Origin of the sequence: Arachidicoccus sp. BS20, assembly GCF_001659705.1 — a bacterium.
In the GTDB taxonomy this organism is placed as follows: Bacteria; Bacteroidota; Bacteroidia; order Chitinophagales; family Chitinophagaceae; genus Arachidicoccus.
Genome location: NZ_CP015971.1, coordinates 980,414 through 1,095,756, shown reverse-complemented (window position 1 = coordinate 1,095,756; position 115,343 = coordinate 980,414). Strand labels below are relative to the sequence as shown.

97 protein-coding genes (2 of these 97 running past the window's edge) are annotated in these 115,343 nt (G+C 40.0%); 44 read left to right on the top strand and 53 right to left on the bottom strand.

Annotated features, from left to right (window positions below):
• The 3 genes from A9P82_RS04915 to A9P82_RS04905 form a co-directional block, all read right to left on the bottom strand.
• Window positions 1-445: the 5' portion of a S10 family peptidase gene (locus A9P82_RS04915; protein WP_066204799.1), read on the bottom strand. The gene continues 1,067 nt to the left of window position 1, outside the view; only the first 445 of its 1,512 coding nucleotides appear in the window; its start codon is at window positions 443-445; its stop codon lies beyond the left edge, outside the window.
• Between the two features lie 93 nt (window positions 446-538).
• Window positions 539-2,371: an aspartate--tRNA ligase gene (gene aspS, locus A9P82_RS04910; RefSeq protein ID WP_066204798.1), complete on the bottom strand. Its 1,833-nt coding sequence runs from the start codon at window positions 2,369-2,371 to the stop codon at window positions 539-541.
• A gap of 88 nt (window positions 2,372-2,459) precedes the next feature.
• A complete protein-coding gene (locus tag A9P82_RS04905; protein WP_066204794.1) occupies window positions 2,460-3,332 on the bottom strand; it encodes a helix-turn-helix domain-containing protein in 873 nt (290 codons plus the stop codon).
• A gap of 787 nt (window positions 3,333-4,119) precedes the next feature.
• On the opposite strand from A9P82_RS04905, the gene A9P82_RS04895 reads away from it, so the two are divergent.
• From A9P82_RS04895 to A9P82_RS04885, 3 genes are read left to right on the top strand one after another with little or no spacing between them, the layout of a single operon-like run.
• The gene (locus A9P82_RS04895; protein WP_066204790.1) at window positions 4,120-4,965 is read left to right on the top strand and encodes a COG1470 family protein; all 846 of its coding nucleotides are present in this window, start codon (window positions 4,120-4,122) and stop codon (window positions 4,963-4,965) included.
• Window positions 4,966-4,970: 5 nt separating this feature from the next.
• A complete protein-coding gene (locus tag A9P82_RS04890; protein ID WP_066204787.1) occupies window positions 4,971-5,990 on the top strand; it encodes an ABC transporter ATP-binding protein in 1,020 nt (339 codons plus the stop codon).
• Window positions 5,935-6,960 (top strand): ABC transporter permease, encoded by a 1,026-nt coding sequence (locus A9P82_RS04885; protein WP_082915237.1) that lies wholly within the window; start codon window positions 5,935-5,937, stop codon window positions 6,958-6,960. The genes A9P82_RS04890 and A9P82_RS04885 overlap by 56 nt, the downstream gene beginning before the upstream one ends.
• Window positions 6,961-6,968: 8 nt before the next feature.
• Here A9P82_RS04885 and A9P82_RS04880 read toward each other — a convergent pair whose 3' ends face one another.
• From A9P82_RS04880 to A9P82_RS04835, 10 genes are all read right to left on the bottom strand, one after another.
• On the bottom strand, window positions 6,969-7,739 hold the full coding sequence (locus tag A9P82_RS04880) for a TlpA family protein disulfide reductase (protein ID WP_197492244.1): 771 nt from the start codon (window positions 7,737-7,739) through the stop codon (window positions 6,969-6,971).
• A 70-nt stretch (window positions 7,740-7,809) separates the two neighbouring features.
• On the bottom strand, window positions 7,810-8,460 hold the full coding sequence (gene hisIE, locus A9P82_RS04875) for a bifunctional phosphoribosyl-AMP cyclohydrolase/phosphoribosyl-ATP diphosphatase HisIE (RefSeq protein WP_255364054.1): 651 nt from the start codon (window positions 8,458-8,460) through the stop codon (window positions 7,810-7,812).
• A complete protein-coding gene (gene hisF, locus A9P82_RS04870) occupies window positions 8,457-9,215 on the bottom strand; it encodes an imidazole glycerol phosphate synthase subunit HisF (protein WP_066204783.1) in 759 nt (252 codons plus the stop codon). Before hisF ends, hisIE begins: the two co-directional genes overlap by 4 nt.
• Window positions 9,216-9,396: 181 nt before the next feature.
• The gene (gene sucD, locus A9P82_RS04865; protein ID WP_066204781.1) at window positions 9,397-10,269 is read right to left on the bottom strand and encodes a succinate--CoA ligase subunit alpha; all 873 of its coding nucleotides are present in this window, start codon (window positions 10,267-10,269) and stop codon (window positions 9,397-9,399) included.
• A gap of 114 nt (window positions 10,270-10,383) precedes the next feature.
• Entirely contained in the window at window positions 10,384-11,685 is a 1,302-nt protein-coding gene (locus A9P82_RS04860) for a serine hydrolase (RefSeq protein WP_066204778.1), read from the bottom strand.
• A gap of 33 nt (window positions 11,686-11,718) precedes the next feature.
• Window positions 11,719-12,018, bottom strand: coding sequence for a type II toxin-antitoxin system RelE/ParE family toxin (locus tag A9P82_RS04855; protein ID WP_066204776.1), 300 nt, complete (start codon window positions 12,016-12,018; stop codon window positions 11,719-11,721).
• On the bottom strand, window positions 12,011-12,259 hold the full coding sequence (locus A9P82_RS04850; RefSeq protein ID WP_066204770.1) for a type II toxin-antitoxin system ParD family antitoxin: 249 nt from the start codon (window positions 12,257-12,259) through the stop codon (window positions 12,011-12,013). The genes A9P82_RS04855 and A9P82_RS04850 overlap by 8 nt, the downstream gene beginning before the upstream one ends.
• 155 nt (window positions 12,260-12,414) lie before the next feature.
• Window positions 12,415-13,785, bottom strand: coding sequence for a LutB/LldF family L-lactate oxidation iron-sulfur protein (locus A9P82_RS04845; protein ID WP_066204769.1), 1,371 nt, complete (start codon window positions 13,783-13,785; stop codon window positions 12,415-12,417).
• A 224-nt stretch (window positions 13,786-14,009) separates the two neighbouring features.
• Window positions 14,010-15,248 carry an ornithine--oxo-acid transaminase gene (gene rocD, locus A9P82_RS04840; RefSeq protein WP_066204767.1) on the bottom strand — a complete coding sequence of 413 codons (1,239 nt, stop codon included), beginning with the start codon at window positions 15,246-15,248 and terminating at the stop codon, window positions 14,010-14,012.
• 207 nt (window positions 15,249-15,455) lie between these two features.
• Window positions 15,456-16,091 (bottom strand): nitroreductase family protein, encoded by a 636-nt coding sequence (locus A9P82_RS04835; RefSeq protein WP_066204765.1) that lies wholly within the window; start codon window positions 16,089-16,091, stop codon window positions 15,456-15,458.
• Between the two features lie 118 nt (window positions 16,092-16,209).
• On the opposite strand from A9P82_RS04835, the gene A9P82_RS04830 reads away from it, so the two are divergent.
• Window positions 16,210-16,596 (top strand): winged helix-turn-helix transcriptional regulator, encoded by a 387-nt coding sequence (locus A9P82_RS04830; RefSeq protein WP_066204763.1) that lies wholly within the window; start codon window positions 16,210-16,212, stop codon window positions 16,594-16,596.
• Here the strand turns inward: A9P82_RS04830 and A9P82_RS04825 are convergent.
• Together A9P82_RS04825 and glmS are read right to left on the bottom strand one after the other, a co-directional pair.
• Window positions 16,593-18,803: a DUF4954 family protein gene (locus A9P82_RS04825; RefSeq protein WP_066204760.1), complete on the bottom strand. Its 2,211-nt coding sequence runs from the start codon at window positions 18,801-18,803 to the stop codon at window positions 16,593-16,595. The two genes, A9P82_RS04830 and A9P82_RS04825, sit on opposite strands and share 4 nt — an antisense overlap.
• A 185-nt stretch (window positions 18,804-18,988) precedes the next feature.
• Window positions 18,989-20,824, bottom strand: a complete 1,836-nt coding sequence (gene glmS, locus A9P82_RS04820; protein ID WP_066204758.1) for a glutamine--fructose-6-phosphate transaminase (isomerizing) — start codon at window positions 20,822-20,824, stop codon at window positions 18,989-18,991.
• A 240-nt stretch (window positions 20,825-21,064) separates the two neighbouring features.
• Here glmS and A9P82_RS04815 point away from each other — a divergent pair, with 240 nt between their 5' ends.
• Window positions 21,065-21,484 (top strand): META domain-containing protein, encoded by a 420-nt coding sequence (locus tag A9P82_RS04815; RefSeq protein ID WP_082915236.1) that lies wholly within the window; start codon window positions 21,065-21,067, stop codon window positions 21,482-21,484.
• A 19-nt stretch (window positions 21,485-21,503) separates the two neighbouring features.
• On the opposite strand, the gene A9P82_RS04810 is transcribed toward A9P82_RS04815, so the two are convergent.
• A complete protein-coding gene (locus A9P82_RS04810; RefSeq protein WP_066209611.1) occupies window positions 21,504-22,022 on the bottom strand; it encodes a gluconokinase in 519 nt (172 codons plus the stop codon).
• Window positions 22,023-22,110: 88 nt separating this feature from the next.
• Here A9P82_RS04810 and argH point away from each other — a divergent pair, with 88 nt between their 5' ends.
• The 13 genes from argH to A9P82_RS04750 all read left to right on the top strand — a co-directional run bounded on the left by argH (window position 22,111) and on the right by A9P82_RS04750 (window position 39,507).
• Complete coding sequence (gene argH / locus A9P82_RS04805; protein WP_066204755.1) at window positions 22,111-23,445, top strand: argininosuccinate lyase; 1,335 nt, start codon at window positions 22,111-22,113, stop codon at window positions 23,443-23,445.
• 199 nt (window positions 23,446-23,644) lie between these two features.
• On the top strand, window positions 23,645-24,253 hold the full coding sequence (locus A9P82_RS04800) for an RNA polymerase sigma-70 factor (RefSeq protein WP_066204752.1): 609 nt from the start codon (window positions 23,645-23,647) through the stop codon (window positions 24,251-24,253).
• Window positions 24,254-24,353: 100 nt separating this feature from the next.
• Window positions 24,354-25,511 (top strand): FecR family protein, encoded by a 1,158-nt coding sequence (locus A9P82_RS04795; protein ID WP_066204749.1) that lies wholly within the window; start codon window positions 24,354-24,356, stop codon window positions 25,509-25,511.
• A gap of 177 nt (window positions 25,512-25,688) precedes the next feature.
• Window positions 25,689-29,096: a SusC/RagA family TonB-linked outer membrane protein gene (locus A9P82_RS04790; RefSeq protein ID WP_082915235.1), complete on the top strand. Its 3,408-nt coding sequence runs from the start codon at window positions 25,689-25,691 to the stop codon at window positions 29,094-29,096.
• Window positions 29,097-29,195: 99 nt separating this feature from the next.
• Window positions 29,196-30,608, top strand: coding sequence for a RagB/SusD family nutrient uptake outer membrane protein (locus A9P82_RS04785; RefSeq protein WP_066204746.1), 1,413 nt, complete (start codon window positions 29,196-29,198; stop codon window positions 30,606-30,608).
• Window positions 30,609-30,625: 17 nt separating this feature from the next.
• Window positions 30,626-31,402 carry a DUF4843 domain-containing protein gene (locus tag A9P82_RS04780; RefSeq protein ID WP_066204743.1) on the top strand — a complete coding sequence of 259 codons (777 nt, stop codon included), beginning with the start codon at window positions 30,626-30,628 and terminating at the stop codon, window positions 31,400-31,402.
• A 32-nt stretch (window positions 31,403-31,434) separates the two neighbouring features.
• Complete coding sequence (locus tag A9P82_RS04775; RefSeq protein WP_082915234.1) at window positions 31,435-33,045, top strand: PKD-like family lipoprotein; 1,611 nt, start codon at window positions 31,435-31,437, stop codon at window positions 33,043-33,045.
• A gap of 11 nt (window positions 33,046-33,056) precedes the next feature.
• Window positions 33,057-34,817, top strand: a complete 1,761-nt coding sequence (locus A9P82_RS04770; protein WP_066204737.1) for a carboxy terminal-processing peptidase — start codon at window positions 33,057-33,059, stop codon at window positions 34,815-34,817.
• A 51-nt stretch (window positions 34,818-34,868) separates the two neighbouring features.
• Window positions 34,869-35,936: a TlpA disulfide reductase family protein gene (locus tag A9P82_RS04765; protein WP_066204734.1), complete on the top strand. Its 1,068-nt coding sequence runs from the start codon at window positions 34,869-34,871 to the stop codon at window positions 35,934-35,936.
• Window positions 35,937-35,956: 20 nt separating this feature from the next.
• Window positions 35,957-37,030, top strand: a complete 1,074-nt coding sequence (locus A9P82_RS04760) for a peroxiredoxin family protein (RefSeq protein WP_066204731.1) — start codon at window positions 35,957-35,959, stop codon at window positions 37,028-37,030.
• 100 nt (window positions 37,031-37,130) lie between these two features.
• Window positions 37,131-37,574 (top strand): DUF4372 domain-containing protein, encoded by a 444-nt coding sequence (locus A9P82_RS15245; protein ID WP_082915142.1) that lies wholly within the window; start codon window positions 37,131-37,133, stop codon window positions 37,572-37,574.
• A complete protein-coding gene (locus tag A9P82_RS04755) occupies window positions 37,547-38,338 on the top strand; it encodes an IS4 family transposase (RefSeq protein ID WP_082915143.1) in 792 nt (263 codons plus the stop codon). Before A9P82_RS15245 ends, A9P82_RS04755 begins: the two co-directional genes overlap by 28 nt.
• Window positions 38,339-38,469: 131 nt before the next feature.
• Complete coding sequence (locus A9P82_RS04750) at window positions 38,470-39,507, top strand: TlpA disulfide reductase family protein (protein ID WP_066204728.1); 1,038 nt, start codon at window positions 38,470-38,472, stop codon at window positions 39,505-39,507.
• Between the two features lie 137 nt (window positions 39,508-39,644).
• On the opposite strand, the gene ilvA is transcribed toward A9P82_RS04750, so the two are convergent.
• The 3 genes from ilvA to A9P82_RS04735 form a co-directional block, all read right to left on the bottom strand.
• Window positions 39,645-40,877: a threonine ammonia-lyase gene (ilvA, locus tag A9P82_RS04745; RefSeq protein ID WP_066209607.1), complete on the bottom strand. Its 1,233-nt coding sequence runs from the start codon at window positions 40,875-40,877 to the stop codon at window positions 39,645-39,647.
• Window positions 40,878-40,934: 57 nt separating this feature from the next.
• A complete protein-coding gene (locus A9P82_RS04740; protein ID WP_066204725.1) occupies window positions 40,935-42,020 on the bottom strand; it encodes a PA0069 family radical SAM protein in 1,086 nt (361 codons plus the stop codon).
• Window positions 42,021-42,081: 61 nt separating this feature from the next.
• Window positions 42,082-42,738, bottom strand: a complete 657-nt coding sequence (locus A9P82_RS04735; RefSeq protein ID WP_066204720.1) for a 2'-5' RNA ligase family protein — start codon at window positions 42,736-42,738, stop codon at window positions 42,082-42,084.
• A gap of 300 nt (window positions 42,739-43,038) precedes the next feature.
• Here A9P82_RS04735 and A9P82_RS04730 point away from each other — a divergent pair, with 300 nt between their 5' ends.
• On the top strand, window positions 43,039-43,287 hold the full coding sequence (locus A9P82_RS04730) for a helix-turn-helix domain-containing protein (protein WP_066204715.1): 249 nt from the start codon (window positions 43,039-43,041) through the stop codon (window positions 43,285-43,287).
• An 80-nt stretch (window positions 43,288-43,367) separates the two neighbouring features.
• Here A9P82_RS04730 and A9P82_RS04725 read toward each other — a convergent pair whose 3' ends face one another.
• The 16 genes from A9P82_RS04725 to A9P82_RS04650 all read right to left on the bottom strand — a co-directional run bounded on the left by A9P82_RS04725 (window position 43,368) and on the right by A9P82_RS04650 (window position 59,746).
• On the bottom strand, window positions 43,368-43,556 hold the full coding sequence (locus tag A9P82_RS04725; RefSeq protein ID WP_066204712.1) for a hypothetical protein: 189 nt from the start codon (window positions 43,554-43,556) through the stop codon (window positions 43,368-43,370).
• Between the two features lie 29 nt (window positions 43,557-43,585).
• Window positions 43,586-44,632, bottom strand: a complete 1,047-nt coding sequence (ilvC, locus tag A9P82_RS04720) for a ketol-acid reductoisomerase (RefSeq protein ID WP_066209605.1) — start codon at window positions 44,630-44,632, stop codon at window positions 43,586-43,588.
• 78 nt (window positions 44,633-44,710) lie between these two features.
• Window positions 44,711-45,181: a DinB family protein gene (locus A9P82_RS04715; protein ID WP_066204710.1), complete on the bottom strand. Its 471-nt coding sequence runs from the start codon at window positions 45,179-45,181 to the stop codon at window positions 44,711-44,713.
• A gap of 26 nt (window positions 45,182-45,207) precedes the next feature.
• Entirely contained in the window at window positions 45,208-45,801 is a 594-nt protein-coding gene (gene ilvN, locus A9P82_RS04710) for an acetolactate synthase small subunit (RefSeq protein ID WP_066204706.1), read from the bottom strand.
• A 106-nt stretch (window positions 45,802-45,907) separates the two neighbouring features.
• Window positions 45,908-47,650 carry a biosynthetic-type acetolactate synthase large subunit gene (ilvB, locus tag A9P82_RS04705; RefSeq protein ID WP_066204704.1) on the bottom strand — a complete coding sequence of 581 codons (1,743 nt, stop codon included), beginning with the start codon at window positions 47,648-47,650 and terminating at the stop codon, window positions 45,908-45,910.
• 26 nt (window positions 47,651-47,676) lie between these two features.
• Window positions 47,677-48,465, bottom strand: coding sequence for a hypothetical protein (locus A9P82_RS04700; protein ID WP_066204701.1), 789 nt, complete (start codon window positions 48,463-48,465; stop codon window positions 47,677-47,679).
• A gap of 109 nt (window positions 48,466-48,574) precedes the next feature.
• Window positions 48,575-49,156, bottom strand: coding sequence for an ORF6N domain-containing protein (locus A9P82_RS04695; protein ID WP_066204698.1), 582 nt, complete (start codon window positions 49,154-49,156; stop codon window positions 48,575-48,577).
• Between the two features lie 24 nt (window positions 49,157-49,180).
• A complete protein-coding gene (ilvD, locus tag A9P82_RS04690) occupies window positions 49,181-50,866 on the bottom strand; it encodes a dihydroxy-acid dehydratase (RefSeq protein WP_066204695.1) in 1,686 nt (561 codons plus the stop codon).
• A gap of 405 nt (window positions 50,867-51,271) precedes the next feature.
• Window positions 51,272-52,387 carry a 3-isopropylmalate dehydrogenase gene (leuB, locus tag A9P82_RS04685; RefSeq protein WP_066204692.1) on the bottom strand — a complete coding sequence of 372 codons (1,116 nt, stop codon included), beginning with the start codon at window positions 52,385-52,387 and terminating at the stop codon, window positions 51,272-51,274.
• 1 nt (window position 52,388) lies between these two features.
• Window positions 52,389-53,864 carry an ATP-binding cassette domain-containing protein gene (locus A9P82_RS04680; RefSeq protein WP_066204689.1) on the bottom strand — a complete coding sequence of 492 codons (1,476 nt, stop codon included), beginning with the start codon at window positions 53,862-53,864 and terminating at the stop codon, window positions 52,389-52,391.
• 17 nt (window positions 53,865-53,881) lie between these two features.
• On the bottom strand, window positions 53,882-55,087 hold the full coding sequence (locus A9P82_RS04675; RefSeq protein ID WP_066204686.1) for a hypothetical protein: 1,206 nt from the start codon (window positions 55,085-55,087) through the stop codon (window positions 53,882-53,884).
• Between the two features lie 30 nt (window positions 55,088-55,117).
• Window positions 55,118-55,765, bottom strand: coding sequence for a 3-isopropylmalate dehydratase small subunit (gene leuD, locus A9P82_RS04670; protein WP_082915232.1), 648 nt, complete (start codon window positions 55,763-55,765; stop codon window positions 55,118-55,120).
• Between the two features lie 27 nt (window positions 55,766-55,792).
• Window positions 55,793-56,086 carry a YciI family protein gene (locus A9P82_RS04665; protein WP_066204683.1) on the bottom strand — a complete coding sequence of 98 codons (294 nt, stop codon included), beginning with the start codon at window positions 56,084-56,086 and terminating at the stop codon, window positions 55,793-55,795.
• Between the two features lie 153 nt (window positions 56,087-56,239).
• The gene (locus tag A9P82_RS04660; protein WP_066204680.1) at window positions 56,240-56,959 is read right to left on the bottom strand and encodes a class I SAM-dependent methyltransferase; all 720 of its coding nucleotides are present in this window, start codon (window positions 56,957-56,959) and stop codon (window positions 56,240-56,242) included.
• A gap of 30 nt (window positions 56,960-56,989) precedes the next feature.
• On the bottom strand, window positions 56,990-58,393 hold the full coding sequence (gene leuC / locus A9P82_RS04655; RefSeq protein WP_066204677.1) for a 3-isopropylmalate dehydratase large subunit: 1,404 nt from the start codon (window positions 58,391-58,393) through the stop codon (window positions 56,990-56,992).
• A gap of 195 nt (window positions 58,394-58,588) precedes the next feature.
• Window positions 58,589-59,746, bottom strand: a complete 1,158-nt coding sequence (locus A9P82_RS04650; RefSeq protein ID WP_082915392.1) for a 2-isopropylmalate synthase — start codon at window positions 59,744-59,746, stop codon at window positions 58,589-58,591.
• Window positions 59,747-59,920: 174 nt separating this feature from the next.
• Here A9P82_RS04650 and A9P82_RS04645 point away from each other — a divergent pair, with 174 nt between their 5' ends.
• Window positions 59,921-61,462: a hypothetical protein gene (locus A9P82_RS04645; protein WP_066204671.1), complete on the top strand. Its 1,542-nt coding sequence runs from the start codon at window positions 59,921-59,923 to the stop codon at window positions 61,460-61,462.
• A 3-nt stretch (window positions 61,463-61,465) separates the two neighbouring features.
• Here A9P82_RS04645 and A9P82_RS15240 read toward each other — a convergent pair whose 3' ends face one another.
• Genes A9P82_RS15240 through A9P82_RS04635 form a run of 3 tightly spaced genes read right to left on the bottom strand, consistent with a single transcriptional unit; the run spans window position 61,466 to window position 66,030 of the window.
• Entirely contained in the window at window positions 61,466-61,900 is a 435-nt protein-coding gene (locus A9P82_RS15240) for a S41 family peptidase (RefSeq protein WP_197492243.1), read from the bottom strand.
• A complete protein-coding gene (locus A9P82_RS15595) occupies window positions 61,897-63,744 on the bottom strand; it encodes a hypothetical protein (protein ID WP_197492242.1) in 1,848 nt (615 codons plus the stop codon). The genes A9P82_RS15240 and A9P82_RS15595 overlap by 4 nt, the downstream gene beginning before the upstream one ends.
• Window positions 63,745-63,783: 39 nt before the next feature.
• Complete coding sequence (locus A9P82_RS04635) at window positions 63,784-66,030, bottom strand: S41 family peptidase (protein WP_066209601.1); 2,247 nt, start codon at window positions 66,028-66,030, stop codon at window positions 63,784-63,786.
• Window positions 66,031-66,174: 144 nt separating this feature from the next.
• Here A9P82_RS04635 and A9P82_RS04630 point away from each other — a divergent pair, with 144 nt between their 5' ends.
• On the top strand, window positions 66,175-67,656 hold the full coding sequence (locus tag A9P82_RS04630; protein ID WP_066204668.1) for a putative Ig domain-containing protein: 1,482 nt from the start codon (window positions 66,175-66,177) through the stop codon (window positions 67,654-67,656).
• A 153-nt stretch (window positions 67,657-67,809) separates the two neighbouring features.
• Here A9P82_RS04630 and A9P82_RS04625 read toward each other — a convergent pair whose 3' ends face one another.
• Both A9P82_RS04625 and A9P82_RS04620 read right to left on the bottom strand, forming a co-directional pair.
• A complete protein-coding gene (locus A9P82_RS04625; RefSeq protein ID WP_066204665.1) occupies window positions 67,810-67,989 on the bottom strand; it encodes a hypothetical protein in 180 nt (59 codons plus the stop codon).
• Between the two features lie 80 nt (window positions 67,990-68,069).
• Window positions 68,070-68,612 carry an inorganic diphosphatase gene (locus A9P82_RS04620; protein WP_066204662.1) on the bottom strand — a complete coding sequence of 181 codons (543 nt, stop codon included), beginning with the start codon at window positions 68,610-68,612 and terminating at the stop codon, window positions 68,070-68,072.
• A 159-nt stretch (window positions 68,613-68,771) separates the two neighbouring features.
• On the opposite strand from A9P82_RS04620, the gene rlmD reads away from it, so the two are divergent.
• The 4 genes from rlmD (at window position 68,772) to pdxH (ending at window position 72,768) form a co-directional block, all read left to right on the top strand.
• A complete protein-coding gene (rlmD, locus tag A9P82_RS04615) occupies window positions 68,772-70,256 on the top strand; it encodes a 23S rRNA (uracil(1939)-C(5))-methyltransferase RlmD (RefSeq protein ID WP_066204660.1) in 1,485 nt (494 codons plus the stop codon).
• Window positions 70,257-70,328: 72 nt separating this feature from the next.
• Window positions 70,329-71,057 (top strand): rhomboid family intramembrane serine protease, encoded by a 729-nt coding sequence (locus A9P82_RS04610; RefSeq protein WP_066204654.1) that lies wholly within the window; start codon window positions 70,329-70,331, stop codon window positions 71,055-71,057.
• Window positions 71,058-71,180: 123 nt separating this feature from the next.
• The gene (locus A9P82_RS04605) at window positions 71,181-72,104 is read left to right on the top strand and encodes a rhomboid family intramembrane serine protease (protein ID WP_197492241.1); all 924 of its coding nucleotides are present in this window, start codon (window positions 71,181-71,183) and stop codon (window positions 72,102-72,104) included.
• 31 nt (window positions 72,105-72,135) lie between these two features.
• Window positions 72,136-72,768, top strand: coding sequence for a pyridoxamine 5'-phosphate oxidase (gene pdxH, locus A9P82_RS04600; protein WP_066204648.1), 633 nt, complete (start codon window positions 72,136-72,138; stop codon window positions 72,766-72,768).
• A gap of 3 nt (window positions 72,769-72,771) precedes the next feature.
• Here the strand turns inward: pdxH and rpe are convergent, their stop codons facing one another.
• Window positions 72,772-73,422 (bottom strand): ribulose-phosphate 3-epimerase, encoded by a 651-nt coding sequence (gene rpe, locus A9P82_RS04595; RefSeq protein ID WP_066204642.1) that lies wholly within the window; start codon window positions 73,420-73,422, stop codon window positions 72,772-72,774.
• A 4-nt stretch (window positions 73,423-73,426) separates the two neighbouring features.
• Window positions 73,427-74,203, bottom strand: a complete 777-nt coding sequence (locus A9P82_RS04590; RefSeq protein ID WP_066204641.1) for a tetratricopeptide repeat protein — start codon at window positions 74,201-74,203, stop codon at window positions 73,427-73,429.
• A 72-nt stretch (window positions 74,204-74,275) separates the two neighbouring features.
• On the opposite strand from A9P82_RS04590, the gene A9P82_RS04585 reads away from it, so the two are divergent.
• On the top strand, window positions 74,276-74,857 hold the full coding sequence (locus A9P82_RS04585; protein ID WP_066204638.1) for a MarC family protein: 582 nt from the start codon (window positions 74,276-74,278) through the stop codon (window positions 74,855-74,857).
• Window positions 74,858-74,928: 71 nt separating this feature from the next.
• Here A9P82_RS04585 and porU2 read toward each other — a convergent pair whose 3' ends face one another.
• The 6 genes from porU2 to A9P82_RS04555 form a co-directional block, all read right to left on the bottom strand.
• Window positions 74,929-79,938: a putative type IX secretion system sortase PorU2 gene (gene porU2 / locus A9P82_RS04580; RefSeq protein WP_197492240.1), complete on the bottom strand. Its 5,010-nt coding sequence runs from the start codon at window positions 79,936-79,938 to the stop codon at window positions 74,929-74,931.
• A 157-nt stretch (window positions 79,939-80,095) separates the two neighbouring features.
• Entirely contained in the window at window positions 80,096-82,309 is a 2,214-nt protein-coding gene (locus A9P82_RS04575; RefSeq protein ID WP_066204630.1) for a GH92 family glycosyl hydrolase, read from the bottom strand.
• Window positions 82,310-82,390: 81 nt separating this feature from the next.
• Entirely contained in the window at window positions 82,391-83,368 is a 978-nt protein-coding gene (locus A9P82_RS04570; protein WP_066204627.1) for an ROK family protein, read from the bottom strand.
• A 43-nt stretch (window positions 83,369-83,411) separates the two neighbouring features.
• Window positions 83,412-84,833, bottom strand: a complete 1,422-nt coding sequence (locus tag A9P82_RS04565) for an MFS transporter (protein WP_066204624.1) — start codon at window positions 84,831-84,833, stop codon at window positions 83,412-83,414.
• Window positions 84,834-84,910: 77 nt separating this feature from the next.
• On the bottom strand, window positions 84,911-86,287 hold the full coding sequence (radA, locus tag A9P82_RS04560; protein WP_066204616.1) for a DNA repair protein RadA: 1,377 nt from the start codon (window positions 86,285-86,287) through the stop codon (window positions 84,911-84,913).
• Between the two features lie 67 nt (window positions 86,288-86,354).
• Entirely contained in the window at window positions 86,355-87,800 is a 1,446-nt protein-coding gene (locus tag A9P82_RS04555; protein WP_066204609.1) for a sodium:solute symporter, read from the bottom strand.
• Between the two features lie 144 nt (window positions 87,801-87,944).
• Between A9P82_RS04555 and A9P82_RS04550 the strand changes: the two genes are divergently transcribed.
• The 5 genes from A9P82_RS04550 to A9P82_RS04530 all read left to right on the top strand — a co-directional run bounded on the left by A9P82_RS04550 (window position 87,945) and on the right by A9P82_RS04530 (window position 92,537).
• The gene (locus tag A9P82_RS04550; RefSeq protein WP_066204606.1) at window positions 87,945-88,394 is read left to right on the top strand and encodes a GNAT family N-acetyltransferase; all 450 of its coding nucleotides are present in this window, start codon (window positions 87,945-87,947) and stop codon (window positions 88,392-88,394) included.
• Window positions 88,387-89,259 (top strand): hypothetical protein, encoded by an 873-nt coding sequence (locus A9P82_RS04545; protein WP_066204603.1) that lies wholly within the window; start codon window positions 88,387-88,389, stop codon window positions 89,257-89,259. The genes A9P82_RS04550 and A9P82_RS04545 overlap by 8 nt, the downstream gene beginning before the upstream one ends.
• Window positions 89,260-89,265: 6 nt before the next feature.
• Window positions 89,266-90,501, top strand: a complete 1,236-nt coding sequence (locus tag A9P82_RS04540; RefSeq protein WP_066204600.1) for a 4-hydroxy-3-methylbut-2-enyl diphosphate reductase — start codon at window positions 89,266-89,268, stop codon at window positions 90,499-90,501.
• A gap of 172 nt (window positions 90,502-90,673) precedes the next feature.
• A complete protein-coding gene (locus A9P82_RS04535) occupies window positions 90,674-91,690 on the top strand; it encodes a sensor histidine kinase (protein WP_066204597.1) in 1,017 nt (338 codons plus the stop codon).
• 85 nt (window positions 91,691-91,775) lie between these two features.
• Window positions 91,776-92,537, top strand: a complete 762-nt coding sequence (locus A9P82_RS04530; protein ID WP_066204594.1) for a LytR/AlgR family response regulator transcription factor — start codon at window positions 91,776-91,778, stop codon at window positions 92,535-92,537.
• A gap of 10 nt (window positions 92,538-92,547) precedes the next feature.
• Here the strand turns inward: A9P82_RS04530 and A9P82_RS04525 are convergent, their stop codons facing one another.
• From A9P82_RS04525 to A9P82_RS04510, 3 genes are all read right to left on the bottom strand, one after another.
• Window positions 92,548-93,597: a fatty acid desaturase family protein gene (locus A9P82_RS04525; RefSeq protein WP_066204591.1), complete on the bottom strand. Its 1,050-nt coding sequence runs from the start codon at window positions 93,595-93,597 to the stop codon at window positions 92,548-92,550.
• A gap of 650 nt (window positions 93,598-94,247) precedes the next feature.
• Window positions 94,248-95,393 (bottom strand): alpha/beta hydrolase-fold protein, encoded by a 1,146-nt coding sequence (locus A9P82_RS04515; protein WP_066204586.1) that lies wholly within the window; start codon window positions 95,391-95,393, stop codon window positions 94,248-94,250.
• A gap of 10 nt (window positions 95,394-95,403) precedes the next feature.
• Complete coding sequence (locus tag A9P82_RS04510; RefSeq protein ID WP_066209599.1) at window positions 95,404-95,964, bottom strand: UbiX family flavin prenyltransferase; 561 nt, start codon at window positions 95,962-95,964, stop codon at window positions 95,404-95,406.
• 320 nt (window positions 95,965-96,284) lie between these two features.
• Between A9P82_RS04510 and A9P82_RS04505 the strand changes: the two genes are divergently transcribed.
• The 9 genes from A9P82_RS04505 (at window position 96,285) to A9P82_RS04465 (ending at window position 108,520) form a co-directional block, all read left to right on the top strand.
• Window positions 96,285-96,683: a hypothetical protein gene (locus A9P82_RS04505; protein ID WP_066204583.1), complete on the top strand. Its 399-nt coding sequence runs from the start codon at window positions 96,285-96,287 to the stop codon at window positions 96,681-96,683.
• A 137-nt stretch (window positions 96,684-96,820) separates the two neighbouring features.
• Complete coding sequence (locus A9P82_RS04500) at window positions 96,821-98,092, top strand: TolC family protein (protein WP_066204580.1); 1,272 nt, start codon at window positions 96,821-96,823, stop codon at window positions 98,090-98,092.
• A gap of 229 nt (window positions 98,093-98,321) precedes the next feature.
• Window positions 98,322-99,425 (top strand): efflux RND transporter periplasmic adaptor subunit, encoded by a 1,104-nt coding sequence (locus A9P82_RS04495; RefSeq protein ID WP_066204578.1) that lies wholly within the window; start codon window positions 98,322-98,324, stop codon window positions 99,423-99,425.
• Window positions 99,426-99,509: 84 nt separating this feature from the next.
• On the top strand, window positions 99,510-102,680 hold the full coding sequence (locus tag A9P82_RS04490) for an efflux RND transporter permease subunit (protein WP_066204577.1): 3,171 nt from the start codon (window positions 99,510-99,512) through the stop codon (window positions 102,678-102,680).
• A 208-nt stretch (window positions 102,681-102,888) separates the two neighbouring features.
• Window positions 102,889-104,322, top strand: a complete 1,434-nt coding sequence (locus tag A9P82_RS04485) for an Nramp family divalent metal transporter (protein WP_066204576.1) — start codon at window positions 102,889-102,891, stop codon at window positions 104,320-104,322.
• A 102-nt stretch (window positions 104,323-104,424) separates the two neighbouring features.
• A complete protein-coding gene (locus A9P82_RS04480; protein ID WP_066204574.1) occupies window positions 104,425-105,690 on the top strand; it encodes a dihydroorotase in 1,266 nt (421 codons plus the stop codon).
• Between the two features lie 11 nt (window positions 105,691-105,701).
• On the top strand, window positions 105,702-106,217 hold the full coding sequence (locus A9P82_RS04475; protein WP_066204571.1) for a DUF4199 domain-containing protein: 516 nt from the start codon (window positions 105,702-105,704) through the stop codon (window positions 106,215-106,217).
• Window positions 106,218-106,234: 17 nt separating this feature from the next.
• Window positions 106,235-107,197, top strand: coding sequence for a glycosyltransferase family 2 protein (locus A9P82_RS04470; RefSeq protein ID WP_231891207.1), 963 nt, complete (start codon window positions 106,235-106,237; stop codon window positions 107,195-107,197).
• 114 nt (window positions 107,198-107,311) lie between these two features.
• Window positions 107,312-108,520, top strand: coding sequence for a pyridoxal phosphate-dependent aminotransferase (locus A9P82_RS04465; RefSeq protein WP_231891206.1), 1,209 nt, complete (start codon window positions 107,312-107,314; stop codon window positions 108,518-108,520).
• Window positions 108,521-108,855: 335 nt separating this feature from the next.
• On the opposite strand, the gene ruvB is transcribed toward A9P82_RS04465, so the two are convergent.
• Both ruvB and A9P82_RS04455 read right to left on the bottom strand, forming a co-directional pair.
• Window positions 108,856-109,878, bottom strand: a complete 1,023-nt coding sequence (ruvB, locus tag A9P82_RS04460) for a Holliday junction branch migration DNA helicase RuvB (protein WP_066204568.1) — start codon at window positions 109,876-109,878, stop codon at window positions 108,856-108,858.
• A gap of 86 nt (window positions 109,879-109,964) precedes the next feature.
• Complete coding sequence (locus tag A9P82_RS04455) at window positions 109,965-110,957, bottom strand: glycosyltransferase family 4 protein (RefSeq protein WP_066204565.1); 993 nt, start codon at window positions 110,955-110,957, stop codon at window positions 109,965-109,967.
• A gap of 155 nt (window positions 110,958-111,112) precedes the next feature.
• Here A9P82_RS04455 and A9P82_RS04450 point away from each other — a divergent pair, with 155 nt between their 5' ends.
• The 4 genes from A9P82_RS04450 to A9P82_RS04435 all read left to right on the top strand — a co-directional run.
• Window positions 111,113-111,523 (top strand): hypothetical protein, encoded by a 411-nt coding sequence (locus A9P82_RS04450; protein WP_066204562.1) that lies wholly within the window; start codon window positions 111,113-111,115, stop codon window positions 111,521-111,523.
• A gap of 150 nt (window positions 111,524-111,673) precedes the next feature.
• Complete coding sequence (locus A9P82_RS04445) at window positions 111,674-112,699, top strand: aldo/keto reductase (RefSeq protein WP_066204559.1); 1,026 nt, start codon at window positions 111,674-111,676, stop codon at window positions 112,697-112,699.
• Window positions 112,700-112,753: 54 nt separating this feature from the next.
• Complete coding sequence (locus A9P82_RS04440) at window positions 112,754-113,836, top strand: mannose-1-phosphate guanylyltransferase (RefSeq protein ID WP_231891228.1); 1,083 nt, start codon at window positions 112,754-112,756, stop codon at window positions 113,834-113,836.
• Between the two features lie 122 nt (window positions 113,837-113,958).
• On the top strand, window positions 113,959-115,343 hold the 5' portion of the coding sequence (locus A9P82_RS04435; RefSeq protein WP_066204555.1) for a phosphoenolpyruvate carboxylase. 1,186 nt of this gene lie beyond the right edge of the window; 1,385 of the gene's 2,571 nt are visible here — the first part of the coding sequence; its start codon is at window positions 113,959-113,961; the stop codon falls past the right edge of the window.

The following is a 115,343-nucleotide window of genomic DNA, read 5'->3' as shown; positions in this document are numbered from 1 at the left end:
CGATGCGCGAATAACCAGTGTTTACCGGGTCAACATACACGATGTCTGTTGCATCTAAAATGCTGTATGGATTTTCTTTTAGTCCGTAAGGCTGCACGGCATGACCTGCATCGTCCAGATTCACGCGAACCGGTCCGGTGTAACCAAGTTCCATCCACAGCGATGCAGAACCCGGACCGCCATTAAATGAAATGGTAATTGGTCTTGTGCTTTTATCGCTGACTCCCGCACGTTCATAATAAGTGTAACCGACTGTTGCAGCGACTTTGCCGTCTTTATTCCAAACGGGTTGCATTCCTTTATGGACATAATAGGTAAAATGCTGCCCGTTAATCGTGGCTTCGTGTTGTGTGGTAACAACCGTATCCGTAGGAATTTTGCTTTGTGCATTTACACCAAAAAAGCAGGAGACCAATAAAGTAGTTAGTAGAGAAATTTTTCGCATAATAAAGAAATTAAAAAAGTATCTGGCAAGATAAAAAATAATTTTATTGCCGGATACTTTATAAAAAGAAATTACACGAACGGTAAATTTGAGTTACTTTGACATATCTGAAAGTTGAATATTCAGTTCTTTCAACTGCTTGTCATCAATTACATTCGGCGCATCAATCATCACATCTCTGCCCGAATTATTTTTCGGGAAAGCAATAAAGTCTCTGATACTTTCGCTGCCGCCAAGCAATGCGCACAAACGGTCGAAACCGAATGCCAGTCCGCCGTGCGGCGGTGCGCCGTATTCAAATGCGCCAAGCAGGAAGCCGAATTTTTCTTTCGCTTCTTCATCGCTCATGCCGAGTGCGGCAAACATTTTTTGCTGCAATTCTTTTTGGAAAATTCTGATAGAACCACCGCCGATTTCATTTCCGTTTAATACCATATCATACGCATTCGCTTTGATATTTGCATAAGGATGTTCGAGATATTTTTCAGGATTTTCAATCTTAGGATTGTTGTTAATCATCGTTTCAATATCGCTCGGTTTCGGCGAGGTAAACGGATGATGACGCGCCACCCAACGGTTCTCTTCTTCTGCATATTCAAACAATGGGAAATCCAATACCCACAAAAGTTTGAATTCATCTTTCTTTCTTAAACCTAATCTTTCGCCCATTTCCAAACGCAATTCGCTGATGGCTTTTCTTGTGCGTTCTTCCTTGCCTGCGAGAATTAAAATCAAATCGTTTGGTTGTGCATTAGCAACTTCTGCAATCTGTTTTAATTTTTCTTCGCTGAAGAATTTATCCACGCTGCTTTTCAGTGTGCCGTCTGCATTGTATTTGATATTGACCAAACCAAGCATTCCAATTTGCGGACGTTTTACCCATTCGGTTAATTCATCAATTTGCTTGCGCGAATATTCCGCAGCGTTCGGAACGGCAATAGCCACAACGGTTTCAGCTTCGTTGAACACTTTAAAATCAACGCCGTTAAATATTTCCGTATGATTTTTCTTGGATGGAAAAGTATGTTGCGGGAATTTCAGATTCGCAATCTTCATCCCGAAACGAATGTCGGGCTTGTCGTTTCCGTAATTCCACATCGCTTCTTCCCAAGTGATGCGTTGGATAGTTTCGCTGTAATCGATTTGCTTTACATCTTTAAACACACGCCTTACCAAACCTTCAAACATTTGCAAAATATCTTCCTGTTCTACAAAAGACATTTCGCAATCTATCTGCGTAAACTCAGGTTGCCTGTCTGCGCGCAAATCCTCGTCACGAAAGCATTTCACGATTTGATAATAACGGTCGTAACCGCTTACCATTAACAGCTGCTTGAACGTTTGCGGCGATTGCGGCAATGCATAAAATTGACCTGCATTCATACGTGATGGTACTACAAAATCACGTGCGCCTTCGGGTGTTGATTTAATTAAGAAAGGTGTTTCAATATCCATGAAATTATTTTCGTGTAAATAATTTCTTACGGAACGATTGACTGCATAACGCAATTCAATATTCTTCTTCACGGTGTTTCTGCGCAGGTCGAGATAGCGATATTTCATACGCAAATCATCGCCGCCGTCGGTATCATCCTGAATCGTAAATGGTGGAACAACCGATTTATTTAAGATAGAAAATGAATCAACCAATATTTCAATTTCACCCGTCGGGATGTTTTTATTTTTGTTGCTGCGCTCGCTCACTTTGCCTCTTACTTGCAACACAAACTCACGCCCCAACGGCATTTCGTCTAATTGTTTATTTAATTCTTCTCCAAACAATAATTGCGTAATGCCATAGCGGTCGCGCAAATCCACAAACGTAATCGAACCGAATTTGCGAACGGTTTGCACCCAGCCCGCAAGCGTTACTTCTTTGTTTACATCATTAATATTTAATTCTCCACAAGTATGTGAACGATACATATTTTATGTGATTTTTTGGAGTGCGAAGATAAAAAGTCTGAACGAAGATTCGGAAAGATTTTAGATACAGGATTCTATTGATAAAAAATTATTTTCTGTGTTCCGTTGGTGCTATGCCTGCATATTGTTTAAAGAAGCGGCTGAAATGAAACTGGTTCTCAAAATTTAACCGGTTGGCTATTTGTTTTATGGACAGAGATTCATTATTCAACAAAACTTTTGCTTCCAGCACTACCATTTCCGTTATGAAGTTACGCGCGGTTTTGCCCGTTTTTTTCTTCAATAATTGTGTGAGATACTTCTCGCTGATGTTGAGGTTTTGCGCGTAAAAATATACATCTCTGTGTTTCAGATAATTTTCGGAAAGTAATTGAAGAAACCTGTAAATAATAGTGTTGGCAATACTAGTGCCCTGTTGTGGATTGTCAAAATATTGTTTTACTTTCAGCAGAAAGGCTTTGAACAGCGAATGCATTACTGCTGTATCGCTGCTTCCGGGGTTATTGCGATGCAATAATTCATACAGACATCCGGTAATTTTTTCCAACAACAGATAATCGTTTTTCTCAATATTGCAGTACAACTGCGTACTGCTTTTGAAAAATTGCGCTACACTTAAGTATTTGTCCAAAATCCCCGTTTTTGTGAGAAAATCCTGCGTAAAAAGCAATCCGAAGAAATGTGTATTTTTATCTTCCCATGTAAGTTGCCGAATGACTGATGGCGGTATAATTAATAAATCCCCTTCTTTAAGGCAGTATTCCGATAAATTAACTCTCACACATAGTTCGCCGCTGATAACTGTAGTTATAGAAAAATGACGGGCGCGGTAAACTTTATCCTTGACAAACTCCGAACAGTTTATTCTTGAATCGTGGACAACAAAATCCTCAATGCCGTATTCGAGACCGGCATTGCTGGCAATGGTCTGGATTTCAATTTGTGGCAATAACTCTGACATAAATTCAATAAATAACTTTTACGTATAATAAAATATCTAAATTCAGTTACCGGTAATAAAGAACAAAACGAAAATGTATGTACATAGAAAGAGAGTCCCGCCTGCCCAATATTTGTTAAGTCAAAAACCCTATTTGTTTTAAATCTTACTTTTAGATATAATTAAGGTTGTTTGTGCTATACTCACAATCGATTGCATAACAGAACTTTGCATTATCTGAGTTTAATGAAATGATTAAAGGATTGAATGCAAATATTATGCCTGTCCATGCCATAGAAATGATACGCCAATTTCCGCTTATATTACAAAATATGCGGGAATGGGTGCACTACGAAAGTATTGAAATTCTTATGGAGCAATTTAAAGAGATTCGTAGCCGAATAGAAAACGAACCCGATGAAACGTTTTTTATATCCTTTTATTCAAATGAAAAATATGAATCTCTCGCAAATTTGAATTAATGATAAAAATATGCCGAAAAAATTATGCATAATATTATATTAATCAATACATTATATGATATGGTGTCAGTAAAATTGCATTTGTATGTATAAAATAAAATACAGCATTTTACATTTTTCTATTACCGACTACTTTTTTGAAAAGAACTGCCTCGATTGTTCCGCATCATTGTGGAGAAATTTAATTTTATCTTTTCATTAATTTTTTCTTCTATTTTCCTTAAACCTTACTTGTATAATTTAGCTCCGTTTTTGGGAAAGCATTCCAACTTCATAATCGATTTTTTAGGCAATCTTTTTTTATTAATATAAATTTTATTAATCTTATGATGGCTTACAAAACGCAATTCAACCGAACGAAGCGCAAAGTTTATGCTGTTCTTTTTTTCTTTTTCTTGGCGGGCGCTGTTGTAGCGCAAAAAAAATCTGCAAGCAGTAAATCTTCTTTTACGGCGCAGCTCATCAATATCGAAAATGCCGCGAATGCCACATTTTCATATAATACTACGTTGCACAATGGCAGCCGCGAGTCGCGCATTTATGACCTGAATGCACAAATACCCGATGGTTGGTCTGTCGCTTTCAGGGTAGAGGGCAGCCAGGTTTCGTCATTTAATATTGATTCAAACCGGACACAATCAGTTACAGTACAAATTACTCCATCGCCTGTTGCAAAGCCCGGAAAATACGAAATACCGGTTACTGCGGTTTCGGGTAATGATACGCTAAAACTTCAGTTGGAAGCGGTAGTTAAAGGTTCGTATGCTTTGCAGTTATCTACGCCCACAGGGCTTTTGAGCGATGAAGTAACAGAAGGCGACGAGAAAAAAATTCAATTGGTTGTTACCAATTCCGGAACTATTGCTTTGAACGATATTTCATTGTCGGCGCAATCGCCGGCGCAATGGAGCACGACATTTGAACCAACTAAAATTGCACATTTAGAACCGGGAAAAACGGAAAATATAGTTGCTACACTAAAGGTTCCGGACAAAACAATTGCCGGCGATTATGTAACCACATTTTCTGCACAGAATTCTAACAAAAGCGCTACTGCATCTTTCCGCGTAACAGTAAAAACTTCTTTATTATCCGGCTGGATTGGCATTCTCATTATTTTACTCGCCATAGGCGCTATTTATTATTTGATTCGCAAATACGGAAGAAGATAAGACTTATGGAAAATCCGATTATACAACTCGATGGATTGACTAAGTTTTACGGTTCCCTGAAAGCAGTAGATGATTTAAGTCTTTCCATTAATAAAGGCGAAATCTTTGGGCTTTTGGGTCCGAACGGTGCGGGAAAATCCACTACAATTTTGATGATGCTCGGGCTTACCGAACCATCGTCGGGCGAAGCGCATATATGCGGTTACAAGGCAACGCAAAATCCTTTATCCGTAAAACAAAAAGTAGGCTATATGCCCGACAGCGTGGGCTTTTATGACAATCTTAGCGCTCTGGAAAATCTTGTTTATATCGGCAGGTTGAACGGTATTGCTGAAAACGACGTGCAACGCCGCGCAAAAGAAATGCTGCATCAAGTAGGTCTTGCTGATGATATGCACAAAAAAACGGGCGCGTTTTCACGAGGCATGAAACAGCGGCTCGGACTTGCAGACGTGCTTATCAAGCAGCCCGAAGTAATTATTCTGGACGAACCGACTTTGGGCATCGACCCGAGTGGCGTTAAAGAGTTTCTTACACTGATAAAACAGATGAGCCGTCAACAAGGTTTGACGGTATTGCTTTCTTCACATCATCTTCATCAGGTGCAGCAAGTGTGCGACCGCGTAGGAATTTTTGTAAACGGAAAGCTGCTGGCAGAAGGCAATATTGATACGCTCGGACGAAATTTATTTACAAGCGAACCTTATGTTGTAAATATTTCGGTAAAGAATGATTTGACAGATGCTTCGCAGTTAAACGACACACTTACAAAGCTGCCCGAAGTGAAAAAAACATTGGTTACGGAAAACAACGCCATCGACATTTTTTGCGGCGAAGACATAACGCCGCAACTTGTGCGGACGCTGGTACAACAAGGGTTTGACATTACAGGCGTGCAGAAAAGAGTATATGGATTGGACGAAATTTATCAACGTTATTTTGAAAATAATCTAAAAGAACATTTACAAAATGAAAAGCGCGATAACTTATTCAAAAGGACTTTCGGTAAGCGAAACAAAAAGTAGTCAAAGTTCTTCCACGCAGCAAAAAACACCATTTGGGGTAATGTTGCAGAAAGAGGTATCCGGCATTGTGCATAGCTGGAAGTTTGTGGTACTGATAATATTGATGGCGCTTACATTTTTCGGTTCTATGTATGTTTCGCTTAGCAATATCAGCAAGGCATTCAAAAATCTTTCTGACCCGAACCACCAGTTTTTGTATTTGAAATTATTAACTACTACCGACGGCACATTGCCGCCGTTTCATGTGTTTATCAGCTTTATTGGTCCGTTGCTCGGCATCAGTCTTGGATTTGATGCTGTTAATACGGAGCTTGGCAGCGGCACGCTTATCAGGTTGCTGGCGCAGCCGATTTACCGCGATAATGTATTGCTTTCAAAATTTGTAAGCGCATTGATTGTTATCAGCACTTTGTTTATTTCTTTATCATTATTGATGATTGGCGGCGGACTTTTAATTACAGGCGTGCGGATAGAACCCGAAGAGTTTTTGCGCATACTTTGCTTCGTTATTATCAGCGTAGTGTATGTAGGTTTTTGGATAAGCTTGTCTATTTTGTTTTCAATCAAATTCAGGCAGGCTGCGGCTTCGGCGCTTACGGCAATCGGCATCTGGATGTTTTTTACTATCTTTTTTCCATTGATTGTAAACCTTGTTGTGAAGGCATTTTTGCCCGATCCTTCATTTCTTTCTCAAGGAGAAATGTTGTCTTACAATCATCTTATTCTCGACATTATGAGAGTGTCTCCGAGTCAGACTTATTCCGATGCCGTTACAACTTTACTGATGCCGTCGGTGCGCAGTCTCGGGCCGCTTACGATGGAACAAATGGCGGGTGCAATACCTTCGCCTTTGTCGTTAAAGGAAAGTCTGATGGTTGTTTGGCCCCAGGTAACGGGATTGATTGCGGCGACTTTGCTGTGTTTTGCGCTGTCTTATTATTTGTTTATGAGGAAGGAAATAAAGAGTTGATTTGGAAGCTATTTTGATAACACTTTTTCCAACCCCGCAGCAGAAATGTTTTTGGCAATAATTTTTCCTTCGGGATTAATCAATACATTTTTCGGAATGGAATGAATGGCGTAATTCCGCACTACATCTGCGTTCCAGGCTTTTCCGTTGAATAAATTATGCCAATCGGTTTTGTCGTGCTGAACGGCTTGCAGCCAACGATTCTTATCCGTATCAACCGAAACAGCAAGCACTTCAAAATTATTATTTTTAAACTGATGATAAACGGAAAGTAAACCGGGAATTTCCGCACGGCAAGGAATGCACCAACTCGCCCAAAACAAAACCAGCACATTTTTTCCTTTAAAATTTTCTGACGAAACTATGTTTCCATTAATATCCGTCATGGAAAAAGGAATAAACATTTTGCCGACCTCGTCATTTCTTCTTCCTTTAATTTCCTGAAAAAAATAATCGGCATATTTGTTATGCAAGCCTTGTCCCGACAGGGTTTCAGCGAAATGTTGCAGCGTATCTAAATTTACATCAATATTGCGAAAGCAAGTAATGATTAAGGCTTTTGCACCCAAAACATCTGTCGCGTGTTGCTGAACAAAACTTTTTAAATGCGTACGAAAAACAGATAATTGTTGCTGGTAACTGCTTAATGTATTTCTTCTTTCACTCGGTGTTTGCGGCGCTTTCATCATGTATGAATAATACTGAACGCTGTCTTCATACGTTTTAAAATTGGAGTTATACCAATCGGTATTTTCCTGATTACTTAATTCACTTTCCATGTTGTCGTTGTTTTGTGCGAACAACAACGTTGGAAAAATAACCAAAAGAAAAAGAAAAAATATTTTATAATTATCGTTCTTCATGGCGCTTCTTCAATACATTGATAACATCGTTTAACGAATAACCTTTTGCATTCAACAAAATCAGGTAGTGAAACAATAAATCGGCGCTTTCATTTAAAAATAATTCTTCGCTATTGTCTTTTGCCTCAATCACAACTTCAACGGCTTCTTCGCCAACTTTCTGTGCGATTTTATTAATGCCTTTCGCGAAAAGGCTTGCCACGTAAGAGTTTGAGCCGCCTGCTTCTTTTCTTTGTTGGATAATGTTTTCCAATTCATTCAGAAAATCGTTGTTCATATTTTTTTTATTTTCTTCATTAAAACAAGTGTCTGCGCCGGTGTGGCAAACGGGTCCGACAGGTTCGGCTTTAATCAATAATGTATCGTTGTCGCAATCAGCTTTTATATCTTTCAACAGCAAAAAATTACCGCTTTCTTCGCCTTTCGTCCACAAGCGGTTTTTGCTGCGGCTGAAGAATGTTACTTTCTCCAGCGACTGCGTTTTTGCAACAGCTTCTTCGTTCATAAAGCCAAGCATCAATACTTTGTTGGTGGTTGCATCTTGTACAATTGCGGGAACAAGCCCGTTGGAATATTTTGAATAATTTATGTTCATTTCTTGTCTGTTATCGGTTATTTGTTTTCTGTTATCTGTCAAATTCTCACAGGAATTTGTTTATCTTTCAACGCTGTTTTCAATTCTTTTATTTCCACTTCCTTAAAATGAAAAATGCTTGCAGCCAGCGCTGCATCAGCGTTTGCAGTTTCAAACACTTCTACAAAATGCTGCATATTTCCTGCGCCGCCACTTGCAATCACAGGCACGGGCAAAGATTCCGAAAGCAATTTTGTAATGTCCAATGCAAAGCCTTGCTTTGTGCCGTCGTTGTTCATGGACGTTAATAAAATTTCGCCCGCGCCCAAATCAACAGCTTGCTTTGCCCAATCAAAACATTTGGTTTCTGTTTTCACGCGACCACCGTTTAAGTAAACATACCATTCGCCGTCATCTTCCTTTTTGGTATCAATCGCCAACACTACAAATTGACTTCCGAACTCTTTTGCCAAATCATTAATCAACTGTGGATTTTTATACGCCGATGTGTTGATGGAAGTTTTATCCGCGCCATTTTTCAACAATACCGATGCGTCTTCTACCGAACTGATGCCGCCGCCAACCGTGAACGGAATATTGATATGATGCGAAATTTTATTGACCAATTCGCTCAACGTTTTTCTTTTTTCAATCGTTGCCGTAATGTCGAGAAACACCAATTCGTCCGCGCCTTGCTTTGCATACAACGCGCCGAGTTCCACAGGGTCGCCTGCATCGCGCAGGCTTTCAAAGTTCACGCCTTTCACGGTGCGACCGTCTTTAATATCCAAACAAGGAATAATTCTTTTTGTGAGCATCGGCTCAAAATTAATTATGAATGATGAATTATGAGTAATGAATTTAATTGAAGAATAAAACCATTAAGGAATTAAGAAAATTAAGCCTTAATGTATCTCAACTTCTTAATGGTTTAAATGTATCAAAACAAAAAGCGCACACCCGAAACAGATATGCGCTAAATAATGAATTGATGTATGTTTATTTCTTCAACGCTTCTGCCAAAGTCTTTCCGATATCCGCAGGGCTTGCCACAACTGTAACGCCGTTCTCTGCAAGAATCTTCATCTTTGCTGCGGCTGTATCGTCTGCACCGCCGATGATAGCGCCTGCGTGTCCCATTCTGCGACCTGCCGGCGCAGTTTGCCCCGCGATAAAACCAACGACAGGTTTCTTGTTATTATCTTTTATCCAGTGCGCCGCATCGGCTTCCATGCTTCCGCCGATTTCGCCAATCATAATAATTGCTTCGGTTTCATCATCATTCATCAGCAATTCAACGGCTTCTTTTGTAGTCGTTCCGATAATCGGGTCGCCGCCGATACCGATTGCCGTTGAAATTCCCAAACCTGCTTTTACCACTTGGTCGGCAGCTTCATAAGTAAGTGTTCCTGATTTGGAAACGATGCCTACTTTTCCGGGTTTGAAAATAAAGCCCGGCATAATGCCGACTTTCGCTTCGCCTGCTGTGATTACGCCCGGACAATTTGGTCCTATCAATCTTACATTTTTGCCTTGCAAATAATTTTTCACTTTGACCATATCCTGCACAGGGATACCTTCGGTAATGCACACGATTAATTCAATGCCTGCTTCCGCAGATTCCATTACAGCATCTGCCGCAAATGCCGGCGGAACAAAGATGATGCTCACATTGGCATCCGTTTCTTTTACAGCATCGGCAACGGTGTTGAACACTGGTCTGTCGAGATGCGTAGTACCACCTTTGTTTGGCGTAACGCCGCCTACAACATTGGTTCCGTATTCAATCATTTGCGTTGCATGGAAAGTGCCTTCCGTGCCTGTAAAACCCTGAACAATTACTTTGGAATTTTTATTTACTAAAACTGACATGATTATTGAATTAAAATTTAGGTTGCGCAAATATAACGCACAACGTTTAAACTATCGTGCGTTAATTGTAGTTAGTTGGAAAGATTAATGTTTTGTTTAAAGATATGGGTTCATTTAATTATCCGCATCTTTAATCGCCTTTCGTGTATCATTCGGATTGCGTTGGTCGTAACGAATAATGAACCTGCTCAAATCCGGTTTGTGTTTTCTCTTACGTTGCAATTCATATTGATAAATCGATTGTCCGAGTGTGTATAAAAACGGATAACCAACGGAATCATAATCATACTTATTATCATTCAAAACGCCGTCGCTATTGACATACAGCGTGCAGCTCAACATAAATTCCACACGGTTTTCAAAGTCCGCGACATAAGAGATATCCGTGAGAAAACCGTAAGCCCAGCCCGGCTTGTTGAACACGCGGATATACGGCGGAATTTTATGCGAAGCATTTTTAAAATAATTTTTTACATAGCTGTCGTAATAAACCGAAGTATCGTATTTAGGGTAATTGGTTTCCGACGGATATTGCGACATATATTGATATAGGAAAGGGTAATCTTCGTCCGACAAGTCAAATCTTTTATTGGGCGGAACAGACGAAGGAAATAAAACACTTTGTTCTATTTGCTGCAAATCTTCCAGAGAAATTTTATTGGCTGTGGTAAAATCCATCGGCGTATTTATAAGACTGTCATTGTTGTTCCAATGCGCCTTTCCCATTTTAATAATCTGATGATAATCGAATGAATCGGTATTGTATGCAGGCGGTTGTTGGTATAATAATTCCCCGTTATTGTCTAAAAATCTTATTTCATTAGTGTGGCGGTTTTCATCGTCGTTCATTGCGGTAAATCTTCTTGAAATATTTACGTCGGTGTAACCGCGTTTGTGCAATTCGCGGTTGATATATTGTTGTTCTAAAAATTCATATAAACGATTATACGCATCATTGTCGCTTATCAAAAATACTTTGCGAATGTATTGTGCAACGGACGGAAAGCCTGTTGCCGAAGTGCTGTCGCTCGTTGCGGAAGTTTGCTTAGAATAAGAACTGTCCGTTAGCATGGTTGTAAATTTATTGACGCCTGAAACGTTGATTTGATGCAGCTTTTGTAACGCTAAAAACGACAAAGGCATCTTTACCGTAGATGCCGGATTGAAGTATAAATTGCTATCAACATTAAAATAATAATTGGTAAAAGAAGGTTTGTTGTGTTTGTCGCGATTGATTTGTGTATAAATAATTTGCAGCCTGTATTTTTCGGGATGATGATAAACTTCCCTGAAAATGCTATCGGGAATTTTGTTTAAAATCTTTTCAAGGAAGAGCGAATTTTTTGCTTGTGCATTTGCGTGTGAATGCCAACACAAGAAAATAATAACTGAACAAAGAAGATAGATTTTTCGCATACGTAAAGCTAAGGAATTTACGGTGTCAGTTTTTTATTCATTAAGTCTGTTTTTTAAGTCCATTCGTTCGTGCAAAATTCGGATTATTTCAATTTCCTGTTCGTTGATAACTTGATAGAAAATTATGTGCTTACCTATTCTCAGTCCCAGTAAGTTGTTGGTTATTCCTTCATATATTTTCCCAAGTTCCGGATTTTTTCCAATTTGCTTACAGGCAAACTCTAAAGTCGCATAATATTTGTCCGCCTGCTTTTCCGACCATTCTTCAAAAGAATAAATCCAAATATCATTCAAGTCATCAATGGCTTCTTGTCGTAAAATAACTTTAGCCATTTTTTGCTTTCTCTTCTTTTAGTTTTTTCAAATTTGCTTTGAAGTCAAAATTTTCAACTCGTGGGCTGTTTAACCCTTTTTGGATTGCGGCTTTCAATGCAATTATTTTACTTTCTTCGTCTTCTAAAAGTCGAAGTCCTGCACGAACAACTTCACTAACGTTTTTATAGCGTCCTGCGGAGACTTGACCGCTTACAAACTGGTCAAAATAGTTGCCGAGTGAGATTGATGTATTTTTCATTTTTCTAAACTTTCTCCAAAGTTACCAAAATTTGGTAAATGGATAAATGGTTCATGCTTTTTTTATAGATTAAAAATCCGTTGATAGGGCTTCGACGTTACAAACGTCGAAGAGCGAGGTTTTTCGCATGAGTAAAGCTAAGGAATTTTATATTTTTATTTCCTTTCCCGCCACATTTCATTAAACGTCTTTGGGCTGAAATCGAGATTACCTCTGTATTTCGTCCAGTCTTTAAAAATACTGTTTACAAATGAATTTTTTAGTTTTCCATTGCCCATGTTCATCATTTTGCGGTGCAGACTTGCAAATTTCCACCCTTTCCAAGCCATGCGTTCAGCCATCGAAGCATCGCCTTCTTCTACTGATTCGTACCGGTTTTCCAGCAACAATTCATGCAAATTAATTCTTACCGGACAAACTTCCGTGCAGTTGCCGCACAGTGAGGAAGCATAGCTCAAATGCTTGTATTCTTTGATTCCGCGAAGATGCGGCGTGATAACAGAACCGATGGGTCCGCTGTAAGTTGTTTCGTAAGAATGTCCACCGATGTTTTTATAAACCGGACAAGCATTGAGGCACGCGCCGCAGCGAATGCAATACATTGCCTCGCGCATCTTTACGTTTTTCAACATATTGGTACGACCGTTGTCGAGCAGTATTACATACATTTCTTCAGGTCCGTCGGTTTCGCCTTTTTGTTTCGGACCTGTAATAATGGTGTTGTACGAAGTAATGGTTTGCCCCGTTCCAAAGGTTGCGAGCAAAGGCAAAAACAAGGATAAATCCTGCAAGCTCGGAATTACTTTTTCGATACCTACAATTGCGATATGCGTTTTTGGGAAAGCCGTTGAAAGCCGCGCGTTGCCTTCGTTTTCAGTTAATGAAATACCGCCGATGTCAGAGATAATAAAGTTCGCACCCGTAATGCCAATCTCTGCCGAAGTGAATTTCTCTCTTAATTTTTTTCGTGTGAAAAGCGTTACTTGTTCGGGCGCAAGGTTCGGTTCTGCACCCAATTTTTCGGTGTACAAATCTGCAATTTCTGCCGCGCTTTTGTGCATCGCAGGTGTTACAATATGATACGGTGGTTCGCCCGCAATCTGCTGAATATATTCTCCTAAATCGGTTTCCACGCTTTCAATGCCTTGTGCTTCGAGAAAATGATTCAGATGGATTTCTTCCGTAACCATACTCTTGCTTTTGACGATGGTTTTAGCGTTCTTCTCAATACAAATTTCTTTCACGGCAGCCAACGCTTCTTCGGCATTTTCCGCCCAAATAACTTTTGCTCCGCGTGCAGTAATTTGCTTTTCAAAATTCAATAAATTTTTATCCAGGTTTTCTATCGCGTTCCACTTTGCATTCTTTGCAAGCTGTCGTGCCACGGGCAATTCAGAGAATTGAGCTTTTCCTGCGGGAACTGCGGAATTATATTTTGCTATGTTGAAATTAATCGTATTTCTGTGCTGCAAATCGGAAGCTTTCGCTTCGCTGTTTGCCATAAATAAAGATGATTCTTTTGTCATAATATGAACTTTTGAATAGATGTTCAAATGTAGTGAACTAAGCGGAAAGAATGGGAAGAATTGTTTGGGGTTTATGGAAAAAGAGAACACGCTTACGTGTCATTCCGAATTTATTTCGGAATCTTTTTTAGATGCTGAAACAAGTTCAGCATGACGTGTCGGCGTGTTCAGGCTTCTTCGTTGTGTAACTTTGTGTCGTTGTGCCTTTGTGGTTCAAAAAAAAATCAGGCAACAAACTCATTTAAACTCTTATCAATAATTGCAATACATTCTCTCAACTGTTCTTCATTCATTACCAATGGCGGTGCGAAACGAATTTTATCGCCATGCGTAGGTTTCGCCAAAAGCCCGTTATCTCTAAGTTTCAGGCAAATATTCCAGGCTGCATTTTCATCAGGATGATTGATGACAACAGCATTTAATAATCCTTTTCCGCGCACTTCTTTGACTAACGGATTATTTAGTTTGCCAATTTCTTCACGAAAAATATTGCCTAATTTTTCTGCATTGTCCGCCAGATTTTCTTCTGTCAAAACTTGCAAAGATGCAATGGCAACTGCGCACGCCAAAGGATTTCCGCCGTACGTTGAACCATGTTCGCCGGGCAAAATCGTGAGCATAATTTCGTTATTCGCCAACACGGTGCTCACGGGCAAAACGCCGCCGCTTAAGGCTTTGCCAAGAATGAGAATATCGGGATGCACATTTTCATGGTCGCAGGCGAGCATTTTTCCGGTACGGGCAAGTCCTGTTTGAATTTCATCTGCGATAAATAAAACATTGTATTTTTCACACAATGTTTTTGCTTTGGATAAATATCCTTCGTCGGGAACGACAACGCCCGCTTCGCCTTGAATTGGTTCGACTAAAAACGCGGCAATATTTTTTTCTTGTTGAAAAAATTCTTCCAATGTTTCTAAATCGTTGTATGGAATAACGATGAAGCCCGGAGTATAAGGACCAAATTCTTTTTTAGAATCGGCATCGGAACTGAACGAAACAATTGAGATAGTTCTTCCATGAAAGTTATTTCCGCAAACGACAATCTGCGCGTCGTTTGTCGGAATTTGTTTGACTTTATACGCCCATTTTCTTGCAAGTTTTAAAGCCGTTTCAACGGCTTCTGCGCCGGAGTTCATCGGCAAAACTTTATCATAACCGAAAAGTTTAGTGATGTATTTTTCAAACTCGCCCAACTGATTGTTATAAAAAGCGCGTGAGGTAAGCGTGAGCTTTTGTGCTTGTTCTGTCAAAGCCTGCATAATGCGCGGATGCCTGTGTCCCTGATTGAGTGCGGAATAACCGCTTAGAAAATCGAAATATTGTTTGCCGTTGACGTCCCAGACATAAACGCCTTCGCTGCGTTCCAAAACCACAGGCAAAGGATGATAATTGTGCGCGCCGTGCTGTTCTTCCAACGAAATATAATAACCCGATTTATCGGATACCAAAATATCTGACATAAAAATGTTTTTAAAAAATGAAGAATGAAAAATAAAAATCGAAGAGAGAAAATAATAGCTTACCCAACGGGATGATTGAGATAATCAAGATGAAGATGTAGGAATGATTTTTTCATTGTGGTTGCAAGATAAGAAAGTTTATGTGAAAACAAAAAAGCTGTTTAAACTATCAAGTTTAAACAGCTTTTTTGTTTTAGTTGTAAAAAATTAAGGTAGTTTAATTACTAACTCACTTGTCGGAACACGAACTTTTTTCAGGTTTACCAACCAATCATTATCCGTGTCGCGATAACCGATTGCAAGAATGGTTACACTTTTTAAACCGTATTTACTTAGTTCCAACAGTTCGTCCAGCTCATCATTTTTAAAGCCTTCCATCGGTGTTGTATCAACTTTCAATTCAGCCGCAGCAACGATTGCAGCACCAAATGCAATGTATGCCTGCCGTGCCGCGTGCTGAAAATTTACTTCTGCCGAACGCGGCACATAACCTGCAATCAACCTGTTTTTGTAATCTTCTACTGTACTTAACGGAAGTTCTCGTTCTGCGGCAATACGTGCAAATCGTTCATTAATTCTTTCCTCAGTATAATTGTCCCATGCAGCGAAAATCAGGAGATGCGAAGCATCAACTATTTGACTTTGATTATTCGCAATCGGTTGGATTTTCTTTTTCAGTTCCGCATCTGTAATCTCGATAATTGAAAAAGGCTGTAATCCCGAGGACGTGGGAGCGAGACGCGCCGCTTCAATGATTTCGTCCACAAGAGGTTGCTCAACAGCAGTTCCATTCATCTTTTTTGTTGCATATCGCCACTGCAAAGCGTCTAAAGTTGCTGACATATTTTTAAATTTTAGTAATGAGAAATTAAATTTCGCTTGCGAATATCGGATAATTACTTTACTTTTGAAATCGGTTTCCCAAAATATATCAATTTCCTAACGTAAAGCGATATGAACAATGAAAAATGAATCTTCCAAGACAAGTAAGCACGGAGAGTGTAAATCGAAGTTGCGTGCGATTTATGATACAATGGATGTTTTGAGCGGTAAATGGAAAATTTCAATTATCGGGTATTTAATTATTGAGAAGAAATGCAGGTTCACAGAACTTCAAAAACAAATTGAAGGTATAGGTGCAAAGATGCTTTCCAAAGAATTAAAAGATTTGGAAATAAATGAACTTATTACGCGCACGGTGTATGATACAAGACCGATAACCGTTGAATATGAATTAACGCCTTACGGAAAAACATTGCAACAAATTATTGAAGAATTAGATAAATGGGGCAAAAAGCACAGGGAACGAATTATTAGAAAAAAAACTGTGACCGTTGTAACTACTTAGTTTTTGAAAAGAGATTTTGATGCTTGAATTTGCGTTGAAAAATTCTTGAAATTCTCTTCTTGCTGACGAATAAAACTGTTGTCGGAAAACTTCCCAAGCACGCTGTCCATCTCGGTTTGAGAGGAATACATCATTTTTCTGAAAGCGTTGGTGTAATCTTTTTTGCGCGAAATTTTAATGTTTTCCAATACTTGTTTGTTGAGCAATAAAAGCTCGTCAAAAAGTTCAAACAATATTTTTTTATTAATGGAATTTAGATGGATTTGCTTAATTTCTTCGAGCGATGCCAAAGCGTGTTTCAGCTTTTCATTTGTATATTTTTCGCCTTCCGCTTGATAATGTTGATGTAAATCGTTCCATGAATTGATTTTCTTTTCGTAAATATTTTTCCGGATGGATGAAACATTTTCTTCGGGAATCAATTGTCCGCCCACGTTCAGCCAATTGTTTCTTTGCGCATCTTTCGGCAGCAATTCTTTTAATTGTTTTACGGAAGAAATTTTATTTGTCAAAATGAAATTTACCAACTGTTCCAATCCATACAACACAATCATTTGCTTAAAAATACGGTACGATTTTTTTACTTTGATGATTTTTGTTTCGCGTTTGGAATTTTCAAATCCTTCGGCTGTAATGTTGATATCTTCTATATTTGAGGCTTCATCGTTTAAAATTTCTCTGCCGATTTTTTGGTGTTCCTCATTGCTCAAATAATTTTTATTCAATGAAAAATAAAATGCTTTGCCTGTATAAATTTCCAGCAAGCGCAATGCTTCAAACATTTCATTCACAGTGTCGGGCGCAAGAAAATCATATTCAATATGCTGAATTTTTTCTTTGCGTTTGTCGCGGTCAAAATATTTCCACGTATTGCGCGTGAGCGCGTACATATTGTACATAAACCAATACGCGGGCATTACCACCAAATTATTTTTTTGTACATCAAGACTTATTAATGAAAACGGAATCGGTATGTTCAGTTCATAATTATAATCGCCTTTGGCGAGCATGGTATAAGATGCAAACTTTGAATTGTGTTTTAAGCTCGTACACAAGGCAGGCCAAAACCCGCGTCCTGCAAGGATTTCGCCGTCCGCGCCGCGCGAATTATGATTGGAACCAATGGTGGCGCCAGCGGGAATATTGCTTTGCCCGAACACTGTTGCCGCACACAAAAACGAGTTGTTGTGATGTTGCTCATGCGCGGGAAATATCAATGAATTTAAAACTTCGCAGCAAGAAATAGTCGAATTATTTCCAAGATAAGAATTGATTAAACGCGCGCCGTACTTGAGTTGCACATGCGATGCGGTTACAAAACGCACGGCTTTAACGCCGTAAAAAATCCGGTTGCCAAAACCAATGCTTCCGTTGACCAACTCACAACCCTCGCCGATTTGCGTATGACCCTCTTCGCCTGAATTTATCGTGAGGTTTTTAAGCTTATTCGCGCCTTTGATATACGCATCCGAACCAATCCAAACGTCTTTGATAATGTCCGTGTTTTTAATCACGGTTCTGTCGCCTACTTTTCCGTAAAACCCGCGCGCCGTCTTAAATTCAGCTTCCGTGAACTCGATAAATCTGTCCAACAATTTTTTGTCGTCACGGTACTTGCTCCACAGCCAGGCATCGCCCGCGAGCATTCCGTTGAAAGGTAAAATTTTTCTGCCGCCGTTTTCATTCGACAGTTCCAGCCAGATGCGGATATTTTCGTTCTCGCCGTCTTTCACAATGCCGTTGCCGAACTTCGATTTTTCGGTCGTTTGCATCTCGTTGATGTTCGTCAAAATCACTTCTTCGCCAATGATGTAATGCGACAAATAATGCACATTATTGATAACGCTGTTATCGCCGATGTCGCAACTGATAATCGTAGAATCGTACAAGCCCACCGCCACTTTCAAATCGCTGAAGACAAGCATATAAGGCTCTAATTTCCCGATGCGCACCAAGCCGTAAAACTTGCAGTTTTTTACGAGTTCGGGATTGAATAAATCCGATACCCAAATATTGTTCCAGTTGTCGCTCGTGTTGCGGTTGCGCACCAGCGCTTCAATCTCAAACGCAGTCAGGTTGCGGTATTCAGCGCCGTTTCTGTTTTGAAGATTGCGCAAATAATATTCGTCTTTGCCTTTGGGCAAATATTCTTTTTTGATAAAATTATATCCGAGAGAATTGACGGGAAGTTTGATAATGTTGTTCATATTATGACTTGGAAAAAGAAATTTATTTTAAAAATTATTTATTGAGATTTCTCCTATCGTCGAAATGACGAACACATTTGTTTTAATCAAAATTTTTAGCGTCGTCATTTCGAACGCAGCGAAGCGAAGTGAGAAATCTCAGTTTATTATTTTATATATTCTTTCATTACCATCAACCTATCACATTATTCCACTGTAACCGATTTCGCCAGGTTGCGCGGCATATCTACGTTACAGCCGCGTGCAATACCAATGTGATACGACAATAATTGCAAAGGAACCACATTCAAAACCGGTGCAATTATTTCGTCCGCTTCGGGAATTTTGATGACGGCATCTGCAAGCGTTGGCGTAATATTATCGTCTTCATTCATCACGGCAATTACTTTGCCTTTTCGCGCTTTTATCTCTTGCATATTGCTCACAATTTTTTCGTGATACACATCTTTTGTCGCAATAAAAATTACAGGCAAATGTTCATCCACCAACGCTATTGGTCCATGTTTCATCTCCGCCGCAGGATAACCTTCCGCATGGATGTACGAAATTTCTTTCAGCTTCAAAGCGCCTTCCAACGCAATCGGGAAATTGTAACCGCGACCGAGGAAAAGCGCGTCATCAGAGGTTTTTAGCGATGCTGCGATATTTTTTATTATTTCATTTTGTTGTAAAATCTTTTCCACTTTTTCGGGAACTTCGGCAAGTTCATTACACAAATGCAAAAACCTTTCTTCGCTGATTGTGTTTTTATAATGTGCAATTTTAAAAGCAATCATCATCAACGCGGCAAGTTGTCCCGTGAATGCTTTTGTACTTGCCACGCCGATTTCCGGACCCGAATGTGTGTAAACGCCCGTGTGCGAAATGCGCGCAATGGACGAGCCGACGACATTCACAACGCCTAAAATAATGGCGCCTTGTTCTTTCGCTTTTTCAATCGCGACAATCGTGTCCGCCGTTTCGCCGCTTTGCGAAATCGCAATAATCATATCGCCTTTGTTGATGATGGGATTTCGATAACGAAACTCCGAAGCGTACTCGACTTCAACCGGAATGCGGCAGGTTTCTTCGATAATGTATTCCGCCGTCAAACCCGCGTGCCAGCTCGTTCCGCACGCAATGATGATGATGCGCGGCGCATGGCAAATTGCATCTAAATATTTGTCGATACCGCTCAAATTGATGTTCCCTTTTTCTGCATTCAGTCTGCCGCGCAGGCAATCGAAGATGGTTTTCGGTTGTTCAAAAATTTCTTTCAGCATGAAATGTTCAAAGCCGCTTTTTTCAATCGCATCCAATTCCATGTCGAGCTTTGTGATGAAAGGCGTTTGCTTTTCATTACCCAGATTTTTTAACGTCAACTCATCGGGGCGGACAATCGCAATTTCATAATCATTGACATAAACAACTTCTTTTGTGTATTCCACAATCGGCGAAGCATCCGATGCCAAAAAATGCTCATTTTTCCCAATGCCGATGACGAGCGGACTTCCTTTGCGCGCAGCAATAATGGTATCGGGATTTTTATTTTCGATTAATAAAATACAATACGCGCCCACAACACGCTTCAATGCAATACGCAACGCTTCTTCCAGATTGCTGCCGTTGTTTTTATAAATATCTTCTATAAAATTCAGCAGCACTTCCGTATCGGTATCGCTTTTAAAAGCATAATTTTTTTTCAACAAATCTTCTTTCAGCGAAGCATAGTTTTCGATAATGCCGTTGTGAATCATCGCCAGTTCGCCGCTTTGCGACAAATGCGGATGCGCGTTTCGGTCGTTCGGCTCGCCGTGCGTAGCCCAGCGCGTATGACCGATGGCGGTTGTTCCTTCCACATTTTTCCCGATAATAAAATCTTCGAGTTCAGCAACTTTCCCCTGCTTTTTGTACAAGTTAATTTTACCGTTGAGCAAAGCAATTCCGGCGCTGTCATATCCTCTGTATTCCAGTCGTTTCAAGCCTTTCAGTACAATCGGATAAGCCTTACGATAACCGACATAACCTACAATTCCACACATAAAAAATATTTTATGGTTCAAATGTAGAAAATTACACAAACGTTTGCGTAAAATGGAAGAATAAAAAAATTAAAGAAATATAGTAAAGATTCAAATTAAAATATAATTTTATATCAAAATATTATGCTATGAAATGAGCCATAAGAACTTTGCCTACCCAAAGTGATGATTATTTGGCGAAACGAAGTTCGGCGAAGCCAATTCCATCTGACCATTAAAAAACAATAAAAAAATAAACAGATGAAAAATTTACTTATTCTTTTCTTTTTCGCAGCAAGCCTAATGGTCGCATGCCAAACAGTAAAGCAAAGCGCTTTCCTGCAGAAAAGTTCCTGGGTGTTGGAACTGGATTCACATGAAGTTTACGGCTGCAACATATCGAGACCTTTAAGTATTGATTTTGACAGCGGTAAAATTAGTGGTTTTTCGGGATGCAACAGGTTTACGGGAACTTACGTTTTGGCGGATAATAAATCGGTAAAATTGGGTCCGTTGGCAACAACGCGAATGATGTGCCTGGATAGCAACTGTAATAAAACAGAGCAAGAATTTTTGAACAAATTATCTAAAGTTAGTAATTATAAAGTTGATGAAAAACAGCTGCAATTATTTTCAAATGATACGTTGTTGCTGAGTTTCAGACGGAATAATAAAGAGTAAGAAATGTCTGTGTTTTATTTTAGTGGAAGCCTTTTTGCTGTAGTATATTTATGATGTTTATTATTTCGTTTTGCAGATTTGTATCGATATTAATGGTAATCACATCTGTTTCTTGCGGTGTAGGCTCTTCGAGGGTATCAAATTGGCTTTTCAATAAATCAACGGGCATAAAATGATTTTTTCTTTTAGACAGCAAATCGTGAATCTGTTGGTACGAACCTTTCAGATAAATGAATAAAATATTTTCAATATTTGCCCGCAAAACCGCTCTGTATTTAGCTTTTAGGGCAGAGCAGGAAACAATACAATCTTTTCCTTCATTGATTGTTTGTTGGACAGCCGAATGAATTTTTTCAAGCCAGCCCTGCCGGTCTTCGTCGGTCAAAGGAATATCCCGGCTCATTTTTTCAATGTTTGCTTTTGGATGCAAATCGTCTCCTTCGATAAACTTCGCATTCATTTTTTCCGAAATTAGTTTTGCAACCGTTGATTTTCCGCTGCCCGAAACACCCATTACGATAATACATTTTCCTGCCATCCCAAAAATATTTATGCGTTCAAAGATATTGTGCAAACGCAATAAAAACGTTTCTTTGCGGAGCAATAAGAATTTAATAAGATATTCAATGAAGCTCTGGCAAAAAAATACAACGTCATTAAAAGAAGTAGAAAATTTTACGGTGGGTAAAGACAGAGAGCTTGATGTATTGCTCGCGCCGTTTGATGTGCTTGGCAATATGGCGCACGCTGAAATGCTTGCTACCATTGATTTGCTGACGAATGATGAAAAAGATGCATTGCTTAAAGAATTGAAAAATATTTACGCAACCACACAAGACGGAACATTTAAAATTGAAGACGGCATAGAAGATGTTCATTCGCAGGTAGAATTTTTATTGACTAAAAAACTTGGCGATACCGGAAAAAAAATCCATTCTGCACGCAGCAGAAACGACCAGGTTTTGGTGGACATAAAATTGTATTTGCGCAGCGAAATCGAAAAAACGGTTAATGCCGTAAAGCCCTTGTTTGATTTACTGATTGAGAAAAGTGAGCAATACAAAGAGGTATTATTGCCGGGTTATACCCATTTGCAAATTGCGATGCCGTCGTCATTCGGATTATGGTTGGGCGCGTATGCCGAGAGTTTGGTAGATGATTTAACCGTGTTGCAATCGGCTTATCAGGTAGTGAATAAAAATCCGTTGGGTTCGGCGGCGGGTTACGGTTCTTCGTTTCCGATTAACAGAACACTTACGACTAAACTTTTAGGCTTTGCCGATTTGAATTACAATGTTGTTTATGCACAAATGGGACGCGGCAAGGCAGAAAGAATTACGGCGCAGGCTTTGGCAAATATTGCGGAAACTATCGGAAGATTGTCGATGGATGCAACGCTTTACCTTTCACAAAATTTTGCATTCATTTCTTTCCCACCTCAATTGACAACGGGCAGCAGTATTATGCCGCACAAGAAAAATCCTGATGTATTTGAAATTGTTCGCGGCTATTGCAATCGGCTGAAAGCCTTGCCTAATGAGGTTTTGATGATGACGACCAATTTGCCTTCGGGCTATCATCGTGAGTTGCAATTGTTGAAAGAACATTTGTTCCCTGCGTTTACAACTTTACGCGATTGTATTGAAATGGTTGGCTTGATGTTGTCGAATATGGAAGTGAAAAAAGATATTGTCGAAGACGAAAAATACAAATATATCTTCAGCGTGGAAGAAGTGAATAAACTGGTTTTGCAAGGTGTTCCGTTCCGTGATGCGTATAAGCAAACAGGCTTGTCAATTGAAGAAGGCAAGTTTGATTACTCGACCAAAGTGAATCACACGCACGAAGGAAGCATCGGCAATTTGTGCAACGATAAAATTCAGGCAAATATGCAAAAGGCTATTGACAGTTTTGATTTTGAAACGTATCGTAAAGCCATAGCAGAATTGCTCAACAGCTAATTTGTTTAATGTAATTAATGCACATTGTTTAACTGTCGCGATTTATATTATACTGATAAATATGTTTACCCGATTGCCTGCAAATGGAGATGTACGATACGTTTGGGAACGGAGTAGAATATATATGTAAAATTATTTTTTTGTATTCTGCTCAAAATTCTGTTTATCTTCACGTTTTCCAAAATATATATTTTTTGTTATGCATTCTTCCGCTTCGGATATTGAAAAAGCGCTATTCGCCGGCATTGCGCAGGGCGATGAAAATGCTTTCAGAAAGATATTTGATATGTATAAGAGAAAGTTGTACGCTTTCGTGTTTCAAATGACAAGTTCGGCTACAGTCTCTGAAGAAATAGTCCAGGATATATTTTTAAAAATATGGATGAACCGGTTGAATATGAATGCCATTGAAAATCCCGCTAACTACATTTTTATACTTACCCGTAACAAAACGATGGACTATCTGCGCAAAGTAGCATCGGACAAAAAACGACTGGAGCAATTGTGGCTCAGGTCTTCTACACAGGATTATCATATCGCGGATGCCGACCATCAACTGAATGTAGAATCGGTGCAACAGCTTATTGATGAAGCTATCAGCCGTTTACCGGAACAAAAGCAAATTATTTTTCGTTTAAGCCGTAACGAAGGCTGGACAAACGAGGAAATTGCCGACTATCTCCACCTGTCTAAAAGCCGGGTTGCCAATGCCATGGTCGAAGTATTAAAACATTTGCGCAGCTATTTGGGAAAGTATTCCGGCGACCTTGCGCTTTTATTTGCCTATGCCATTTTTCTGCACAAATAAAAAAAGTTAAGGAAAATTTCATATTCGGCGGTATTGCTAACATTTTTTTACGTCTTTATAGACAGGGAAGATAATTCCTTGTTAAAAAAGAACCATAGAAATGTCGGATAAGCAATACCGGATACAATATTTATTGGAAGCATATGCCAATCGTACACATACCCATGAAGAATTGGATGAGCTGTTCAGCTATATACGTGAAGCGAAAAATGATGAGTCCTTATATGCTTTTATGAAAGAATATTATTACCGGATGCAGCTTGTTTCCGGTTTGCAAGAGCCTGATTGGGAGCGAATGTTTTCCGGGATTGTCAGCCAATCGGCTTTAGAAAACACTTTGCACCGAAAGAAAATACGTTTTTATTTCCCCATCAGATATGCGGCGGCGGTTATCGTTTTGATTGCATTAAGCATTGGCATTTATTTATATAATGAAAAGCAAGTTAAACCTAAAGCGGTAATTGCTGCGAGCTCTGTCATAGACGTTGCGCCGGGTACAAATAAAGCGGTGCTTACGCTGGCAGACGGTTCGTTGGTACAGTTGGATAGTGCCGGGCAGAAGCAGTTGAAGCAAGGAAGTGCTTCCATACAACAATTCGGCGGAAAATTGTTGTACGAAGCTGATAATGAAAGTAATAGTACGGCATATAATACGCTGAGTACGCCGCGTGGTGGTCAGTATCATCTCGTTTTATCGGATGGAACGCAGGTCTGGCTTAATGCTGCGTCATCCATAAAATATCCTGTTGTATTTACAGATAAGAAGAGGGAAGTGTCCATTACCGGCGAAGCCTATTTTGAAGTGAAGCACGATGCTGAACACCCTTTTATCGTAAGAACGGGCAACCAGATTACCGAAGATATAGGAACCGCTTTTGATATTGACAGCTATGCTGATGAAGCGGGTATAAAAACAACCTTAGTGGAAGGTGCGGTTCAGGTAAATGACCGATTGCTGCATCCGGGTCAGCAAGCGCTCGTAACAGGCGGTAGCATAAAAATATCTGAAGCAAATACAGAGGAAGCAACTGCGTGGAAAAACGGATTGTTTTATTTTGAGAATAATGACTTCGCGAGCGTGATGAAAACGCTTAGCCGGTGGTACGATATAGATGTGGTTTATAAAGATAATATCCCTAAGCGGCGCTTCGAAGGGAAAGTGCCGAGAAGTTACAATCTTGGAGATTTACTGGAAGTCTTAAAGGCATCCGACATACACTTTTCGCTTGAGGGGAAAAAGCTTATTGTAGAACCTTAAATTTCATTTTTTAACAAACAAAAATATTTATGCCTATGCAATAGATTAAAAACTATTTAGCATTAGCCACAAAAAATCCGGAAGTGTTGGAAGCGCTCCCGGAAAAGTTTGCCGGCTAATTCAATGAATCCTGTTTGAAAAGAAAACAATATACATTAACCAAAGCCGTACAAAAATATGTATCATAATGCATATATCAAAGCCGGTTATCCGGTTTTGGTGCAAAATCAACATTCTATCGACTGCATTCGCAGTAAATATTTGTCTTACTCTTTTATCCGGAAAGTTATGCGATTAACTGCATTCTTATTATTGATTGGGGCATTGCACGTAAGTGCCCGCTCGTTTGCACAAAGGATAAATCTCAATGAGAAAAACGTGCCGCTTCGAACTGTATTTAAGCAACTGGAACAACAAAGCGGATATTATTTTCTCTATGATCCTACCGTTGTCAACGATATTGAGAAAATTGATATTCGGGCAAATAACCTGCCTTTGAGACAGGCATTGAACCAGTGTCTCGAAGGAACAGGATTGAAGTATGAAATAATAAAACAGAGTATTATTATTTCAAAAAGCGGAGAAAAAGAAATAAGTAATCCGTCAAACTTTTATACTGCACCGCAGCCGCAATACGTTCAGGGAACCATTGTTGACGAATCGGGCAAGCCGTTGCCGGGGGCAACCGTTAACATCAAAGGAACTAAAGTAACGTTCATGTCCAACGATAAAGGCATGTTTTCTATTGAAGTTCCATATAATCTTACATTTCCGCTTACCCTTGTTATCAACTACGTTGGAATGAAAACGCAGGAAATAGAAGTAAAGCAACCAAACGATAAGTTAAAAGTAGTAATGGAAGTAAGGGAACAAAACTTGCAGGATATGGTAATCACAGGTATGTTTACACGTGATAAAACAAGTTTCACAGGAGCAACTGCCACTTATAGCGGCGACCAGCTTAAAGCTGTCGGCAACAGAAATGTTTTGGAAAGCCTTAAAACACTTGATCCTTCCTTTATACAAATTGTGAACAACAGTAGAGGTTCTGACCCAAACACATTGCCTTCGTTTGAAATACGCGGAAGAACAAGCATCAGCACAACTGATTTGAATGACCAGTTTAATTCAGATTCCAATCAGCCGTTGTTTATTTTAGACGGATTTGAAAGCTCATTGCAGGCAATCTATGATTTGGATATGAACAGGGTTGCGTCCATTACAATATTAAGAGATGCGGCATCAACTGCTTTGTATGGTGCAAAAGCGTCCAATGGTGTTGTAGTTGTAGAAACGAAAAGACCTGTTCCCGGCGAATTGCGAGTAAGTTATTCAGGAGATTTTGATGTGGATATGCCGGATTTGCGTAGCTACAATCTGATGAATGCTTCCGAAAAGTTGCAGTTTGAAAAGCTTTCGGGATTATATACATCGCAACCTCAAAACCAATGGCAGTCTGACCTGCAATACAACAGCAGAGCTGCGGCAGTTGCGAGTGGCGTAAATACTTATTGGTTAAGTGAGCCGGTACAAACGGGCTTTACCAACAGGCATTCAATTAATCTGTCGGGTGGTAATAGTGATTTGATGTTTAATGCCGGAGGGTCTTATGGCAATAACAATGGTGTAATGAAAGGTTCCGGCAGACAAAATTGGTCGGGCAACTTTAATGTTACTTACCGAAAAGGCAAGCTTAATATCACAAATATGCTGAACCTTTCCGGCAACACTGCTACTGCTTCTCCTTACGGAGATTTTGCCGATTTTGCTGAGGCAAATCCTTATTATAAAAAACGCAGTGCAGACGGTTCCATCCCCGAATATCTGGATTCTTTACAAACAACTATGTATAATCCTTTATGGAATGCTTCGTTGAATAGCCTTAACCAGCAAAAGATTTTTTCGTATAACGACAATTTGCAGGCAATCATTACGCTGTCGCACGAGTTACGTTTGCAAGGTGGTTTCCAGGCAAGCAAAGGAACCGGAACGGGAATTATATTTACCCCGCCGGAAAATACACAATTTATAGGTGTAGATATACACCAAAAAGGCAGCTATAATTATACTCACTCGGAAAATAAATCATACAGCGGAAACATAATGCTCACATGGGCAAAAGTGATTGGTAAAAACCAGCTAACGACAAATGTTCGTGCAGATGTTCAGTCAAGTGATAATACCGGGGTTGGATTTTTAGCCGTTGGATTTCCGGACGGAACCGATGGCAATCCGGCTTTTGCTTATCAGTTTGCACCTGCGACCAGACCCGTTACTTCTATCGGAAAGTCTCATAGTGTAGGATTTTTGGGAAGTATCAACTACACGTATGACCAGCGTTTTCTGTTAGATGCCACTTACCGTTTGGATGGTTCAAGCGTTTTTGGTTCTAACAAACAATTTAAGCCATTTGCTTCCGGAGGTTTAGGATGGGTCATTAGCAGAGAGCCTTTTATGAAGCGTATGAAATGGATAGACTTGTTGAAGATAAGGGGCAATATAGGCGTAACCGGTAATGAAAATCTTGGACAGTTTACGTCCATATCCACTTATGCTTTTCAGGGAGCACAAAACAATTTCGGGCAAGGATTGGATTTGACTTCTTTGGGCAATCCTAATCTTGATTGGCAGAAAACGGTGCAGCAGAGTTATGGTATTGATTTCGGGTTTTTGCATGGCAGAATAAGCGGTAACGTCGAATACTATTTCAAACATACCGATCCCTTGGCAATCGGAGCAAATGGGACATTGCCTTCATCTACAGGATTAGGAGCTAATTACGTAATAAATGTTGGAAATCTTAATGTCAGAGGCTGGGATTTTAATTTGCATGTATCGCCAATATATAATCTGAGGCAAAGAGTTATATGGACACTCGGCGTTACGGGAAGTGCAAACAAGAGTGTTTATGGTGGTTTGGGACAAACACTTGCCGTGTTGAACCAGCAGGCACAGGAAAACAATGTTTTGGCTCGTTATAACGACGGCTATAGTCCGGATGATATGTGGGCTGTGGTATCGCGCGGTATAGACCCTGCAACCGGAAATGAAATATTCCAGAAAAAAGACGGGACACTCACTTTTACTTATGACCCGGACGATATTGTAAATGTCGGAAACGACCGTCCCAAAATCGAAGGTGTAGTGAGTTCTACGTTTACTTATAAAGACTTTACGCTTGGTATGAATGTGCGTTACAGCCTTGGCGGTTATGTGCAAAATACCGCGTTGTACAACAAAGTAGAAAATATTTCATTGCAGGATGTGTACTACAATCAGGATAAACGCGCACTATATGACCGTTGGCAGAAGCCGGGAGATATATCCCAGTTTAAGGCTATCAGCAATACTTCGTACACACCTATGTCGTCCCGCTTTATTGAGAAGAATAATTACTTCGACGGAGAATCTTTCAGTCTGAGTTATCGTTTGCAGAGAGGTTGGGTAAGAAAGATGCACATGCAATCGCTTGGCTTTACCGCGTATCTCAATGATATATTCTATCTCGAAAGCGTGAAAACAGAGCGCGGTATCGATTATCCTTATGCAAGAACGGTTTCTTTCAGCGTAAGCGCTTCTTTCTAAAGAATCATTTTAGTGAAAGAAGCATTGAATCTTGTATAATAAAAATGATGAATTATCTGGATAATTCCATCTGACAAATAAAAAATAAAAGATAAACAGATGAAACAAAAATATAATCATATTTTCCTGCTGGCTGCATTTGTCATTTTGCTTGCAGGATGTAAAAAATTTCTTACGGTAAAACCGGAAGGGCAATATACCGAAGACCAGGTTTTTACAAGTGAAACCATAGCCCGGCAAGCGTTAAACGGTTTGTATAATGATATGGCGGACAATACGCTTTATGGTGCCAATATGACCAATACAACACTTGAGTTAATGGCACAGCGCTGGAATGTGTCTGGTACGTCAGACAACAGTTATAGCCTGTTTCAGACGTATGCCTATACACAGACCAATGTTCAGGATGTTTTTGATGCAATATGGCAAAAAGCTTATTTAACTATTCTGGCTGCCAATAAGTTCATTGCTAAGATTGATACCACAGTTCATGTAGGTGTACTTACTCAGCCTAAGGCGGATGAAATGAAAGGAGAGGCTATCGCCATACGGGCTTTCCTGCATTTGGATATGTTGCGTTTGTTTGGTCCTGTATATGCCACTTCTGCTGACGAACCTGCGATTCCGTATTATCGCTATGCTGACGGAAATGCGCAACCCATTATAACTGCCCGTGAGGCATTGGATAGCATTTTGGACGATTTCAAGCAAGCGGAAACCTTGCTGCAAAACGACCCGATTGTAACGAGTGGCGTTACGTTTACACAAGACTTTTATAGCGGCTTTCGCAACGAACGTATGAACTATTTTGCCGTAAAAGGATTAATGGCAAGAGCGTACTTGTGGGGCGGAGATTCAACAGCTGCTCACGATTCGGCGGTTGCAGTTTTATCGCAAGGGGAACAATGGTTTCCATGGTCTGCACCTGCAAACATTTCCAATGCCGTAACGCCGGACAGAATATTTTCTCCCGAGGTTATTTTCGGTGTATATAATCAAGATATGTATAATAATTATACTGCTTTTTACAGCCCCGACTTAAAGGCTGCAGATATGCTGGCTCCTTTAACGGCAAGGCTTACATCTATTTTTGAAAGCAATACCAATGATTACCGTTATACTTACCAGTTTTTGAATAATTTTTATTTTCAGAAGTATAAAGATATCGCAAGTACCACAGCGCCATGGCGTTTTATTCAGCCGTTGCTGAGGAAATCAGAGTTGTACTACATTATTGCAGAAACAGACCCTGACCCGGATGTTTCGTTTGCGGCGCTGAATGCGGTAAGATTTCAAAGAGGCTTGCAGCCGGTAGCCACAACTGCCGTATTAAAAACGGAAATACAAAAGGAATACCAGAAAGAGTTTTGGGGCGAAGGGCAATTATTCTTCTATTACAAAAGAGTCAATGCAACATCTATCCCTTCAGCTACTTCTCCGTACCTGAATGTATCGATGAATGCAACAAAATATGTAGTTCCGTTGCCACTTTCAGAAACAACTCCACGTTAATCTTAAAAACAAGAAGTATGAACAAATTAAAATATATCGGGCTGTTTATATGCACATTGTGTTTGCTGGCTTCCTGTAAAAAGGATACGCTGTTGACATACGATGCAAAAGACAATATTTATTTCAACTGGGGCGGTACTCCCCAACAAGTCAGATACGATAGTGTGAGCGTATCATTTGGCTTTAGCCCCGAATCGGTAAAGGATACCACCATCATGATTCCTATGGCAGTTACCGGTTCTGCTGCAAATACCGACCGGGAATTTAATATTTCGGTGGACCCGGCATCTACCGAAATTGCGGCTACTCATTATGTATTGCCTACAAGTTTTGTGATGCACGCGGGTAAAGTGCTGGACAGTTTTCCTGTTAAATTATTACGCGCAGCAGATTTGGAAGATACTGTACAGACACTAATTTTAAATCTCAGCCCCAATGATAATTTCAATACAGATATTAAAATATTCCCCGGCAATGGTATTAGCGATACGGTAAATGCGTTGCAATTAAGATTGTTTGTTGCCGATGGATTAACAGCCGGTCCTTATTGGAATAACTGTGCTTATTATTTCGGAACATTCAGTGTAAAGAAAGTTCGTTTGCTGAATACAGTTACGGGTATGCCATTGGATTTTCCGTCACACGGTATTATTTATGATTTAGGCAGCAGCGCAGAAGCCACATTGTACGCTATTACCATGAACCGTTATTTGCAAGACCAGGCGGCGGCAGGTCATCCGGTATATGAAGACGACGGTGTTACGCTTATGACGATGGGAGCGATAATTCAATAAGTAAGTATTGATTCATTATTAAATCTTTCTAAATGAGAAATATAATTTTTTGCATAGCGGCATCTTTGATGATGCTCGGTTTAGCGTCTTGTTCCAAAGACATTGGTAATTACAGTTATCACGATGTAAATGTAGTTTCCTTTCAGGGGTTTGATACGATAAACGGCTATTCCACATATTTTGGCGATACGCTGAAAATCACTCCGACATTGGTTTCATCAAAGGATGATAATAAAGAAGATGATTATACCTATGAATGGTCTTTTCGTATCGGTACGGGACAGTCGGGTGCCGGTCAGGCGCCGGACCCGTTGAGGGATTCTGTGATTTCCACCAGTAAAAATTTAGATGTAAAAATTGGTCTTGTTCCGGGCACATATTCGTTGCAATACAGGGTTACAGATAAAGCGACAGGATTAGTCTATCCCATAAGAACCAATGTACTGGTAACAACGGAAGTATATGAGGGATATTTAATTATGAATGATGTGAATGGTGCTGCAAGACTGGATATGCTTTCCTACAACAGCACGCTTAATAAGTTTACGCAATATACCGATGTATTGCAGCACATGGGTTCTACTGTGCCAATGTCCGGCAAACCATATCAGATACTTTGTATGAACTATACGCGGTCCAATATAGTCGCGCAGAACTATGGCATATTTCTGTTGACGTCAGAAAACACAAACCGTGTTAATCAGGAAACATTTGCTTGGAACCCTACTTATAATATCCGCTATCTAATGTTGGGAGATGTACCGGAGAATTTTACAGCGCAGAGTATTAACGGGCAATACAATAATACAAATTCCTCTCCTACCATTTATATGTATGGTAATGATAATAATTGGTACAGCATGGCTACAAATGCAGGCTATGTGTTTAAATATACGCCGGTAAATGTATATACTACCGGAGGTACGCCATTCAAAGTATCGCCTTATGTGGCTACAGATGGTAATGCTGCCATATTCTATGATGCGGAAAACAGGAAGTTTGTTACAACCACCAATCCGGCTGTAACGTCTGTAATTGATGTCAATCCTTTGCTGCATTATCCTACGGGCTATGATTTAAAATGGATGAACATGAATTATTATCCTGAAGGCGGGCAAGTGAAAAAGGTCTATTCAATATTGAAAGACCCTACATCGTCTAAATTATATCTCTTACGATTTAAAATGGGTGCGGCTCTTACCGATACGGCATTGTACTACTTCCAGCCTTTTATGCCGGATATGTATAATTCGTCGGATAAAGTTGATATTGCCAATGCAACCAACTTTACAGTGAGTCCCGATTATGAATACCTGTTTTACAACGTAGGCAGTAAAGTATATGAATATGACCTCGGATTGTCAAAGAATTTTTTAATGAAAGATTATGGAAATGCTCAAATCAGCTATATGTCTTTCCTGCATATTTATGATAGGTATGGTCTTGCACAAATGACGAAAAACCAGAATTATTTCGATTGGTCTTCTGAATTAACTATTGCTACATACAATCCCGGCGGAGCGGCGGGCAGCAATGGAACATTGGAACAATATAAAATTCAACCCGTAAACGGCGCTTTGCAACTTGCTGCGCAATGGACAGGATTCGGGAAAATTGTAAGCGTTGGTTACCGCTCGCGTTAATAAATATATCAATGAAAATGTTTAGAAATAGTGCGCGGACAGGAAGTATTGTGATTAGTCTTCTTCTCATTACACAATTAAATGTTATTTCTGCTTCTTCAATAAGAGGAAGCAGAAATAACACCGGTAAAATACTTCAGCTTATTAGCGGGCTGATAGAAAAGAACCATTACAATCCAAAAGCAATTGATGATAGTTTTTCACATGTGCTATGGAAAAATTACATCAATGCACTCGACCCGCTGAAAGGCATTTTTCTTCAGCAGGACATCGATTCTTTGAAGCGATTTGAGTACACATTGGATGATGAAATTCATGGAACGCAACCATTCACATTTGTTTCGGCAGTGCATCATTTGTATGCCAGGCGATTGGGTGAAACGTTTGCGATAGACAAGCAATTATTGTCCAAGCCCTTCCATTTTGATATTGATGAAACGGTAAATACAAATGGAAGCAGCAGTGATAGTTTTGCGACAAGCGAAACTGCGTTAAAAGATGTTCGCCGTAAGATGTTGAAATATCTCGCGATTCAATATTTCGTGGCGTTGCAAGAGCATAACAATCAGTATGCCGATTCAGTATTGGAAAGAGTTGCAAGGCAGCGTTCGCTTGAATGGAGAACCCGGCAACAAAACCAACTGACCAAAGAAGCGGATAATACCGATATGTTTAAGTTATTCGTCAATACGATGTTGCATATCCTCGACCCGCACAGCGAATACATTGTCCCATCAAGTGACACAATACAGGCAGCGAATGATAACGAAGCATTTGTGAAAAAGGCTGTTGTGCAAAACGATGGTAAACAAATCGGTTACATTGGTTTTTCATCATTTTATTTGGATAGTACAGCAGGCGGCGCACATTGTTCCGAAGACGTTGCCAAAGTGCTGAAACAATTGGATAGTATAAAAGTGGACGGCGTTGTGTTTGACCTGCGAAACAATCATGGCGGCTCTTTGCAGGAAGTGCTGTGTATTGTTGGTTTATTGGTGGATAACAGTACGGTAGTTCAAATTAAGATGCGCAACAAAAAGCCGGTTGCCTTGAAAAGCCCTGTAACAAAGGCTTTGTATAAAGGACCTGTCGTGGTGCTGGTTAATGAAAAAACTGCATCGGCGGCGGAAATATTTACGGCTGCCATGAAGGACTATCACAGAGGCGTGATTATCGGCAGCCGGACTTATGGAAAAGGTACTGTGCAGCGCCCGTTTTCTTTAGGCGAAGGCAATGGTTTTGTGAAGCTGACTTTCGAGCAATTTTTCCGGATAAACGGAAGTTCTTCGCAGATTAAAGGCATTGTGCCCGATATTATTTTACCCGACGTTTATACCTATCAAAAAGTGCGTGAAAAAGACAACGCAAATGTTTTGCAATGGGATAGTGTAGCTGCCGCAAACTATAAGAAACTGAAAGAGGATTTTGATATAGATGCCTTGCAAAAGTCAGAGACAGAAAGGCTTTCAAAAGATTCTTCATTTGTAGTAGTGGATAATAACAACAAACCGTTGGCACGTTTGCAACACAAAAAATTAAGCCTGAATATAGATGCTTATAAAGCTGCAATGGCAGAACAGCAAAAGATGATTGTGCAGGACAAAAGCGCACTTGCGCTGCCAGTTTCACAACGCTTGAAAATAGAACCTGTTGATAGTAATTTTTCCGAAACAGAGAAAACAAAATGGCTTAGGGAAACAAGTTCGGACATTTACATTAATCAGGCAGTAAATGTAATAGATGATATGCTGAAATTAAAGCATCATAGATGATGCACCTCGTTTGCCTGCTATGTAAATTTTAATCTTTAAAAAAATAAAAGAATGAAAAGAATATTAGGATTAACGGTTGCGCTGATACCTTTCTTATCAGGAGCGCAGGAAAGCTATACGGTTCATACAAAACTGGGAATGCCGGTAAGCGGACAAGTCTATCTCAATTGGTATAATATAAAATCCGGTAAGCATTTGGATTCTGCCACGGTTTCCAATGGAGAATATGTATTCAAGGGGAAAATTGATGAGCCGGAAATAGGACAGATTCTGTTCAGCACACCCAATGGCTCAAGTAACGGCGCAATATTTTATCTCGAATCCGGCAATATCCAAATTGATTATCCGCAAGGTGCAGAATATCCTGCATTGTCGGGAACACCTTTGAATAATGATTTGCAGCAATACAACGAAATGCTGTATGCTTTTCTGGACAGCGTGAATGCTACGCGCGACGGGGAAAGAAAATACAGTTGGTGGGATAAAGAAATTATGCCGGGCAAGATTAAGGTTATTCAAAAATTTATCGCGAAGCATCCGGCTTCGTTGGTAAGCCTTGAGCAGCTTGACCAGTATGCTATCGGTAATAAAACGCCCGATATTTTGGATTCGCTGTATAACAATTTATCGGATGAATTAAAGAGTTCTCCAAAAGGCATAGAACTGGCTTCGAGAATCAAAGGAATGCGTTCAACGAATATAGGCGATAGCGCACCTGTATTTACGTTGCCTGATACAAACGGGCATAATGTTTCCCTCGCTGACTTTAAAGGTAAATATGTATTGGTGGATTTTTGGGCTACATGGTGCGGTCCTTGCATGGCGGAAATGCCCAATGTAAAAAGTGCCTATAACGAATATAAAAATAAAGGCTTTGAAATTATAGGCGTTTCCCTTGACCGTCCGGATTCCAAGGCAAAATGGAAAGAAGTGATTCAACGCGACCATCTTGATTGGAAGCAAGTCAGCGACCTGAACTGGTGGAACAGTAAAGCTGCATTGTCCTATAACGTTAATTCGGTGCCGGCAAATTTTCTGATTGACCCGAACGGAAAAATCATTGCTAAAAATTTAAGAGGAGAAGCGTTGCAGGATAAGCTTAAAGAGATATTTAAATAAAAAACATAAAATATATACAGATGAAAAAATTATTAACGATATTATGTGCAGGACTTCTGCCTGCATTGTCTTTCGCGCAGCAGAACAAATTTACGCTCAATGGAAAAATATTATCAGATTCAGCTATTAACGGTTATATCTATATTTCCTATCATAATAAAGGAAATTTAGTAACCAATATTACGGACAGTGCTAAGATAACAAACAATACGTATCACTACGAAGGAGCGTTTATAGACGGGGCGGCTTTAATAGTCATTAACTGGTATAAGCGCGATATGAAAAAGCCTGCGGGCTATAATCCAAGAACTTCTATTTTCGATATTGGTGTGTATATTGCGGCAGGAGAAAAAGTTTCGGTTCAGCACAAAGCCGACTTTACCGATGTAACTATCAAAGGCGCAACTGTACAGGCTCAATACGATTCCCTCAAACATCAATTATCATTAAAACAACATCCGCCGGATGTAGTGATGAATGATTTTATTCGCAGGCATCCTGCATCTTGGCTAAGTTATATGGTATTAGACCAAGAGGTTCGTTCGCATATGATTAGTCCCGATACGAGCAATGTACTTTATCAATCTTTAGATACCTCACTAAAAAATTACGATGCCGTTCAGCAATTAAGGAAAAATATAGATTACTATGTGGGAGTAAACAGCAAAAAAAATCAGCAGGCAGAAAACTTTACTTTAAACGATGTAAATAACAAACCTGTAAGCCTTGCCGATTATAAAGGCAAATATGTATTGCTTGATTTTTGGGCGAGCTGGTGCGGACCTTGTCGTGCAGAAAATCCTACGATAAAAGGCTTGTATGCTAAATATCGTGATAAAGGCTTTAATGTATTAGGCGTTTCGTTGGACGTTGCAACCGCAAAACAGGCATGGCTGGATGCTATCAAAAAAGACGGTGTTACATGGACGCAGGTTTCTGATTTGAAAGGCTTTGAAAGCCCTGTAGCTAAAAACTACGGAGTTACTGCAATTCCTGCAAATTTCCTGATTGACCCCTCCGGGAAAATTATTGCCACTAATCTTCGTGGTTACGACTTAGAAAAGAAAATCAATGAACTGTTTGGTAATAAATAATTAAAATAATCACTATTGTCCGACTAAAATAGATAAAAAAGCGGTTCCGAAGAACCGCCCGATTAGTTAAGTTTGAGTTACCAAGCTTAAACAATAACTAATGAGTGAAATTATAAAATTTACCGGACAGCCGATATTATCGCAGATATTAAATTTAATAAGCAGTTCTTTGATAAACAAAGCAGTCAGAAAACACCAGTCCAACCGGTACTACAAGAAATTACCGGTACGTATACATTTGATAAGCCTGCTGTATGGTGTATTCAGCTATTGCAACGGTTTGCGGGAGCTGTGCGAGGGGATGTTAGCCTGTGAAGGCAAGTTGGTTCACCTGGGTTTTGATAAAGCGCCTGCGCGCAGCACGCTGTCGGATGCCAACAGCAAAAGAAGTTTTCTGGTGTTCGAAACGATTTATACCGAATTGTTACAGCAATACCACAGTTTTATCTCGGACAGCCGGTTAAGGGGCTTGAGCATCCGTAATCTGAAAATAATTGACAGCAGCACTATTCAGTTGTGTTCAGCGAATTGCTTCGTGGCGTAGGGCGCAACACTAAAGACGGGAGCCGCAAGAAAGGCGGCATCAAAGTACACACAATGATGGATGCCTTTAGCGGAGTGGCTGAGTTTGTGCGTATGACCGCCGCCCGGGAGCATGACCGTAAGTTTCTGTACGAGTTGGATTTACCTGCCAACAGTTGGCTGGTGTTCGATAAAGCCTACAATGTGTATCGTCAGTTTTTGAAATGGACGGAACAGAAAATATGGTTTGTTACCAGGATGAAGGACAATGCTGTTTTTCACGTAACCAAAGTATTGGTGGACAGAACAAAGAAAAAAAATGCAAAAGGCGTGTTGAAAGAACAATACATCACCATCGGGGTAAAAACCGGCAATGGACAGGAACAACGGCTCAAGCTAAGGCGCATCACGTTCCAGACCCAGGATGGCAAGGCATATGTGTTCATTACCAACAATTTTACTTTACCGGCTTCGCAGATAGCCACGATATACAAAAACAGGTGGATGATAGAATTGTTGTTCAAGCAAATCAAGCAGAACTTTCCGTTGCGTTACTTTTGGGGCAATAGTGTGAATGCTATTAAAATGCAGGTATATTGCGTACTAATAGCACAACTGCTGATGGTGGTCATTAGGAAGAAAGCTGCAACCAGGAAATCTTTTGCCAACATGATCACCGTTATAAGATTGCACCTGATGAGCTATGTATCGTTGTTAGAGTTTATCAAAGACACGTATAAGGCATGGAGAAAAACACACAACGCTTCTTTTGCTTTTACACCATAGAAAAAAAATCGGGGGTACTCCCCCAATTTTGAAACAATAACTTTTTATGCTGTAGTCCTTTACTATAGAGAGTTACAGCAGATTTATACCCGATTTTAGTCGGACAATAATGTAAAAAAATAATAATCGAAATGAAAAAACTGATGACGGCTTTATTATTTGCCTCGCCTTTGATAACAATGGCGCAGAGCGGTAAATTTGTTATAGACGGAAAAATTATTTCCGATACACTGACCACGGGCAAAGTGTATTTAAATTATGAAGATAACAATCAAAATCTGCGAGATAGTTCCTCTGTAATAAACAATACATATCATTTTGAGGGAACGATGAAAGACGGCGGCATACAAGTAAATCTGTATTTGAAAGATTCCTTAATGAGCAGGGCTTTTAAAGGATTTGCACAGTTTGATGTACAGCCCGGTCATGTATATGTAACACATAAAAGTAATTTTGTCCGGACCAATATAACAGGCTCTTTACTTCAGCAGCAGGCAGATTCGCTTGACGTTCAGAGGAAAGATGCTCGTGTAAATCACACCGGTACAGATAAAGATGTGGATGTACATTTTATAAAAAATCATCCTGATTCATGGTTGAGTTACACTATTTTATCAACACATTTGATACGCAACAATGACCTTAGCTTAGATGAAGCAGATGCTTTGTACGCTGTACTTAGCCCGCGGCTTAAAAATTACGATACGGTTAAATCGCTTAAAGCTTTAATCGACGGAAAAAGAATGGCTGTTGTTGGCAAGCCCGCAATAGATTTTACGGAGAAAGATATTAACGGTAAAAGTATTTCTCTGTCGTCTTACCGCGGCAAATATGTGCTGGTGGATTTTTGGGCAAGTTGGTGTCATCCTTGCCGCGCGGAAAATCCGAATGTAACGGCGGCTTATCATAAGTTTAAAGACAAAGGTTTAAACATTCTGAGTGTTTCACTCGACGGCGACAGAAAGCGCTGGCTGGAAGCCGTAAAACACGACAAGCTCGAGTGGACACAAGTTTCCAACCTCGAGGCTTTTGAAGATGAGGTAGCTGTGAAATATGGCATTCATGCGATTCCTGCCAACTTTTTAATCAGCCCTGATGGAATTATTGTTGCGAAAGATTTGAGAGGAGAGGAGCTGGACAAGGAGTTGACCAAAATCTTTTCAAAGTAAATACAATGTAATTACCATAAACGCTTCGCTGCCGTTTATAATCTCGAAGCGAAGCGTATTACTACTGAAATGTTTTTTACGATATAATTCTCATGTACTTTGTACACCGAGCCGCTTTTTTTAAAGTGGCTTTTTTGTTACACCAAATACCCAAACAAAATATCGTCTTTGTTCAGTTCCGTAAAATCGATGTTATATTTTTTCATTCTTTCCATTAACGGCGTGTAATCCTCTTTTGCGGAAAGCTCAATACCAACCAACGCGGGACCATGTTCTTTGTTGGTTTTATGAATATATTCAAAACGCGAAATATCATCATTGGGTCCTAAAACCAGATTCAGAAATTCGCGCAATGCGCCGGGGCGTTGTGCAAAGCGTATAAGAAAATAATGTTTCAAGCCTTCGTATTGCAGCGAAAGCTCTTTTATCTCGGGCATTCTGTCGATGTCGTTGTTGCTGCCGCTCACGATACATACTACATTTTTCCCTTTAATCTCATCTTTATAGTCGTCCAGAACCGCGATGGACAGTGCGCCTGCGGGTTCTACTACAATCGCGTCTTGGTTATACAATTGTAAAATGGTAGAGCAAACTTTTCCTTCCGCGACCAAATGCGCTTCGCTTAAAACGTCTTTACAAATGCTAAAGGTTAAATCGCCGATGCGCTTTACAGCCGCGCCGTCCACAAAGCGATTAATGTCGCCCAACGTTACGGGTGCGCCTGCTTTTAAGGCTTCTGTCAATGATGGTGCGCCTTCCGGCTCAATACCGATGGTTTTAGTTTCGGGAGAATGTTCTTTAAAATACAAACCGACTCCCGAAGCCAAGCCCCCGCCGCCGACAGGTACAAACAAATAATCGATATTTTTTTGTTCTTCCAGAATTTCGAGTGCAACGGTTCCTTGTCCTTCAATAATTCTTTCGTGGTCGAATGGCGGAATAAATGTCATGTTGTGCGCCGCAGTAAATTCCTTTGCCGCTGCGGCACAATCGTCGAATGTATCGCCGACTAAACGTATTTCGATATTATCGCCGCCGAACATTTTTGTCTGGTTGATTTTTTGCCTTGGCGTAATGGTCGGCATAAACACAACGCCTTTTATATTTAACTTCTGGCAACTGAAAGCAAAGCCCTGCGCATGATTGCCGGCGCTGGCACATACCACGCCGTTCCTGATTTGTTCTTCAGGCAAAGTGCTAATCATGTTGTAAGCGCCGCGGATTTTGTAGCTGCGTACAGCTTGCAAATCTTCGCGCTTCAGATAAACGTTGCATTTGTATTGACGGGAAAGGTTTGCATTTAATTGCAAAGGCGTTCTGTTTACTATTCCTTTCAGGCGTGCTGCCGCTTTTTCAAATTCTATATTCATTTGCCAAAAATAAAAAGGAATGTGCAATTGAGAATTAATAATCAGTAATTAAAAAAATTAAAACAAACTTAATTGCTCGCCGGGCCTTTTAAACTGCGTGGTGTCGAGCATCCAACGCTCGTCATTAAGGTGATAGAGCTTGTTATATTTTTTGTATTGCTGGCGCACTAAATCGGCAATAGGGCCTTCGCCGCGCATACGCAATCCGTAACGCGAATCGTTCACTTGTCCGCCATGTCCGTTTTCAATTAAATGCCAGACTTTATCTGCCCTGTTGGGAAAATTTTTGTACAGCCAATCATGGAATAATAATTTAATTGCACCGTTCAACCGAATAAACGTATATGCCGAAAACGTTGCGCCTGCTTCACTTGCGGCTTTCATGATGCGCTGCATTTCGTGTTCGTTCAAACCGGGAATCATCGGACCAAGCATTACGCCCATGCGCACACCGGCGTTGCTTAATTCACTGATGACTTTTAATCTTTGTTTTGCTGTTGTAGTGCGTGGCTCCATTGTACGACGAATTTCTTCGTCAAATGAAGTAATGGAAATTAAAATGCTGACCAGTTTTTTCTTCGACATTTCTACCAGCAAATCTTTGTCGCGCAGGATGCCTGCGTTCTTTGTAATCATACCGACGGGCTGATTGAATTCATTACACACTTCCAGAATGTGCCTTGTCAGTTTATATTTTTTTTCCGCAGGCTGATAACAATCTGTATTGCCGCTTAACGAGATTGGCGTGCATTCATAATTTTTATTCATCAAGAATTTTCTTAGGAGTTGAGCTGCATTTTTCTTGACCAAAATTTTTCGTTCAAAATCAAGCCCTGCGCTGTAACCCCAGTATTCAAAGGAGTTTCGCGCGTAGCAATAAATGCAGCCATGCTCGCAACCCTGATAGGGATTCATGCTGTACATCATCGCGAGGTCGGGACTTTCCACTTTGTTCACGATGCTTTTGGCATCCACTTCTATGAATTGCGTAGCCACATTTTTCTCACTCCAATCATCGATGGCTTCGACGTGTTCGCGCACGGTTTCGTTTTTCAGGAAACGGTTTTTGGTGTTGATTTGCGCACCGCGACCTTTTAAATATTTTTCTTGTTCCTTTATGGAATCTTCGTTTTCGTAAGTCATTTTTTGTTGTCGGTTATCAGTTATTTGTTATCCGTTTATTGGTCATGAAGTCATTAGTCAATTAGTCATTTTTGTGGTTCAAAAATTCCCCTTTCGGGGGATTGAGGGGGCTGAATAATGAACCTTGCTGCACTTGTTCTTTCTTTCCTGCGAATGAAAATGTTTTTACCAATTGAAAATTACTCGTAATATTTCTTCGTTTCAACAGAATCATTTCACTTGCCGGAAACCTGGCTGTGAAGTTTTGGTTGCTCCATTCCAACCAGCCTTTTTCGTATTGATAAGGCAAAAGTTTTCGCGCCAAAGTAATGTGCGGTTCAGTGATAAAATGCGGCTTGTTGTCTTTGTCCATTTTTAAAGGCAAATGCAATTCGCGCAGGTTTTTTACCAAACTAATAATTTCGTTTTTGGTCTGTACATTAAAATAAATGGTGTGCGACGGAAAGCTGCCGAAACCGTTTAAACTGATGCTGAAAGGTGAAATTGTTTGCGCAAAATTGGAAATTCTTTTCACAATCCGCGTTTCAAGCGAATTGTACTGCGTAAATTTTAGCAAAGTAATATGTGGCTTGGAATGCAGGCACGACGGGCATTCCAGCTTTTCGGCAAACAGTTTTTTCTGTTCCAGAATTTTTTCCCGAACCGATTCATCGGGGTGCAAAATCAATAAATATGTATATGGAACAAGATTAACAGAGAGATTGTTTAATAATTTCATAACTAAATATTTTAGTAAATGTATAACTAAAATATTTAGTAATCAAAATTGTTTTTATAAAGAGAATTTTAAATCGCCAAGAGGCGACAGAATAAAAATGCGCCACGAGAATGCGGCGCATAGCAAGGGTGTTGTTGGTTGTTTATAAATATTTTCATATACAAACTTTCCTTAGAAAATTCTAAATGCCTGTTTGGAAATCTTCATCATAAAAAACAATCCGGGTCAAAGATAAGCAATTATAATAATTATGGCTTTTATGACACATTGTTTTTATGGTTTTTATGCCATTTTGCTTACGTGAATAAAACACGCAATATTGACTATTGTAAAGCCTTCGGCGAAAATCTTCGGAAGATCCGAAATGAAAAGAAAATGACGATGATGGAATTGGCTTTTGAAGCAGATATTGAATATTCGCAGATAGCAAAAATCGAACGCGGCGTTACCAACACTACAATTTCTACGGTTTATATTTTGGCGAAAGCATTGGATGTAAAACCCAACGAATTGTTTAAGTTTGATTTTGTTGTTAAGAAAAAGAAATAATTTCTTGCTACAATAAATCTTTGAAATATGGCGCGTGTCCACACGCGCCATATCAAATTATGATTATCTAATTTCTCAAATTAATTATTCTCCGGTCTTAAACTTCTAACAGTTTTGCCTGCCTGCCACAATTCGCTTTCACGCAATTCTTTCAGTTCTTCGTTCAGTTTTTCGCGGTAATCAGGTTGCGAATTGCTGTCAATAGAACGTTGCGATTCTAAGCCTTGGTTCGTGTCCCCACGAACCAAAAAAGTGACGCGTGCGGACACGCGCCACGGCAGTTTTTTAATCTTTCAAATTAATTATTCTCCGGTCTCAAACTTCTTACCGTTTTCCCTGCTTGCCACAATTCGCTTTCACGCAATTCTTTCAGTTCTTCGTTCAGCTTTTCGCGGTAATCGGGCTGCGAGTTGCTGTCGATAGAACGTTGGGATTCTTTGCCTGTTGCAACGCTTTCGTATAATTCGTTAAACACAGGCAATGTTGCATCGCGGAATTTCTTCCACCAGTCTAAAGCGCCACGCTGTGCGGTGGTAGAGCAATTCGCATACATCCAGTCCATACCGTTTTCGGCAACCAACGGCATCAACGATTGCGTCAATTCTTCCACTGTTTCGTTGAACGCTTCGGAAGGCGTATGACCTTTATCGCGCAGCACCTGATATTGCGCAGCAAAGATGCCTTGAATAGCGCCCATCAATGTGCCGCGTTCGCCTGTCAAATCGCTGAACACTTCTTTCTTGAAATCTGTTTCAAACAAATATCCGCTGCCTACTGCGATGCCCAAAGCAATCACTCTGTCCCAGGCTTTGCCCGTTGCATCCTGGTAAATTGCGAAAGAGCTGTTCAGACCGCGACCTTGCAAAAACATTCTGCGCAAAGAAGTTCCCGAACCTTTTGGCGCAACCAAGAATACATCCACATCCGCCGGCGGAATGATGCCGGTTTGCTCGTTGAACGTAATGCCGAAACCGTGAGAAAAATACAAAGCCTTGCCTGCAGTCAAATGTTTTTTCACGGTAGGCCACAATTCGATTTGCGCAGCATCGCTCAACAGGTAGCAAATGATTGTGCCTTTTTCCAATGCTTCTTCTATTTCGAACAAAGTTTCGCCTTCAACAAATCCGTCGGCAATTGCCTTGTCCCAAGTCTTTGAATTTTTGCGCTGACCAACAATTACGTTGATGCCATTATCTCTTTGGTTCAACGCTTGTCCCGGTCCCTGAACGCCGTAACCGATAACCGCTACGGTTTCGTTTTTCAATATTTCCTGCGCTTTTGCAAGCGGAAATTCTTCGCGTGTTACTACGTTTTCTTCAATACCGCCGAAATTTAATTTTGCCATTTGTTTAGATTTTGCCCCCATCCCCTGAAGGGGGTATTTTAAAATAATTGATTTATTTATCAAAAAAATAGCTCCCCTTTAGGGGTTGGGGGCTAATAATTTTTTCTGTGCTCTTGCATAACCATAATGCAAAGATTCGTGCGACTGAATACAGGTCAATACTTCGTCAAAAGTTTTCATTTCATAACCATAAGTATTAGTGGAACAAGGAATCATGTTTGCAAAAACATGGTTCTTTTCATCTTCTTCAATCTGACTAATGGTCGAAATCAATTGCTCTTTCAGCATATTAATTTCTTCCTGTGAAATAAAGCTTTCGGGCTTTGAGCCGCTTTGAAATTTTTCTCTGAATTGAACATTCAAATCAGGCTTCACGCCTGTACGCACATACGCTAAAAGTTGCGTGCCTACAACGATATGACCAAAGTTCCAGATGATATTATTGTTGAAACCTTCAGGAATTTTATTGAGTTGCTCAATACTCAATTCATTGATAAGATTCAGAAATAATTCCCTCGTTTTCTTAATGTACTTTATGGAATATTGCATTTTCGATAACTTTAAGTTATGAGGAATTACATCGTGAACACTTCGCTTTGCTTATCCAAAAATTCATTTTCAATCACAGCTTCCGATGGTTCATGCTCTTCAAATTCTTTCAGTTTTTCGTGAAAACCTTCACTGTCTTTAATGATGGCTACGCGCGCACTGCGGACAAATTCTATCAATCCGTAAGGCGCAAGCGCTTCGAGCAAACCGTCTATTTCTTCGCGATGACCTACTGTTTCAAACACCGTGTAATCATTACGAATAACAACAGCCTGTGCGCCAAATTCGCGCAAAAGCCGCTCCACCTTTGCCTTTTCGGAGATAACGCTTGTCGGCACTTTGTACAAAGCGAGTTCCTGCCAAACGACTTCTTCATTGGTGTTGTAATATGCTTTCAACACTTCGACTTGCTTTTCGATTTGCCGACTGAGTTTGCGCACCACGTCTTCCACTTCGTTGATGACGATAGTGAAACGCGAAATGCCTTCGATTTCCGTAGGCGAAACATTGAGGCTTTCGACATTGATTTTTCTGCGCGAAAACATAATGGCGATGCGGTTGAGCAAACCGATTTGGTTTTCCGTGAAAACGCTTAAAGTATATTCTTCTTTAGTGTGCATTTTTAATAATTTATGATTTATGAATTGTGATTTATGATTTAATGAAATGGCTGTTTTTTATATCATCCTGTAATCAATTAAATCTTATAAATCCCCGTTCAGATGATTACTTCAATCTTATCTCACTCACGCTGCAACCTTGCGGAACCATCGGGAATACATTGTTTTCTTTGCCAACCATTACTTCTAAAAGGTAAGAGCCATTGTATTCCAACATTTCTTTTAAAGAACTTTCCAAATCTTCGCGTTTGTCAATGCGTTTTCCTGCGATGCCGTAACCTTTTGCAACTTGAACATAATCGGGCGAAGTAATGTTCACAAAAGAATATCTCCTGTCGTTAAACAATTCCTGCCATTGGCGAACCATGCCGAGAAACTGATTATTCAAAATCAAAATTTTCACATCAGCGCCGAATTGCATAATCGTTCCCAATTCCTGTATCGTCATCTGAAAACCGCCGTCGCCGATGATGGCAACCACTGTTCTGTCGGGGGCGCCGTATTTCGCGCCGATTGCCGCAGGCAAACCAAAACCCATCGTTCCCAAGCCGCCCGAAGTAATGTTGCTGCGCGAATTTTTAAACTTCGCATAACGACACGCAACCATTTGATGCTGCCCAACGTCTGTAACAATAATTGCATCTTCATTCGTCAGTTCGTTCAACACTTTAATCACTTCGCCCATAGATAAAATTTCTGTTGAAGGATTTAGTTCATCGTGAATAACCTGTTTCATTTCTTCCTGCTCCAAATCGCGGAAATGTTGCAGCCATTCCTTGTGTTCCGTTTTGTTGATTAACTCCGTGAGCAAAGGCAAAGTTTCTTTACAATCGCCCCAAACGGGAACAGTCGTTTTCACATTTTTGTCAATTTCCGCAGGGTCAATATCGAGATGGATAATTTTTGCCTGCTTCGCATATTTGTCCAAACGTCCTGTAACTCTATCGTCGAAACGCATACCAATCGCAATCAACACATCGCATTCATTGGTCAAAACATTCGGTGCATAATTGCCGTGCATTCCCAACATTCCTACATTCAACGGATGCATGGATGGAATAGCACTTTCGCCCATAATAGTGAAAGCTGCAGGCAATCCGCCTTTTTCAATGAACGTTTGAAATTCTTTTTCGGCGCTGCCTAAAATAATGCCTTGCCCGAACAGCACAAAAGGTTTCTTCGCTTCGTTGATGAGCTTTGCCGCTTCTTCAACGTATTGCTTGCGCACTTTAGGTTTCGGGCGATAGCTGCGGATATGATTGCAAGGCGTGTAACCTTTGTAGTCAAATTTTTCTACCTGCGCATTCTTTGTAATATCCACCAACACAGGCCCCGGACGACCCGAACGCGCGATGTAGAAAGCTTTTGCGAGAACACTTGGAATTTCGGACGCTTCCGTAACCTGATAATTCCACTTGGTAACTGGCGTTGTAATGTTCACAACGTCTGTTTCCTGAAATGCGTCTGTTCCGAGCAAATGCGCGAATACTTGCCCTGTTACACAAACCAACGGCGTGCTGTCAATCATCGCATCGGCAAGACCTGTTACAAGATTCGTAGCACCGGGACCGCTTGTTGCAAACACAACGCCTACTTTTCCCGATGCGCGCGCAAAACCTTGCGCAGCGTGGATTCCGCCCTGTTCGTGGCGAACGAGAATGTGTTCCAGCTTATCGTTGTAATCGTACAACGCATCGTATATCGGCATGATGGCGCCGCCGGGATAACCGAAAACAGTTTTTACGCCTTCGGCAATGAATGCTTCAAGAACAGCTTGGCTTCCCGTGAGAGAAACGCTGGCAGGCTGCGAGTTTGCGGCGGTTTCCTTTTTTATTGTAAGTGTTTCCATTTCTGATATTTTATTAAATGATGAATTTATTTTTTGTTTGAAACGTCGTAATCAAAACGGTCTTTGAGTTCTTTGTTTATTTCTTTAATGACATTTGTTGTTTCTTCAACTGTTCTTAATTTTTCTTCTTTTCTTTCATCAAAAAGATTTACATACTTTCTTATTTGGTACTGAACTTCTGGATTGCCGAATACTTTTGAAACAGGCTGATAAGCTGTGTATTTCCCGTTTGTATCGAGATAAAGAGCAATTTTCACTTTTGAACCAATATATTTATCGTAATCATCTTGACGTTTGTTATAAATAATTTGGTCATTTTCTTTTTGTGTAGGAAATTCGATTGTATATAAATAAGTGATATCATCTAATAATTTTTGATTTTCTATCAGCTTGAGACTTCCCGAAGATTTAAAACTTTGAAAGCGGGAATCATCATACAAAAAATCCGCTCTATTAGTTAGCGCTCCTTGATGACTGTCTATGTATTTAGCATCAATTTTATTTTCCATTATTTGTAAATAAACACTATCGTAAAAATCAATCGTAGATTGGAAATCACGAATATTATAACCCATTAAAATGCTTGTATCTTTCATCAAATCTTCTCTCACCCCACTCAAAAATTCTTTTTCCTGTTGTCTGTCATGTCTTTTATCATTCCAGTTATGAAACCAAAGCGTAATGCTCACGGCAATAATTATGATGACAATTTCCAACAGAAAATCTTGTATTTTTTCTTTCCATTTTTTATTCTTGTTCGTCAGCGCGTGAACGGCTTCTTTTGCGTGGTGAATAATTTTTTCTTCTTCTGCCATAATTTATTTTTTCATTTTCAAACCATATTCATTTCTTAAATCCTATTCTTTCTCTTTCGTTCCATTTGCGTTGCGCAGCTTTTTCATTCGTATATTTTTTCGTTTGCTGCTACGCAGCGATTTTTTTGGTCGAATGGAACTTCGTTTCATCCAATAAATTTTCGAGCGCATCGTAAATTTGGTTAAGCTGTGTATCGTGATTTCCGACTCGTTCTTTTAATTCTTTCAACTGTTCTTTCAAATCATTTTGCTGCAACAAAATTTTTCTTGTTTCCACAAACGCCCGCATAATCGCAATGTTCATATTGATAGCTTTATCGCTGTTCAAAACGCCGCTCAACATAGCAACACCTTGCTCGGTAAATGCGTAAGGAAGATACCTGCTTCCGCCGTGTTGTCGGGATGTGGTCACAATTTGTGACCGGTTGTTTACATTCTCCTCATTATCAATAATTTGTAAACTTGAGGTTTCAAATTGAAACCTCAAGTTATTCCATTCTTCTTTCGTAAGCTGAAACATAAAATCTTTTGGGAAGCGCTTTATATTTCTCTTAACAGCTTGATTAAATATTCTTGTTTCTGTTTCGTATAAAGCAGCCAAATCAAAGTCGAGTAATACACGTTCTCCCCGAATTTCGTAAATTCTGTTTTGAACGCTGACTATTACTTGCGGCTCATTGAACGTTTCCATTAGAACAATTTTTACAGAATAATATTAATCCTCATCTGTTACACAACCTTCGCTTGCCGATTTTACAAACTTTGCATATTTGTACAACACGCCGCTTGTTGCTTTCGGCGCGGGACGTTGATAAGCTGCTCTGCGTTTTGTAATTTCTTCTTCCGAAACTTTCAAGGTCAATGTATTTTTAATTGCATCGATTTCTATAATATCATCATCATTTACCAAACCGATTAACCCGCCTTCAACTGCTTCAGGCGTGATGTGTCCTACCACGAAACCATGCGTGCCGCCGCTGAAACGCCCATCGGTAATCAAGGCGACGGATTTACCCAAGCCTGCACCTATAATGGCGCTTGTGGGTTTCAGCATTTCCGGCATGCCCGGCGCGCCTTTCGGTCCGATATTTTTTATTACAACTACGTCGCCTGCATGAACTCTTCCGCTTGAAAGTCCTTTGATTAAATCATGTTCACCGTCAAACACGCGCGCTGTTCCTTCAAAACGTTCGCCCTCTTTGCCCGTGATTTTTGCTACGCTTCCGCCTTCGGCGAGATTGCCGTAGAGAATTTGCAAGTGTCCTGTTTTCTTAATCGGATCTTCCAAAGGTTGGACAATCTTTTGCTCATCAAAATCCAGATCTTTTGCTTCTTCTAAATTTTCGGCTACCGTTTTCCCCGTAACGGTTAAACATTCGCCGTGCAACATTCCTTTCTTCAATAAATATTTCATGACGGCAGGTATTCCTCCGATATTGTGAATATCTTCCATCAGGTATTTTCCGCTTGGTTTAAAATCGGCAAGCATAGGTGTTTTGTCGCTGATTCTTTGAAAATCATCGATGGATAAATCTACATCTGCAGCCCTTGCCATTGCCAGTAAATGCAATACGGCATTAGTGCTTCCGCCAAGAACCATCACAACGGTAATCGCATTTTCAAATGCTTCGCGCGTCATGATATCTTTCGGCTTAATATCTTTTTCCAATAAATTTCTGATGGCTTTTCCTACGCTTGCAAGTTCTTTTTGCTTGGCTTCGCTCAATGCAGGATTCGATGCGGAATAAGGCAAACTCATACCCATTGCTTCAATCGCGCTCGCCATCGTGTTTGCCGTGTACATACCGCCACATGCGCCTGCTCCGGGACAAGAGTGCCGAACAATACCTTTAAAATCTTCCTGACTGATGTTGCCTGCAATTTTTTGTCCCAGCGCTTCAAATGCAGACACAATATTCAAATCGTGCTTATCTTTATAATGTCCCGTAGCGATAGTGCCGCCGTACAACATGATGGACGGGCGATTCAAACGCGCCATTGCCATAATGGAACCGGGCATATTTTTGTCGCAGCCCGGAATGGTAATTAACGCATCATAATACTGTGCGCCGGAAACGGTTTCGATGCTGTCTGCAATCAAATCTCGACTGACCAAACTGTAACGCATTCCGGGCGTTCCGTTGCTCATGCCGTCGCTTACGCCGATTGTATAAAATCGGAGACCGACCAAATCTTCGGCATTTACGCTTTCGCGCACTTTGGTGGCAAAATCGTTCAGGTGCATATTGCACGGATTTCCGTCCCAACCCATACTTACGATGCCGACTTGCGCTTTATTAAAATCTTCATCGGTAAAGCCGATGGCATAATATTGTGCATGTGCGCCGGGCTGTGTTTCGTCCTGCGTAAGGGTTTTTGAATATTTGTTTAATTCGTTCATTTTAATTTTTAATTTATCTTTTTTGAATAGTTATAAAACAAAAAAACCACTTCGTTCGGGAAGTGGTTTTTGAAATTTTTATTTTGAGTGTTTACAAAACAAATCCACTTCCCTGCGCCGAAGGAATAATGACTACCACCACAATAATGACAGTAATTATACGGATTATATTTTTTACACGGATGCTCATAATTCGCATCAAATGTAGAAAAATATTTATTATAAAAAGAACTTTATTTGGGATTCCTCGCTCGTACCTCGTTCGGAATAACGAGTGAGATCTTTGATTTTTTAATCTATCATGATGATTTGCAAAACGATTAAAACGTTTGCATCGTCATTTCGACGATAGGAGAAATCTCATTTAATAATTTAAAATTTTTCAACCTTTCAAAGATTGGTTCATTATATAATCGTTGATTTGCCCAAATCCATATACTTCTTATTGATTTCCGAAGGCGATTTTTGTTCCACGAAATCTTTAATCAAATCACCGATAACGCTTGTTGCATAATTATTCGTCGGGTCAATATCCTGCGTTACAAAACCGTTTGCCAAAGTCCACGCAACCGCGTTGCGTACGAGCGCGGCTTCTTCGTTCATATCAAAATATTCCAACAGCATTGCGGCGGACAAAATCGAGCCGATAGGATTGGCAATATCTTTACCTGCAGCTTGCGGATACGAACCGTGAATAGGCTCGAACAAAGCCGTTCCCGTACCGATGGACGACGACGGCAACAAACCGAGCGAGCCGCTCAGCACGCTTGCTTCGTCGCTGATGATGTCGCCAAACATATTTTCCGTAAGCACTACATCGAACTGTTTAGGGTTCACGATGATTTGCATAGAAGCATTATCCACAAACATATAATCGACCGTTACGTCTTTGTATTGCTGTACAATTTCCTGTACTACTTTGCGCCACAAGCGCGATGTTTCCAGCACATTTGCTTTATCGACCAACGTGAGTTTTTTCTTTCTTTTTTGTGCCAATTGAAAAGCAAGATGCGCAATGCGTTCAATCTCTTCTTTGGAATATCCGCACAAATCGGAAGCATAGGTTTTCTCTTCGTTGATTGTTTTTTCCCCGAAATATATGCCGCCGGTAAGCTCACGGAAAATAACGAAATCCGCGCCTTCCATTCTTTCGGGTTTCAACGGCGATAAATGATTTAACGCAGGATAAGCGCTGATGGGACGAAGGTTTGCGAAGAGTTGCAAAGACTTGCGCAGCTTGAGTAAACCTTGTTCGGGACGCACTTTTGCCGTCGGGTCGTTGTCATATTTCGGATGTCCGATTGCACCGAACAAAACGGCGTCGCTTTTCAAACAGCTTTCTATTGTTGCATCGGGTAGGGGATTGCCTGTTTCGTCAATCGCAACCGCGCCCATGAGCTGGTAGTCGTAATTAAATATATGCCCAAACTGCTCGCCGATGGCGTTTAAAATTTTAATTGATTGTTGCGTTACTTCGGGACCGATGCCATCGCCAAGAATGACTGTGATATTTTTTTCCATTTTATTGAGTTAATTGTTCTGAATATTTTTTATTGAAAGAATAAATTTTAGGAGTTCCATTTTCTAATTCCAAAACTTGTGTTACACAGCTTGGAATTTCATTTTCATAATGACTGATGTAAACAACGCTTGTATCTGTCAGTTCGCAAATATCATCGACCAATTTTACAAATGCTTCTGTTTGAAATTCATCCAAACCCTGACAAGGTTCATCAAAAATCAACAGCGGCGGATTTTTAATAAACGCACGGATTAATAAAAATAATCGTTGCATTCCCGATGAAACATTTGCCAAACGCTTTTGCGCTAAATCCGCTACATTCAAGGATTTCAGCCAATCGTTGATATGAGTAATTTGTTCCTGTGATAATTTTTTGTACAAACCCATCGTATCAAAATAACCTGATGCAACAGTATCAAAACATGAAATATTTTTATCGAAAAAAGCATACAATTCAGGCGATACGAAACCGATGTTTTTCTTGATGTCCCAAATGCTTTCGCCGGAACCGCGACGCTTGTCGAACAAATAAATTTCATTGGCATAAGCCTGCGGATTGTCGCCCGAAACCAAACTCATCAAGGTAGATTTTCCCGCGCCGTTCTTGCCTTTTAGTAACCAGCGCTCGCCTTTTTTTACCTGCCAGTTAATATTGTCAAGAATGGTTCTGTCGCCATATTTTACGGTGGCATTTTTCATTAAAATCGCATTCTCAAAATTCCAATCATTGTGTTGCAAAGGCAAAGAAGATGTATCAAAAAAATGTGTCGCAGGCTGATGTGTGGCAACAAAATTTTCTTTTTCGATAAACGCTTTTTGCTTACCATTTTCCAATTCCAGAACGTGCGTGATACAATCGGGAAAGTGATGATGCGCTCCTGCGATGATAATCAATTTCGTTCCGTTATCGGAAACTTCGCTTAAAATTTCGTTCAGTTTTTTTCTGCTCGAAACATCCAATCCGATGAACGGTTCGTCCAAAATCAATAGCTGCGCGGGTTCCAGCAATGCTTTGATGAGTTGAAATCTTTTATGTTCGCCGCTCGATAGTTGCAAAAGCGGTTTATTTTTTAAATATGGAATCGATAATTCATTTAATAAAAAATCAATCCTTGCTTCATCTTCCGATATAAATTTCAGTTCTTCCAAAACGGTGTAACTGTCTTCGTTATCCGTACTGTTATATCGTTGTTGGTAATAACCGTCAATTGTGTTACTTCTGTTTTTTATGCTGTAACGTTGCTCTACATACACAGCTTTCGGCAATAAACTATTTGTTTCGTTATAGTCAATTTTTAATTCGCCTGTGATAAACAGTTGCCCGCATAAAGCCTTTGCCAGCGTGGTTTTTCCGCTTCCTGATGCGCCCGTGACGGCAAGATTTTCATTGTCGTTCAAAGAAAATAAAATGCCTTTTAATTCAAATCCGTTTTGTTTTACCGTAATATTATTTGCCGTAACAATTGCGTAATTCATAATAAATATCGAATCTATTAATCGTCTTCTTTTGTATAAATACTTGTGTTGATGCCGAACATATCTTTATCATCATCATAAAAATAAAATGCGCTTCTGACCGTCTTGCCACTATTGTATTTAAAGATAATACTGAAGCCGTCTAACTCATAAGTGCCTGCCGCATTACGGCTGCTCCATGCGGAATTGCTGCCGTTATAACCCGAATAACCGCCGCTTCCCACACTTTCAAATGTAAAATGACCGTCTTTGCTGAACGTAATATATTTCGATGACATGGTGTAACTGCCGCCGCCCATAACGGTATTTCCTCCGCCTGAAATACTTTCAAAAGAACCTGCAAGCCTGTCGCTTTTTGAAGCGGGAACCGCGTGCTGCCACCATGCTGAAGTCCATGTGTCGCTTTTGCCATCGTACCAAACGATTGAAATATTTTTGCCGTTCATTTTCCATGTTCCCCACTTCTTTGGGTTTGCACTATGCGATGCTATGTGGATGCTGTTCGGGTCGGTATCCAGCCATCCGTAAAAACTTCCGTCTTTGAAAAACAAATAAGGTCGCATTAACTGCAAAGCGATGCCACCAACGCCGACAGCACTTTCTTTATGCAATATCACGCCCATAATGTCGGATGAAGTATTACGATTATTCGATGTTATTGCCTGCATGTCGGAAGATGATTTTTTAGCTTCATTTTCCTGTGTCGTGCTATTGTTGCCTGCCGTATTATTTGCGGTCATTTCCTGTTTTGAAAGAGCCGCTAAATGTTGTAGGGAAGTTGCTATATCGTTTTTATTAAAGCCGACAGAAGGATAATAAACTTTTGCCCAGCGAATAGAATTATCAGGCAAAGCATAAGCCACATACATGGCAATCTCTGATTTGCCTGCCTTATTGCTGACGGCAGTCAGATAATTATATACGCCGTTGTATTCGCTGTTGGATTGGCGGCTTGTATTCCGTGCTTTATTTTCTGTCCATCCGTTTGAAATAATATCGCTTTGCGCTTTCGTTTTGAGCCACGTATATAAATCGTTTACGTGAATGTTTTTTTCCAACGGCATGATATAATAATCCGTATTACCGTTGCCGTTTTCGGAAGTGAAATGATAAACGCCGTTACCCATATCCTTTCTCCAACCCGCAATATCAGCTATATCGCTGCTTTGCGAAAAAGCTGAGAATGAGAAAAATAATAAAGAGAATAATATAAAGCGTTTCATTTTAATCAACCAAATGTTACAAATCATGGTTCAGATATTCTTTTCAAAGGCTTCAATTTCCTCACGCATATTCAACAGATAATCGATATCATCAAAGCCATTCAACAGACAAGTTTTTTTATATTGATTAATATCAAAACTTTCCTGTTCGCCTGTCGCAACAATTTTGATGTATTGCTCTTCCAGATTGATTTCAATTTCTGCATTTGTGTCTTTGTGAATGGCGTCGAATAATTTTTGTAAAAATTCGTCGCTTACCTGTACGGGCAATAGGAAATTGTTCAGCGCATTGTTTTTGAATATGTCTGCGAAAAAGCTTGATACGACCGCATCGAAGCCATAATCTTTGATTGCCCAAGCTGCGTGTTCGCGCGAAGAACCGCAACCGAAATTTTTTCCTGCAACTAAAATTTTACCTGAATAAATTTTATTGTTCAATGCGAAATCTTTCACAGGCTTTGTTTCGTCGTCGTTTTCGTAACGCCAGTCGCGGAACAGATTTTTTCCGAAACCATCGCGTGTCGTGGCTTTCAGGAAGCGCGCGGGAATGATTTGGTCGGTATCTACATTTTCCAATTCAATCGGCACAGCCGCTGACTGAATGATTTTTCTTTCGGATTGAAACTTTGCCGCGCCTGCTTTCTTTTTGTCTTCTTCGAGGTTTATGATAATGCCCATAATAATTTATGATTTATGATTTTCGATTTATGATTGAGTTACAAACGAAGCAAAATTGTTATCGTACTTCGTAGGAATAATTTCCGTGATTTCGTAATCTGCAATGCCGTTTTGGTAAAAAGGGTCTTGCGTTATAATGTTTTCCAATTCAGCTTTTGTAACATTATACGCCGCAATCAAGCCGCCTGTTCTTGGGTTTTTTCTTCCCGAAAAAATGAACTTTTTTGCCTGATATTGTTTGTCCAAAAAATCGGAATGCGGTTGAATATATTTATCAACTTCTTCCAACGGTTTTTTGTATGTGAGAGATACGATGAACATTTTATTTAATTATTTTTTTCGTTGCTATGCGAAGCGTCCTCGCTTCGCATTTTTATTTTATCGCCTATTGGCGATTGTTGTTTTTGTTTGTCGCTATGAAGCGACAGAATTTTGGTGTGAAGCGAGGACGCTTCACACAGCATTATTATTGAATCACTTTTTTGCTGCAAAAACAACAAAGTTGAAATACTGATAAAAACAATTCGCTTCCATAAAACCGACATCTTTCAGCCATTGTAATTGCTTATCGAGCGGCGCCATAATATCGAGCGATACTCTTTTAAAAGTATTCTGTTTGTCTTCTTCGCTTAACGGTGCGTTCAGCACATGAGTACGCCATTTTTCCGTATAAATTCTTTCTGCAAATTCCGTTGAACCTTTGACTTGGTCTGCATTAATGAAAATGCCGTTTATTTTCAACGCATAATAAATTTTTTCAAACAGTAACTTTTTCAAATCATGTTTCAAATGATGAATTGCCAAACCTGATACAACCAAATCGTAATGATTATCTTCAAAATCCACGGTTGAGAAATCTGCTTGCAGATAATGAATCTTATCGTTGCCTTTAAATCTGTCTTTTGCCTTATTCAACATATCTTCCGAAAAATCAACCAATGTTATTTCCGCATTCGGGTATTTTTCGGCGAACAAAGCGCTCATCAAACCTGTTCCCGCGCCGATGTCTAAGATTCTTTTTACATCCTTCGCTTCGTTGGATAATTCCAATGCAATACTATAAAAATCATCAAAGCAAGGAATCAAAATTGGTCTTTGCTTGTCATACTTTTCTGAAACCGCATTGAAGGCTTCTTGAATGCCCCTATCCCCTAAAGGGGGATTTTGAATTTCATTGTTTATATCAATAATCATAGCATTAAAGTTAAAAGTCCCTTTAGGGATTTAGGGTATCAATTCCCTTACATCGCTCACAACGCCTGTAATTGCTGCTGCGGCGGCTGTCAGCGGACTTGCAAGCATCGTTCTTGCATTTGGTCCTTGTCGTCCTTCAAAGTTTCTGTTGGATGTGGAAATGCAATATTTTCCTGCGGGAATTTTGTCTTCATTCATGCCCAAACACGCGCTGCATCCGGGTTGGCGCAACTGAAAACCTGCTTCTTCAAATATTTTATCGATGCCTTCTTCTTTTGCCTGCGCTTCCACTTGTTTGCTGCCGGGAACAATCCAAACTGTTACATCATCGGATTTTTTCTTACCTTTTACAAATGAAGCAACTTGTCGTAAATCTTCAATGCGGCTGTTGGTGCAGCTTCCGATAAACACATAATCCACTTTATGTCCTTTGATTTTTTCGCCCGCGCTCAAACCCATATAATGAATGGATTTTTCAAAAGACGGTTTGTCTTTTTCCTCAATTGTTGTCAGTTCCGGCACATGTCCGCTCACGCCGATGCCCATACCCGGATTTGTTCCGTAAGTAATCATGGGTTCAATGTCTTCGGCTTTGAAATGATATTCCTTATCAAACGTTGCACCTTCATCGGAATACAGTGTTTTCCAATAAGCGAGTTTCTTTTCCCAATCTTCGCCTTTGGGTGCAAACTCACGACCTTTGATATAATCGAATGTAATTTCATCAGGCGCAATCATGCCGCAACGCGCACCCATTTCGATACTCATATTGCAAATGGTCATGCGCGCTTCCATGCTCAACGAACGAATGGCGCTGCCTGCAAACTCGACTGCGTAGCCTGTGGCGCCGCTTGCGGAAATTTGCGCGATGATGTATAAAACGATGTCTTTCGACGTAACGCCTTTGTGTAATTCGCCATCCACATTGATACGCATGAGCTTTGGATGACTTTGCAATAAACATTGTGTTGCCAACACCATTTCTACTTCACTTGTACCGATGCCGAATGCAATGCTGCCGAATGCGCCGTGCGTTGAAGTATGACTGTCGCCGCAAACATAGGTGCAGCCCGGTTGCGTAACGCCGAGTTCGGGCCCAATCACATGAACGATGCCTTGATACGGATGTCCCAAGCCGTATAATTCAACGCCGAATTTTTCGCAATTGTCTTTCAGCGTTTGAACTTGTATTCTGGAAAGTTCTTCTTTTATCGGTAATTCCTGGTGCAAAGTAGGAACATTATGGTCGGCGGTTGCAACTACTTGCTTAGGACGAAACACAGGCAGACCGCGCTTTTCCAATCCTTTGAACGCTTGCGGACTGGTTACTTCGTGAATGAAATGTGTATCAATGTATAACACCGAAGGTCCGCCTTCGATTTGTTTTACAACGTGCTTTTCCCAGATTTTGTCGAATAATGTTTTTCCTGTCATATCAATTTGAATTTATTTTTTTACCATTAAGGTATTGAGTGAATTAAGGACTTATCTTTAAACGATAACGATAATTACAATTACTGAAAACGCTTGCACGTCATGCTGAATTTATTTCAGCATCTATCATTGAAAAAGTTTTGCCAAGAGATGCCGAAACGAGTTCGGTATGACGGCGAACGTCATCATTATTATTTATACCGTTTTCAAACTTACTGCCAATTCCTGCAAATCTTCATCGCTTACCTCTTTTTTGGCATCGGCTACTTCCAAGAATTTTGCATACAATTCATCCACTTCGTCGCGGGTAAAATCAAATCCCAATTTGCGGAAACGGAACGCCAGCGCACTTCTTCCGCTGCGCGCGGTCAAAACAATTTTAGAAACATCTGCGCCCACTTCACGCGGGTCGATGATTTCGTAAGTGGTTGCTTCTTTCAAAAATCCGTCCTGATGAATGCCCGAAGAATGCGAGAATGCATTGTCGCCTACAATCGCTTTATTCGGTTGCACAGGCATACGCATCGTGTCGGAAACGAGCTTGCTCAAATCAAGCAATTTGGTAGAATCGATGCTTGTTGTAAAGCCGGTTTCAGGATGCTTTTTAATTGCCATTGCAACTTCTTCGAGTGAAGTATTTCCTGCACGTTCGCCAAGTCCGTTAATAGTACATTCGATTTGCCGTGCGCCTGCGATAGCGCCTGCGAGAGAGTTGGCAGTTGCCAAACCTAAATCGTTGTGGCAATGACAGGAAATAATCGCATTCTCAATTCCTTTTACATTATTTACTAAGTAAGAAATTTTTTCGGCGTACTGATGCGGCAAGCAAAAACCTGTCGTGTCGGGAATGTTCACAACCGTTGCGCCTGCGGCAATCACTGCTTCAATGAGTTGTGCAAGAAAAACCAAATCTGCACGACCAGCATCTTCCGCATAAAATTCTACATCGGGAACGAAGTTGCGTGCCAGTTTTACCGCAGCAACCGCGCGTTCAATGATGTTTTCGCGCGTAGTATTGAACTTGTATTTGATATGATTGTCGCTCGCACCGATGCCCGTGTGAATACGCGGGCGAACGGCTTTTTTCAATGCTTCTGCGGCAACTTCAATATCTTTTTGTACTGCGCGTGTCAATCCGCAAACGGTCGCATTTTTTATTACAGTTGAAATTTCTTCCACCGACTGAAAATCGCCCGGACTTGAAATAGGAAATCCCGCTTCGATAATATCAACGCCGAGTTCTTCAAGCTTTAATGCAAGTTTCGTTTTTTCCTGATTGTTTAATTTACAACCCGGAACCTGTTCGCCATCGCGAAGCGTTGTGTCGAAAATATAAATTTTTTCTTCTGCCATAATTTTATCTTTGAATGCAGCACGCTGCGTAGTTAATGTTTTATTTAATCTTTCAAATGTATCTTGCAGTTGGTTTTGACACAAATCAAAATAGGTAAAATTCTACGACGTAAAATGCTGTTAAATTTTCATAAAATACAGCAATATCAATAGTTTCAGAGAAATAAAATTACGATGCCTAACCGAAGTACAGACGAACTTTTTCAACTCATAAAATCGCTCGAAAAGAGTGAAAAGCGCAATTTTAAATTATTTATTAAAAGAGCGTCGGGCGACGACGATTTAAAAATTGTGCAGCTTTTTGATGCGCTCGATAAGATGGATGAGTATGATGAAGATTCTTTGCTGAAGAAAAACAAGGCAATTAAAAAGCAACAGCTGTCCAATATGAAGGCGCATTTGAGCAAGCAGATTCTGGCTTCGCTGCGCACCCTGAACGACGATAAAAATGTAGAGATGCAACTCAACGAGCAAATGGCTTATGCACGGATTTTGCACAGCAAAGGCTTGTATTTGCAAAGTTTAAAAATGCTGGATAAAATAAAGCAACTGGCATATTCGCACAACCAAAATACATCGTTGCTGCTGGCTTTGGAACTGGAAAAAAAGATAGAATTGCTGCACATTACGCGCAGTATAAAAGATAAAGCCGAATCGCTTTCGGAAGAAGTGGAAATTGTAAATAATCACATTTCACTACAAAATAAATTGTCCAATCTTACGCTGCAATTGTACGGTTGGTATATTCGTCTTGGTCACGTGCGCGACGAAAAAGACGTAACGGCAATCGAGCTTTTTTTCAAAACCAATCTGCCGAATGTCAAAGATTTGGAATTGTCATTTTATGAGAAATTATATTTGTATCAGGCATATTCGTGGTACAATTTTATTTTGCAGGACTTGCGGATGTTTTATCGCTACACGCAAAAATGGCTGGATGTTTTTATCGCTCATCCCGAAATGCAAAAGGTAGAACCCGTGCTTTTTATCAAGGCGTTTCACAATTTACTGAGCGCGCATTTCGACACCAATAACTTTGAAAAGTTCAACGAAGTGCTGGAACAATTTGAAACTTTCAGTAAGAGTAAAATCGCTGAAAGCAGTGCCAATATTGGCATTCAGGTGTTTATGTATTTGTACACGGCGAAGATTAACAAGCATTTTTTGGAAGGAACTTTTACCGAAGGGATAACGCTTGTGCCTTATATTGAAGAAAAATTAGAAGAATATAAATTACACGTGGATACGCATCGTGTGCTGGTGTTTTATTATAAAATTGCGTGTTTGTATTTCGGTAGTGGCGACAATGAAAAAGCGATTGATTATCTCAACAAAATTATCAACCGGAAATCTGACCTGCGTACGGATTTGCAATGTTATGCGCGTTTACTGCATTTGATTGCGCATTATGAACTGGGCAATGATGATTTGCTGGAATATTTACTGAAATCGGTTTATCGCTTTATGGCGAATATGAAAAACCTGAGCATTGTGGAGGAAGCTATTTTTTCTTTCTTAAAAAAATCATTCAAACTATCGCCTGCAAAGGTTTTGGTGGAATTTCGGAAGCTGAAAAACCAGTTGGAAAAACTGGAAAACAACCCTTTGGAAACGCGCTCGTTTTTGTATCTTGATATCAAAGCTTGGCTCGAAAGTAAAATCAGAAACGTGCCTGTACAGGTTGTGAGGCGGGAACGGTTTTTGGAAAGGAAGTAGGATTTATTTGCTTTCAATTATTTGCATTGCCTTATCCAACAATTCATCTTTCCCTTCGCGAATGCCTTTGATGGTAGGTTTTATGGGAATGTCTATTTTCACACCTTTTCTTTGTGCTTCTGTGCCGTCAGGATAATAAACTCCTAAATCCGATATCCATGTAGCTATTCCGCCGGGTAAACGTATAATAGAAACATTTCCATCTGCACCTGCCGTTGTACTCCCGATTACTTTAGCGTTCGGTACAGTACTTAATGCCATTGCAGTAAATTCTCCATTGCTTTGAGTAGAAGTATTTACAATGATTACAACTTTACCATTATAATGTTCGGTAGTTGCTACTCCTCCACAGTATTTCCCGGTTGAACTTGTATCGCCGATACTTATAGCACCTGGAAGATTTAAGTTTATTAATGTGAAATATGCGAAAGGTGTCAACTCTTTTTTGAGCCATGCACCGAAAGAACAGCTATATCCATAATAGCGGGATAAACGCGCAAATCTATAATCAAGCCTTTTGTGTCGGCAAATTGCTTTTTGATGGTAAAAATATCTGTATCGGTTAATTTACCTGGATAAATATAACCGATATTACCTGGCAGCATTTTATATCCCGATGTTTGTGTAGGGTCAGAATAATCAATTGTTTGGTCAATTTTCGATATTGAAACCTTAGATATAGTTATTTGTCGCTCAGTATCGTTGTTTCTTATTTGTAAATTCACTTCTTGCTTATTGCTTCTTAATAAGAAGCCATTTGCGGAAGGCATATCACGCAACTGAGCATCGTAGTTTGAGGCAGGCGTCAATGGTAAATATTTTTTTATTAAACTGTCAACCGGAATCCCATCTATTTTTTCAATAATGTCTCCGATGTGAATTTTATTTTTTATTTCAAATGTGTCTTTATAATAATTAGTAACAATCAGTTTATTCTGGATAAATTTAGCCTGGAAAGGAGTCATATACATTCCCTTTATAGAATCCAGCGCAGTGGAATAGTTGCTCCACCAAATATTTGCATGGGTGTCGTGTATTCGTGCAATGATTTCAAGGCAAGCCGATGTGTATTCTTTATCGTCTTTTGCATTAATGAATTTTGGAATAAATTCAGGAAGCACTTTATTCCAGTCTTCTCCGATTAAATAACGGGAAGGAAAGAAATACTGTATGATATTCCAAAAACGGTATAAGCCTATGAGTCGTGTACCGGCGTCCACATACCTGCTATTTTCATATAGGAGTTCATTTTGGAAAACAGCGCTACCGATGGAGGGGAACTTTGATATATAATATTGTTCGGATACAGGCTTGTAATTATCGCGAATGAATTTAAGTTTCTCTTTTAAAGTTTTAGGCAGATTGCCGGCAATGAATAAATAGCCATAATCGGGTTTCTGCTTTATTTTGTCGGCAGGAACAAGAGCGCAATTTTTACAAGCCGGAACAGCGCCTAAGCTATCAATCCATTGCTCAATTATTTTATAAGCAGTCTTGTTATCAGGTGCCTTTAATATTAAGGGTAAATGCCTAAAGAGTTCCGCGTCCCAGTTATATTTTCCCTGTATAATTGCAGGATGATAATACTTTAAGAATCCCCAAATCATTCCAAGATTAGTCAATAGCTTTATTTTATCTCTATTTAATATAATTGATGTTGTTCCTGAATTCGTCGAAAATGATGTATCTCTTGCTGCAGGAAGCAATTCTTTTGCAGGAGCAACTTCTATCGGTTTATTATCCAAATATATGTGCAGGTCATCTACCCACATTTTTCCGGAACCGGATAATGAAGCTCCAACAACAATTTGCTTCGCATTTACTGAATCGTAAGGCAATTCAATGCTGTATTCTTTCCAATCGGTCGTTCTATGAACACCTCTATTGTCCATATCATCGAATGCCAATTGCTTTTCTGAACCATCTATGCGCATCGACAATCCAGCCAGACCATTTTCAATATTTTCAGTTTTTATAAATCCTGTCAATTTAATTCTCGTCCCTCTGTAATTTGCCGGAATTGTATAGGCAGCAGCACCAAATGTATTTTCGCCACTGTCGGTTTTAAGAATATTTAAAGCATATTTCCCGTCGTAAACCACCGATGTATCAAGTCGTACGGTACAACCGCTATTTTGAAAAATCCAACCGCTTGGTTGATGCTTGTTGTCTATTCTTTCAAAAGAGAAATTATATTGATTTTGTATTTGTGCTTTACCAGAAATAATGCTTATTAGTAAACAGAGAGACATCAATCCAATTATTCTTTTGAAAATTTTCATGAGGAAGAATTTTATGTATTAAAAATATAGGTTATCTTTTTAACTGTTTTCAATTATTTGCATTGCTTTATCCAATAACTCGTCTTTTCTTTCTCGAATGCCTTTGATTGTAGGCTTAACGAGAATATCTATTTTCACGCCTTTTCTTTGTGTTTCCGTTCCGTCAGGGTAATAAACCCCAAGCCCGGAAATCCAGGAAGAAATTCCCCCGGGAAGAATGACTGTTGAAACATTACCATCGGCTCCGGCGGTAGTGCTGCCTATTACTGTTGCATTAGGAGCTGTACTTAATGCCATCGCCGTATATTCTCCACTGCTTTGAGTTGATGCATTGACGATAATTACAACTTTACCTTTATAAGCATTCGCATTGTTCTCTCCGTTGGAAAGGGTTGCACCATAATTTATACATCCGGGTAAATCTAAAGATACCTGCGTGAAACGAATAAAAGGGCTTGGCTTATTTTTGAGCCACGCGCCATAAGTAAACGGCATGAAAGAAGATGGATAACTACGCAGGTCTATAATCAGACCTTTGGTGTTTGCAAATGCTTTTTTGATGGAAGTAATGTCATCGTCTTTTAGCATTCCCGGAAAAATGTAGCCAATTCCGCCAGCAAGTATTTTATATCCTGATAACTCTTCAAAGCCCGATGAAGGATTGATGTTATTCGAATGAATTTTTGAAACTGTTACCAGGAATTCTTGATTTTCTCTTTTTATTATGAGTTGTGCTTTTCTATTGTTGCTTCTAAGTAAGAAGCCCTGCGAAACCGTAGGCAAGTCTCTTAGCTGCGTTTCATAATTAGAAGCGGGTGTTAAAGGCAAATATTTTTTGACTAAAGAATCAACAGAAACACCATCAATTTTTTCGATAATATCTCCGATATGGATAGAATCCTTTAATTCCGGTGTATATTTATAATAGCCTGTAACCACCAGTTTGTCCTCAATAAACTTAGCTTGAAAAGGTGCCATATAAGCGCCTTTCAATGAATCCAAAGCCGGCGGATAACTCCAGATACCTGCATGCGTATCGTGAATATTCGCAATCACTTCAAGGCAGGCAGCAGTATATTCTTTGCTGTTTTTTGCATTGATAAATTTCGGAATGAATTTGGTTAATACTTTATTCCAATCTTCGCCGATTAAATAACGTGAGGGATAAAAATATTGTATAATGTTCCAATACCTGTACAACGCCAAAAGTCTGATGCCTGCATCGGGATAAGAATTTGAATAAGGAATTTCGTTGGTAAAAGATGGATTTCTGGCTTGGGCATATCCTACATAATATTGTTCGGTTACAGGGGTATAATTGTTCTTGATAAATTCGAGCTTCTTTAACAAAGAAGCCGGAAGATTATTCGGTATGAACAAATAACCATAATCAGGCTTCAGTTTTATTTTATCGGCAGGAATTACGGCACAGTTGTTACAAACGGGAACAACGCCTAAACTATCTATCCATTGTTCAATTGTTTTGTATGCAATTTTATTGTTTTCGGTTTTTAAAATTTGTGGTAAGTGCCTGAAAAGTTCTGCGTCCCAATTATATTTTCCTTGTGTAATTGCCGGATGATAATATTTTAGAAATCCCCAAATCATGCCGAGATTGGTTAACAATTTTATCTTGTCAGTGTTTAAATCAATAGATGAAATTCCTGAAATAACCGAGAAGGAAGTATCTTTTTTCGCAGGAAATAAATCCTTTAAAGAAGCAGATTCAATCGGTTGATTATCCAAATATATATGAATATTGTCCACCCATATTTTGCCCTCGCCGGATAAAACTGCGCCGAAAACAATTTGCTTTGCATTGACCGAATCATAAGGCAATTCAATACTATATTCTTTCCAATCGTTCGTACCTTGAATACCTGATAAATGCATATCGCCAAATTGTAATCTTTTTCTATTCCCATCAATTCGTATCCAAAAACCTACATCTCCTTTTGCAATATTTTCCGTTTTTAAGAATCCTGTCAATTTTATTTTTGTTCCCTTATAATATGCCGGAATTGTATATTCAGCTACACCATACGTTGTAGTGTCATTGTTTGTTTTAAAAATGCTTAAAGAATATTTCCCGTCATTAACGACAGATGAATCGAGTTGTGTTGTATAACCAGCGTTTTGAGAACCAAAAGATAAAGTCCATCCTTCCGGCTTATGTGCCGCATTTGTTTTTTCAAAAGAAAAATTATATGTATTTTTTTGCTGGCTCTTACCAGAAATAATATTTATGAATAAACAGAAAAAGGTTAGTCCAATTGTTCTTTTCAAAATTTTCATGGGAAGATCTTAATGTATTAAAAATAAAATGATGAATGAAAAAAGGGCGTTAAAATTATTTATCGGTTTCAATGTGTTTTATTTTCAATAAAAACTTATAATTTCACTATCTCTCTTTAAACTAAATTTTAAATAATGAAATCGCTGAAACTATTGTCTTCATTGGCTTTCACGTTAATCGCTTGTGCATCTTTTTCGCAAAGCGACAGTTTGGACAAATACATTCTTACGCCGCCGCCATCGCCGAAGCCGCATATCAACGGTGCAGAAGTTTTTGGCGTGCGCCCAAACTCGCCCGTGATATATAAAATTGCTGCATCGGGACAAAAGCCTTTGCATTACGAAGTGAAAAACCTTCCGCAAGGGTTATCGGTCGATGCAAGCACCGGCGTTATTACAGGCGCGTTGAAAAATGCAGGCGATTACAAAATGGAAGTAACCGTTTCCAATGCTTTGGGAAAGAACAAAAGAAATTTTACAATTAAAGTGGGTAATCAACTTGGGCTTACGCCTGCGATGGGTTGGAATAGCTGGAATTGCTGGGGTTTGAGCGTGAATGCAGACAGGGTAAAATCGTCTGCGCGGGCGATGATTGATAAAGGATTAATTGATTACGGTTGGAGCTACATCAATATTGACGACGGTTGGGAAGCTGCGCAGCGCAATGCCGACGGAACCATTTCGCCCAACGAAAAATTTCCTGACATGAAATCATTAAGCGATTGGCTTCACGCACAAGGTCTAAAGTTCGGTATCTACTCATCGCCCGGAACGCGCACCTGCGGTGGGTTTCTGGCTTCGTATCAACATGAGTTGCAGGATGCTGCTACTTATGCAAGCTGGGGCGTTGATTACTTAAAATACGATTGGTGCAGTTACGATTCTGTTTATCGTGCAGAAGGCGATACTACTGATGCGGCGTTTATAAAACCATATACAATCATGCAGAAAGCGTTGCTGCAACAGCCGCGCGATATTTATTACAGCCTTTGTCAGTATGGCTGGCGCGATGTATGGAAATGGGGTGCAAATGTGAATGGCAACAGTTGGCGTACCACAGGCGACATCAACGATTCGTGGGGAAGCCTTACTTCAATTTGGTCGAGACAAGCGCCTTTGTATCCGTATGCCAGTCCGGGACATTGGAATGACCCAGACATGCTGGTGGTTGGAATGCTCGGCTGGAGCGATAATCTTCATCCTACGAAACTCACGCCTGACGAGCAATACACGCACATTAGCCTTTGGTGCTTGTTGTCGGCACCGTTGCTGATAGGTTGCGATATGAGCAAGCTGGATAATTTTACCACAAGCCTTTTGACCAATGATGAAGTGCTCGCTTTAGACCAGGATATTTTGGGAAAACAAGCACAGCAAATTATTAAAAAAGATGATTATCAAATTTGGGTAAAGCAACTGGAAGATGGAACGCACGCTATCGGTATTTTCAATTTATCCAAAGAAGCAAAAACAATTCATGTAGATTGGAAAGAGTTGAATTTGTCCGAAACGCTTACTGTGCGCGACTTGTGGCGTAAGAAAGATTTGGGTAAATTCAAGAAAGGATTTGATACAAAGGTTAATTCACATGGCGTGGAATTGATAAAAGTAAAGTAATTCACGCGTCATGCTGAACTTATTTCAGCATCCGACAAGATGTTGAATTGAAAAACCGGCGACACCAAATAAATTCGGAATGACGAAGTGCAACAAAAAAGGAATGACGTTTAACATCATTCCTTTTTAATTATTTAAAACCGGGAAAACAGATTAATAAAACTGGTCTTCTTTTTTGTTATCGTCAATTATGCCCATAGCTTTTACGAAATAAGTGAGCGTGCCGGGCAACGCCAACCAAAACCATTGTCTTAGCCAAATGAGCAATGAAATAATGATGACCAACCATACAAAAAACCATGCCCAGTATTTTCCTCTTGATGTTGTTTCCATTTCAGTAAAATTTTGACAAATGTAGGACAAAAACAGAAAAACGAAAACTATGTTTTTTGTTTTTTATCCACGATGGTGCATTATAGATTTTTATACGCTTCTATTGCTTTATTAATAATATCCAAAGCCATTGCTTTGTTGCCGAATTCTTCCACTTTTACGGTTTTATTTTCCAGTGTTTTATATTCTTCAAAAAAGTGTCTCAACTCGCTGAAAAAATGCTTGGGCAACTCTTCAATATTTTCGTAATAATTAATGCTTGGATCGTTAGCTGCAACGGCAATAATTTTATCGTCCCCCTCGCCGCCATCCAGCATTTGCATTACGCCGATAACTTTGGTTTCTACGATGCACAAAGGTTGAATGCTCATGCTTGAAATAACCAAAATATCCAAAGGGTCTTTATCATCTCCATAAGTTTGCGGAATGAAACCGTAATTGGCAGGATAGTGGAAAGAAGAGTATATAACTCTGTCTAATTTCAGTAAGCCGCTCGGTTTGTCAATCTCGTATTTCATGCGCGAACCTTGCGGAATTTCGATAACTGCATTTACAAATTCCGGCGCGTTTTTGCCTGTTTCCACGCCGTGCCAAGGATGTAATACCTGTGTATTTTTCAACATAAAAGAAATAAAATTTTGTGGTGCAAAGGTAGGGGATTTGAGATTAAAAAGTTTGTATATGAAAACGCATTTATGCTATTAATTGTTTGTAAAAGTTTGGCTATTCGCACTTTATGATAGCGATGCCTTATCTGCAAATTTTGATTCATATACAGTTATATGTGTTATAAATCGAGAACAGCATTGTTGCCTAAGCATTATCTTTGCCGCGTGAGACGAAAAAAAGAAAGAATTATCTGGAGCAACGTGTTGGTGGAAGACTATGCCGCCGAAGGAAAAGCTATCGGCAAAGTCGAAGGTAAAATTGTATTTATCGAAAAAGCCGTTCCCGGCGATGTGGTGGATGTTCAGGTGTCTAAAAACAAAAAGGATTGGGCAAATGCTTTTCCCGTAAATTTTGTTTCGTATTCAAAAGACAGGGTTGAGCCTTTTTGCGCGCACTTCGGTATTTGCGGCGGTTGCAGCTGGCAAAATTTGCCTTACGAAAAGCAATTACTGTACAAAGAAAAACAAGTTATTGACCAGCTCACACGCATCGGAAAATTAAAGCTGCCGGATATTTCTCCCATTGCCGGTTGCAAGGAAACAACAGGCTACCGCAACAAAATGGAATATACTTTTTCCACTAAGCCATACATTCCCAAAGAAGAATTTGCGGCATTGAAAAATTCGGGCGAACCTTTTGATACGCGCACACAGCAAGGTGTTGCAGGTTTTCATGCAAAAGGTTTTTTTGATAAAGTAGTGGAAATAGATGTTTGTCATTTGCAAAAAGAACCGACCAACGAAATCAGAAAATTCATTGCGCAATTTGCAAGGCTGCGCAAAATCCCTTTTTACGATATTAAAGAGCATCAAGGCTGGCTGCGCAATGTTTTGGTAAGAAATACGACAACCGGCGAATTAATGATAAACGTAGTGTTCGGTTATGAGGACAAAGAAAACCGCGAAGCATTACTGAATTTATTGACCGAAAAGTTCCCGAAAATCACAACGCTGCTTTATACCATTAACGAAAAAAAGAACGACAGTATTTATGATTTGGAGCCACAAGTGTTTTCGGGCAAAGGTTTTATTATAGAAAAACTGGAAAAATTTTCTTACAAAATCAGTCCGAAATCTTTCTTCCAGACCAATTCAAAACAGGCGGAAAAATTGTATCGAATCACGCGTGAATTTGCAGAACTTGACGGCTCACAAACTTTATACGATTTGTATTGCGGCACAGGAAGTATCGGCATTTTTTGCAGCAAAGGCGCAAAAAAAATTATTGGTGTGGAAGTAATTCCCGAAGCAATTGAAGACGCGAAGGAAAACGCACAACTTAACAATATCAAGCATTCCGCGTTTTTTGCAGGCGATGTAATTGATATTTGCAATGATGATTTTTTTGTACAACATGGTCGTCCTGATGTAGTAATTACCGACCCGCCGCGTGCCGGAATGCACGAAAAATTAGTCAATAAATTACTCGAAATGGAAGCACCGCTGGTTGTGTATGTAAGCTGTAATCCGGCAACGCAGGCAAGGGATTTGGCTTTGCTGAGCGAGAAATATGAGATTACAAAAATGCAGCCTGTGGATATGTTTCCACATACATTACATATTGAAAACGTAGCGCAGTTAAAATTGAAAAAGATATAAAAATCATTGGTTAATTTCTGCTAATGAAAACGTTTAATTATTAATTCCTAATTATTAATTTTTAATTAAAAAATGCCTCAATATAATCAGCAAATAGGTTTCCCGCCGTTTACACCGGTAATTAAAAATCTTATTATTTTTAATTTTCTGGTATGGATAGCGCAGAGTTTTATCAGCGTGCATATTACCAATTGGCTTGACGATACTTTTGCATTGCATTCCACGTACAGCACGCTTTTCAAGCCCTGGCAACTCGTTACGTATATGTTTATGCACAGTCCGTTTAATTCGAGTTTGGGCATATCGCATATTTTACTGAACATGCTTGGTTTGTGGATGTTCGGCTCGGCGTTAGAGATAAATTTCGGTGCGAAACGATTTCTTACGTTTTATCTTGTGTCGGGTATTGGTGCGGCGGTTATTTATCTTACGTATCTGCATTTTAATTTACACCAAACGGTTGCTGAATTTAATTTACTGAAACTTGATGCGTCGCAGCGCGATTTGGCTTTGCAGGATTATTTGGTTATTAATGCTTCGATGCTTGGCGCGAGCGGTGCGGTTTTTGGTGTATTGGCGGCTTTCGCTTACCTTTTTCCGAATACGTATTTATACCTGTATTTCTTTTTGCCGATAAAAACAAAGTGGGGCGTGTTGGGATATTTGGCATACGAACTGTTCGCTACCATTCGTTCTTCGCCCGGCGATGATGTTGCACATGTTGCGCACCTTGGCGGTGCGCTGGTCGGATTTTTATTAATTTATATCTGGAATAAAACAGACAGAAGGCATTTTTATTAAGGAATTGCGACAGGCGCACAGATAATATTCATTTGTGCATCTGTGGCAATTTTCAAAGAGATGATTGAAATCATCTTCCATATCGGATTACTATTTTTTAACTTTGTTCAATCAATTTTTAAAATGAATTCAACGCTTCGACCCAAACATAAAATTTCGCTCGGCAGCAGCTCAAATGCTTTGGTGTTGCTGATTGCCGCAAATGCAGTATTGTTTGTATTGCTGATATTTTTTAAGGTGTTTTATTTTATGACATCGAGCAGCAATGTTGCGGATACAACTATTGATACTTTCCACAGAGAAATTTTTAATTATTTTATATTACCCTCTTCGTTTGGACAATTTATCCGTCAGCCATGGTCGCTTTTCTCGTATATGTTCACGCACGAATCGCTGCTCGATTTGTTTTCCAATCTTTTGTGGCTGGTTGCTTTCGGGTACATCTTACAAAGTCTTTCGGGAAACAAAAGACTCATTCCTTTGTATTTGTACGGTGGTATTTTGGGCGGAATATTTTTCTTAATAATTAATGCAGTGCTTCCGCAATCTGTTGTTCATATTGATTTTCTTATTGGCGCTTTACCGGCAGTAGTTGCGGTAGCAGCAGGCGCCACCACGCTAACGCCGCAGTACAGAATTTTCCCGATGCTCGGCGGCGGTATTCCTTTATGGATTTTGTTTGCGGTATTCATGTTGGTTAGTGTAAGTTCTGTTGCAAATGCAGGCGTGGCGTATGTTTCAACGATTTTGTTTTCTGCGCTGGTTGGTTTTTATATTATTTACCAATTGAAAAAAGGAAACGATTATGGCGAATGGATATATTCGTTTGTGCATAAAATTGACAGTCTTTTTAATCCCGATAAAAAATATAAACAAACAAAAAACGAAAGCCCTTTTTTTTATAAAACCACTCGCAAGCCTTTTGAAACAAAAGAACATGTAACGCAGGAACGTGTTGATGAAATTTTGGATAAAATCAACAATAAAGGTTATGCGGCACTTACGAAAGCCGAAAAGGAGCTGCTGAAAAGAGCCGGAGAAAAGTAATTTGATAATGTGATGATTTGAAAATTTGAAAATGAATATAGCAAACATTCGTACCGATTATAAATTGATGACACTGAACGAAAGCGATGTATTGCCCAACGCAATAGCACAGTTTGACGCATGGTGGCAACAAGCCGTTCACAGCGAAATTGAAGAAGTAAATGCAATGACTTTGGCAACGGTTTCAAGTGATGGAAAGCCCGATGCGCGCATCGTTTTACTGAAAAATTTTTCGGAAGAAGGTTTTGAATTTTTTACCAATTACAACAGTGCAAAAGGAAAAGAACTTGCCGAAAATCCGTATGCTTGCCTGGTATTTTTTTGGAAAGAACTAGAAAGACAAGTGCGCATTACCGGTCGAGTTAAAAAAGTTTCCGCAGCGCGAAGCGATGAGTATTTTTATTCACGGCCTGCGGGCAGTAGAGTAGGAGCGTGGAGCTCGCCGCAAAGCGAAGTGATTGCTTCGCGCGAAGTTTTGGAAGCAAATGAAAAACATTTTAAAGAGCAGTTTGGCGAAGATATTCCGCGTCCCGAACATTGGGGCGGATACGCTGTAATGCCTGAATCTATTGAGTTTTGGCAAGGTCGTTCCAATCGTTTGCACGATAGATTGTTGTACACTTTGGAAAATGGAACTTGGAAAATTAAAAGATTAGCGCCGTAAATTTTATACGTCCAACAACTCTGCAATCGCTTGTTGTGGATTACGTGCTTTAAACACCGAACTGCCCGCTACAAGCACGTTTGCACCTGCGTCAAAAATCGCTTTTGCATTTTCCAATGTAACGCCGCCGTCAATTTCAATCAATGTTTCCAAGCCTTTGTCGTTGGCTAATTTACGCAGTTGCTTTATTTTAATTAAAGTGTGTTCGATAAAAGATTGCCCGCCGAAACCGGGATTTACGCTCATCAGGTTTACAAAATCTATGTCCTGAATAATATCCTGCAAGCTGTCAATCGGCGTATGCGGATTCACGGCTACGCCTGCTTTCATGCCAAGCGAATGAATGTGCTGGATGCTGCGATGCAGATTTGGCGAGGCTTCTATGTGCAACGAAATATTGTTTGCACCTGCTTTGTGGAAAGCATCAATATATCTTTCCGGTTCTACAATCATCAGATGTACATCGCACACTTTTTTTGTTGCCTTGCGAATATGTTCAATCACGGGAATGCCAAAACTGATGTTCGGTACAAAACGCCCGTCCATCACATCGAGATGCAGCCATTCTGCGGCGCTGTTATTGATCATTTCCACTTCTTCGTTCAATCTTAAAAAATCCGATGCTAAAAACGAGGGCGCAATTATTCTTTTCATTCATTTAGTTTTTAAATTCTTTAGGTATTCTCGGCTGAAATGGTTTCGTAGCAAGGCTTTCAGCGAAATATGTTTTTGCGCTGTCGGCTTCTTTCATTTGTATAAAAGTTTCTGCAACGGCATTCAACAAGGAAATATTTTTTGGTTCAAATTTTAATCCTGCTTTAAAAATACTTAAAGCATTTTGGAGTTGGTTATTTTGCTGCAATATTTTTCCTTTCACTAAATAAGGCTTTGTAAAAAAAGCGTTTTGTGCCGTGGATTTATTTAGTAAAGAATCTGCCTTTGCCAGGCTGTCTTTGTTATAAAAGTACAATGCGGAAATGTAATTGTAATAAGCGTTTTGTATTCCCTTAAATTGCTTTGCGAGGATTAAACAACTATCGTTTTTTTCATTTGCGAGAATTTCGGAAAGACTTAGTACAGCTTCGTTTCCGGGATAAATGGCAACTGCTTTTTGCAATGATTTTTTTGCTTCGCTAAAATTTCCGCTATCCGATAAAATGTTGGCTTTTGCTACCCACAATCCATATTTGTTACTGTCGTTTTTCAGCAAGGTATCTATTTGCAAAAGCGCATTTTTGTATTCGCCAATGCTGTCGAGTTTGTTGGCAACAATCAGGCGGAGCCCGGCGCTGTCCGGCTTTGTACTTAAAAAGTTAGTTAATGAATTAACTTCTTCTACTTTGTATTTCAGATAATCAGTCTTATGTGAATTGTTTTTGCAGGCATTTAATATGAGTGCCGCAAAAATGATAATGATTATGGGTAGAAATTTCATGCGGCAAATGTAAGCCCATTCGTTTATTTACGGAAATGCGGAATAATTGTAGCTTTGTATTAAAACAATTTTATGCAGTTTCAATGGAATCATTTGTTTACCGTTTCTTTTACGCTGTTTGCTGTAATTGATGTACTGGGTTCTATTCCGCTGTTTATTGCGATTAAAGAAAAGAATCAGGTTGCCTTTGATGCAAAAAAAATTACAACAATATCGGGCATCATTATGATTGCTTTTTTGTTTATAGGTCAGCAGTTTCTGGATTTGATGGGGCTGGATGTGCATTCGTTTGCCTTGGCGGGTTCGATAGTGTTGTTTTTATTGGGCTTGGAAATGATTTTAGGGCACGAAATTTTTAAGGGCGATGATAATCCCAAACTCGGAATTATCGTACCTGTTGCGTTTCCATTGATTGCGGGCAGCGCAACGCTTACTACTATTATTTCTTTGAAAGCCATTTATTCGCAGCTTGAAATTATAGCGGGCATAATTGCCAATTTGATTATTATATATGTAGTTATTTCGTCGCTTAAATGGTTTGAAAAAATTTTAGGTCCGGGAGGAATTATTGCTGTGCGAAAATTTTTTGGTGTTGTATTATTGGCAATTGCCGTTAAGATTTTTAGTTCGAATATGAGCTTGTTTGGCAGGTAGTTTTTTTCTCTATATGAAAACAAGAACGGTCAGCAATATTTTGCCGACCGTTCTTCATTTTATCCGATGCGTTATTGTTTTATAAACTTTGTTTGGTACTTACTGATGCCATCGGTTAATTGTATAAAATAAATTCCTTCCGTAATATTCCCGATTCGTTGGTTTATGATTTCGTTTATTTGTGGAATTGTGCCGGATACATTCACGATGGATTTTCCGTCAGTTGAATAAATGCTCACATTCACAACGCCGAGCGTAGGGAACTGTATATTTATTTTATTGTTTACCGGATTGGGGTAAACCAATATATCTTTTGAAGCGCTGCTGCCGACGGTTGCACTTAGAATTTTCGATAAAGTGTATCTATTATCAAAATCTACTTGGCGGATTCGGTAATAATTTATACCCGTTTTCGGAATGCTATCCACAAAGGAATAATTGAGTAAAGAAGTGGAGTTTCCCGCTCCTGCGACAGCGCCGATTGCAGAAAAGTTGACACCTGAATTTGAACGTTCGATAATGTATTGATAATTGTTGGTTTCTGTAGCCGTTTGCCAGGTTATCAATACGCGGCTTCCTTGAACTATTGCTTTTGCATTTAATAAAGTAATAGGAGTTGCAGATCCGGTTGATGCAACAAAGAAAGTCTTTTTTAGTGTATTATTCTCAAGTGTTTCTTCGGGTTGTTTAAGATTAGGATTTATACTAAGAGACAGGGTATTTAGTCCCTCAATATTTTGAGTGCTTACTGATGTTTTGAGCGTTGGGTTTGTCTGGTTTTTATTGAAGGTAGCGGAGTCACCCGGTATGGTAATGCTGACAATGGCTGTATCGCCGGGCATCAGTTTTTTAAGGTTTCTGACCGGGATGGTATATACTGTATTATTTGCGCTTGTGATGTTCACATTTGCCGGGAGGCTGTCGTTAAAAGGCTGGTCGCTAATGTTCTTAAAGGCGATGGCGAAGCTGTAGTCTTCCCCGCTGTTAACCGTATCTTTTGTATTGTACAAAATATTTGCCGCCAGCGCACCTTCGGGCAAAGGGGAATACAACAAGTGCCAGTAGCGCAGCTGGTAAGGTGTAAAGTTGATGCTGTCGGCATCGCGCAGTTTCAGTTGCAGGTAAGGGTATTGCTGCGCATCAATATCAGAGATATCGGCATTCTGCTGTGCCATGGTCAGCGTTTTGAGCACGGTGCTGCGGGTTTGGCTGCTGTCAAAACCTATCACGTACAACTGTGCATTATCCGTACCTGCCGCATCCTGCGACTGCCCGTTCCATTGCAGCGATGTCCAGCTTTGGGCGGGACCGAATTTTGGGGAAGTGATGAAGCCCAGCGTATCGCTGCTGTTGATATTTTGATTGATATGCAGCTGCCCGAAAGCGTCATCGGTCATTTGCTGAAGCGGCGTAAAGGAATGGTCTCCTTTTTTATAGATAAACACCGCTGCTTTGGGTGCCGTAAAATTATCGATAAGCCCAAGTCCCTGTTCAATAAAAGCGTTGTAGAGCGAACCGCTGCCCGTGCCGTCCTGTGTTTTCCACGCATCCACCGTAGGTACGGAGGTAAACGGCGTTACAATAAACAGCCTGACAATCACATAGGAACCTTCGGGTATCCAGTCCATGAACTGTGCAATATTATTGCGTTGTGCCGTGGTTTTATACGGGAACTGGAAGTTGTATTTATTGGTATTGGGATAATTAGCGGGGTTTTTGTCAAAAGAGTAAGGCGAAGAGCCGCAGGCAGTCGTTGAACCCATGAAGCCTTTGCCGGAACCTGCCAGCACGCCGCCGGCCTGCTCAACGGTAGAAGGTTCGGATTGGTTAAAATAAGGCTTAACACCGTCCGGAGAGAATATATTGAACATGATGGAATTACCCACAGAAGTACAATAGTAGCTGGAATTAAGAATTGTGTTGTTGATAACGATATCGAAGTTGCTTGCTCCGGTAGTATTCCCGCCGCCGGTTACGGCGTGGTTAATCAGGAAGGCATTGGGGATATTAGTAAAAGTCCACAGCCTGCTTGTACTGTCCAGCCGGATTCTTTCTGTCGCAGACGCCAGGTGCTGATAGAGGTGCGACTGCCCGGCACCGTCCCGGTTGTTGGGACTGCCGATGTATTGGAAACTGCTTCCTGCCCAGTAATACAAACCGCCTTGTGCCGGCGCAGGACTTACCCGCCAGTAGTAAACCGTACTATCGCTGTAGCTGATTCCGGGGTCAAAATCGATGGCTCCTCCTGCAGAGTGTACCGTTTTTGTTATTTTGAATGTAGAATTGAATAAAGATGTGGTATCCAGTTCCATCACATAATCGGTTGCGGCAGCCAATGCGTCGGAGGTGGAAGCAATGAGATGAGCGGTCGGATTATGAATGATGGAATAATCGTAAGGATAAGCAGGCGTCAGCCCGTTGGAATAGACAAAAACGGTTGCCGTCGCGGTGTTGTTGGCAGTACTTAGCTCATCATAGCGTGCATTGCCGTCAATGGTTACGATGATGCTGTTGCTGCCGGCATCTGTAGCCGGGTTAAGTGTTACATCCAGCTCCACCGAATCTATATTTTTTACCGAAGGAATGTTTTTGGACAACAGGGTTTGTATTGTTCCCGAAGGCAGTTTTCTTTGTACCTGCAACATTACGGAGTCCCCGGCAGCTTTGCCTAAGTTATACAAATAGGCTTTTATATGAAAGCCGGCGGCAGTTGCCGACACCGATTGCGGGGCAATGATATGCGCGGCATCTACGGCAAAATCGGGCTTGGCTGCTCCGAACAGTGAAATGGCGGGGTCGCCCAAAAAACAGGTTTGTGCTGCATTGGCATACAGACTGATGCTGTCCCTGCCGGGCAGCGAACTCGGGTCAACCATGAGTTGTTCCCCCGCTATCATGCTGTTGATAACCGGCCGGGAATAATCAGTAACAGCCAGGTGCTTGTACAAAGTCCTGTTGTAAAGATCCAGGATATTGGTAATGCCTAAATAAGTTTGTGCCACAAAAGCGACGCTCCCTTTATCTTTGGTAAACAGATACCGTTCGGTAATATTGTTGACAGTGTTGCTTCTGCCGCCCATATAATCGAAACAGTTGCCGACGTCGCAACCGCTGGTAAATATAACAGGATATTTGCCGTTATTGTTAAAAGCAGACGGGTCGCTGAGCTGGGCGTAGCCTATCGTGGTGCTGGCACCGTGCCCGTAATAGCTGAGCAGGCTCATGCCGGAGGCAAACAGGCTGTTTAAGAAATCACTGGACGTGGTTGTAAAGGAAGACGACTGGTTGCTGAAGTAATACCCCCTGCCGCCGTATAATGTATCGCTCATGATTTTTTCATAGCTGTTCAGGTAGCCGCCGAACTGGGATTCTTCGGAAGCAGAGCTTCCCCCGGAAATAAATGCAATATTTTTTTTCCAAAAATTATTGTCGATAGTATTGTCATTATTTTGCTGTTCCTGCTCATAAGCTTTAACCTTGTCAAGATAGGTGTTGACTTCTTCGGAGCTTATTGCCGATACCCTGCCGACGGGTGTAGCGGCAACGGGTACAAAATTGTCGGAGGCTAAAAGGATGTCGGATGCGGGCCACCCGTAGGTTGGGAGCAGTGCCTGCGACCGGTAATCGGCATTGGCGCCATTGGTGCCATACGTATTGTTGAAGGTTAATCCTCGTCCCAGCAGCAGCACATATTCCGGGCTTTGTGCAAACCGGCTTCTGGCATAGCGCAGGAAGTTTTTAATACTTAGCGGATGCCCGTGTATGCCGAAGGCGAACTCGTCTTCCAAATCTTCTATCTCATAGAGTCTGGCATTGAAGCTTCCGCCGGCAGAGGATGCGCGGTACTGTTGGTATGCCTGTGCACCGTTTTGTAATACTTTATTGTAGATAATCAGGTAGTTGCCCTGGTTAGCGCTGCCGGCAGGGTCGGCAAAATCCCGGCGGCGAATCTCTGTACCCGTTATACCGGTGTAAGATGCGGCTGCCTGTCCTGCCAATGCAAAATCGGCAGCGGCGGTTGCCGGAATGACAAAGGAATAAGTGCCGCCGCTGACATTTGCCGTATATCTCCGGTTATTCGTTAAATCATACAGAACGGGCGTACTGCCGTTGGCATTGAAATCGGTTATCTGCAGCACGCGTTGCTGTGCGGATGCGGGCAGGGAAAAAGCGAAAGAGGATTGTCCCCCGAAGTCAAATGTTCTGGGATAGGTTAAGGACACAAAGCTGACGGTTGCCCGGTCGCCGGAGCTGTTGCTGTTGGTCTCGCTGACGGTAGCCGTAAAGTTGCCGGTTATCCGGAAGTCATCCGCCGTCAGTATTTTGCCTTCAAAGGCGCCTAAGGAAGCGCCGTTTATCAGCGTGCCGCCGGTGCTGCCGCTCACGCTGACCAAACGGTTCGTGCCTGTGGAAGAAGAACCGGCAATACCCACCGAAAGGCTGGACGTAACGCTGCCTGAGGTATAGGGATGTAAGTTGGTAAATGCGCTTGCCACCGTGGTGCCCGGCGTGAGCAGCGCACCGAAGGTTTTGTATTGGTAGTCGGAGAGGTACACGTAATCGCCGCTGTAGTCTTTTGCCGGACCCTGGTTGAAGTTGCCGCTCAGGTTGTTTTGAACGGTGTACATGAAATAGGCTTCGGGCCGGACATCCGGAGGAATGGATAAAACACCGTTATCGGTATAGCGCAGGTTTTGCGAAGTGTTGGTATTGAGCGTCAGAAAGTAGGCTGCACTGTCGGTCTCCAGGCTTTTGGCTTTGTTGATTTGGTCGGCAGGACGCTTGAACAGCGCAGAGTCCGTTGAACCGTCATTGTGCATGCCCCAGAACTCTATGTAATCCGAACTGCCGAAAGTGCCGCTGTTGCTGACATACAAGGCTACCTGCCTGCCGTTGTGCCAAAGCTGCAACTGAGAACCGCTGACACTGCCCAAGCCTGCCGCCGACAACGATGCCCCCGTGATACGGTAAAGACCATCAGACAACAGCTTGAACTTATAGTAACTTTGACCGTAAACTATCCACTCATTATTATACTGCTGTGCGCGTAAAGAAAGAGTAGTGAAAAATAGTAAACTCATTAAAAGAGCAGAGTAATGACATGCCTTTTTAAACTTTTTCATATTGATTGAGGTTGTATGACAATTATTAACACAAAAAAAGAGTGATTTATTGTATTAAAATCACTCTCTTTTTGTATTGAAATGTTTTATGTGTTCCTCAATCTTACAAATAAACTCATGGTCTATCAGTATTTGCTGTACCAAAGTTTTTATTAGGTGTAGAACCCATTGTAAATTCTAATGTACCGCCGTTCATAATATCTTTGTATGTAATGTATGATTTGGAATAATTTTCCCCGTTCAGTTGTACAGATTGAATATAAATATTGCTGTCAGAAAGGTTGTCTGCCTTTACAGTAAATCGTTTTCCATTAACTTCTATCGATGCTTTATCGAAAGCCGGTGTACCGAATACAAAAATGCCATTCGACGGATTTACCTGGTAGAATCCCAAAGAGGAAATTACATACCAAGCACTCATTTGTCCGCAGTCGTCATTGCCGCACAAACCGTCGATTTTATCAGTATAAAACTTTGTAGAAATTTCATGTACTTTCTCAGCGGTTTTCCATTGTTGTCCCGCGAAAGCGTACAAATACGGAACATGATGTTCGGGTTCGTCGCCTTGAGCATACATTCCAATCAAGCCGGAAATATCGGGCGAAGCATTCGCTCCTAAATCGCCGGTAACGACAAACAGACTGTCTAATTTTTTTATAAACGATGCATCACTGCCAAATAATTTTATCAAGCCATGTACGTCCTGCGGAGCGAGCCAAATATATTGCCACGCATTACCTTCGGTATAATCGCTTTTGGTATGAACTGATTGGAAAGGATTGAACGGTTCATGGAATTGTCCATTGGATAAAATGCCGCGCATGAATTGTGTTTTGGTATCGAAATATTTTTTATAATACTCAGAGCGCTTTTTGTATAGTTCGTAATCGGCTTGCTTGTTTAAATATTTTGCCACCAAAGCAATCGAGCCGTCATCTACAGCGTATTCCAGCGCTTTGGAAACAGATTCATTTTCTTTATCCGAAGGAATATATCCAAGTTCTTTTAAATATTTTAGTCCGTAATCGTCCCTGTTGGCAGATGCTTTCATCGCTTTAAATGCAAGCTTCACATCAAAGCCTTTAAAACCTTTTAAAATGGCATCGGCAATTACCGGAACTGCGCTGTAGCCAACCATGCAATCTGTTTCATTGCCCATTAAATGCCATATTGGTAATTTGCCTTGCTGCTGATAAATAGCGAGCATTGAGTTTACAAAATCGTTTACGACTTCGGGATGCAATACAGTCATCAAGGGATTTAACGCGCGGTAAGTATCCCACAAAGAGAATACCGAATAGTTGTTAAAAGCTGCGTGCGCATACACTTTTTTGTCTGTGCCGCGGTATGAGCCGTCTGCATCATTGAACAAAACGGGGTCAATCATTGTGTGGTATAAAGCCGTGTAAAAAGTTGTTTTCTTCGCAGCATCATTGGACTCAAGATGCACTATTGACAAGGCTTTTCGCCATTCGTTTTGTGCATTCTCTACAACTTTATCGAAATCCCAACCGGGAATTTCTGCCCGGATATTTGCCAAAGCATTTTCCGGACTTACGGGAGAAATGCCGACTTTGAAATCGACTTCGCCAACATCTTTTCCAAAAGATAAAATACCTTTCACATCATTGGAAGCGAGAGAATCATTAGAGATAAAATTTCCATGACTGAACGCGGCAAATGATACAATAGGTTTCGACGTTTTAATTGCAAACCACAAGCGTTGGTCGGCAGCCCAACCCGTTGAAAAACGATAGCCGATAATCGTATTTTTATCCAGTATTTTTATAAAAGTGTGTGTAGCCGAATCCCAGCCAATACCTTGCTGTAAATCTACAATTACACGTGCGGAGTCTTGTGCGGGAAAAATGTATTTGTGAAATGCAACCCGTTTGCTTGAACTAAGTTCTACTTTTATGCCTGATTTTTTTAGTTTTACGTAGTAAAATCCCGGAGAAACTTTTTCATCATTGTGGGAATAAATGTCGGCATATTCATGCGGATTGGTTTTGACAGCACCTTCGTACGGCATCATCAATACATCGCCTAAATCGCCGATGCCCGTGCCGCTTAAATGCAGTTGCGAAAAACCTACCATTACACTATCGGAATAATGATAACCTGAACACCAGTCCCAACCTCGTGTAAAATTCGTAGGACCAACCTGCACTGCGCCAAAAGGCACATTTGCACCTACAAACACATGACCATGTGCCGCTGAGCCAATCAATGGATTCACATATTGTAAAATATCGTTGTTGTTGTGTTGCCCAAAACTTGCAGTTGCGCCGAAGCCTGCAAAAATCAGGGCTAATGATATTTTTTTCATACAAAATTTTTAAAGAAAAACCACAATTACGCAGTATTTATATCTGCGTAATTGTGGTTGAATCTCGTTGTCAAAGATAATTTATTTTAATTCCCAAACCAATGCGCTCGCACCAAGAATAGCTGCGTCAGATTCTTTTAATTCGCTTGGTATGATTTGAACTTTGTTTTGAAAAATAGGCAACAAATTTTCTTCCATGTGCTTTTTGGTCGGTTGAAAAAGAAGGCTTCCCGCCTTACATAATCCACCGAATAAAATAATCGCTTCGGGAGAAGAAAACATCACGAAATTTGCCAGCGCTTTCCCTAAAATTTCTCCTGTGAAATAATAGGTTTCTTTTGCGATTTCATCGCCCTGAATAGCGCAGTCGTAAATTAAACGACTGTCGATTTCATCTGTATCGTAATTACGTAAAATACTTGGCTTGTCTTTGTATTTTTCAAGTAATTCAATAGCTGTCAACGTAACGCCTGTAGCCGAAGTGTATGTTTCCAATGAGCCGTGAACGCCTGTTGACCAGTGTTTGCGTCCTCCCGGAACAATGATAGTATGTCCAAGCTCGCCGGCAAATCCATCGTGCCCATAAACCAATTCGCCGTTTACAACGATTCCGCTGCCAACTCCGGTTCCCAAAGTAATCATGATGAAATCTTTCATGCCTTTTGCTGCACCGTAAGTCATTTCGCCCACGGCTGCTGCGTTTGCATCGTTGGTCAAAGCCGCCGGCAGGTTAAATTTTGCCTGAATAATTTCTGCCAGTGCAATTTCTCCTTTCCATGGAAGGTTGGGTGCGTATTCTATTTTGCCCGTGTAAAAATTTCCGTTAGGTGCACCTATGCCGATACCTCTGATAAGTTTATCTATACCGAACTGATTGATTGCAGGTAAAATTGCTTCGTACAATTCATCTATGTAGTCTTCAAATTTATCGTGTTTTTTTGTGGATATGGCGCCACGGTAGCTTATTTCGCCTCTATGGTCAACGATTCCAAACACGGTATTGGTGCCGCCAATGTCAATACCGATAGCCATTTGCTGAGAAACAGGAACTGATAACATATTTTTTTGTAAGTATTTAGTGTTTTATTTTTTGCAAAGTTAATTAATGTCCGGATGCTTTTGTGTGGTCCACATCTATTCCTTGTTTTTCCAATATTTTTCCTACACGTACTGCAAAGAATACAAGGTAGGCAAATCCTATCAAAGGAACAATGTATGATATATGAATATTGGAAAGGTCTGCTATTTTACCTTGTAACGGCGGAATAATAGACCCGCCCAAAATCATCATAATTAAAAATGCAGAACCCTGACTAGTGTATTTTCCCAAGCCTGTAATTGCCAATGCGAAAATGCTGGGCCACATAATGGAGCAAGCCAAACCTCCGCTAATAAATGCCAGGCGACCAACTTCTCCTACGGTTAATAAGCCGATTGCCATTGCAAGAATGCCTACAATTCCAAATATGACCAGGTTCAAAACAGGCTTTTCATTGCCGATAAAAAATCCGCCTACCAAAATGGCAATACATACTGCATAAATATAGAACTCATCAACAGGTGTTCCCTGTAAATGATTAACCAAAAGTATAATACCAAACGCAACATAAGGAACAACAATGGTTAAAATATTTCTTAGAATTTTTGAAGTCTTAAATGCGCTGATAGCACCTGTCCAGCGACCAATCATCAAACTGCCCCAATACAATGAAATGTAAGGCGAAATCTGAGCGGGATTAAGACCGCCAAATTCTTTACTCTCCAGCAATGCTCCCATATTGCTTTGAATGGTTACTTCACAGCCTACATAGACGAAAATAGCAACCATGCCCAAAACCAATTGCGGATATTTCAATGCACCAAGTCCGCCTTCAAATTTTTCATCGCTGGTAACTTTTGGCAGGTTGGAAATCCAGAAAAATATGGCTACGGCAAAAAATACGCCTGCAAGCAGTAAGTATAAATTATTAATGGAAGTGATAGAAACATTACTTGTTCCGCTACCGACAGAACCGAATAAAATAACGCTCACAATTACCGGACCAAGCAAGGTTCCAAGTGAATTGACTCCACCTGCAAGATTCAGTCTGTGCGCTCCGGTTTCAGGCGTGCCCAATACGACTGCAAACGGGTTCGCAGCCGTTTGTTGCAACGAAAAGCCAATGGCAATAATGAAAAACGATAATAAAATTAAACCAAATTCTCCCGACTTTACCGATGGAATCATAGCCAACGCACCTACAACCGAAATGAGCAATCCATATACAATGCCCATCTTAAAACCGATTTTGTTAAGTATATCAACTTTGGATACCTGTGAGGCAATATACAATATCAAAGACCCGATAAAATAACCACCGTAAAAAGTAAAATCAATGAGTTGGGACTCGAATTGAGTAAGATTGAAATGCGCCTTACAAAAAGGTATAAAAATACCATTGCTCGCTGCCACAAAACCCCAAAAGAAAAAAACAGTTATTAGCGTTGCCATTGCACTGCCATAACTCTTCTGCTGATTAGCCATAAATAATTATTGATAGTTTGTTTCAAAAAAATGACGGGCTAAAGTACTATAAGTTTTATTATTTTAAACTATTTCATTTAAAAAAGATATTTATACAGTTCTTCCACTTTGCCCAAAGAGATAATTTCTATTTTAAAATGTTGTGCATTAAAGCCTTTTTTGTTGTATCGCGAAACAATGATTTTTTCAAACCCCAGTTTTTCCGCTTCGGCAATGCGTTGTTCAATTCTATTCACAGCACGTATTTCGCCGTTTAAACCAACTTCGCCGGCGAAACAGATTTGTTGCGGCAAAGGAATGTCTTCGTAAGAGGAGAGAAGCGCTGCTATAATCGCCAAATCAATCGACGGGTCTTCGACTTTCAAACCGCCCGCAATGTTAATGAACACATCTTTCATACCGAATAAAAATCCGCCGCGCTTTTCAAGAACTGCCAGCAACAATTGCAATCTTCGCAAATCAAATCCGCTCACGGTGCGTTGCGGTGTGCCGTACACACTTTGCGTTACGAGTGCTTGCACTTCAATCAATAGTGGTCGCATTCCTTCCATGCTTGCGGCAATGGCGCTACCGCTAAGATTGTCTTCTTTTTGCGAAATCAATATTTCTGACGGATTGTTTACGGCACGCATTCCCTCATTGGACATTTCATAAATACCGAGTTCTGCGGTGCTGCCAAAACGATTTTTCAGCGTGCGCAAAATGCGGTAAGTATAATGCCTGTCGCCTTCAAATTGCAATACTGTATCCACCATGTGTTCCAAAATTTTAGGTCCCGCAATGTTGCCGTCTTTCGTGATATGACCAATCAAAAATACCGGCGTGTCGGTCTCTTTGGCGAAACGCTGAAATTCTGCGGCGCACTCACGAATTTGCGAAATGCTTCCGGGCGAAGCATCTATAATTTCGGAATGCAAGGTCTGCACACTATCTACAATTACAAGCTGCGGTTTGAGCTTTTTTATTTCTTTAAAAATAATTTGCGTGGAAGTTTCGGTAAGCAAATAAAAATTTTCGTTCTGAATACCGAGCCTTGCCGCACGCATTTTGATTTGTTGCTCGCTTTCTTCGCCGCTCACATATAAAGTCGTGAGTTGATTGAGTTGTAAACCTGTTTGCAAAAACAATGTACTCTTCCCGATGCCCGGTTCGCCCGCCACAAGTACGATGCTTCCATGCACAATGCCGCCGCCAAGCACGCGGTTGATTTCCGCATCTTTGGTTAAAATTCTTTTTTCTTCATGCACGTTTATTTCGCCTAACGATACAATGCGGTTTTCTTTTTCCGATGAACTTTTATTATAGTTTTTCCACACTGAAGTTTTGTCGCTGCCTCTGTCAATCACTTCTTCAACAAATGTATTCCACTCGTTGCACGACGGACATTTACCCAACCATTTTGGGCTTTCATATCCGCAGTTGCTGCAAAAAAATGCTGTTTTTGTTTTAGCCATTGTCAGTTGCCTGTTGTCCGTTATTTGTTATCATGAATTTCCTGATAATCCTTTAAATCTTCCCAAATCATGGTTCAGACTTTGAAATCATCCGCAACCCAAGCCAAGTCAGTAATCCGTTAATTGCAATCAATTCCAAACCGATTTGAAAATTTCCGAAAATTTTTTTTTGATAATAATCTATAAAGAAACAAATGACCGGCGCAGCAAAGCAAACCATTGGAACAAGTTTATCATTTACTTTTCGCTTGCTGAAAATGCCGAACGCAAATAGTCCAAGTAAAGGTCCGTAAGTATAACCCGCGAGTTTCAAAATGATGCCAATCATGCTGTTGTTGTTAATCCATTTAAACACCAGCACCAAAATCAAAAAACTAAGCGCTACCCAAAGATGAATTTTTTTGCGGATGGATTTTTGTTTCTCTTCGTTCCAGTCGGTTCTTCTTTTCATTCCTAAAATATCAATGCAAATGGATGAAGTCAAAGCTGTCATCGCACCATCTGCGCTGGGAAACAATGCTGAAATCAGGGCAATGATAAAAATCACGGAAAGCGCTGCGGGCGCATGTTCCATCGCGATTGCAGGAAAAAGTTGATCGCCGCTTGCAACAATATTTTCCTGTATTTTAAATAAGTGCAACAAACCGCCAAGAAATAAAAATAATGAAATCACAATCAACATAATAAAGCCAAGCGACACCATATTTTTCTTTGAATCTTTCAGCCGCGTAACCGAAATACTTTTCTGCATCATTTCCTGGTCAATGCCCGTCATTGTAATGGTGATGAATGCACCTGCAAGAATTTGTTTTACAAAGAAATTTTTATCATCGATATTGGTGTTGAAAATTTCCGTAAAGCCGTGAATGCGCATGGCATCAAGGCTTTCGCCAATGTTCATATTGAGATGGTGCAAAATGTAAGCGCTGCAAACAATTAGTCCAATCAGCATACAACTTGTTTGCAAAGTATCTGTCCACACAATGGTTTTAACGCCGCCTTCATACGTGTATAAAATTATCATTGCAAGAATAATGAGCGTTGTAACCCAAAACGGAACGTGCAGTTTATCCAGAATAATTACCTGCATAATATTGACTACAAGGTACAGTCTTGCCGTTGCGCCAAACCATCTTGAAACAATAAAAAACAACGTACCTGTTTTGTAAGATGCAGTTCCCATCCGGGTTTCAAGGTATCCGTAAATGGAAATGAGTTTTAATTTATAATACAATGGCAGCAGAATAAACGCAATCGTAAAATAGCCGAGCATATAGCCGAGCGTAATTTGTAAATAATGAAAAGAATCATAACCGACTGCGCCGGGAACGCTTACAAATGTAACGCCGCTGAGCGAAGTTCCTATCATGCCGAAAGCCACGAGCATCCAGTTGCTGCGGCGGTTGCCGATGAAGAAAGATTCGTTGTTGCTGCCTTTGCCCGTTTTCCACGAAACGAAAAGCAGCAGCAGGAAATAAATGAAAACGATACTGAGTAAAAGTGTTGCAGACATGAAGCAAATATAAATTAAGAATTAAAAATCGGTAATTAATAATTAACTCCCACATGCAGGAAATACAAATTGTTAATGGAAATTCAACAATTCTTAATTTTTTATTACTAATTCTTAATTAATTTTCATCTTTACTTTTGCTCCATGAATTTACAATTTGTATGTAAGAAATTTGACGAACTTTCGTTGATTGAATTGTACCGAATTTTACAAATCCGCAATCAGGTTTTTTATGTAGAACAGCGTTGCGATGATTTGGATTTGGACGATAAAGACCAGCAATCTTATCATCTTTCGATTTACGACGGCGAAATTCTTTGCGGCTACGCGCGTTTGCTGCCGCCGGGATTGGCTTACAGCGAAATGTCCATCGGCAGGGTGGCGGTTGATTTCAGTTATCGCGGAAGAGGAATCGGTAAAGGACTGATGAATCAGGCGATTGAAAATTGTTACAATTTGTTTGGTAAAGGAGCTATTAAAATAAGCGGACAATTGTACTTGCAAAAATTTTATGAATCTTTGGGCTTTGAAAAAATAAGCGATGTGTATTTAGAAGCAGGAATTGAGCATATAAAAATGATAAAGAATGATTGATTCTGAAAAATATAAAAAGATGGATTTGCATGATTATAATGTTCAAATTGAAATTGTACAGATGAGGTATAATTTTTTAAATTTATCATTTGAGCAGGCAGAAAAAGTATTGGCTTTTGAGGATGAGAAAGATTTTTATACAACGAAGTACGCGCTAAATGTATGGGAAGAACAAGATTTGATGTATGATTATTTTAAAAGAGCTTTAGATAAAACTCAATTTGAAAAACTCAATCGTTGGTACAATCAACAAGAAGAAAATTATAAAAAACAATTGCTTGAAGATGACGGAAAAAGAATAGTTTGGATTCATTATTACGAAGAATTAATAGAAACTTATCAAAAGCAAATTATTCCGAAGTTTATTAAAAAAACTTTTGACTCATACATTTCTTTACCACTTTTTCAGGAAAAAATTAAGATAGATTATTTAAAACACGAGTACAAGAAATATTTAGAAAGTGAAAAGATACATATATTCTCGGCTCATTTCAGAGAATATAGAACTTATGCTCCAAACCGATTGAAAGAAGTTTTATTGATACATAAGAGGAAGTATATTTCTCCTAATTATTTATCATTTAAGCATTTCATGGATGAACCGACAAAAGCAATTGCTGATTTTCTATTGAAAAGTCTGAATTATATAGATAGAGAACACCAAACATTTTTCGATTCTATCAAAATGGAATGGGAGAGTGTTGTAGAAAAAATAAAAATTAAACATATTAAGGAAGATGTGAAAGGATGGACAACTGTGATAAAGAATTCTGAGCAAGAAATAAAAGAGCAAAACATAATGCAGGTAATTCTTTTTGACAAAGACTTTTACAATTATCAAGCAAATCCAAGTTTCTCAATTTAATCATCAATGAAACAATTCAACGTTCCCAACATATACCGAAGTTCGCTCATCAGCGCAATTAAAGACAAGCGTCGCGCAGATGACAAACTGAAGAAAGATTTTTCGCCTACGTTGCTCGATTTCGGCGATGTGCAATTATATCTCGCGCGTCATTTCGGATTTTGCTATGGTGTTGAAAATGCGATAGAGATTGCGTTTAACATCATCAATGAAAATCCCGGCAAGCAAATTTATTTGTTGAGCGAAATGATTCATAATCCGCAAGTGAATGCAGATTTAGCGGCGCGCGGCGTAAAATTTTTACAAGACACTTACGGCAGACAAATCATTCCTTTTGATGAAATTTCCAACAACGATATTGTAGTAATTCCTGCTTTCGGAACAACCCTGGAAATCGAAAAATTGCTGAAAGAAAAAGGCATTCCTACGGAAAAATATAACACCACTTGTCCGTTTGTGGAAAAAGTTTGGAATCGCAGCGAGCAGATTGCGCGCAAAGGTTACAGCATCGTGGTTCACGGAAAGCCGCGCCACGAGGAAACCCGTGCCACGTTTTCCCATGCTTCGTCCAAAACACCAACTGTGATTGTAAACGATATGGACGAAGCGAAAGAGTTGGCAAAATATATCACGGGTGAAAAACCGGCGCAACGTTTTTATGAAGAATTTAAGTGGAAACATTCTGCAAATTTTTCTGTCGAAAAAGATTTGCAGCGTATTGGCGTTGTTAATCAAACCACACAGCTTGCGAGCGAAACTCAGGCAATATCGGACTTTCTGAAGCAAGTGATTAAAATACATTATCAGCTTGCCGACCAAAATATTGGCGAACGCTTCGCCGATACACGCGACACATTGTGTTATGCAACAAATGATAATCAATCTGCCGTAAGCGGGATGTTGGGTACAGATGCGGATTTGGCATTCGTCGTGGGCGGTTATAACAGCAGCAATACTTCTCATTTGGTGGAGCTTTGCAGTGAAAAACTGCCAACTTATTTTATCAACAGCGCCGATAAAATTCGTTCTAAAAAAACGATTGAAACCTGCAATTGGAGTACGAAAGAAATTGTTGAAGTAGATAATTTTCTTCCTGAAAAATATCCGGTAAAAATATTGCTCACAAGCGGTGCAAGCTGTCCAGATGCGATTGTGGAAGACGTGATTAAAAAAATTTTATCGCTGTATGATTGTGAAGAAAAGTTTGATGAAATGCTTGAACGGATAATTGACGGAGCATGATTTACGGCTTGCTGAAAACGAAAGAATAAATATTATTTTGGAATTAGATTTATATTCTTTTGTTTTCTCAATCGCGACTTAGTTTTTATCTACATAATCATCTTAGCTGCAAAATTGCCCGCCTCACATATTTTTTGAACCAGCAAGAAACACAGTTTGCTAACTTTGTCGTATGTCGAAGCAATATCGAATATTGGGTGTAATCATTCCGCTTGGAATAGCTCTTGCCGTGTTACCTATAAAATTGACTGCCGATGATGTTCAATCGGGCGGTTTATTTTTAGCTGTCCGTACAATCCGATATACTTTTATAGCCGGTGTACTTGCTTTCTTTCTTCATCTTTGGCTGAATCGAAAATTTGCTTCAGCCGGTAGTAAATGGCGATATGCGGCTTATTTATTCAAGATTATACTTGTTGCAGTAATCATTTTTACAGTTTCGGTTTCGCTTGATTTTGCTTTCGATAAAATTGTAAAAAGCTCTCCTTTTACCATAGCCAAAGAGGACCTGAACTGGTATTTGGTAATATTAAGGTGTGTGCTCATCAGCGCCGTACAATTTTTTATAGTTTTTTATTTGCAGTTGTTCAGAGAAAGCCAGAGACGTAGTTTAGAAATAGAGAAGCTTAAACAAGCTCAGTTGGAAGCCAATTTGTCCAATTTGAAAGAGCAGATGAGCCCTCACTTTCTCTTTAATACGCTAAATACTTTAAGTGCGATAACACAGGAAAAGCCGGTAAAGGTTTATGTTGCCGAACTCGCTTCTGTTTACAGATATATGCTGGTTCATAATAAACTGAACCTTGTGCCTCTGGCGAAAGAGTTGAGTTTCATCACGTCTTATCTGTACATTATCAAAATTCGCATGGGAAATGCTATTGACATAAATATTGACATTGAGGAAAAATTAATGCAAACCAATATTCCGCCGCTTACCTTACAACTTTTGCTGGAAAACGCCATTAAGCACAATGTGGCAGCGATTAATAAGCCTTTGCAAATTCGGATATACAACAACGAATCGCATATTATTATTTGCAACAGTCTTTCGCCGAAAACGGCTCAACATTATTCAACAGGGGTAGGGCTGGACAATTTAATGAGTCGTTATCAGCTTCTGTTTTCCCGGAATATTGTTATTGAGAAAAGTTCAACAATGTTTAAAGTTAAATTACCGATACAGACATGAAATGAGCCATAGATATTCACATACAAAAAGCGATAATTATTTTGGCAAATTCCATCCGGTAATTAAAAAACAATAAAACAAGCAAATGAAAATTTTAATTATAGAAGATGAAATAAATGCCGCAAACGAGCTGGCAAGAATATTGGTTGACTTAGATGCTTCCAATACCGTGCTGGCAATGCTGGATTCTGTGGAGGCGAGCATTGCGTTTTTGAAAGGAGATAACTTACCCGACCTGATTTTTTCCGATATTCAATTGGTAGATGGAATGTGCTTTGAAATTTATCGGGAAGTTTCCTTAAAAAGACCTGTTATTTTTTGTACCGCCTACGATGAATATATGCTCGAAGCGTTTGAAACAAATGCTGTCAGCTATTTATTAAAACCAATTACCGAAGACGCGGTAGCGAAAGCAATGGAGAAGTATCGAAGCCTCAAATCGGCTTTTGAACCCGTAACGGCAACACGTTCTATTGAAAAATTGGGTCAGCAATTAAAATATATTTATAAAAAAACGATTCTCGTTGAACAACGGGGAAACATTATTCCGCTTTCGGTAAATGATATTGCTTATCTGTATCTGGAAAATTCGGTCATACAAATCGGTACGAATAAACATCATCAATATTTCATTCCTTCAACACTTGACGAGCTGGAAAGAGTACTTGACCCGGAAGTCTTTTATCGCGCCAACCGGCAATTTATTATCAACCGACTTGCCATTGCAAGCATAGAAAGATTTTTTTCACGAAAGCTCATTGCTAAACTTGTTGTACAAGCGCCTGAAACAATAGTCATCAGCAAGGCAAATGCATCCGGTTTTTTACGGTGGCTTGAAGGAGCGTAGTAAGCGCCTTTTATTGATTATCGCACCGTGCAGTTCTTTCTTTTAAGAATGCAATAACGGCTTCCTCTGATGAAAATCGATTGCCGATATTTACAAAATTCTTAGCCAATAAATCATATCGCTTTGCAAGCAAAAGCACTGCAACCATCATTATGTCTATCTTACTAAAAACAACGGCGTTATTTTCAACATATTTGTCAATTGTCTTTTGGAAATAAGCCGGATGCTCCGTCCAGTGCATCGTTGGTTTTAAATGATGTGATATGTGGTATCCATCGTTCCAGCATATCCAATTGTATTTACTGTTGATACAGTTCATGCTGTTTTTATAACCATTGCCGGGTTCTGCCGGGTCAATAAAAGCGTGTTGCGCCCAATTACCGAGCATAGCAATCAGCCGGTAAAAGAAATAGGGGAAAATAAACACGCAGAACGTGGCTCGCCAATTAAAACAACTCAAAACTATACACATAATGATAAACATAATTTCCCCGCGTATAGCGCTGTACATTAATTTTTTCCGGTTTTTCTTTTTCAAATAGGAAGCGAGGTCGTACAATCCTCGTACAATAAACCTTGACAGATATAACAAGAAGCTTTTCAAAGAATCGCGTTGGTAAGACATGGTCGAACTTTCATCGTCCTCAAGATTGTTTTCTGCATGGTGCATACCAATATGGTGCGAATAATAAGTATCTGCCATGTGCCCAAAAAACGGAGCGATAAAATACGGAAGTATGTAGTTTAAATAATTGTATTGCTTTTTAAATAAAGTCCGGTGAGCTGCGCAATGAAACATCAGCGAAAAACGACCAATGAAAGAAGCGGCATTAATTATCATATAAAAGATTGCTGCTGCCCACCAGTTTAGTCCGACGAACAAGTGGCTGAACAATAATACGGCATACGGAATCAGGAATAAGATAATACTGAGCGTAAAATAAATAAAAGGCAAATCCCTTTCATCGCGGATTAAGCGGAGAAAGAACTTATCCAACCAAATATAATATGGCGGCTTTAAACCAACAGGGTCGGTCAGTGTATCGGGTAGTGTACGCATGGTTAATCTTTAAATGTTATCAATTTTAGTTGCAAATAAAGCAGTAACCATCAGGTCTTGAAGGAGAAATTAACGGGAGACGGGCAAAATCGTCGCTAAAGCAGAAATCTATTTTGGAAAAATTTCCAATAATGTATTCAGTGTAATATTCACAGCCAAATTAATACAATACTTCTGATTTGTAATACGATAATACATACGGTTTGAAATAAAAACGAGAACATTTTCTTAAAATAATTGTTATTGCCCGCTTTAATCTTAAATATGTCTGCTTCCGCTAAAATGCGGGTAAATAAACTTTTATTTTGATTTGATTTGTTCTCAATCAGATAATAAATCTATACTAAAATGAAGAGTTTCTTATTCAAGATAGATAAATATATAAATGTAACCGATGCCTTTTGGTTAGCGGAAGACTTAGAATCAATTGATGATGAGGTAAATTGTGAATTTAACGACCAATACACCATTATAAAAATATCAAGCAAACAGCTAACCAGAGAGGATATTGAAAAAGTTTTTGACTTTCATTGCTGTCCCATTTCCGAAATATTCTACGATAACTCATAATGGTTTCCCTCATGGCATGAATTATACCGGAAACATTTTTGAGCAGTCATAGGAATTGCTACACTATCCGCGAAAATTGCTCACAACTTCCAAATTTCCAAACACCATTTGTAAAAACCCGGAAAATGTTTTCGCCAGAAAGCTTCATTGTGGATGCCTTCGCGGTCAATATTAATGCGGGTTTGGACGTTTTTAAATAGAAGTAATTCTTTCTGCACTGCTTCAATATTGATAACCATACTGTCAGATTCCTTATTGCCGCCGTAAAAGTAAAAATGGCTGTCATTGAACTGAGTTGAAAATTTCTTTATATCCTTTTTAAGTTTCGGAGCAATCCAGAATGACGGCGAAAAAATTCCGCTGATGCCGAATGTTTCCGGATATTTTATTGCTGCGAAAAAAGAAATTAATCCACCCATCGAGCTTCCCGCAATTGCCGTGTGTCCTGCATCGTTCAATGTCCTGTAATGCTTGTCAACAAAGGGTTTTAGTGTTTGTTCGAGAAAATCGGCATACGCATTTCCTTCGCCTTTTCCGAATCTTTTCGTGTTGTACGGATTGTATTCGTTCATACGCAAGCTATCGCCATTGTCAACCGCAACTACAATACATTGCTGTTCAACAGGTAAAGAGTTTAAATAATCGTCCACGCCCCATTCGCCGGAAAATGCGGTGGCTTCATCAAAAATATTTTGTCCGTCCTGCATATAAATTACGGGATATTTTTTGGATGATGTAAAATAATTCTGCGGCAGATAAATCCACACGCGCCTTGTTCTTTGCAGTTGAGGAATGAAAAAAGCGGTATTTAAAAAATGAACGTTCTGTGTGGCGGTATTTTGTTTTATAACCGGTAAAAAATTGTCTGCCCAGTTAGCGACTGAAACTTGTATCACACTATCTCTGTTAAGCTGTAATGTCCTGTTTTCCATAGTTTCGCCGTTTTTTCCCACTTCGGAATTTGCCCAGTTGCCGCGTACTATTTTATATTCATAGTAGCCTTTATCCAAAGAAATATTCAGCAGATATTTGCCCGATTTATCTTTTTTGAACTGATAGTTTTTGTCGGAAGTTGTCCAGCCGTTGAAGTTTCCGGCAAGAAAAATATCATCGCTTTTTGTAGGAATATTTGATGGGATGGTAAGTCGAAGCTGAACGTGAAATTGTGCGCCGGTTGAAAGTGAGTGTGTCATCAAAGAGAAAAATAAAATAATTTTTAAACGCATAATGAAGTGATTAGTTCCCCCATCGGAAACCGGTCTGTTGTAAGCCCGCAAGGTCGATGATGCGGTTTACAACCGTTGCAGCAACGTCTTCTAATGTCTTAGGTACGCTATAAAACGATGGCGATAACGGACAAATAATGCCGCCTGCGAGCGTTACCGTTTCCATGTTTTTGATATGGATGAGATTGTATGGCGTTTCGCGCACGGCGAGAATCAGTTTTCGCCTTTCTTTCAAAGCCACATCGGCAGCGCGCGTGAGTAAATCGTCGCTTGTGCCGGACGCAATTCTGCCGAGCGTTCCCATGCTGCAAGGCGCAACAATCATGATGTTGTATTGTGCCGAACCCGAAGCAAACGGCGCGTTGAAATCGTATTTGTCAAAATATTTTACAGGATAATTTTTATAATCTTCATTACCGAGTTCGGTGCGCCAAACTTCCTTTGCATTGTTGCTCATCACAACAGAAAGTTCACTCCATTGTTCTTTCAGTAATATTAGTTTGTCTAATAAAACTTTTGCATAAATGGCGCCGCTTGCGCCTGTAATGGCAACTGCGATTTTATTTGTCATGTTGAAAAGTAAAAAACAAAAATAAACAACAAAAAGCGATTGCATTTATCTTTTTACATATGTCGACAACACAAATGGAACATTAAGATAAGCGAAGACATTGCCGTAATTGATGCACTACGAATCTTATAGCTCAAATAATATTCGTGCTAATGGAAACTTTCCAGTACGAAAGATATAAAAGGTTTAGTAGCTTTCTATAAAGCCCTGTTTATAATACTTTCAACCGATAGTTAGCTTTTGTTTTTTTAATATATTTATAACCTTTAAGTGGATACATTTCAAATCACTTTTATATTTTTGTGTGTATTGATTTTTGAATGAAAAATTTCCGCACATTATCCGTTAAGTTTATCGTACTGATACTGGCGCTTCAGGTTTTAAATTTGAGCGTTTACGGATGTGCGTACAAAGAAGCAGTAGTAACCAATAAAGGAAATACCATTATTCAAACTAATCAAATCGATTGCCTTGCAGAATATATTGTCGAAGAAGTGTTGGATTATTCCAACGCATTTCCCGAACAGAACGGAAATCATACAAGAAATTGCGTTAAGGTAGTTAAAACTCAAATTCAGTTTTTTTCGGAATACCAAAGAATTGAAGAAACGTGCGACATAGAACTTCCGGTGGATACACGCAAATATGCGCATTATAAAAACACTTACGATTATCTTTATTTCAAAGAAATCAATCCTCCTCCTCCGAAACTTTCGTAGTTTTTAATCACTATTTATGATGCGGGCAAACATTGATATATGTGTGCTTGCACAATTTGAGTTTGGAGCAATGCTTCACTCATGATTTATTATTGACTAAGAAATTAGTTTATACTTCTTTCATTGATTAATTCTATATGATGACAAAAATCAAAAAGATTTTGATGGGTGTTGTCGCGTTGTGTAGTTCGGCAATCGTTTGCGCGCAAAATGCAGATACAGCAAGACTTTCGCTCGACAGCGCGGACAATATTTTTTTAAGAAACAATCTTCAATTGCTCGCGCAGAAATACAACATCGGCGCGCAGAAAGCATTGGAAGAACAAGCGAGATTATTCCCGAATCCCAACTTGCAGTTCGCAACGGAAATTTATAATCCGCAAACAAAAGGTTGGTTTCCCTTCGGACAAAATGGCGAAGTAACCGCGCAGCTTTCGCAGGAAATTTTGCTTGCAGGAAAAAGAAACAAGCAAATAAAAATTGCACAGGCAAATACGCAGCTTTCGCAAGTGCAGTTCACAGAAGTATTGAAAACGCTGAAGTACACGCTGCATACGGATTTTTACACGATTTATTATTTGCACAAATCGGCGCAAGCTTATATTGATGAAATCAATTCTTTGCAAACATTAACCAACGGTTTTGATGTACAACTCACACAAGGAAATGTGTCGCAAAAAGAAGCGTTGCGCGTGAAAGCGCAGTTGTACAGCCTGCAATCGGAATACAACGATTTGATTAATCAAATCAATGATACGGAAAGCGAACTGCGCTTATTGCTGCATTTGCCGCAAGTATTTGTACTGCCCGAAGTGGATAAAGAATATGTAGAAAAACTATCGCCAAGCGAATATCCTTTGCAAACGATTATCGATTCTGCATTGCTCAATCATCCCGACATTCAAATGGCGAAATTGAACACGCAAATCAACCGGCTGAATTACAGTTACCAAAAGGCATTAGCCGTTCCCGATCTCTCGCTGCAATTGGGTTACGACCAACAGGGAAGTTCCGTAAATCATTTTACAAGTCTTGGTGTTGCAATGGATTTGCCTTTCTTCAACAGAAACCAGGGCAATATAAAATCGGCAAAACTGCAAACGACATTATCTGAAATTAATGAACAAAATGCAACGGCAACCGTGCAGGAAAATATTTACAATGAATATGTAAAAGCCAACACGTATGACGATTTATACAGAAAGCGCGATAAAAATTTTGACGAAGATTTTAAAACATTACAGCAGGCAACATTAAAAAGTTATCAGGCGCGCACCATCGGCTTGCTCGACTTTCTTGATTTTTATGACGCATATAAAGAGAATGTTTTACAGGCAGACAACCTGCAAATCAACCGCATGAACGCTTTTGAAGCGCTCAACTTTTATAGCGGCAGCAACTTTTATTAAAAAGAAAAAATGAAAAATAAACCACATAGTAACATAGGCTTTTTACATAGAAAATTTAAGCGAGTAAGAGCATCGCATAGTTTTTCATCAAAGATGAAAAATGCTATGTTTCTCTCTTGCCTATATTTTGAACGAGTTTAATAATACTTAATTCCTAAATCAATTTTTCTATGTTTCTATGTGGTTCAACATTTTCACAAAAAATTCCTCAATAGTTCAATAAAAAAATATGAAGACAAAAAATTCCGGTTCATTATTATTCATCATCGGTGCAATCATTTTCCTGCAAAGTTGTTCGAGCAATAAACCGCAAACAGCCGACAATACTGCTGACAGTAAATATGTGCTTCCCGATTCGTTGCTGAAAACAATAACAATAGACACAGTAAAAAATTCGGTGTATTCAAACGCTATTACGCTTACCGGGCAAGTGGATTTTGACGAAGACCACGTAATAAAAATTTACCCGATGGTTAGCGGCGTTGCTCAGGATATTCGCACAGCGCTCGGCGATTACGTGCAAAAAGGACAAGTGCTCGCTATCTTCCGTAGCTCAGATATGACAGGTTTTTCCAACGATTTGGCAACGACGGAAAGTGAGTTGCAAATAGCAAAACACAACAGGGAAGTTACGATTAGTATGTACAAAAGCGGACTGGCTTCAAAGACCGACAGCCTGAATGCGGAAGAGCAATATGTACAGGCGAAAGCCAATGCACAAAAAGCGCAACGTATTCTTGATAACAACGGCGGCTCGTCCAATGGCGAATATGTAGTGCGTGCGCCTATTTCAGGTTTTATTGTTGAAAAAAATATCAACAACGGAATGGCGGTGCGCAACGACAATGGAAATAACCTCTTTACTATTTCCGATTTGAATACGGTTTGGGTAATGGCAAATGTGTATGAATCCAATATATCGTATATCAAAAGCGGCGACAGCGTGGATGTTACTACGCTTTCTTACCCGGGAAAAATATTTCGCGGAAAGATTGATAAAATCATGAACGTACTTGACCCAGACAGTCGCGTGATGAAAGTGCGCATCGTGCTGAACAATCCGGGCTATTTACTGAAGCCTGCAATGTTTACCAGCGTAAGTGTGAGTTACTCCGACAATAAACAAATGATTTCAATTCCGTCAAGCGCATTGGTTTTTGACAATAATCAAAACTATGTTTTGGTGTACAAAAGTCCGTCCGACATTACCATTGTTCCGGTGGAAGTAGATGGAACAAAGGGCGACAGAACTTACATCTCAAGCGGCTTGCAAGACGGACAACTGATTATTTCATCGCAGGCGTTGCTGATTTACCAGGCGCTGAACAGTTAGTAAAACCGAAAGCCCGGAATTGAAAATTGAAAAACAATTGAGTACTTAATTATTCATTACACGTTACTCATTAAAAAATATTAGATGAACAAAGTATTAAGAAAAATACTGGCATTCTCACTAAAGAACAAGTACATGGTTTTCTTCGGCACAGCAATACTTGCCGTTTGGGGAATTATTACTTTTCAGAGTATGCCTATTGAAGCCTTTCCCGATGTTACCAATACATCGGTTACGATTATCACACAATGGCCCGGGCGCAGTGCGGAGGAAGTAGAAAAATTTGTAACCATTCCTTTGGAAATTGCTTTGAATCCCGTGCAGAAAAAGACGAGCCTGCGCTCTACAAGCATCTTCGGTTTGTCGGTTGTAAAAGTTACGTTTGAAGACGGCGTTACGGACGATTATGCCAGAATACAGGTAAATAATCTTTTGCCCAATGCCGATTTGCCCGAAGGCTTGCAGCCCGATGTACAGCCGCCTACAGGACCGACAGGCGAAATTTTTCGTTACACTTTGGAAAGCAAAATGCGCAATCCGCGCGATTTGAAAACCATTCAGGACTGGACGGTCGATAGAGAAATACGCGCCGTTCCGGGTGTTGCGGATGTGGTAAGTTTCGGCGGTATGGCAAAAACGTATGAGATACAAGTTGACCCGCGCAAACTGAGCGACAGAGGCATTACGCCGTTGGACGTTTACAATGCCGTAGCCAAAAGCAACATCAATATCGGCGGCGATATTATTGAGAAAAATGACCAGGCTTATGTAGTGCGCGGTATCGGTTTGTTGAACGATATTAATGAAATCAACAACATTCTTATCGAGACTGTAAAAGGAATGCCTGTGTTGGTTAAAGACGTTGCAAATGTGCAGATTTCTAATCTCCCACGCTTGGGCGCAGTGGGTCGCACAGATGCAATTGACACAGGGAAGACAAGAACTATTGTTGATAAGCCTGATGTAGTTGAAGGAATTGTGCTCATGCGCAAAGGCGAAAATTCCAACAATGTAATTAAAGCATTGAAAGAAAAAATCGAAAAACTCAACACCAAAGTGTTGCCGCCCGATGTAAAGATTGTTCCTTTCTACGACCGCGAAGATTTGGTGCATTATTCCACGCACACAGTGCTGCACAATCTGGCAGAGGGAATTATTCTGGTAACGCTGATTGTGTCGCTGTTTATGTTCAACTGGAGAACAACATTAATCGTTTCTATCATCATTCCGCTCGCATTGTTGTTTGCATTCATTTGTTTAAAGCTCATGGGAATGTCGGCAAACCTGCTATCGCTCGGCGCTATTGACTTCGGTATTATCATTGACGGAGCCGTCGTCATGGTCGAAGGATTGTTTGTGCTGTTAGATTCGCAGGCGCACGAACTCGGTATGGAGCGTTTCAACAAAAGAGCGAAACTCGGCATCCTGAAAAACAAAGGCGCGGAATTGGGCAAAGCCATTTTCTTTTCCAAATTAATCATCATTACAGCATTGTTGCCCATCTTCTCTTTCCAGAAAGTAGAAGGGAAAATGTTCTCGCCGCTGGCGTTTACGCTGGGTTTTGCATTGTTGGGCGCGTTGTTGTTTACCTTAACGCTTGTGCCGGTGCTGGTCAGCATTTTATTAAAGAAAAATGTGCGCGAAAAACACAACCCGATAATTCAGTTCTTTACGAAAATTATTATGGGCGTTTTCAAATTCAACTATCGACGCAGACCGTTGGTGTTGGCAGGTGCGCTCATTTTTGTAGTAGTCGGTTTTTATGCATTCAACTTTTTGGGAAGCGAATTTTTACCTGAACTGAACGAAGGCTCTTTGTATGTGCGTGCTACTTTGCCTTACAGCGTCGATTTGAATAAATCACTGGAAGTTGCCAATGAAATGCGCACAAAACTGCTCACATTCCCGGAAGTGACGCGCGTGATTTCGCAAGACGGCCGACCGGATGACGGAACGGATGTTACGGGATTTTATAACATTGAGTTTAACGTGGCATTGTATCCGAAAGAAGAATGGAAGCGGCACATCACAAAAGACGAGCTGATTGACCAGATGCAGAAAAAATTGTCCGTTGTTCCCGGTGCGGATTTGAACTTTTCGCAACCGATTATGGATAATGTGGAAGAAGCTGTTTCCGGCGTGAAAGGCTCTATCGTTGTCAAAATCTTCGGCGACTCGCTCGACTATATGGAAGAAAAATCCAACGAAGTGTATGATGTGCTGAAAACCGTGCGCGGCTTTACCGATTTGGGCGTGATAAAAAATCTTGGACAGCCGGAGCTGGACATCCATCTCGACCAAAACAAAATGGCGCAATACGGCGTTACTACTGCCGATGCAAACGCTGTGATTGAAATGGCAATCGGCGGAAAGGCTGCAACGCAGTTGTATGAAGGCATTAAAAAGTTCGACATCAGGATTCGTTTTCCCGAAGAGTTCAGAAAGAATACGGATGATATAGGCAATCTGCTTGTGCCTGCATTGAACGGTTCGCAAGTGCCGATTAAGGAAATTGCGGAGATTAGTTTTAAAACAGGTCCTTGCCTTATTTTCCGCGATGATAATGAACGCTATTCTGCTGTGAAGTTCTCTATTCGTGAGCGCGACATGGGCAGTGCCATTGCAGAAGCACAGGCGAAAATTGCAAAATCCGTTCATTTGAAAAAAGGCTACAACATGGTTTGGCAGGGCGATTTTGAAAACCAGCAGCGTGCGCAGAAGCGTTTAACGCAGGTTGTGCCGATTAGTTTGTTGCTCATCTTCCTCTTATTGTTTGTAATGTTCGGCAATTTTAAAGATGCAGGTTTGGTGTTTACCAATGTGCCTTTTGCGGTTGTCGGGGGTATCGCAGCATTGCTGATTACGGGAACGAATTTCAGCATTTCCGCAGGCATCGGGTTTATTGCGTTATTTGGTATTTGTATTCTCGAAGGCGTGTTGCTCATTACAGCGTTTAAGCAGAATATGGAACTCTATAAGCGACATGATAATCCTTTGTACACATCCATCAAAACCGGCGTGGAATCGTTGGTTCGTCCAGTGGTAATGACTTCGCTGATGGCGGCAATCGGTTTGTTGCCGGCGGCGATTTCCACTGGTATTGGCTCGGAAAGTTCAAGACCATTGGCTCGCGTAGTCATTGGTGGTATTTTGTGTTCTATGGTGTTTTCGTTGCTGGTATTCCCGCTGATATTCCGTTGGGCATATCGCAAAATCGATACAAAGCACGCAGATACACAGTCTGCAAATAATTAATCCTTTTGTATATAAAAAAAATCCGCATCAATTTTTGGTGCGGATTTTTTTTTACTATAGGTGGACAGGTAATGATTCATTTTTATTTGCTTATGAACACAAAGCTGCAATCTGCAAGTATTTTATTCGCTGTTTCAAATAAATAAATTTGGCTTGCCAAAATTTATTATATTTGTGTCCGTAGTTCAACAGATGGATATTTAGATAAATGAATAAAAACAATCATTCAGCTTCGCTAAGCGATGTGCACCAGAGTGTAGATACGACGAAGGCACGCAAAGGATTCAGAAAAATTCTGGCATTTCTCGGTCCTGCATATCTGGTAAGCGTTGGATATATGGACCCGGGAAATTGGGCAACAGATTTACAAGGCGGCGCGCAATTTGGCTACAAACTTATCTGGGTTTTATTGATGAGTAATCTCATTGCTTTGTTGCTGCAAAATATGAGCGCACGTCTCGGCGTGGTGCGTGAGCAGGATTTGGCGCAAATCAACCGTTCAACCTATCCGAAGTTTGTCAATATTGCTCAATACGTTCTTGCCGAATTTGCCATTGCGGCTTGCGATTTGGCAGAAGTTTTAGGCATGGCAATCGGTATTCATTTACTTACCGGACTCCCAATTTTGTGGGGCGTTTGTATTACCATTTTCGATACATTTATTTTGTTCTTTTTACAGAAGTTGGGAATGCGGAAAATGGAATTATTCATCATCGGATTAATTGCGATTACAGGGCTTTCTTTTTTGGTAGAATTGATTTTGGCAAAGCCGGATGCAGGCGATATTGTTTTGGGATTTGTTCCACATAAACTCTCTTCTGATGAATTATATATTGCTGTCGGAATTATCGGTGCTACGGTAATGCCGCACAATTTGTATTTACATTCTGCGCTGGTGCAAACAAGAAGAATCAACCGTTCGGAAGACGGTATTAAAAAAGCCTTGAAATACAATACGATTGACGGAACGATTGCCTTGAATCTTGCGTTTTTGGTAAATGCGGCAATCCTGATTATGGCAGCAAGCGTATTCTTCAAAACAGGACATACAGGCATTGCAAAAATCGAAGATGCACATCAAATGCTTGCGCCTTTACTCGGAACAAAACTTGCGCCTACGCTATTTGCAATTGCACTAATTGCTGCCGGGCAAAGCAGTACAATTACTGGAACGCTTGCAGGACAAATCGTAATGGAAGGTTACTTGCATTTGCGCATTAATCCTTTGCTGAGGCGGCTCATTACACGGCTCTTGGCAATTATCCCTGCACTTGCCGTAATATTGATTTACGGCGATAAAGAGCTTGACCAACTATTGATTTTGAGTCAGGTAATCCTGAGTGTGCAACTCGGTTTTGCTATCGTTCCGTTAATATACTTTGTAAGTGATAAACAGACGATGGGACAGTTTGCAATTCCGCTCCGCACAAAAATGGTTGCTTGGCTGATTGCTGCTGTTTTGGTGTACTTGAATGCAAAGTTGGTAGCAGATGAAATCAACGAATTATTTAGTTTGCATGGATATTTGTTTGCGAAAATGATTACGCTTGTTGTAACAGTTGCGTTGATTGTATTGTTCGCGGTTACGTTTTATTATCCGATGAAAAAAAGAAAAGTGAAAATAATGCCACAAAGACTTTAAGGCAAAAACGGCACAAAGTATTTCTTGACAGAACTTAGTGGCTTTGTGTTTTAGCGGCAATTATTTATTTCATTATCTTGCGGCAAATTTCTACTTATCGTTATGAATGTTCTGCTGAAAAACGTAACCATTGTTGATGCAGGTTCTTCGCATCATTTACAAGTAAAAGATATTCTTATTGATAATGGCATTATTCAGAGAATAGATTCAAATATTTCGGCGGAAAATATAGAAGTTTTAGATTGTGGTGCGGCATTTGTTTCCAAAGGCTGGATTGATATTTTTTCCCACTTTTCCGACCCGGGAAAAGAATACCGCGAAACGCTGGAAAGCGGCGCTGCTGCTGCGTTTTCGGGCGGATTTACCAAAGTATTTACGATTGCGAATACGCAACCTGTAATTGATAACAAAGCGCAGGTTTCCTACATCGTAGAAAAATCAAAATCATTGCCTGTTCAGGTTTTCCCTTTGGGAGCGATTACGCAACACGCAGAAGGAAAAGACTTGTCAGAAATGTATGATATGCACAATTCGGGTGCAATTGCGTTTTCCGACGGATTGAATCCTGTGCAGTCGCCGGGCTTGTTTTTAAAAGCGTTGCAGTACGTGAAAGCATTCGACGGAATTTTGATTCAGCAACCGTTTGATAAATCAATAGGAACTTACGGATTAATCAATGAAGGGATTATTTCCACAAAGCTCGGACTGCCCGGACTGCCTGCAATTGCGGAAGAATTGATGATTGCGCGCGATATTGAATTGTTGCGGTACACGGAAAGTAAATTACATGTCACGGGAATTTCCACCGCAAAAAGTGTGGCGTTGATTGCAAAGGCAAAAGCCGAAGGTTTGAACATCACTTGCAGCGTTGCGCCGTATCAATTATTTTTTACGGATGCAGATTTACAGTCTTATAATACAAACTTAAAAACCAATCCGCCGCTGCGCAGCAAAGAAGACCAAATTGCTTTAAAACAAGCAGTGCTTGACGCAACGATTGATGTGATTACTTCGCATCATTTTCCTTTGCACAGCGATGAAAAGGATGTAGAATTTGAATATGCAAAAAACGGAATGCTCGGTTTGCAAACTTCATATAATTTGGTACAGGAATCTTTGCCGGAACTAAGCGCGGAAAGAATTGTTGAATTATTCAATACAAATCCTGCGAAAATTTTCGGTCTGAAAAATGAAAAGATTGAAGAAGGCAAAACAGCCGACCTGACAGTATTTCAGCCAACCGGCGTAACTATTTTTACGAAAGAAAACAACAAAAGCAAATCGCAAAACTCGCCTTTGTTTAACAAAGAGCTGAAAGGAAAAGTATTGGCGACTGTTGCTAAAAACCATTTTTTTATTAACCAATAAATATATGTCGTATGGAAAAGAAAGTTCCTTCATTTTGGATAAACGCAATTGTGATTTCTTTAATCTCAATTGTTTATGGATTAGTATTGCACTTTACAAATCTGGAAACGAATAAAGCGCTCGGCGGTATTGGGTTGCTGATTTTTATTGTTGCAATTGTTATAGTTTGCATACAATATTCAAAGTCGTTGAACGGCAATGTGACTTTTGGCAATTTATTTGCTTACGGATTCAAAACTTCTGCTGCAATAGCATTGATAATGATTGTCTGGACTGTACTGATGTTTAAAGTTATCTTCCCGAATCTGGAAGATGAACAATTGCAAAAGCAGACGCAGGCAATGATTCAGAAAGGAATGCAACAAGACCAAATTGACAAAGGAATGGAAGTTGCACATAAATATTTTATGGTATTTGCTATTGGCGGTTCAATATTATTTTATGCGTTCTTTGGCGCAGTATCTTCTGTTATTGGCGCGGCAATTGCAAAGAAGAATCCGAAGGCAAATAATCCTTTTGGACAATAAATTTTATTTTGAAAGCGATGTTTAATCCCGACAACATAGATATTTCCGTAATCGTTCCTTTGTTCAACGAAGATGAATCTTTGCCCGAACTGAGCGAATGGATTACGCGTGTGATGAAAGAAAATAATTTTACTTACGAAGTAATTTTCGTGGACGATGGAAGCACCGATAACAGTTGGCAAGTAATTCAGGATATTGTGAAAATTAATACCAACTTTAAAGGCATCAAATTCCAGCGCAACTATGGGAAATCCGCTGCTTTGAATGAAGGTTTTAAGGCTGCCAAAGGCAATGTTGTAATCACGATGGATGCCGATTTGCAAGATAGTCCCGATGAAATTCCCGAATTGAGAAAGATGATTGTTGAAGACGGCTACGACTTGGTAAGCGGCTGGAAAAAGAAAAGATTTGACAACAAGCTGACGAAAAATTTACCGTCGAAATTGTTCAATGCAACGGCACGAAAAAGTTCCGGCATTAAACTGCATGATTTTAATTGCGGATTAAAAATTTATAAAAACAAGGTTGTTAAAAGTATTGAAGTGTATGGCGAAATGCACCGTTATATTCCTGTGCTGGCAAAATGGGCAGGCTTCAGAAAAATAGGAGAGAAAGTGGTGGAACACCGCGCAAGAAAATACGGCGTTACAAAATTCGGCTGGTCGCGTTTTGTCAACGGTTTTCTGGATTTGCTCACGATTTCTTTCATCAGCAAATTCGGGAAAAGACCAATGCACTTTTTCGGTTTGTATGGGAGCTTGTGTTTTCTTGCAGGCTTTTTTATCAGCATATATTTGATTATTCTAAAGCTCACGCATCTTCGTTTAGGATTGACCAACAGCCCTTTATTTTTTATTGCGCTTACCGTAATGATTATCGGTATGCAATTGTTTCTCGCGGGTTTTATAGGCGAATTAATTTCGCGCAGCGCATCCGACAGAAATCATTATTTAGTGGAAAAGAAGTTGGGACTTGATTAATTTTTTCGTGAGTGGTGAATCGTGAGTGAGCGTTCTCACGATTGACGACTCGTTTATCGATAAAGAACAGACAACTGATAACATAATTAATAATTTACCATTCATAAATCTAAAGTGTCCAATTTAACTATCAGCAGGCGCGGCATTGCAATGCCTGAATCGCCTATCAGAAAATTGGTTCCTTATGCCGAAAAAGCAAAAGCAAGAGGAACAAAAGTGTATCATTTAAACATTGGTCAGCCGGATATTGCAACGCCGCCGAGTATTATGAAAGCTGTTGCCGACGCGCATTTGCGTGTGCTGGAATACAGCCACAGCGCAGGCAATGAGAGTTACAGAAGAAAACTTGCTGACTATTACAAACGTGTCGGAATTGATGTTGATTATTCCGATATTCTCATCACAACCGGCGGTTCGGAAGCAATTATTTTCGGTTTTATGGCTTGCTTCGATGCAGGCGATGAAGTGATAATTCCTGAACCTTTTTATGCAAACTATAATGGTTTTGCAGTAGAAGCAGGCGTAAAAGTCGTACCTGTTCCGTCGGCGATTGAAACGGGCTTTGCATTGCCGCCGGTTGCGGATTTTGAAAAACTGATTACGGAGAAAACTAAAGCAATCATCATTTGCAATCCCAACAATCCAACAGGTTATTTGTACAGCCGTGAAGAAATGGAAACGCTGAAAGAGATTGTTTTAAAACACAATCTTTACCTGTTCAGCGATGAAGCATATCGCGAGTTTTGTTACGAAGGCGAGCATTTTTCCGCGATGCAATTGCAAGGTGCGGAAGAAAATGTAGTGCTGATGGACACGATTAGTAAACGTTACAGCGCTTGCGGTGCGCGCATTGGCGCGTTTGTTACTAAAAATAAAATATTGCTGCAAACGGTTTTGAAATTTGCGCAAGCGCGATTAAGCCCCCCGGGTTTAGCGCAGATTCTTGGCGAAGCTGCAACCGATTTACCCGAAGATTATTTTGACGAAACAAAAGCCGAGTATAAAAAACGTCGGGATGTTTTAGTAAAAAGACTGAACGCAATGGAAGGCGTTTTTTGTCCTAATCCGGGCGGTGCATTTTATGCAATGGCAAAGCTTCCTGTAAAAAGTTCGGAAGATTTTTGCCAATGGTTACTGGAAGAATTTTCTTATGAAGGACAAACGGTAATGATGGCGCCTGCACCGGGATTTTATGCAACTAAAGGTTTAGGTAATGATGAAGTTCGTCTGGCGTATGTATTGAATGCAGATGACATTGAGAAAGCGATGGACTGCCTTGAAGTTGCATTAAAGGAATACGGAAAACTAAATCCCAAACATTAGTTTGTAAGATAAGCGTTAAAAACTAAAAATATCGTCTTTCAATTGTTGAAAGTATTGTTTCGAAATGAAATTTAGCCGTAGTTTTGTTCAATCGATTTCAAAGGTAAACAGCGTAGTTCTTTAAAAGAAGTTTTACAAATTATTAAATGATTAATAACATTGATACAATTACCTTTGTGTTCTCGTAACAGCAAAAGATAGAAATTAGTTTTACATTTTTTTCATATGGCAAGCAATCGAAGACGGTCTGTAGTTTCTACTACGGACCTTTTTTATTGTCGTAAAAAGGCAGAAACAATGGTGTATTTCTCTTCAAGATTTTGACTAAAATCCTTTCAAAACAATTCGCTTTGATTGCCGTGTTTATGCGGCATTTTTCCTAAATGTTTATATGCTTGTTCCGTGGCTTCACGCCCGCGCGGCGTACGCTGCAAAAAGCCTTCCTGAATCAAAAACGGCTCATACACTTCTTCCAAGGTTCCGGGTTCTTCGCCTACGGCGGTTGCAATGGTAGTAATGCCCACGGGACCGCCTTTGAACTTATCGATAATGGCAGAGAGAATACGATTGTCCATTTCGTCTAAGCCGTGTTCATCCACATTCAATGCTCGAAGCGCGTGTTGTGTAATACCGATGTCTATTTGCCCGTCGTTTAATACCTGCGCAAAATCACGTACGCGGCGAAGCAAGCCGTTTGCGATACGCGGCGTGCCGCGGCTTCTGCGTGCGATTTCAAATGCTGCATTTTCTTTGATGGCTGTATTTAAAATGTATGCGCTGCGTTCAACAATTGTTTTTAAAGTATCGGCATTGTAATATTCCAAACGAGATTTAATACCGAAACGCGAAAGAAGCGGAGCGGTAAGTAAGCCGCTTCTTGTGGTTGCTCCAATCAGCGTAAATGGATTTACGGAAAGTTGTATGCTGCGTGCATTTGGACCGCTGTCAATTATTATATCGATACGGAAATCTTCCATTGCAGCGTACAGATATTCTTCCACAACTGTGCTTAATCTGTGTATTTCATCGATGAACAATACATCGTTTGGCTCAAGACTTGTGAGTAGCCCGGCGAGGTCTCCGGGTTTTTCAATGACCGGACCGGATGTTTCTTTGATATTGACACCAAGTTCGTTTGCCACGATGCGGGAAAGCGTAGTTTTTCCCAAACCGGGCGGACCATGAAACAACACATGGTCAAGCGCTTCGCCACGTAGCTTGGCGGCTTTGATGAATATTCTCAGGTTTTCAATCAACTGCGGCTGCCCGGAAAATTCCTTAATTTCTTTCGGGCGAATAGAGTTTTCAAACTCTTTATCTGCCTGTGCCCCATCGGTGTTTAAATTCGGATTCGACATGGCGTAAAGTTAGTTTAAAGTTGAAAACGGAAGACAGAAAGTTTGTTGCTGTGCGAAGGAGGCAAATGAAAAAGTTCCGGCAAAAATTAATTTGCCGGAACTTTGCCATTGGTCGTTTTGATGGTTGGTTTTGGTCGCGGAGTTGTGTGTTTTTGAAAATAATTTCTCAGATAATTTTCGGCTGTTTCTTTTATGTTATATTTGGTTACGGCATATTCGTATGCTTTCAGGGCTAATTTTTCGGCTGCCGAAGCACCTGTATAAATGTATTTTATAGCATCCGCCAATGCAAAATAATTCCCTTTCTGGAAAAGAACGGCATACTTACCATGTCCCGATATGTAGTTTGATGTAATTGTATCGGGTGCAATTACCGGAACTTTAGCTGCCAATCCTTCGGTTATCGCAAGTTCAATACTACTGTGCAGCGATGTGCGAACCAAAAGGTCATAATCTTTCAAATGTTGGAATATATATGTTCTGCTTTTGTAACCAAGAAAGGAAATTATATCGTTCAATCCATAATCATTAGTAAGTTCCTTGAGGTATTTTGCCGAAGGTCCGTCGCCGATAAAATCTACCCGTATATTATTAATGCCGGCATTCCGAAGTTGTCTTACAGCTTTGATAAGTATTTGCTGTCCCTGTTTTTTATGATTTAGTGAACCTGTTGATACAATTCTGAAAAAGTCCTTTCGTTCATAATTTTCTTTACACAGAATTGCGTTGAAATCAACGGCGGGAAGATGCTCTGAAGTAATGATTGTCTTTCGCCTGAAAAGCCGTTTGCATAGTAGTTTCGCAACTTTACCATCATGGCAATGAATGATATCTATTTTACTCTTGTATAAAAGATAGTTTAGCTTCAAAGCATCCGTGAAAAAACTATTGTGTTTTTTCTTGTGTACTTGTATCGTGTATATATTTTTATCTGTAACCGGCGACGATTGTTGCATACGATTGTGGATTGCAAATACAGTTACAGCATCTAAATATTTTGCCTGTTCTTTCGCAATATCGGTCAATATATTGCTTTTGCCGCCGGTATTTAAAGTATGTATGAGATGGGCAATTTTCATCTGGGGGTGTCTTTGATAAGAAACAAATATTTGCTTCCAAATGTAATTAAATTTTTACATTATATAATTAAATGTAAAAAATAATTTTACTAATTGTATATTTTAATGATGCAATTTGTTTAATGATATGCGCCTCGTTTTTAGAATTTTGTACCATGTCAATTCACATCGGACGCATTATTGAAAGAGAAACAAAACGCAACGGCGTGCGGCGGAAAGAACTGTACGAGAAATTGAACACTTCAAGACAAAATCTTTATGCCATTTTCAAAAGAGAAACCATTGACACGGGCATTTTACTGAAACTTAGTGAGTTGCTTCATTACAATTTTTTTAAAGAGTTTTTTACGGAAGATTCTTTGAAATCGTTGGTTGCAAGCGATGACGAAAAAGCAAATGCTTCTTTGGAAAAAATGCTTAATGAGATCCAAATACTGCAAAATGCAGTTGCACAAAAAGACAAGCAGATACAATTTTTAGAACAAACGGTAGAAGTGCAAAATAAAATTATTGCGCTGCTCGAGAAAAACTCTGCTATCGCTAAAGTCGCAAAAAAGAAAAAATAGCTTTTACCGGGCTGCACTTCTTCGTTATAGGGTTTTCTCATATTTCTTGCATAGTCTAAATTGTACTGCGGCGTTTTAAAAAGTACTTTTATTTTCTTGGAAAGTTAATCGCTTTGAGACACCTTTGTAAGGATATAAAAATGTGTGTTAATGAAGTATCAACTCTTAGGAAAAAGCGGGTTAAAAGTTTCTGAACTCTGTCTCGGTACGATGGGTTTTGGCACAGAAGCGGGCTGGGGAGCGAATGAAGCGGAAAGCTTTAAAATAATGGACAAATTTGCGGAAGCCGGCGGCAATTTTATAGATACGGCAAATATTTACAAGCTTGGAACAAGCGAAAAAATTATCGGCAATTACATACAGAATGTAGGTGTGGACAGAGATTTTTTTGTGATTGCCACAAAATATTCTTTGAAAGATAATGAAACAAACCCAAACGCTTCCGGTAACAATCGCAAGAATATGATGCGAAGCGTTGAGGCGAGCCTGAAACGTTTGCAGACGAATTTTATCGATGTGCTTTATCTGCATATTTGGGACGACCTTACGCCGGTTGAAGAAGTGATGCGCGGTTTGGACGATTTGATTTCGCAAGGCAAAGTCAATTACATCGCCATCAGCGATACGCCTGCGTGGGTTATTTCCAAAGGAAATACTTATGCCGAATTAATGGGCTGGAGCCGGTTTGTTGGTTTGCAGGTAGAATACAGTTTGTTGCAGCGCACGCCCGAGCGTGAATTAATCCCGATGGCAAAACATTATGGAATGACGTTGTTGCCTTGGGCACCCTTGGCAGGCGGTGCATTGACAGGAAAATATTTGCGTGGCGAACAAGGAAGAATTAAGCCCGAAAGTAAAAGACTGAATGAGCGCAGTATTGCCATTACAAAAGAGGTCGTTGCCATTGCGGATGAACTGGGTATTTCTCCTTCAAGCGTGGCAATGCAATGGATTCGCCAACAAAACATTTCTGTAATTCCTATTGTTGGCGCTACAAAGCTGTCGCAGTTGGAAGATAATCTGCAGGTTGTAAACATTTCGCTTTCATCCGCACAAATGGAAAGGCTGGATAGTATAAGTAAAATTGAACTTGGCTTTCCCGGCGATTTTTTTAACGAGGCAGGTGTGAAGCAAAATAATTTCGGCGGATTTTATAATAAGATAATAAAGAGATAAAAAACTAACTGACCGGTTTATAATTTAAAAAATTTAATTTAACTCCAAAATGTGATGATCTCAAAAAACATTTACACGATTATTATGGCAGGCGGCATCGGCAGCCGTTTCTGGCCCCAAAGCCGCCAGGCATTACCAAAACAGTTTGTGGATATTTTAGGTGCGGGAAATTCTTTGCTTGAGATGACATGGAACCGCGCAAAAAAATTTTCTTCATTGGAAGACATTCTTATTCTTACCAACAAAGCGTATGAAGAATTGGTTGCAGACCATCTTGAAGGTGTACTGACAGAAAACATTTTGACCGAGCCTTCGCGCAACAATACCGCGCCTTGTATTGCTTATGCGGCTTTTAAGTTGTATAAGAAAAATCCTGATGCCGTTATGGCAATTCTTCCGTCAGACCAATTGATTTTAAAAGAAGATGTTTATTATAATAAACTTTCCAAAGCCATTGATTTTGCTAAGGAAAATAATGCTTTACTGACACTCGGTATTCATCCTACTCGACCTGATACAGGTTACGGTTACATTCATTTTGCACAAGATGATAATGAAGTAAAAAAGGTTTTATCCTTTAAAGAAAAACCGAATTTAGAAACGGCAAAGCAATACATTGCTTCGGGCGATTATTTGTGGAACGCGGGCATATTCATTTGGAAAGCGAAAGACGCGATTGATGCGTTTGAGAAATATGCGCCCGATGTGTATAAGCTTTTCAAAAGCGGAATGGAGTTTTACAACACGGCGCAAGAAGAGGAATTTATTAAAGAAAATTATCCGAAAAGCCCCAATATTTCCATCGACTACGCAATTATGGAAAAGGCGGAAAATGTTTATACCGTTCCGGCAGATATGGGTTGGAGCGATTTGGGTACTTGGGCTTCGCTCTGGAGTGTGAAAGATAAAGATGAGAATGAAAATGTAGTGATTGCACAGGAAAATATTTTATTGTCAAATACAAAAAATTCCATCATTTCGGCACATAAGGAAAAGCTTGTAGTGGTTGATGGTTTGGAAGATTTTATTATTGTAGATAAGCAGGATGTACTGTTGATTTATCCAAAAACAAAAGAGCAGGAAATCAAAGATGTGATGAAGAAACTGGAACAACGAAATGCACATAAGTATTTGTAGTTTCACGCAACGGCGTATAGAAGATGCAGAACGACAAATAGGGACGGTCCTGCACATCATTTCCGCGAAAGCGGGAATCCTATAAATATAACTAAAAACTTAATTTATAAACAAACATTATCATGCAAAACAGTTCACTGTTACAATTCAGAAATAAAGTCGGTTTACGTTTTCAGTTATACAACAGTTTGTTTACGTCGTTGCCTTTTCATCGTATTGAAAAGACGGGTGTTTGGTTGTCTTTATTTTTGATTCATTGCGAAGAAGGGTATAAAAAATCGCAAAGCCCGGTTGAGTTGATTGAGACTTTTTTGCAGCAATACTCAACTTATGAAGATGAGCGGGAGCAGCTCGATATGCTGTTTCGTTTTATCCAATATATCGAGCGGCAGGTAGTATTATTCGATGCTTTGGAAGATGCTTCATTTGCCGATATTCAGGATGTTTCGGGACAGGGAACTATGAAACAGTTGCGCGCGCAAACTGAACTTCAGGATAAGCAGGCAGCGCTTGCCGAAAAGGTAAAAGATTTTTCTGTGAGACTTGTGTTGACGGCGCATCCCACGCAGTTCTATCCCGGCGAAGTCTTGGGTATTATCAATGATTTGGCTTCTGCTTTAAATTCCAATAATACCCAAAACATCAACGATTATTTGGTGCAGTTGGCAAAAACACCTTTCTTAAAAAAGAAAAAGCCTACGCCTTACGATGAAGCGTTGAGTTTGATTTGGTACTTGGAAAATGTGTTTTATCAGGCTGCGGGCAAAATCGTTGCCGACTTGCAAATGCAGTTTCCAGAAATGTTGTTTGAGAAAAATTCCATCATCCGTATGGGCTTTTGGCCCGGCGGCGATAGGGACGGAAACCCTTATGTGAACAGCAATACAACGGTTCAGGTGGCAGAACAACTGCATCAGTCTATTTTGTTTTGCTATTACAGAGATATTCGCAAACTCAAACGCAGATTGACTTTTAAAGGTGTGGGAGAAGATGTTGAGGCAATGGAAAAAGCATTTCATGCCGTATTGCTGGAGCAAAATAAAGATATAAAAATTACGGAAGAGTGGCTGCTGGATTCATTAAGAAAATTGCGGACAAAAATTATTGAACAGCACAATGGACTGTTCGTGAGATTGATTGATGATTTAATTGGGAAAATAAACATTTTCGGAATTTATTTCGCAACTATTGACATTCGTCAGGACAGCGGTGTACATCAAAGACTGATGCAGCATTTGAGCGAAACGGAAAACGGTTTGCCCAAAAATTATACTTCGCTTTCCGAAGAAGAAAAAGTAGATGTGATTATAAAAATCAAAAAGCCCGCAAATGAAAAGCTGCTGAAAGAACCTGTTTTTATTGATACTTTTGAATCGATGAAAGCCATGAAAGCCATTCAGAAAATGAACGGCGAATTTGGCTGTAACCGTTACATCATCAGCCATTGCACAAGTTTGTTAGATGTAATGGAAGTTTATGGTTTGCTTAAATTAAGCGGCTGGGAAAA

Coding starts and splice junctions, on each gene's coding strand:
- aspS (WP_066204798.1), bottom strand. CDS start 2,371: ATGTATCGTTCACATACTTGTGGAGAATTAAATATTAATGATGTAAAC.
- A9P82_RS04905 (WP_066204794.1), bottom strand. CDS start 3,332: ATGTCAGAGTTATTGCCACAAATTGAAATCCAGACCATTGCCAGCAAT.
- A9P82_RS04895 (WP_066204790.1), top strand. CDS start 4,120: ATGATGGCTTACAAAACGCAATTCAACCGAACGAAGCGCAAAGTTTAT.
- A9P82_RS04890 (WP_066204787.1), top strand. CDS start 4,971: ATGGAAAATCCGATTATACAACTCGATGGATTGACTAAGTTTTACGGT.
- A9P82_RS04885 (WP_082915237.1), top strand. CDS start 5,935: ATGAAAAGCGCGATAACTTATTCAAAAGGACTTTCGGTAAGCGAAACA.
- A9P82_RS04880 (WP_197492244.1), bottom strand. CDS start 7,739: ATGGAAAGTGAATTAAGTAATCAGGAAAATACCGATTGGTATAACTCC.
- hisF (WP_066204783.1), bottom strand. CDS start 9,215: ATGCTCACAAAAAGAATTATTCCTTGTTTGGATATTAAAGACGGTCGC.
- sucD (WP_066204781.1), bottom strand. CDS start 10,269: ATGTCAGTTTTAGTAAATAAAAATTCCAAAGTAATTGTTCAGGGTTTT.
- A9P82_RS04860 (WP_066204778.1), bottom strand. CDS start 11,685: ATGCGAAAAATCTATCTTCTTTGTTCAGTTATTATTTTCTTGTGTTGG.
- A9P82_RS04855 (WP_066204776.1), bottom strand. CDS start 12,018: ATGGCTAAAGTTATTTTACGACAAGAAGCCATTGATGACTTGAATGAT.
- A9P82_RS04850 (WP_066204770.1), bottom strand. CDS start 12,259: ATGAAAAATACATCAATCTCACTCGGCAACTATTTTGACCAGTTTGTA.
- A9P82_RS04845 (WP_066204769.1), bottom strand. CDS start 13,785: ATGACAAAAGAATCATCTTTATTTATGGCAAACAGCGAAGCGAAAGCT.
- rocD (WP_066204767.1), bottom strand. CDS start 15,248: ATGTCAGATATTTTGGTATCCGATAAATCGGGTTATTATATTTCGTTG.
- A9P82_RS04835 (WP_066204765.1), bottom strand. CDS start 16,091: ATGTCAGCAACTTTAGACGCTTTGCAGTGGCGATATGCAACAAAAAAG.
- A9P82_RS04830 (WP_066204763.1), top strand. CDS start 16,210: ATGAAAAATGAATCTTCCAAGACAAGTAAGCACGGAGAGTGTAAATCG.
- A9P82_RS04825 (WP_066204760.1), bottom strand. CDS start 18,803: ATGAACAACATTATCAAACTTCCCGTCAATTCTCTCGGATATAATTTT.
- glmS (WP_066204758.1), bottom strand. CDS start 20,824: ATGTGTGGAATTGTAGGTTATGTCGGTTATCGTAAGGCTTATCCGATT.
- A9P82_RS04815 (WP_082915236.1), top strand. CDS start 21,065: ATGAAAAATTTACTTATTCTTTTCTTTTTCGCAGCAAGCCTAATGGTC.
- A9P82_RS04810 (WP_066209611.1), bottom strand. CDS start 22,022: ATGGCAGGAAAATGTATTATCGTAATGGGTGTTTCGGGCAGCGGAAAA.
- argH (WP_066204755.1), top strand. CDS start 22,111: ATGAAGCTCTGGCAAAAAAATACAACGTCATTAAAAGAAGTAGAAAAT.
- A9P82_RS04800 (WP_066204752.1), top strand. CDS start 23,645: ATGCATTCTTCCGCTTCGGATATTGAAAAAGCGCTATTCGCCGGCATT.
- A9P82_RS04795 (WP_066204749.1), top strand. CDS start 24,354: ATGTCGGATAAGCAATACCGGATACAATATTTATTGGAAGCATATGCC.
- A9P82_RS04790 (WP_082915235.1), top strand. CDS start 25,689: ATGTATCATAATGCATATATCAAAGCCGGTTATCCGGTTTTGGTGCAA.
- A9P82_RS04785 (WP_066204746.1), top strand. CDS start 29,196: ATGAAACAAAAATATAATCATATTTTCCTGCTGGCTGCATTTGTCATT.
- A9P82_RS04780 (WP_066204743.1), top strand. CDS start 30,626: ATGAACAAATTAAAATATATCGGGCTGTTTATATGCACATTGTGTTTG.
- A9P82_RS04775 (WP_082915234.1), top strand. CDS start 31,435: ATGAGAAATATAATTTTTTGCATAGCGGCATCTTTGATGATGCTCGGT.
- A9P82_RS04770 (WP_066204737.1), top strand. CDS start 33,057: ATGAAAATGTTTAGAAATAGTGCGCGGACAGGAAGTATTGTGATTAGT.
- A9P82_RS04765 (WP_066204734.1), top strand. CDS start 34,869: ATGAAAAGAATATTAGGATTAACGGTTGCGCTGATACCTTTCTTATCA.
- A9P82_RS04760 (WP_066204731.1), top strand. CDS start 35,957: ATGAAAAAATTATTAACGATATTATGTGCAGGACTTCTGCCTGCATTG.
- A9P82_RS15245 (WP_082915142.1), top strand. CDS start 37,131: ATGAGTGAAATTATAAAATTTACCGGACAGCCGATATTATCGCAGATA.
- A9P82_RS04750 (WP_066204728.1), top strand. CDS start 38,470: ATGAAAAAACTGATGACGGCTTTATTATTTGCCTCGCCTTTGATAACA.
- ilvA (WP_066209607.1), bottom strand. CDS start 40,877: ATGAATATAGAATTTGAAAAAGCGGCAGCACGCCTGAAAGGAATAGTA.
- A9P82_RS04740 (WP_066204725.1), bottom strand. CDS start 42,020: ATGACTTACGAAAACGAAGATTCCATAAAGGAACAAGAAAAATATTTA.
- A9P82_RS04735 (WP_066204720.1), bottom strand. CDS start 42,738: ATGAAATTATTAAACAATCTCTCTGTTAATCTTGTTCCATATACATAT.
- ilvC (WP_066209605.1), bottom strand. CDS start 44,632: ATGGCAAAATTAAATTTCGGCGGTATTGAAGAAAACGTAGTAACACGC.
- A9P82_RS04715 (WP_066204710.1), bottom strand. CDS start 45,181: ATGCAATATTCCATAAAGTACATTAAGAAAACGAGGGAATTATTTCTG.
- ilvN (WP_066204706.1), bottom strand. CDS start 45,801: ATGCACACTAAAGAAGAATATACTTTAAGCGTTTTCACGGAAAACCAA.
- ilvB (WP_066204704.1), bottom strand. CDS start 47,650: ATGGAAACACTTACAATAAAAAAGGAAACCGCCGCAAACTCGCAGCCT.
- A9P82_RS04700 (WP_066204701.1), bottom strand. CDS start 48,465: ATGGCAGAAGAAGAAAAAATTATTCACCACGCAAAAGAAGCCGTTCAC.
- A9P82_RS04695 (WP_066204698.1), bottom strand. CDS start 49,156: ATGGAAACGTTCAATGAGCCGCAAGTAATAGTCAGCGTTCAAAACAGA.
- ilvD (WP_066204695.1), bottom strand. CDS start 50,866: ATGAACGAATTAAACAAATATTCAAAAACCCTTACGCAGGACGAAACA.
- leuB (WP_066204692.1), bottom strand. CDS start 52,387: ATGGAAAAAAATATCACAGTCATTCTTGGCGATGGCATCGGTCCCGAA.
- A9P82_RS04680 (WP_066204689.1), bottom strand. CDS start 53,864: ATGAATTACGCAATTGTTACGGCAAATAATATTACGGTAAAACAAAAC.
- A9P82_RS04675 (WP_066204686.1), bottom strand. CDS start 55,087: ATGAAACGCTTTATATTATTCTCTTTATTATTTTTCTCATTCTCAGCT.
- leuD (WP_082915232.1), bottom strand. CDS start 55,765: ATGGGCATTATCATAAACCTCGAAGAAGACAAAAAGAAAGCAGGCGCG.
- A9P82_RS04665 (WP_066204683.1), bottom strand. CDS start 56,086: ATGTTCATCGTATCTCTCACATACAAAAAACCGTTGGAAGAAGTTGAT.
- A9P82_RS04660 (WP_066204680.1), bottom strand. CDS start 56,959: ATGATTATTGATATAAACAATGAAATTCAAAATCCCCCTTTAGGGGAT.
- leuC (WP_066204677.1), bottom strand. CDS start 58,393: ATGACAGGAAAAACATTATTCGACAAAATCTGGGAAAAGCACGTTGTA.
- A9P82_RS04650 (WP_082915392.1), bottom strand. CDS start 59,746: ATGGCAGAAGAAAAAATTTATATTTTCGACACAACGCTTCGCGATGGC.
- A9P82_RS04645 (WP_066204671.1), top strand. CDS start 59,921: ATGCCTAACCGAAGTACAGACGAACTTTTTCAACTCATAAAATCGCTC.
- A9P82_RS15595 (WP_197492242.1), bottom strand. CDS start 63,744: ATGAAAATTTTCAAAAGAATAATTGGATTGATGTCTCTCTGTTTACTA.
- A9P82_RS04630 (WP_066204668.1), top strand. CDS start 66,175: ATGAAATCGCTGAAACTATTGTCTTCATTGGCTTTCACGTTAATCGCT.
- A9P82_RS04625 (WP_066204665.1), bottom strand. CDS start 67,989: ATGGAAACAACATCAAGAGGAAAATACTGGGCATGGTTTTTTGTATGG.
- A9P82_RS04620 (WP_066204662.1), bottom strand. CDS start 68,612: ATGTTGAAAAATACACAGGTATTACATCCTTGGCACGGCGTGGAAACA.
- rlmD (WP_066204660.1), top strand. CDS start 68,772: ATGTGTTATAAATCGAGAACAGCATTGTTGCCTAAGCATTATCTTTGC.
- A9P82_RS04610 (WP_066204654.1), top strand. CDS start 70,329: ATGCCTCAATATAATCAGCAAATAGGTTTCCCGCCGTTTACACCGGTA.
- A9P82_RS04605 (WP_197492241.1), top strand. CDS start 71,181: ATGAATTCAACGCTTCGACCCAAACATAAAATTTCGCTCGGCAGCAGC.
- pdxH (WP_066204648.1), top strand. CDS start 72,136: ATGAATATAGCAAACATTCGTACCGATTATAAATTGATGACACTGAAC.
- rpe (WP_066204642.1), bottom strand. CDS start 73,422: ATGAAAAGAATAATTGCGCCCTCGTTTTTAGCATCGGATTTTTTAAGA.
- A9P82_RS04590 (WP_066204641.1), bottom strand. CDS start 74,203: ATGAAATTTCTACCCATAATCATTATCATTTTTGCGGCACTCATATTA.
- A9P82_RS04585 (WP_066204638.1), top strand. CDS start 74,276: ATGCAGTTTCAATGGAATCATTTGTTTACCGTTTCTTTTACGCTGTTT.
- porU2 (WP_197492240.1), bottom strand. CDS start 79,938: ATGAGTTTACTATTTTTCACTACTCTTTCTTTACGCGCACAGCAGTAT.
- A9P82_RS04575 (WP_066204630.1), bottom strand. CDS start 82,309: ATGAAAAAAATATCATTAGCCCTGATTTTTGCAGGCTTCGGCGCAACT.
- A9P82_RS04570 (WP_066204627.1), bottom strand. CDS start 83,368: ATGTTATCAGTTCCTGTTTCTCAGCAAATGGCTATCGGTATTGACATT.
- A9P82_RS04565 (WP_066204624.1), bottom strand. CDS start 84,833: ATGGCTAATCAGCAGAAGAGTTATGGCAGTGCAATGGCAACGCTAATA.
- radA (WP_066204616.1), bottom strand. CDS start 86,287: ATGGCTAAAACAAAAACAGCATTTTTTTGCAGCAACTGCGGATATGAA.
- A9P82_RS04555 (WP_066204609.1), bottom strand. CDS start 87,800: ATGTCTGCAACACTTTTACTCAGTATCGTTTTCATTTATTTCCTGCTG.
- A9P82_RS04550 (WP_066204606.1), top strand. CDS start 87,945: ATGAATTTACAATTTGTATGTAAGAAATTTGACGAACTTTCGTTGATT.
- A9P82_RS04545 (WP_066204603.1), top strand. CDS start 88,387: ATGATTGATTCTGAAAAATATAAAAAGATGGATTTGCATGATTATAAT.
- A9P82_RS04540 (WP_066204600.1), top strand. CDS start 89,266: ATGAAACAATTCAACGTTCCCAACATATACCGAAGTTCGCTCATCAGC.
- A9P82_RS04535 (WP_066204597.1), top strand. CDS start 90,674: ATGTCGAAGCAATATCGAATATTGGGTGTAATCATTCCGCTTGGAATA.
- A9P82_RS04530 (WP_066204594.1), top strand. CDS start 91,776: ATGAAAATTTTAATTATAGAAGATGAAATAAATGCCGCAAACGAGCTG.
- A9P82_RS04525 (WP_066204591.1), bottom strand. CDS start 93,597: ATGCGTACACTACCCGATACACTGACCGACCCTGTTGGTTTAAAGCCG.
- A9P82_RS04515 (WP_066204586.1), bottom strand. CDS start 95,393: ATGCGTTTAAAAATTATTTTATTTTTCTCTTTGATGACACACTCACTT.
- A9P82_RS04510 (WP_066209599.1), bottom strand. CDS start 95,964: ATGACAAATAAAATCGCAGTTGCCATTACAGGCGCAAGCGGCGCCATT.
- A9P82_RS04505 (WP_066204583.1), top strand. CDS start 96,285: ATGAAAAATTTCCGCACATTATCCGTTAAGTTTATCGTACTGATACTG.
- A9P82_RS04500 (WP_066204580.1), top strand. CDS start 96,821: ATGATGACAAAAATCAAAAAGATTTTGATGGGTGTTGTCGCGTTGTGT.
- A9P82_RS04495 (WP_066204578.1), top strand. CDS start 98,322: ATGAAGACAAAAAATTCCGGTTCATTATTATTCATCATCGGTGCAATC.
- A9P82_RS04490 (WP_066204577.1), top strand. CDS start 99,510: ATGAACAAAGTATTAAGAAAAATACTGGCATTCTCACTAAAGAACAAG.
- A9P82_RS04485 (WP_066204576.1), top strand. CDS start 102,889: ATGAATAAAAACAATCATTCAGCTTCGCTAAGCGATGTGCACCAGAGT.
- A9P82_RS04480 (WP_066204574.1), top strand. CDS start 104,425: ATGAATGTTCTGCTGAAAAACGTAACCATTGTTGATGCAGGTTCTTCG.
- A9P82_RS04475 (WP_066204571.1), top strand. CDS start 105,702: ATGGAAAAGAAAGTTCCTTCATTTTGGATAAACGCAATTGTGATTTCT.
- A9P82_RS04470 (WP_231891207.1), top strand. CDS start 106,235: ATGTTTAATCCCGACAACATAGATATTTCCGTAATCGTTCCTTTGTTC.
- ruvB (WP_066204568.1), bottom strand. CDS start 109,878: ATGTCGAATCCGAATTTAAACACCGATGGGGCACAGGCAGATAAAGAG.
- A9P82_RS04455 (WP_066204565.1), bottom strand. CDS start 110,957: ATGAAAATTGCCCATCTCATACATACTTTAAATACCGGCGGCAAAAGC.
- A9P82_RS04450 (WP_066204562.1), top strand. CDS start 111,113: ATGTCAATTCACATCGGACGCATTATTGAAAGAGAAACAAAACGCAAC.
- A9P82_RS04445 (WP_066204559.1), top strand. CDS start 111,674: ATGAAGTATCAACTCTTAGGAAAAAGCGGGTTAAAAGTTTCTGAACTC.
- A9P82_RS04440 (WP_231891228.1), top strand. CDS start 112,754: ATGATCTCAAAAAACATTTACACGATTATTATGGCAGGCGGCATCGGC.